Here is a 115343-nt window from a genome sequence, read left to right on the forward strand (position 1 = left end):
CCATCATTCGCGCGAAGATGCCCTTGTCGCTCCACCGTTTCCATCGATTGTACAGCGTCTTGTGCGGTCCATAGGCGCAGCCGAGGACACGGTGTTGTCTAATAGGGTTGCCCGAGGGGAAAGGCAGCGTCTTACCCCAGATGGCCAGAGGCGTTTGGCTTGTCCAAATCCTGCTGGCCCTAAAACAAGTGCGGCGGTGCGGGCTGCGCTGTTACTTTTTGCGCCAGAACAGGTTGTTTTTTTTGCGCAGTACAAAATGGTGGGAGTAGGACAAGCAGAGCCCGGATCTTGCCAGGCCAATCATGGTTCCTAGGATTACGCGCTTAGGGGCGCCATTGTGCGCAATAAGATATGGAATCAATCTGCGGTGGACTCATTGAGGCCTACTTTCCTGAATCAATTTGGCTGAAACACTATCTTTAAGGGTTTGATATGATATCTATTTTATTGCAGCTAGATGTCGTAATACCTGTCCATTGCAAGGCGTGGTCGAATGCTCCAGTGGCGCGTGGGCTGCAGCTGAAAATCTACACCAACGCGAGCAATGGTCCCTCGGCACGGATTGCTCGATAGTTCTGACGGCTTCCATCTCGAAAACCTATCAGATGAGAAATCAGGGGATGTCCATTCCATCAGAGCCCTTCTGCACCTAGCCGCTATCTACCCCAGAGCATCGGGTAAAGGACCAATCACTACGCCGCCATTGCCCAGCACGCTTCGGTCTTTCTGTTAGACCGTTGCCCCTTTGATACGGATCGCAGAACCCAGTGTCCCGGCACACAGACCCACAACAATGGCGATCAAAAGTTCGGTCGTTGCAACATTGGCAAAGTCCCAATGGGCAAACAGCAGCGTCCCAACAATGCCGATCAAACCGCCCATCATGGCCCCCAGCCAGAGGCGGCGCGTCATCATGCCAAGCGCAACGCCCAGAATGCCTGGAAGGCCGATGATGTTGCCGCCGATTGTTCCCAGAAGTTCCAGCATAACTTACCCCTTTTCAGTCCGACTGTGTGGTCAGGTATGACCGGATTTCTGCGCTGCCGTCTGCAACCTGTTGTTGCAAGTTACCTGCGGATTTATTAGCCAGCGCATCGGTGATTTTCTGGTATTCTTCCTGATAACCCTGCGGCAGGCTGTGTGCGATGCCTTGGTGGCAGTCGATGCAGGTCATGTTGTTGTCAATTGCCCGCTGATGTTCCGATGCAGCGCGTGCTTCTTGAATGGTGAAATCCATATAGTCAAAGTTATGGCAGTTGCGGCACTCGCGGCTGTCAGAGGCCTTCATCTTTTTCCAGACCGCCGATGCCATACTTAGCCGATGCGCTTCGTATTTCTCAGGCGTGCTGATGGTTCCGGCAAGCTCGTGATAGACATCTTTAACAGCCATGATCTTGGCCTTGATCTTGTGGTTCCATTCATGTGGCACGTGGCAGTCAGAACAGATCGCGCGGACACCGGAGTGGTTGTTATAGTGGATCGTCTCGCGGTATTCACCCAGATTGGTTTCCATCGTGTGGCACGAGGTACAGAATTCCTCGGTATTGGTCAGTTCCAATGTCCAGTGGAACCCACCCCAGAACAGAATACCGGCCAGAAACCCGGCGAGGATCAGAAAGCCCGAGCTGAACATAACAGCCGGGGTCCAGATCGCGTTCCAGAGGCGGCGGATCCAACCGCGGTTTTCGGGGGAGTCTGCCATCTTGGTGCTCCTTTCAGACATGCGTTGGATTAGTTGCCGGACGAGGGTTCAAACACGTTGTCGACCAACGCAGGCGCATCTGCCTGAGGCACGTGGCACTGGTTGCAGAAATAACGGGTCCCGGCGATGTGATCCAACTCATTGCCGTCACGATCCAGATAATGGGTCATCGACAGGGTCGGCGCATTGCGTTCCCCGGCTTTGGTCCAGTCATGGCAGGACAGGCATTGATTGGTGCGCACGTCAATCTGGTATTGCTCGATCGAGTGGGGGACAAGCGGTGGTTGCTGGCGATAGTTGCGCTGCATCCGTCCTTCCACGTTCTTGTGAATCCGGTCCAACGGAATGGGTTCATCCACCTCGGCGCCACGCAGGGTTTGCACCGTCGCAGATTGCGCAAGGACGAACCCGCTCAGGAATATAACGGGGATCAGGGCGACGACACCTGTGAGGATTGGCTTGTTCATCTCGGCACTCCCTTAAATAGGTCTGGCTACGCGCGGTTCAGGCGCGGGAACTGGATCGGAAGGTGCGGCGACTTGGTCGTCGAACCGGTGAGTAAATTTGAAGACATCAACTGCACAGACATCGATACAGCGACCGCAGTTTGAGCAGTCGGTTGACAGGATCAGCGGCGTGGCACCCGGCTTGCCCTTCAGCGCGGGCGAAATGATGTGGTTTTCGGGGCATACGGCATAACAATCCATGCAATCGTCACAGGCCGAGCGGTTAACCGCGCTGACCCGTAACAGGCTTTTGGTGCCGATCAGGCCATAAAACGCACCGACCGGGCATATGTGGCCGCACCAGCCGTGACGGGCGACAAACACATCAAAGACAAAGATCGCAACGACCATGACCCAGACAAATCCGGCCCCAAAGATAAGGCCGCGATGCAACATGGTGATTGGGTTGATAATCTCCCATGCGATCACGCCGGTGAGGCCCGAGACGATCAGCGCCGTGGCCAATATCCACAACCGCGTGCGCCGTTTAGGTTGCCAACCTTTCGGCAAGTCCAACCGCCTGTGCAACCAGTTGGCGGCGTCGGTCACCGGGTTGATCGGACAGACCCACGAACAATAGACGCGGCCCCCGACCAGCGCATAGGCCACCATGACGATCAAGCCGCCAATCAAAGCGGTCATCGCCGGCCAATGCCCGGCGATGATGCTTTGCAACAGGATGAATGGGTCCGTCAGCGGCAGTACACCCAGGGTCTGCGATCCTGCCAAGGTACCTGTAACGACCCAGATGCCGAACCAGGGTCCCAACAGGAACAGGACCAGAAAGAACAGCTGACTGATACGGCGAAGTATCAGGTATTTATGCGCGCCGACCCAGCCTTTGACCGCCACGGCTTCTTGGCCTATGGGCATATGTGTGCGGGTGGTCATTGTCCCACCCCTGGAAGATCATAGCCGGGTTCAAAACCACCCGGTGCGATCAGATTGTCGACCCCCGGGCCGGGCAGGCGGTCGGGCAGGTCGATTATGCCTTCAACAACCGGCGCGCCCTTGGCATCTTTTTCTTCCCAACCTTTGCGGTAATGATCCGCGCTGCTGCCCCGCGCAAGACGTACCGGCAATACCTTGATTGCGGCTTCTGGCAGAACACAGCTTTTTTCGCACATGCCACAGCCGGTGCAGCGGTCGGCATTTACGGTTGGGATAAACATCGCATGGTGGCCCGAGCGGGCGTTATGCGCCGTTTCCAGCGTGATCGCTTCGTCTATCACGGGGCAGACACGGTAACAAACGTCACACCGCAATCCCAGGAAGTTCAGGCAGTTTTCCTGATCGACCAAAACCGCGACGCCCATTTTGGCATCGTCAATGTTATCCAACTTGGGATCTAGCGCACCGGTCGGGCAGGCGGCAACACAAGGAATATCGTCGCACATTTCACAAGGCACATCGCGAGCGGTAAAATATGGCGTGCCCGTCGCCCCGGCATCCGACCCAAGCTCGGCCAGTTTCAAGGTATCATAGGGGCAGTCTCGCACACACAGCCCGCAGCGAATGCAGGCCGACAAGAACTCCCGCTCTGGCAGCGCGCCGGGGGGGCGCAAAGCTTCGGCCGACAATGCACGGGCGTCGCGGGCCAGCCAGGCCAGCAGTGATCCGGCGACCATACAGCCGCCTGCCGCACGCGCCGTATCCTGAAGGAAGCGGCGACGTTTCGGCGAAAGGGGTGTTTCGGCGAGGGGCATGGGGATTACCTTTGCGATCCGTGCCGATTACGCGCGCTCGACCTTACAGGCGCATTTCTTGTAGTCGGTTTCCTTCGACAGCGGACAGGTTGCATCCAACGTCAGCTTGTTGGTCAACTGGTGTTCATCAAACCACGGCATAAAGACCAAGCCGCGCGGCACCTTGTTGCGCCCGCGTGTCTCAACCCGACTGGTGACCTCGCCACGGCGGGTCGACAACACGATTTCCTGCCCGCGGCGCAGGCCGCGATCCTTGGCGTCTTGTGGATGCATATAGACAACTGCCGATGGGAAGGCCCGGTGCAGTTCCGGCACCCTGCGTGTCATCGAGCCTGAATGCCAATGTTCCAGCACGCGACCGGTCGACAGCCACAGATCATATTCTTCGTCCGGCTCTTCTGCGGCGGGTTCGTAGGGGGCAAAGATGATTTTTGCCTTGCCGTCCTTGTGACCGTAGAATTTAACATCCGCGCCTTCGGGCACATACGGATCGTACCCTTCGCGGAAGCGGTAAAGGGTTTCTTGCCCGTCCACGACCGGCCAGCGCAACCCACGCGCCTGGTGATAGGTTTCGAACGGTGCAAGGTCATGTGCGTGACCACGGCCAAATTCGGCATATTCCTCAAACAGGCCTTTCTGAACGTAGAACCCAAAATGCTCGGATTCGTCGTTGTCAAAGCCTTCCGCAGTTTCGGCTAGGGGGTACTTGTCCACCGATCCGTTGGCGTAAAGCACATCATACATGGTCTTGCCGCGGTGTTCGGGCATCTTAGCCAGCAGTTCTTCATCCCAGACCTCTTCAACGGTGAAGCGCTTCGAAAACTCCATCAACTGCCACAGGTCAGATTTTGCTTCTCCTGGCGCTTTCACCTGCTGGCGCCAGAACTGAGTACGGCGTTCCGCGTTGCCATAGGCGCCTTCTTTTTCGACCCACATGGCGGTGGGCAGGATCAAATCTGCAGAGACAGCTGTGACAGTTGGATAAGGGTCAGAGACTGCGATGAAGTTTTCCGGGTTGCGATAACCCGGGTAACCTTCCTCGTTGATATTGGGTGCCGCCTGCATGTTGTTGTTGCACTGCACCCAATAGGCATTCAGTTCACCATCCTTCAGCTTCCGGTGCTGCAAGACCGCATGGAACCCGGGCTTAGGTGGAATAGTACCTGCCGGGATATTCCAGGCGGTTTCGCAAATCTGACGGTGTTCGTCATTTGCCACCACCATGTCTGCAGGCAGGCGGTGGGCGAACGTGCCCACCTCACGCGCGGTTCCACAGGCCGAGGGCTGACCGGTCAGCGAGAAAGGCGAGTTGCCGGGTTCAGAGATCTTACCAACCAGAAGGTGCACATTATACATCAGCGAATTCACCCACGATCCGCGGGTGTGCTGGTTGAAACCCATGGTCCACAAGCTCATCACTTTGCGGTTCGGGTCTGCATATTGTTGCGCCAGCTTCTCAAGTTTATCGGCGGGCACGCCAGACAGTTCGGCTGTGTATTCCAGCGTATAAGGTGCGACCGCCTCGGCGTATTCTTCAAAGCTGATCGTCTCGAGCTTGCCCGAGTTTGGGTTCTCTGCCTCTTGCTGCAGCGCGTTTGTATCGCGCAGACCATAACCGATATCGGTGGCGGTTTTGGTGATGTTGACGTGCTTGTTGACAAACTCTTCGTTCACCGCGCCGTTCTGAATGATGTAATTGGCGATGTAATTCAGGATCGCCAGATCGGTCTGCGGGTTAAACACTAGGCCATTATCGGCAAGCTCGAACGAGCGATGTTCGAATGTCGATAGAACATGCACTTCGCATCCCGGCTTGGTCAGGCGCGTGTCGGTCAGGCGCGACCACAGGATCGGGTGCATTTCGGCCATGTTCGATCCCCACAGCACGAAAGTATCCGCGTGTTCCAGATCGTCATAGCAACCCATCGGCTCGTCAATTCCGAAGGTACGCATAAAGCCCACGACCGCGGAAGCCATACAGTGCCGCGCGTTGGGGTCGATATTGTTGGACCGGAACCCGGCTTTCATCAATTTCGATGCAGCATAGCCTTCCCAAACCGTCCATTGGCCTGACCCGAACATTCCGACACTGGTTGGGCCCTTTTTGGCGAGCGCCTCTTTCCACTTGGTGGCCATGACGTCAAAGGCTTCGTCCCAACTGACCGGCTCAAACTCACCGTTCTTGTCATATTCGCCGTTGGTCTTGCGCAGCAATGGGGTGGTCAGGCGATCCTTGCCATACATAATCTTTGACAGGAAATAGCCCTTGATGCAGTTCAGCCCGCGATTGACCGGCGCGTCAGGGTCTCCCTGAGTGGCGACAACACGCCCGTCCTTGGTGCCGACCAGCACAGAACAGCCGGTGCCACAGAACCGGCAGGCGGCCTTGTCCCAGCGAATGTCAGGGGTGCCCACCTGCGCGGCAGCCTGACCAGTGGCTAGAGGAATACCTGCGGCAGAGGCCGTAGCTGCGGCCGCTGAGGCCTTGAGGAATGTCCGACGAGTTTCTGATATGGTCATAGCGTGGGCCTCCGGCTGGTGGTTTGGCTTGGGGCATCGGGATGCGGATGGCCGTCCGCAATGTCCTCGAAATGGTGGTACGTCAGCGTCAGAGAAATCACCCCGGGGATCTGGTGCAGGTCCATGATGATCTCGGACGCAAGGCGTGTCGGCGTGTCTTCGACAACAATTACGAAACGGCCGTCTTCGGCCTCGGCGTGAATTTCGACACCGACCGTGCCTTTCATTGCCTCGGACGCCGCCAGTGCCTGCGCTGGTGCGATATGTAAAAGGCATCCGCAGATATTCATTGGCTGACTTCCGTTTGAGATATGGTTTTGCGTTTCAATGTGACGGCATCGACCGGGCAAGACGCCATACACGACCCACAGCCAGTGCAGGCGTCGAGGTCTATTGATGGATCCGCGCGGCCACCCAGTTGCAGCCTGAAGCTGATGGCGTTCTGTTCGCAATTATCCTGACACACTCGGCAGCTGACACCATTGCTAGACAGGCAGGACGCAGCTTCGACCGACGCGCGCCACGGCCAATCTTGCAGGCGTTCTATGTCCAGGGCATCCGTGGGACAGGATTGAGCGCAACTCCCACAAAAAGTGCAGGGACCCTCGGTGGGTTGAAACACCGGATACCCATCCTGACCAATGGTAATCACACTTTCGGGGCAAGCCTCGACACAGTCGCCACATTTACTGCATTGATCTGCAAAACCAGGCACAACCGAACCCGGAGGTCGAACAAGATTACTGTCCTCCCGGAATGCGGTGACGCCCAAAAACACGCGTCGGCTGGTCAGTTGACTCATATCGCTTTGACCTGGCTATCTCTGATTCCTTTTCTGAGTTTACTGCATAATCGTTCTGAGGCTGGTACATTTTGATCCAGATCATAGTTTGAGCGCATCGTTCTTAAACGATTTGAGCTATTTGACGTCTGGAATGCCACCATCCGTGCTGCTTGAAACCAGATGAGCGATGACACAACAAAGCCAAACCGCCATCTGTCTCAATACATCTGATGACGTATAGCCGTCCATTGCCAACCGTTGCCACGTCGACAGGTGATTGGGCCGTAGATCATGTCGTCGCGCAAATTCATTGACCTCACACCCAGGACCGACGACTTGGCCACAACACGACCCTTGAACGGTTCTGAAGGTGTAGACGCCCCCGCTGGCCTCGGTGTGCCATTGTGGGTTTGCAAACAAACTGAATGGAGGCGTCACTGGAAGAGATTGGCATGATTGGCCTGGATTTGGCGAAGAATGTGTTCCAGGTGCACGGAGCGGCTAGAACAGGTCACCCGGTTCTTCAGAAGAAACTGCGCAGGGGCCAGGTCCTCGAGTACTTTGCCAAATTCCCGCGTAGCGTGTTTGCAATGGAGGCCTGCACCAGTGCGCATTATTGGGCGCGCGAGATCGGTCGTTTGGGTCACAAAGTCAGGCTGATCAATCCGGCCACGTGAAGCCATTCGTCTAACGTCAGAAGAACGATATGGACGATGCAGAAGCAGAACTGTGAAGCTGCAAGTCGACCAACGATGCGCATTGTTGCTGTGAAGTGTGAAGAGACCTAGGCGTCAGCGATGGTTCTTCGGTCCCGGGAATTGTTGGCTCGGCAACGCACGCAATTGATCAACGCTCTGCAAAGTCACCTTGGCGAGCTAGGTCAGGTCGCACCGACAAATCTCTGATCAGCACGTCGAATGTTGAGTGTCAAAACCTGACCATGCGTATGCCCATGCGCCCTTTTACCCGCCTGACAAGTGGTTTCAGCAAGAAGGTTGAAAACCGCATGCACTCCGTTGCGCTGCGTTTCATGTACTACAACTCTGTGAAGGTGCATCAGACGTTAAAGGTGACACCTCCAATGGAAGCGGGTTTGACTGATCGCCTCTGGAATATAGCTGAACTGGTTGCTATCGTTGATGCCAACGAACCCGCACCAAAGAAGCGTGGAAACTATAAGCCCCGTAATAAGGCACTTTCAAAGTGACCCAATCCCGTACGATCCGCGTATATTAGCGCGTTGATATATGAAGTCGTTCATGAAACCGGCCAGGCCAAAGGTATTCCGAACCAACCATCAGCGGGTTTTCCATCCACTTCGCGACTGACAAACGTCTGCCTTCGAAGATCTCGAAACGCACCGGCTTCTGCGTCTTACTCTGCAGAACGGAGGCTCGTTCCTTGACCTGTCCGGAGGCCATTACATCGACCACCTGCATTCGGACCAGATCGCAGCCTCGGAGCTTGTTGTCTATTGCCATATTGAAGACGACAAAGTCCCGGTGGATTTTGGCTAGCTCAAGTCCAACCCTGATCGCCCAGATGTGTTTTGGTTTCAGAGGGCGCTTTTGTCCTACGATCCGGCCCTTGTTTCAGGCCGGGCGAAGCGCGCGAATGGCGGGTAAGTTTGGTGTTTCCATGACTGATCCTCCGAACCGCCATTCCCTCCCACTTCGACAACCCGACGTTGACCGGTGCAGCATATCACCGGATGCTGCATCGCATTCGACGTCCAGTGTGAGCCCAAAGCGATAGAGTTTCAAACCTAACATCAAACTTTTCGAGGGCTAAAACAACTGCTACTCCCTTATGAATGATTGTTTGTTGAGCAGCCTCATCTGACTGGTTCAATTTGATTGTTAGTGCATCATTGGCCTGTGATCCATTGAGATGATGGTTTCGGGAGCTGACGGGCGGTAGCCCAGTGCACTGTGGGGAGGTTTTGTGTTGTAGTGTTTCCTCCATTGTTCGATCAGGATTTGAGCTTCGCGCAAGCTGTAGAAGATCTCACCGTTGAGCAGCTCGTCTCTGACCCGGCCGTTGAAGCTTTCACAATATCCGTTCTCCCACGGGCTGCCAGGTTCGATGTAAGCCGTCTTGGCGCCAACGGCGGCGATCCAGTCTCGGACCGCCTGGGCGACAAATTCCGGCCCATTGTCAGAACGTATGAACTGGGCGCGCCGCGAAGTATGAACAGGTCTGTCAGAACGTCGATTACATCGGTCGAGTTCAGTTTCCGCTCGACCCTGATTGCCAAGCATTCCCGGCTGTACTCATCAAGGATGTTCAGCGTCCGGAAGGCTTTGCCGTCGTCGGTTCGACAATGAACGAAGTCATACGACCAAACATGGTTGCGATACTCTGGCCGTAGCCGAACGCATGAGCCGTCATTTAGCCAGAGCCGCCCTTTCTTCGGTTGTTTCACTGGCACTTTCAGCCCCTCTCGTCGCCAAAGCCGTTCAACCCGCCATCGCTGACAGACCATCCAGCCTCTCTCAGCAGCGCAGCGATCCTGCGATAGCCATATCGGCCGTACTGTCGGGTCAACTCGATCATGTCGGCCACCAGTCGGCCTTCGTCTGCGCGACCTTGTGGGGCGCGTCGTTGCGTGGACCTGTGCTGTCCAAGCACGCGACAGGCGCGTCTCTCGGAAACGTTCAGCTGGTTGCGTACATGATTAATACAAGCACGACGGCGAGCGGGGCTCAGTAGGGCTTCGCGTTCAGGGTTAGCAAACCATCCACGGGATGGTTTGCTAACCGCCCTTCATCCTTTGTGGCTTCCGTCAGGATCAGTTTGTCCAGCGTCAGATCTGAAACTGCGCGCCTCAGCCGCTCGTTCTCTTTCTGAAGCCGTTTCAGTTCCTTCAATTGATCAACACCCATTCCGCCGTACTTTTTCCGCCAGCGGTAATAGGTTTGTTCAACAACTCCGATCTGTCTGATCACATCAAGACGGGACATGCCTTGACCCATCAGAACTTTAACTTGCCGTAACTTCGAGACAATCTCTTCCGGCTTCGGTCTCTTGTTTGCCATTCTAGGTCCTCCGTTTCCTAAACATAAAGGGGGACCAGTTCAGTTGGGGAGGCTCAGCACTGGGTTTTGCCGGTGCTGATCCGGGGATTGAGAAACAAATGCCGCTGCCCATCGGGTGCCGTGTTCGCGCCGGCTATGACGTGTTGTTGGAAGACCTTGAAGAGCATCCAGGCAGTGACGTCATTCATTTCCTGTTGCGCCGCCCAGCTCTGAAAAGCATCGTGCGCCGCATCCAAACCATGAGCAGGCACAAATACGCCGAAATCCGAGCCAACCTTGCGGACCGGAACGTGCGCCCCATGGACCTGTTGCGCTGCAAGCTTGCCTTCTTTGGCGTCAGCAAGTTCGACCCTCGTTCGAAGCTATGGCTACGTAACACAATGTATCAGGGGGCACCGCTGATTGATGACATCGGCCAGACCTATGAAAGCTGGTTCCTGCCACTGAAACCGCAGATTGAGGAGGCACAGGCATGAAAGTATCCCGTAACGAAATGATCACCGCGCTGTCCCGCGCCTACGAAGGAGCCGGGCACGAGATCGGTGACTATGAGGACGCTGGCCAATTGGTCACTTGGTTGCAAATGGCGGGTCTGAGCGGGTTCGACCGTATCAGCCTGCCACCACGGGCCCCCAAGGGTGGAGCGACTCCGCGGTTGGTGTTCGAAAATGGCGACATCGCCGTTCTTGATGCAGGTGGCGCGGATGTCTGCGAGCACGGCTCATTGGCGGCCTATCTGATGCACTCCAAGGCCAACAAGTCGGGCTTTGCGATCATCGAACTGGCCAACTGCCGCTATCCTGGTCTAATCCTGCGAAGCCTGTCGATGGTCGCGCAGTTGGGCGTGTATATCTCAGCCTATCGGAAAGATCAGGTTGGATCACACGGAGCGAGCTTTGAAAGCGGCGCGACTTTCCCGCATTACTGGCGATTGGATAATGCAGATGACAGAAAAGAAATCTCGACCGTCACTATCATCTTCACAAATCAGCCTGCATTGCTGGCGGACGCGGTGACACGTCAGGTGGAGCAACCCGAACTTCAGCGGTTTGAAATTTCGGCGGCGCAGCTAGCAGCCAACTATAACCAAGCTTTGGAACAGGGGATCGAGGTTGACCCCGACCAATGGGACGCCCTGAACGCCGCCGCTTGGCCCATTCTCGTTCGCTCGGATACGCAATCCCGCTCAGGCGCGGGGCCCATGTGAGGCTTGGGATATGAGCCAGCGCTTGCACCGTTTGCAAACAAAAAATGCCGCCCCGATTGGGGCGGCGTCGGACCGGAACTCGTTCAGCATGATGTTCTGTTGAATCTGCGCTGGGTCGCCAAAGAACCTTTTGACCCTGCGCGCCATGAGCCAGGGGTAGTGCACAGGGCCAAGGTCTGATGTGCGTCAATCCTGCCGGTTATGTTCGCGGTAGCTCGGACATTCTGGCAAGGATGTCCACACCCTGCTGTTTCCAGAAATGCAAAAGGTCGATGAATATCCAGTTCTCGGCCAACTTATCCCCGTCTCGCCGATAGATATCTATCACCCGAAATTCACCGGCTTTGTCAGTTGCAGGCATTCCCATGAACCCGCCAGTTGGACGGGCTGTGAAGTTCGGCCAGCCAAAAAAACCGCCATAGTGACCCTCCGCCAGGCGGCATATGTGTTTGGTTTTCGACCGGTCAGTGAAACCAGCACGGAAAGGGCCTGCATGCTGTTGGGCGTAGCGTTCGATCGTGTAGGTCGCCCCGATCCCGGATGGCCCCCACCAGATCATGTCTTCGGACCATGTGCGCCGTAGTTCTTCCTCAAGGCTGAGGCCGCTGTTCCATTGGCCCAGATCGGAGATCATAGAGTTGATGGCCGCCAGAGTCCGCTCTCCTTCCGCCGCAGGTTGCGGACCGACCATCAGGCCGTCATGGGTCATGGGCCCCGGCTGCACGAGCTGCGCGGCTGTCTGAGGCGGGAACGGCTGCAATCCGGCCTGCATCATGAAATGAGGTATGTCGAAATACATCGCCGTTTCAGTGATTTTTCCGTTTTCGACCTTGTTGAATTCGCAATAGCGCAGAAATGTCATTTTGCCGTTTGGCGAGATACCTAGCCAATCTTTGTCGAACAGCCCCATGAGATGGCCCATTGATACAACCCAGACCGAGGTGAAACCGTCCATCTCGTTTTCTCCGGCCATGAATACGTCCATACGGCGCTGCATTCGGGTCAGGCTTTGTTTCAGCGGAAGCCAGAACTGGGCACCTACGTCACTGGGGCCATGCAGTTCGTCAAAGGGATGGAATCCGCGCCACAGATAGTCATCGGCGCAATATTTCGAGATCACGTCAGGGACCGCTGATTCTTCAGCTCGGCTCAGAGCTTCATAAAGATCCAGAACAATATTTTTCTCGGCTTCGTAAGGCATATTCTTTTCTTTCAGTGCTTTACCAGGAATTGAGCACAGGTTTTCTGTATAGTGAAACGTAGATTTGCAAACGCATGCAAAAAAAGCTTGCCTGATGTTCCATCAGATGTCTATGCTCTTGCAAACGTATGCACGACAAGTGCACATGGGAGGACAGAATGGCCGAAATTCAACTTCGCAGTGTTGGGAAACGTTGGGGATCGTTTGTGGGGGTGGATAATTTCGACCTGACTATTGCCGATAAAGAGTTTCTGGTTCTTCTTGGCCCATCAGGCTGTGGCAAGACGACGACCATGCGCATGATTGCGGGTTTGGAAGACGCCAGCGAGGGCGACATTCTGATAGATGGCGAGCGTGTCAATGACATGGAGCCCAAGGACCGCGATGTTGCCATGGTGTTTCAGTCCTACGCGCTCTATCCGAACATGAATGTTTATGAGAATATCCGGTTCCCGCTGAAGGTGCGCGGCATCGACCCTTCCACACATGACGAAAAAGTGCGCCGCGCTTCGGCCATGGTCGAACTGGATGACTTTCTGCATCGCAAACCGGCAGAGCTGTCGGGCGGCCAGCGTCAGCGCGTCGCTTTGGCCCGCGCCATTGTTCGCGAGCCAAATGTCTTTCTGATGGACGAACCGCTGTCAAACCTTGACGCCAAGCTGCGTGTTTCGACGCGCGCGCAGATCAAGAACCTCAGCCACGAGCTTGCCGTGACCACGATCTACGTGACTCATGACCAGATCGAAGCGATGACTCTTGCAGATCGTGTGGTGATCATGAAGCAGGGTATCGTGCAGCAGGTTGGCTCTCCGACCGATATTTACGATGCACCCGCAAACACTTTTGTGGCCAGCTTTATTGGCAATCCGGCAATGAACCTTATCGATGGTCAGGTTCAGGATGGGGTGTTTCGGGCTCAGAACACTGAGGTGCATGGGCTGAATGCGTCGGACGGCCCGATTACGCTGGGCTTTCGCGCCGAGGACGCCAATGTCGTGGAAAGCGGCGGCGAGATTAACGGGCCCATCTACACGCAGGAGCTTTTGGGCGACAGCACGATGGTCTCGGTTCGGATCGGTGGCGCGCTGGTTTCGGTCAAAGCCGACAAAACCTATCGCGCTGAAATCGATGATCAGGTTTCAATCCATATCCACACCGATCACTGCCACTTGTTTGATGCGCAAACCGGAACGCGTTTGGAGCGCTGAACAGAAAATCCAAACCCGCATTGCCGGGTTTAACGCAGGTGCAGACTTCGAAGATGCACCCATCTACCTAGGGAGGAATACAAATGTTTCTGAAGAAAATTGCATTGGCTGGGTCCTTGGCCGCCTTTGCCGCCAGCGCAGGTTATGCCTGTGAAATTAGCGGGCGCGTGAATATCGTTGGTAACGAATTTGCGGCCATTCAGGCCGTCGCAACCGGCGCGAAAGAATGCACAGGCGCATCGGTCGATTCAAACCTGACCTCCGAGCACCAGACCATCAACGTGGCTGGTCTGTCCGGAAACCCGTCTGAATACACCAGTGCCATCATCGCCAACAGCTCGATCGTGGCGTTGATGAACGAAGATGTTATTCGGCCGCTCAACGATCTGGTGGAACAGCATGGTCAGGACCTGCAGCCAGGTCAGTTGATCAAGATTGGTGATGACATTATGGCCGTGGCGTTCATGGCGAATGCTCAGCACCTGATGTATCGTAAGGACGTGTTGGAACAGGCCGGTGTCGAAGTGCCGACAACCTATGAAGAATTGCTCGAAGCGGCCAAAGCCATTCGCGAGCAGGGCATCATGCAAAACCCGGTTGGCGGCGCCTATGCGTCGGGTTGGAATCTGGCTCAGGAATTCAACAACATTTTTCTTGGCTATGGCGGCAGCCACTTCAAAGCCGGAACAGCTGAGCCCAACGTGAATTCTGAGGCTGGTGTCAATGCGCTGAACATGATGAAGGCTTTGTCGGAATACATGAACCCCGACTTCCTGACCCACGATTCCAATGCCACTAATGCCGAATACCGTGCTGGTAACGTTGCAATCATGAACATGTGGGGTTCACGGGCATCACAGCAAACCACGACCGAAGGCGTGCTTCAGGAAGTGATCGACGGTCATGCGATCGGCGCACCACTGACAGTCGGCGGCGGCTCGACGCCGGCATCGACCCTGTGGTGGGACGGCTGGACCGTCGGCAAGAACATCTCGGATGAAGAAGCCGAGGCTACGTTCATCGCGATGAAACACGGTATCCGTCCTGACATGCTGAACGATGAAACCACGCCGCTGGCGGTATGGTTGATCGAAGGCTACGAGCCTGGTGCGGACGCCGAAGGCGTGTTTGAGGCGGCCAAAATGGGCACACCGCCTTATCCGATGTTGCCTTACATGGGCCTGATGCACAGCGCGCTAGGCAATGAACTTTCAGACTTCATGCAAGGCAAGGAAAGCGCTGAGCAGGCGCTGGCCGATGTCGAAGCCGCATATCGCGCCGCTGCCATCGAACAAGGTTTCCTCCAGTAGGGCCTGACTCGTGCGGGCGTCTGTAAGGGCCGCCCGCACAAACCAATTCACGTGGGGATTGCGACATGCGCCATAAGACCTTCCTGTGGTTCTTCCTGCCCACCGGGCTTGCGATGCTGCTGTTCATCGCGATGCCGATAGTCTCGGTGGTGACCCAATCCATTTTCGCGCCTCATCCGGCCGTTTTGTTAGAGGTCGAAAGCTGCACCCCCCTGATCGGCTGCACGACAGAGACCACGATTGATCAAGAGGCAACAGCCGCCCTTCGCGCCGAGAAACCACTGGGCCGATTTGTCGGATTGGACATTTACCTGGACCGTGGCCACCTGGCGATCCAGGAAATTGGACAGATCTGGGCTGCGAATGAAACCTGGGGCGGTTTCTTCTCAAAGATCGGTAATTTGCCCTTTTACAGGGCAATGGCTTTTACGCTGACCTTCACGTTTGTTGTGACGCCGCTCACAATCATTTTGGGGCTGGTGATTGCGCTGGCAATCAACTCCCTGCACCGAAATCTCAAAGGGCTGCTGATCTTCTTTTCGCTTCTGCCGATGATCGTCACTCCGTTGATTGGCTCGCTTATCCTGTTCTGGATGATTGACAGCCGCGGGGTCATCGGCAACGCCCTAGTATATCTGGCCGGGGATCCGGATTTTAGCCTGAAGGCCTCAACCGGGCTGATGTGGGTGGCGCTGATGGTTTATGGAGTTTGGCACGCCGCTCCATTTGCATTTGTCGTGTTCTATGCGGGGTTGCAAACATTGCCCCAGGATCAAATCGAGGCCGCCCAGATAGACGGGGCAACCCGCTGGCAACAGGTTAAGTTCGTGGTCGTTCCTCATCTCATGCCACTGGTCACATTTGTTGCGTTGATTCAGTTGATGGACAACTTCAAGGTGTTTGAACCGATAATCGGGTTCAGCGCAGGTGCGCACGCACAATCCCTTAGTACATTCATCTTCAACGACTTAGGCGGTGAAACCCGGCAGCTTTCTTCCGCGGCCGCGACCTCTGTGATCACGATAATCGGAGTCGCCATTCTGCTGTCACCGGTGCTTGTCCGCACCTGGCGCGACTTCAAAGGAGCAAGATAATATGGCCAGCCGCGCACAAAGAATGCCTAGAAGTCTCCGGATCGCCACGTCCTTATTTGTGATCCTATGGTTCGTTCTGGCCGCTTTCCCGTTCCTCTGGACGGTCTGGGGTTCGTTCAAGGTAGAGTTGGATTTCTTTTCGATCGCCGACTGGACCAATGCCATCACCGGAGCACGGACCGAAGCCGTCTATGGCTCGCCTTTCACAACCACAGGGTACGAGGGCGCCTGGATACAGGAAGAATTCTGGCGGAATGTTCTCAACACAGGGATCGTCTGTTTCTTTGTTGTCACCATCTCGCTCACAATCGGAACGCTGGGGGGCTATGCTCTGTCCCGGTCGACCTACAACTATACGTTCTGGCTATTGATCACGGCACTTATCTTCCGGGCTATGCCACCGATTACGCTGGTCTCGGGATATTTGCTGCCTTTCTTCGAATGGAACATCTGGGGGATCCTTCCAACCACGATCATCGTGCTTGTGGCGATAAACCAGCCGTTCACTCTGTGGATGCTGCATTCTTTCTTTAAGAACATCCCAAGCGAGCTGGATGAAAGTGCCAAGGTCGACGGATGCAACCAGTTCCAGGCATTTCGTCGGGTGATCATTCCGGTGATGTGGCCAGGGGTGATCACCACCGGGCTGTTCTCGTTCCTGCTGGCCTATAACGATTTTGCCGTCGGGGCGATGCTTCTGTCCGAAAGTAACCGCACGATGGTGCCTGCCATTGCCGCGTTTCTTGGTACAACGCAGACCGAAGGTAACGTGATGTTCGCGGTTGCGGCTGTGGTTTCAGCCACAGTTCCACTGTTCATTCTGGTCATGTTCTTCCAGCGACAGATTGTGGGCGGTCTGACGGCCGGGGCTGTGAAAGGCTAACTCTGATGGGACGCACTCATCCTCAGTCCGTATCTGCCCATGCGCATACTGCCAGACTGAATGTGGCTGCGCGCAGGACCCGGCGGCCGGGACGAATTCCATTTGCTTTGATGCGCGCGGGACCTTGCGGGGCGCTTCTCCGAACACGCCCCGAACAGACCCCATTGAGACAGAGAAGATGAAAAACCTCGACCGTAAACCCTTTCTGAGATTCACCGAAGCACAACGCCATCCTGGCAACTTCCGGCCGGCATTTGACGCTTTCTTCGCCCCCGGTGCACATGTCAACGTGGTGCATCCCTTCAATGAGGTCGCGGGCGGCCTCGGGCTGCACGATCACGTCATCGCCCCGCTCGCCGCTGCCTTCGACGGGCTTTTTCGGCGCGATGACATCGTCATGGCCGGCGAATTTGACGGGCAGGACTGGATCAGCACCACCGGCTATTTCGTTGGTCGGTTCTCGCGCGACTGGCTTGGCATCCGGGCCACAGGCGAGCTTGCCTATCTGCGCTTTGGCGAGTTCCACCGGATGCAGGACGGCAAGGCGGTGGAAAGCTATATCTTCCTCGATATTCCAGAGCTGATGCTGGCCGCTGGACAATGGCCGATCCCCGACAGCCCGGGCAAGACCCGCGGCTTCACCGGCATGATTCAGGGCCCTGCCAGCCATGATGGCATCTTGACCACTCCGCAGGATCCTGCCGAGGGTGCCAAGAGCTATCATATGGTCACAGAAATGCTGGCCGGGCTTGCTACCGAGAACGAGGCTTGGCGCCCCTACTGGCATGACAACATGGTCTGGTACGGCCCCGGCGCCTTCGGTTCTTTCGTCGGGATCGAGAGTTTTGCCAGCTTCCAGGTGCCTTTCGAAGCCACCTTTGAAGGCTGGTCCGGCGGCACTGCGGGCAACGGTATGACGGCGCATTTCACCCGCTATGGCGAAGGTAACTACGTATGCTCGGGCGGTTGGCCCTCGTTAACTGGCGTCCAGGTGAAACCTTTCCTCGGCCAGTCCGCAAGTGGCAAACGCGTCTTCATGCGGGTCTGCGACTGGTGGCGCCGCGAGGACGATCTGCTGGTCGAAAACTGGGTTTTTGTCGATGTCCCGCATGTGCTGTTGCAACTGGGCTATGACCTCTTTGCTGAAATCGCCGAGCAGGCTGCATGAGCTGCTCTGCCAGACATAACGCCGTTGCGCGCCATCCGGCGCTCAACCGGATGCCAAGGGATTTTCTGACGGCGGATTAATCCTCGCCCTCCACACAGAAGACCCCTTGGTAACCATAAAAGGAAGAGAAACATGAAGGGCTCCCGCCCCGAACAGGCCGTGCTGACACGTGACACGGACATGAGCAAAACCGACGAGACCCGCGCCGTGATCGAGGGGATGGTCGATGGTTTGAACGACCACCGTATCGAAGACATCGGCGAATTCTTCGCCGAAGGGTTCCGCTGGCTTGGCAACCAGGGTTGCGGCACCAAGACGGGCCTGAAGGAATTCCAGGAAAACTGGCAACGCCCGTTCCAGGCTGCGTTTTCCGACAAGACCTGCATCGACGAGGCCCGGCTTTATATGGGCGAGTGGGCGGCAGCTTTTGGCCGCCAGGAAGCAACCCATTCTGGCGAATTTCTGGGGATTGCGCCCACCGGCAAGCGCGTCGAGATCCGTTACATGGATTTCTGGAAAGTTGTCGACGGCAAGATCGTCGACAACTGGGTGAATGTCGATTTTGCCCATGTCGCCTCGCAGCTTGGAGTCGATCTGTTCCAGGGCAAAGGGTGGGAAACATTTGACCGGGGAGAAGAAATTCCGCCCCGGCCCGAAAATTGAGGATTAGGACAATGGCTATCGAATATCTGAAAAGCGGCAAACCCGAGGCCGACCGGGCCGAAGATGACGCCAAAACCCGCACTGTCGTTGAAGCGACGCTGAAAGACATCGAAACTCGCGGTGATGCGGCGGTGCGCGATCTGTCGGAAAAGTTTGACAATTACTCGCCGGAAAGTTTCCGCCTGAGCCAGGAACAGATCGACGAGCTGATTGCCTCATTGACCGAACGCGAGCTCGCCGACATCAAGTTCGCTCAGAAACAGGTGATAAACTTCGCCCAGGCGCAGCGCGACTCAATGCTGGATATCGAGGTTGAAACCTTGCCGGGGGTCATCCTCGGCCACAAGAACATCCCGGTGCAGTCTGTTGGCTGTTATGTTCCTGGCGGTAAATTCCCGATGGTTGCGTCGGCGCATATGTCGGTTGCGACCGCTAAAGTGGCCGGTGTGCCTCGCATCATCGCCTGTACGCCACCGTTTCAGGGCAAGCCCAATGCGGCCGTGATCGCTGCCATGTATCTGGGTGGGGCGCATGAGATCTATGTCATGGGTGGTATCCAAGCGATTGGTGCCATGGCGATCGGTACGGAAACCATTGATCCGGTCCACATGCTGGTCGGCCCCGGGAATGCCTTTGTGGCAGAAGCCAAACGGCAGCTCTTTGGTCGCGTTGGCATCGACCTTTTTGCGGGCCCGACCGAGACGATGGTCATTGCCGACGAAACCGCTGCCGATGCCGAACTTTGTGCGACCGACTTGTTGGGGCAGGCCGAGCATGGCTACAACAGCCCCTGTGTTCTGGTCACCAACTCGCGCAAGTTGGCCGAAGAAACGCTGAGCGAGATCGACCGTATCCTCGGTATCCTGCCTACCGCCGGAACCGCAAAAGTCAGCTGGGAGGAGTATGGGGAAGTCATTGTCTGCGACACTTATGACGAAATGCTGCAAGTTGCCGATGATATCGCCTCTGAGCATGTGCAGGTGATGACCGACCGTGACGACTGGTTCCTGGAAAACATGACCAGCTATGGCGCGCTGTTTCTTGGGGCGCGGACCAATGTTGCAAACGGTGATAAGGTGATCGGCACGAACCACACGCTGCCGACCAAAAAGGCCGGACGTTATACCGGCGGCTTGTGGGTCGGCAAGTTCATGAAAACTCACAGCTACCAGAAGGTTGTTACTGACGAGGCTGCGGCAATGATCGGCGAATACGGCTCACGCCTGTGTATGCTGGAAGGCTTTGTCGGCCATGCCGAGCAATGCAATATTCGCGTCCGGCGTTATGGGGGCATCAACGTACCTTACGGCGAAGGTGCGGCTTATCGCGAGGCTGCAGACGCGTCCTCATAAGAGTGAGGTCATTGCTGCAGAACTTGCGCTTGGGGTTTGCCCGGGCACCACGGGTTTTGAAAGAAAAGCAGATAACACAATGCGAGATTTCGCAATGGACACACATTCTACCCATAAGGCCCTGATCGCGCCATTGCGCGAAGCCATGTATAACTTTGACGAAACCGGCGTCCGAGCTGCACTGCAGGCGGTGATTGCGCCCGATGCCGTCATCCACATGCCCCATCCATTCGGCGACCTGACCGGGCCGCAGGAACTCTATGATGCCTGCTACACACCGCTTTTGAAATCCATGCCCGATCTGGAACGCCGGGATTGGATTGTGATGGGCGGGCCGACGCAACATGGTGATGATTGGGTCTGCTGTGGCGGCCACTACGTAGGCACCTTCGTCGCCCCTTGGTTGGACATCCCGCCGACCGGGCATCTGACCCATATGCGGTTCCACGAATTCTACCGCTTTGAAAATCGCAAAGTTGTCGAAATCCAGGCACTCTGGGACATTCCCGAAGTGATGATGCAGGCGAAGGCCTGGCCGATGGCCCCGTCTTTGGGGCAGGAGTTCTGTATTCCCGGCCCGGCGACGCTGGACGGTATCGTGCGGGGCCCCTGGGATGAGGCAAAATCGAAGGCCTCCTGCGACCATATCGTTTCCATGCTTGAACATCTGGAAAAGCATCCCAGTCAGGGTGGCCCCGAAGTGATGGAGATGGAAAGGTTCTGGCATCCGCGCATGAACTGGTACGGCCCCGCTGGGATCGGCACCGGGCGCGGCATTGCAGGGTTTCGCAACTGGCACCAGATCCCTTTCCTGGGTGGCATGCCGGACCGAGGCAAATACGCCGACGAGATCACCTTTCATTTCTTTGGTGACGGTGATTATGCAGCTGTTACCGGCTGGCCGGACATGATCCAGACCATCACTCATGACGGCTGGATGGGTATCGCCCCTTCTGGCCAGCCCATCACTATGAGATCGTTGGATTTTTGGCGATTGGAAGATGGCCTGATCCGGGAGAACTGGGTGTTGGTCGACCTGCTGGACGTGTACCGGCAACTGGGCGTAGATGTCTTTGCCCGCCTGCGCGAATTCAACAAAGCGCGTGTCGCGGGTGAAATTCCATACCCAGTCGGCGAGGTCTGATATGCTCAATTTTCCCAGCACCCCCAGTTTTAGTCTAGGTGGCAAACGTGCGCTAGTCGCCGGGGCATCGTCGGGCATAGGTCTGGCCTGCGCCGTAGCGCTGGCAGAGCATGGGGCCGAGGTCACATTGGCGGCGCGCCGCGCAAGTGCGTTACAAGAGATAGCCGATCAGATGACTGCCAGGGGATGGTCTGCCAAGGTGCTTGAGATGGATGTCACCGATGTCGCAGGAACTGCCGCGGCTGTCGCCGAAAACGGGCCGTTTGACATCCTTTTGAACTCGGCAGGGTTTGCACGTCATAGCAAGGCGGTCGAAACGGTGCCCGAAGATTTTGACTTGGTCATGAACGTCAATGTCCGGGGGGCCTATTTCCTAACCCAAGCCGTTGCCAAAGGGTTGCTTGAGGCCGGGCGTCCCGGATCGCTGATAAATATCTCAAGCCAGATGGGCCATGTCGGCGGGCAGGAACGCGCGGTCTATTGCGCCTCCAAGTTTGCGGTCGAGGGCTTTACCAAGGCGATGGCGCTGGAATTCGGGCCCGCAAAGATCCGTGTCAACACGATTTGCCCGACTTTCATCCTGACGGATTTGTCCCGGCCTACATTCGCGGACCCGACCAAACGGGCCTGGATTTTGGACAAGATCAAGCTGGGCCGCCCGGGAGAGATTGAGGATATTATGGGCGCGGTAGTGTACCTGGCATCAGAGGCGTCGGCTTTGGTTACAGGAACAGCAATGTTGGTGGACGGAGGCTGGACGGCAGACTGATGGTTACTCAGAAGGTTACATCGTTGGACGTTGCCCGGCTGGCCGGGGTCAGCCAATCCGCCGTTAGCCGGGTCTTTACGCCTGGTGCATCTGCCTCGCAAAAAACGGTCGCGAAAGTGCGCAAGGCAGCGGATGAGCTGGGATATCGGCCAAATTTTCTGGCCCGTGCGGTGGTCTCGGGCAAAAGCCGGATCATTGGACTTGTGGTCGCCTATCTGAACAATCAGTTCTATCCTGAAGCGTTGGAAAAGCTGACAAACAAGTTGCAAGAGCGCGGCTACCACGTGCTGGTCTTCATGGCGTCGCATCAAGCCGGCAACATAGACAACGTGATCGAAGAAATACTGGATTTTCAGGTTGATGGGATTATCGCGGCTTCGGTGGCTTTGTCGTCGGATCTGTCGGATCGTTGTCTGGCTGCCGGTGTGCCGATGGTGCTGTTTAACCGGGTTCAGGACGACCCGGCCATGTCGGCGGTCACCTCGGACAATATCGCGGGTGGGCGCAAGGCTGCCGAATTCCTTTTGGCCGGCGGGCATAAAAAGATCGGGTACATCGCCGGTTGGGAAGGCGCGTCGACCCAGCGCGACCGCGAAGCAGGTTTCAGGGCCGCCTTGCATGATGCGGGGGCGGAACTGCATGCGCGCGGCGTTGGGAACTTCACCAGCGAACAGTCGCGGGCGGCAACGCTTGAGATGTTTGCTTCGGACCCGCCCGACGCCGTTTTTGTGGCCAATGACCACATGGCTATTGCAGTGATGGACACCCTCAGATTCGAGTTGGGCCTAAGGATTCCCGAAGATGTTTCGGTTGTCGGATATGACGATGTGGCCGTTGCAGCATGGCCAACCTATAGCCTGACCACTGTACGACAGCCTGCAAACCGTATGGTTGCCGAAACCGTGGACATTTTGCTGAGCAAAATCGAAGGGCCCGATGTTGGTCCGCACCGATTGGAAATAGATGGACCGCTGATTGTTCGCGGTTCTGCACGTATACCTGAAGGATGGAAGACATGAAGGGATTTGACCCGAAATTCAAAGATTTCCCTGACTATATTATTGGGATCACAAAAGAAATCTGGGAAGATCGGGGCATTGCCACGCTGCACCATTACTATGCACCCGATATCGTGGTTCGATCCCCGGGGTCAGTTGTCGTTGGCAATCAGGGCGTCATTGCCGCTACCATGGCAACGCTTGCCGAGTTCCCCGACCGCACATTGCTGGGTGAGGATGTGATTTGGTCCGGCACACCGGAAAATGGCATGCTGTCCTCGCACAGGCTTTTGTCGACTGCGACCCATCTGGGCGACGGTGTCTATGGGAAGGCTACCGGGAAAAAGCTGGTCTACCGTATCCTTGCTGACTGTCACGCCATCAACAACCAGATCAACGATGAATGGCTGATCCGCGACCAGGGTGCGATTGTCCAACAGATGGGTTGGGACCCAAAAGAATATGCCCGCGATCTGATCGCCCGCGAAGGCGGCCCAGAGGCTTGCGCCCAGCCTTACACGCCGGCGAATGATCAGCCTGGACCTTACAAAGGGCGTGGTAATGACAATGAATGGGGTCAGAAATACGCCGACATTCTGAACCGGGTCATGTCTGCAGACCTGAGCGTGATCAGTGCCGAGTATGACCGCGCCGTGCAATCGGAATATCCGCGCGGCACGACTGGTCACAGCTGGGCTCCGGTCGATCGCTTTTGGATGGGACTTCGCGCCTCTTTCCCGAATGCCGAGTTCAAAATTCAACATCAGATCGGTCGCGATGACCCAATGATGCCGCCTCGCGCCGCGATCCGCTGGTCGCTGCATGGCAAGCATGATGGATGGGGTGTGTTCGGCACGCCGACGGGGGCCGAGGTCTTTGTGCTGGGTATCAGCCACGCCGAATTCGGCCCCTGGGGCCTGCGCCGTGAATACACTCTGTTTGATGAAACGTCGGTCTGGAAACAGATCCTTTTGAAAACCGGTGATCTGTAAAATGTCGCATCGTCTCTCAAATCTGGAGGCTGGGCAGGCCCTGCGGCTTTTTCACGCCCACCGGGCCAGCCTGCGTGCCCGGCGACTGAACAACCGCCCGCCTGGTTTCGGAGTTTGACCGCAGCGAACTCCAACCAAAAGGAAGACTGAAATGAGTACCATCCAAAGCCGCATCGTCCGTTATGGCGAATTGAAACCCTGTAAAACCGCGTTCATCGACGCCCATACTCCGGGGTCAGATCAAAAGGAAAACTTCACCATCATCGGCGGGGGCGTATCTGAAAGCCCCGACCAGCATGTCCACATCACCGACAAGATTGGTTTCAACATCGGTGCCGCAGGCCAACCGCCGAGATGCCGGAACTCTCTGCATAGCCACACCACGGCCGAAGTGTTCTTTGTCGCCAAAGGCCGTTGGCGGTTCTTCTGGGGCAGATACGGATCGGCTGGCGAGTTCATTGCCGAAGAAGGAGACATCTTCAACATCCCGACCGGTATCTTCCGCGGGTTTGAAAATGTGGGGCAGGACTATGGGATGATCATGGCGGTCCTTGGCGGTGACGATGCCGGGGGCGGGGTCACTTGGGCGCCACAGGTTATTCAGGATGCGCAGGCCCATGGCTTGATGCTGGGAAACAATGGGGTTCTTTACGACAGCAAAAAAGGGGAAACGCTGCCGCATAACGTACAGCCCATGCCCTTGCTGACTGAAGAGCAGTTGAAAGCCTATCCCGAGGTCCCCGTCGAAAATGTGATTGGCAATTACGTGGCCCGCTATTGGGATTTGATGGCGCTGTCATCAAACAAGCCTGCCGTTGTGATCGGTGAAAACGGCCTGATCAAAGACAAGCCGGGTTTCGAGGTTGATTTCCTTGGTCGCGGCTCGTGTGTGTCTGATCCGGTTAAAGCCGAAAAGCCTGTGGTCTTGATGCCGGCCAGTGGCCACTGGCGGATTACGATTGAGGATGTCGAAACAACCCTGACAAATGGGGATACCGCACTGGTTCTGCCCGGCGAAAGCTATGGCGTCACGCCTTCGATGACCGGTGACGCGGGGCTCTATCGCGTTACCGCAACCGAAGATCCGGCAGGTACAACTTGGACAGGTGCATGAAACAAACTGCGCTGCCTTCCGGGCGGCGCAGATTAGACTTGCAGAGGGAGAAGAAGGAATGACCCGCATTTCAACCACACATGTAGGGAGCCTTCCGCGTAGTCAGGAGGTCGTGGATTTCATCTTTGCGCGCGAGCGTGCAGAGCCATTTGACGCGGATGCGTTTGATGCCTGTATGACCTCGGCCGTGTCCGAGACAGTGCGCAAACAGGTCGAAGCCGGGGTCGATATCGTATCGGATGGCGAGACATCGAAGATCTCATACGCCACCTATGTCAAAGACCGCTATACCGGCTTTGACGGGGACAGCCCGCGCAACGCGCCAGCGGATCTGAAGATGTTTCCCGGCTTCCTGAAACGTCTGGCTGATGATGGCGGTACGCCACAATATGCGCGCCCAATGTGTGTGGGTGAGGTGCGGTCAAAAGGGCAAGGTGAACTGCAAAAAGACATCGACAACCTCAAGGCCGCCATGGCCACGCATGATGTCGAGCGTGGTTTTATGAACGCGGCCAGCCCGGGTGTCATCTCTCTGTTTCTGCAAAATGATTTCTACCCCACGCGTGAAGCCTATCTGGCTGCACTCGCCGATGCGATGAAGCAAGAGTACGAAACCATTGTGGGGGCCGGTCTGGATCTACAGCTGGATTGCCCCGACCTGGCCCTGTCTCGCCATATGCTGTTCTCTGACCTTTCGGACGAAGAATTTGTCAAGATCGCCAATTTGCATGTTGAGGCCCTGAACTACGCATTGCAGGACGTTCCCGCTGACAAGGTGCGCGTCCATATTTGCTGGGGCAATTACGAAGGACCGCATTGTTGCGACATTGGAATGGACAAAGTGTTCGGCACGCTGATGTCGACCAAATCCCGCTATGTCCTGTTCGAAACCTCGAACCCCCGTCATGCGCATGAATGGACGGTGTTCCGTGACCGCAAAGCCGAAATACCAGAGGACAAAGTGCTTGTACCTGGCGTTGTCGACACCACGACAAATTTTGTCGAACATCCGGAACTGGTCGCCCAACGTATTGAACGGTTTTCGAATATTGTCGGCCGCGAAAGAGTGATCGCGGGCTCGGATTGCGGATTTGGCACTTTTGCCGGATTTGGTGCGGTTGATCCTGATATCGCCTTTGCCAAGCTTGGTTCTCTGGCCGACGGGGCTGCATTGGTCACATGAAGCCACTTGTAATGTTGCCCGGCATGATGTGCGATGCCCGGCTTTTTGCCCCGCAGATCGCGGCGCTTTCGAGCAGCAATCCTGTCCTCTATGCGCCGATTGGGGGGCATGACACGGTGCAGGCTTTGGCCGCCGAAGTGTTGTCTTATGCGCCCCCGCGCTTTGTCCTTGCGGGTCTGTCCATGGGTGGCATCGTTGCGATGGAAATAATCCGGCAGCAACCGCAGCGCGTCGTCAGCGTGGCGCTGATGGATACCAACCACATGGCCGAACGGGATGACGTCAAAGCCAGGCGTGGTCCACAAATCGCCTCTGTGTCCAGTGGGGGCTTGGGCCGGGTCATGGCCGAGGAGATGAAACCAAACTACCTGACCGATGGCCCGAACCGCGAGGCAATTCTGAACCTGTGCATGGATATGGCCTTGGGTCTTGGATCGGATGTTTTTATTAACCAGTCCAAAGCACTGCGAGATCGCCCCGACCAAAGCGATACCTTGCGCGGTTATACCGGGCAGGCCCTGATCCTGTGCGGGAAAGATGATGCTCTGTGCCCGGTTTCGCGACACGCCTTGATGCATGAACTTCTCACGAATAGCCGTTTCGAGGTCATCGAGCAGGCGGGGCATTTGCCTACACTTGAACAACCCGAACGGACGACAGCGGCTCTGTGCCGTTGGCTGGAGGCACTATGAAAAAACCCTTGCTGGATCTTTTGAAATCCGTCGACACCCCCACCGTCTGCAATGCGATTGAAGTGGCGCAAGGCAAGCGTGGGTTCGACAATTTCACGCGGGGCACAATGCTGTGCTCGGATCCCGATGCGGGGGCAATGGTCGGTTATGCCAGAACGGCAAAGATCGCGGCGGTGAACCCTCCCGACGACCCTCCCGAAGTGATCCGTCAGCGCCGGATGGATTACTACCGGCATATGGCAACGGGCACAGGCCCGGCTGTCACGGTTGTCGAAGATCTGGATTTCCCGGACTGCATCGGTGCTTACTGGGGTGAGATCAATACCACGGTCCACAAAGGGTTTGGCATCAGCGGTGCGTTGACCAACGGCGTGATGCGGGATCTGGGCGATTTGCCGGATGGGTTTCCGGTTGTGGCGGGCTCGGTCGGTCCAAGCCACGGGTTCGTGCATGTCAAAGAGGTGGGCACTCCGGTTACCATCTTCAGCCTCTCGATCAAGGACGGGGACCTGGTGCATGCGGACCGGCACGGCGCTTTGGTGATCCCGCCCGAAGTGGTGGACAGCCTGGAACAGGCGATCCGCAAATTGCTTGAAACCGAAAAGCTTATTCTTGGCCCAGCACGCGCGTCAGAGTTCGATTTTGAGGCCTTTGAACAAGCATGGGCGGCGTTCGAAGCCTCGCGCACGTAAATGCGGCAACAACCGCGCGGCCCAGCCATAGACTAACCCGGCAGCGAGCCGATGTGATCCTGAATTGGCCCGTCACTAGCGATGGCGATTGTGTCGGAAATCACGGCTGGATCACACCCATCTCATGCCCAAATCCGACAGATGCCTTTGAACCCGTCCAGGATAGTCCGAGACGATGGCATCGACACCCAGATCAATCATCCTGCTGATATCCGCCGGTTCATTGACCGTCCATACGGCTACGCAAAGCCCAAGTTCTTTGGCAAGCGCGACGTCCTCAGAAATCACATCTGCGAAATACGGACACCAAAGCGCGCCGCCCGCTTGCTTGACCATTTGCGGGATTTTTTCGCTTTGGCCTCGAAAGTCCGGACAAACGGCCTTGGAGGAATCCTCGCCAAGGTCATCGGCATTTTCGGGAAGCTGCGTCAGGTAAGATGACGGCATGTCAGGTGCCTGCCGCTGACAGACTTCCAACAGGGTCCAGTCAAAGCTGTGCAGCAACACGCGATCGGATAGGCCAGCGGCCCGAACCTGCTGTACCACGCGTTCGACAAAGCGGTCCAGATAGGCCGCGTCATGGGCCAGATCCGGATCAGATTTCAGTTCGAGCATCAGATTGGCTTTGCCGTATTCCGGCCGATTGATCAGATCCAGCAGGTCCTGCAGCTTTGGCACGCGAACGCCGTCCAGTTGGGCCTGATCGGGGAACCGTCGACCATAATCCGAGTGTCCGTCCAAGCGCCCGATTTCGAACTGTTGAATCTGGTCGAAGGACAGGGACGAGACTTTGGGTTCTTTTCCGGTCAAAAACTGACCGCTGGCATCCCGAAAGGTCGGCGCGTGCAGCCGATGGTTATGGGTTATGACAGGTACATCATCCGCCGTCAGCACCACGTCAAACTCAAGAAGTGGAACCCCGATGGACAGCGTAAAATCGAAACCGATCATGCTGTTTTCGGGCAGGACGCCGCGTGCCCCCCGGTGCCCTACTACACGGATCAGGTTTTTACCGCCGCGAAACGCCTCGACCTGAGGGAAAGGCATCAGCCCTCGAGCCTTATGCCAGAGGTAGGGTCAAACAGATGCATATGCTCTGGCGCAACAGAAAAACGCATATTGGGATGACGGCCTTCGATCGGATGAACACCCGGAAGGCTGATCGTGATTGCCGCGCCAGAGCCTGACACCTGACCGTGCAGCAAAGTATTCGCCCCCAGCGGTTCGGATATCTGAACTACGACATCAAAGGGCCCGTTTTCATCAAAGAACAGATGCTCTGGCCGTATGCCCAATTTGAACGGGCCATCGGGCCCGCCTGATGGGCCAATCTCGGTATCTTTGATCCTGATCTTTCCGCCCTGTCGCTCTGCATCAAAGGTATTCATCGCCGGGCTGCCGATGAATTGCGCAGCGAACAGCGTCCGCGGCGTCTCATAGACCTCAAGCGGGGTGCCGATCTGTTCGGCAACACCACCGTTCATCACGATCATTCTGTCGGCCATGGTCATGGCCTCGACCTGATCATGGGTCACGTATAGCGAGGTGATACCCAGCTTTTCTTGCAGTTCGCGGATTTCCAGGCGCATCTGGACACGCAGCTTTGCATCCAGGTTTGAGAGCGGTTCATCAAACAGGAACACGGCAGGTTCACGGACAATAGCGCGGCCCATGGCAACCCTTTGGCGTTGACCGCCTGAAAGCTGACGAGGCTTGCGGTCAAGCAGCGGCTCAAGCTGCAACAGCTTAGCGGCCTCGGTCACCTTCTGGTCAATCTGAGCCTTGGGCAATCCGGCGATTTTCAGACCATAACCCATGTTCTGGCGTACCGACATATGAGGGTACAGAGCATAGTTCTGGAACACCATCGCAATGTCCCGGTCCATCGGCTCCTTGTCATTGGCGCGCTCTTCGCCAATCCGGATTTCGCCGGATGTCACAGTCTCAAGCCCGGCCACCATCCGCAGCAAAGTGGATTTGCCGCAGCCGGAGGGGCCCACGATCACGATAAACTCGCCATCCGCGATATCGACGTCGATGCCATGAATGACGTCCGTCGGGCCAAAGCTCTTTTTGACGTTCTCAAGGGATACTGTTGCCATTTCTTATTTCTCGCTATCGACAAGGCCGCGGACAAAAAGCTTTTGCATCGACACCACCACAAGGACCGGTGGGATCATTGCCAGGATCGAGGTCGCCATGATCGTCGGCCAATGGGCAAAATCATCGCCCGAGGGGAACATCTGTTTGATGCCCATCACGATGGTGTTCATCTCGGGGTCGGTCGTGATCAGCAGCGGCCAGAGATATTGATTCCACCCATAGATGAACAGGATCACGAACAGGGCCGCGATGTTGGTTCGGCTCATCGGGATCACGATATCAACGAAGAACCGCATCGGGCGGGCGCCATCCACCCGCGCGGCCTCGGCCAGTTCGTCCGGGATGGTCAGAAAGAACTGGCGGAACAGGAACGTGGCAGTGGCCGAGGCGATCAGCGGAAAGATCAGCCCCGAATAGCTGTTGAGCATACCAAACCCGGCCACCACCTCGAAGGTAGGGACAATCCGCACCTCAACCGGCAGCATCAGGGTCAGGAAGATCAGCCAGAAAAACGTGTTCCGCCCGGGAAAGCGGAAGTAGACGATGGCAAAGGCTGACAGGAGCGAGATGACGATCTTGCCCACGGCAATGCCAATCGCCATCACCAGGCTGTTGAACAGCATCGTTGCGACCGGGACGTTCACGCCTGAGAACAGGGCCGCCTTGTAATTCACCCAGAACTGATCACCTGGCACAACCGGCATCGGGGGCGAGATTATGTCGGCCTGAGTAACGGTCGAGGCCACAAAGGCCAGCCAGATCGGGAAGAAGATGACCAGAACGCCAAGGATCATAAACGCATGGGTCAGCCACAGGCCCGCACCACGTTTCTCGACCATTCCATGTTGTTGGGCCGCCATCAGTAATGCACCCTCTTCTCAACATATTTGAACTGGATCACTGTCAGCAGGCCGACAACCACCAGCAGGATGACCGACTGGGCCGAAGACGACCCCAGATCTTGGCCCACAAACCCATCGGAAAAGACTTTGTAGACCAGGATGGTTGTGGCTTGTTGCGGACCCCCTCCGGTGATCGTGTGGATCACGCCGAAAGTTTCAAAGAAGGCATAGACAATGTTCACGACCAGCAGGAAGAACGCGGTCGGCGACAAAAGCGGCAGTACGATGGTAAAGAACCGGCGCCAAAAATGGGCCCCATCAATCGCCGCCGCTTCGATGACCGAGCGGGGCACGGATTGCAGCGCCGCAAAGAAGAACAGAAAGTTATAGCTGATGCGTCCCCAGGCCGAGGCGACAACGACCAGCCCCATGGCTTCGGCATCGTTCAGGACGTGGTTCCAGTCATAGCCGAGCTGGCCCAGATACCATGCGACCACACCAACGCGGGTGTTGAACATGAACAGCCACAGCACACCCGCCACCGCGGGGGCAACGGCGTAGGGCCAGATCAACAAGGTCCGATACACGCCCGAGCCCTTGATCAGTCGATCTGCGATGACTGCCAGGAACAAGGCCGGGATCATCGAGCACAGGGTCACAAGAGTAGAAAACACCGCCGTCGTCACGAATGAGGCGCGGTAGTATTTATCGCTCAGCAGGAATTCGAAATTGCCCAGTCCGACGAACTGAGACGACAGCCCGAACGGGTCGGGAATGAACAACGATTGCCATACGGCCTGACCAGCAGGATAGAAAAAGAAGACGGCGGAAATGATGACCTGCGGGGCGATCAGCGCAAGCGGCAGCAGCCAGCCGCGAAAAATGACGCGTTTTTCCATTCTATTGGCCCACCAGAGTAGAATGCGGGCCCAACGAGGCCCGCATCAGATTACGACTTATTGATTGGCGGATTCGAACCGGCGCAGCAGCGCGTCGCCGCGTTCCTTCGCACTGTCCATCGCCTCTTGGGCGGTCTTTTCACCGGCCCAGATGGCCTCAAGCTCTTCGTCGATGATGCCACGGATCTGGTCGAATGAACCCAGACGCAGACCTTTCGAGTTTGCCGTCGGCTCTTTCGCGGTCATCTGGATGACGGCGATGTCAGTGCCCGGGTTTTCGTCATAGAAACCAGACGCTCGGGTCGCCTGACCTGCCTCAGTAGTGATGGGCAAATAGCCGGTGTTCTGGTGCCAGGCCGCCTGAACGTCAGACGAGGACAGGAAGCTGAGGAACTCGCCGACGCCTTTGTATTCATCGGCCTCATGACCTTCCATGACCCACAGTGAGGCACCACCGATGATGGTGTTCTGCGGCTCGGCCGTGACAGCTTCCCAATAGGGCAGTGGGCGCACGTCGAAATCAAACTCGGCTTCGGCTTTGATTCCGGCGTATCCCGCCGAGCTTTCGGTGAACAGGGCGCATTCGCCGGACCGGAAGTTCGCGCCACCTTCGTTGCGGCGGCCCGTGTAGATGAACTTGCCGTCCTTGGCCCAGTCACCCATCGCGGTCAGGTGCGCAACCTGGGCCGGACCGTTCAGCATCAGCTCGGTATCCAGACCGGCAAAGCCGTTATCCTGCGAGGCGAAGGGGACGTCGTGATAGGCTGACAGGTTCTCAAGATGAATCCAGCTTTGCCATGCAGTGACCAACGGGCAATCTTCACCACCGGCCTTAAGCTGCTCCAGCGTTTCCCCGACCTTTTCCCAGGTCGACAGATCGGTGTCAGGATCAACGCCCGCCGCTTCGAACGCATTGCGGTTGACCCAAAGAACCGGTGTTGACGAGTTGAAGGGCAGGGACAGCATGTCGCCATCCGTGGTCGTATAATACCCTTTGACCGAGCCGATATAGGCGTCCGGATCAAATGACGCACCGCTTTCAGCCATCACCTCATAGACCGGTTTGATCGCGCCCTGGGCCGACATCATAGTTGCGGTGCCAACCTCGAATACCATCAGGATCTGCGGTTGTTCACCGGCGCGGAAGGCGGCGATGCCTGCATTCAGGGTTTCCGAATAGTTGCCCTTGTGGCTTTCAACCACGACATATTCATCCTGGCTGGCGTTGAATTCTTCAACCTGAGCTTTCACAAGCTCACCTAGGCGGCCGGTAAAGGCATGCCAGAACTGAACTTCGGTTTGCGCCATTGCCGCGATCGGGGACAAGGCTGTTGATACGGCAAGAGCGCCAAGCAATTTCGTTTTCATGATTCCTCCCATGCATCAAAGGCGATGCTTCGTTGAATACCGAGCGCTACGCGTAATCGGCACACATGACGATTTCACGACGTTAACGTCACAGAAATATAATTCAAGCCTGATTTTCTGGCAAAAAATATAATACGATGTTATGAATTGACCGAGGTTTGCAGCAAAAACAGGACGCTCCATGAGCCAAACCCTGAGAATTAGGCAGCTTGAGGCACTTATGGCGGTGACCGTCAATGGCTCGGTCACTGCCGCCGCTTTTGATCTGGGGGTCAGCCAGCCTGCGGTCAGCAGGTTGCTTTCAGATTTGGAAAAATCGCTTGGGTTTCAACTGTTCGACCGCCGCGAAGGTCGATTGGTTCCGACGCAAGAGGTCCGCTATCTGCAACCCAGCGTAGAGCGCGTGCTGGAATTGATGCGGCAGATCTCGGATGTCAGTCAGGACATCACGCAACGCAAAGCCGGGCATATTCGCGTCGCCTGCCTTCCTGGCTTCGCCACCAGTCACTTACCAGATGTTGTAGCCGGATTTCTGAGCGACCGGCCTGGCGTCACCATGACGATAGAGCCGGATCGGCCCGAGCGCATCCTGGAGTGGATGATCGGCGAGCAATATGATTTCGGAATCACAGATGGGTTTAATGGCCACCCGGCTGTCGAAAGCACCCATATTGATATCCGCACAGTTTGCGTCTTTCCCGCAGGCCATGCGCTGGAAGACCTTTCGACCGTGACACCGGCAGATATTGCCGATCAGAAGATCATCCACACCCGGCGCGACAGCGACTTTTTCGCGCGCCTGTCGCGTGCATTTCAAAACTCGAATGTCGAACTGAACTCGCATATCGAGGTTCGGCAATTCACGGCCGCTTGCGAATTGGTGGTGAAGGGCGTTGGGGTGTCTGTCGTTAGCGAACTGGACGCAGTACAATATCAGAACAGGGGGTTGAGCTATCGGTCTTTCAGGCCATTTCTGCCTCATACGCTGTCGCTGGTGCGACCGGTTTTGAAGCAACCATCGCTGGTCACGCTGGAATTCATAGAACAGTTCAGCGACAGCCTTGGACCTTTCATCGCCGATCCTTAGCTGGATACAGCAGAAAGCGTTGCCCGATTGATTGCCTGAACGCGGCTTTGGGCATTGGCAAAATTTTACAAAAATCGAATTGAGACCCCGGGATTGCTTTACGCGCCCTGAAACTTGTGGGCAAACTGACTTGGTTCATGCCCAGTTCGACGCGTGGCAGGACCTGCCAGCCAGTGTCACACCACTGTTTCGCAGGGCCTGCACAAGTCGCGTCGACAAACGAAAATGAAAGGTGTCACATGCCATTTTCCAACCCCAGCTTGATGTCCCGCCGTCAGTTCCTTGCGACCACCACCGCCAGCGCCGCGGCCATTACACTTCACCCTTTTTCTGCGGCGGCTGCCAATAATCAGGCGCATTTACGGATAATGGAGACGACGGACATTCATGTGCATGTCTTCCCTTATGATTATTACGCCGACAAGCCTCGCGACACGGTAGGCCTCTCCCGCACCGCTTCGATCATCAACGGCATCCGGTCCGAGGCGACGAATTCTCTGCTGGTCGATAACGGAGACTTTCTGCAGGGCAACCCAATGGGCGATTACATCGCCTATGAGCGGGGGATGAAAGAGGGCGACAGCCACCCGATTATCACCGCCTTCAACACAGTCGGTTATGACGCCGCCACATTGGGCAATCACGAATTCAACTACGGTTTGGACTTTTTGGAAAAGGCGCTTGCTGGCGCGGATTTCCCGATTGTACTGGCCAACGTCGCAAAGGAACAGGGGGCAAACCCGCGTGAGGATAAAACGCTGGTCAAACCCTATGCGATTCTCGACCGCCAGATTGAAATGGGCGATGGCAGCAAACACCCGATCAAGGTCGGCGTCATTGGGTTTACGCCGCCGCAGGTCATGAACTGGGACCGCAAGCATCTCGAAGGCAACGTGCAGGCCCGCGACATTGTCGAGACAGCGCAGGCCTATGTGCCTGAGATGAAAGAGCAGGGCTGCGACTTGATCATCGCGCTTTCGCATTCGGGGATTGGCGATGCCGACCATTCCGACGGTATGGAAAACGCCTCGGTTGTGCTGGCCGGTGTTGACGGGATTGACGCGCTGGTGACCGGTCACAACCACCTTGTTTTCCCGTCCGAGACATTTGCCGACCGTCCCGGTATTGACGTTGCAAAAGGGACGTTGATGGGCAAACCCGCCGTCATGGGCGGGTTCTGGGGATCACATCTTGGCCTTCTGGACCTGCTGCTGGAGCGCGATGGGAACGAGTGGCGTGTGGTGACCACAACGTCTGAGGCGCGCCCGATTTCGGTTCGCAACGAAGATCGCTCGATCACGGCGCTGGTCGAGGACGATCAGGCCGTGCTGGCCTCGGTCGCGAAAGACCATGACGAAACCCTGGCCTATGTGCGCAGAGCGGTCGGCAAGACGTCGGCCCCGCTGCACAGCTATTTTGCGCTGGTAGCAGATGACCCGTCCGTTCAGATCGTGTCGATAGCGCAGAAATGGTACGTCGAAGAGATGATGAAGGGCACGGAACACGAAGGCCTGCCCATTTTGTCAGCCGCGGCGCCTTTCAAAGCCGGCGGTCGTGGTGGCCCCGAGTATTACACCGATGTCCCGGTGGGTGACGTGGCAATCAAGAACGTGGCCGACCTTTACCTTTATCCCAACACCGTGCGCGCCGTACGGGTGAACGGAGCGCAGGTCCGAGGTTGGCTGGAGCGGTCTGCCGGAATGTTTAATCAGGTCGAACCGGGCGCAAGCGACGCGGTCCTGCTGAACCCAGAGTTTCCGTCCTATAATTTCGACGTGATGGACGGTGTCACCTATCAGATCGACCTGTCCCAGCCATCGCGGTTTGGACCCAAGGGTGAAGAGGTCAACCCTGGCGCGGCCCGGATCGTGGACCTTGCCTTCAATGGTTCTCCGGTCACGGATGACATGGAGTTCATTATCGCCACCAACAATTACCGAGCGTCCGGTGGCGGATCTTTCCCCGGCGCGATGGGCGACACGGTTGTGTTCGAGGCGCCGGACACCAACCGCGACGTGATTGTCCGCTATATCGTCGAACAGGGCACGATTGACCCCAAAGCAGATGCCAACTGGTCGTTTGCGCCGCTGGACGGCACCACGGTCCTGTTCGAAACAGGCCCGAAGGCGCGTGACTATATGAGTGACGTCAAAGGTGTTTCGATTGAGGATGCCGGTGAGGGCGCAGATGGCTTTGCGGCCTTCCGCATCCAGCTGTAACAGATTGAAAGCAGGCTTATCCCCCTATTTCTGACCCAATGGTATGGATCGGAATTGGGGGGTGAGCCAAAATTATTCTGTTAGGCAACTGTCCTGCGAAGCGGCCCGTCCTGGGTCTAGAGTTTGCGTATTCCGTGGAGCGTTAGGGTGCTGACCAGATCAGCGTAATCCTCACGTGCTTTGGTGCCTGCGCCTGTGTTCCACATATAATACCAGTTCAGCATGCCAAAAACTGACATCGTGGCACCGCGCAGCTTGTCCTTGTCATCGCCAAACGAGTCCGGAGACAGGTCTTTCAGGATGTCCCGGACGAAATTCACTAGATCCAGCTGATACCCTCGTAAGAGCTTTTGCTGATCGTCGCGCAGGGCGTTCATGCCGCTGATCTGCACTCGGTGTTCATCATCCGCACCCTGATAAGCGAACAGGATCTCACGAACGGTCTTTCGCAGCTTTTGCTCGGGTGTAAGACCCGTCAGATCGACCTCGCAAATGCGGTCGCGCAGCTCGCGCAGATAGGTTTCGAGGATGTCATACAGGATGGCATCCTTACTGTCGTAATAGTGGTAAATGTTAGCCTTGGAGATTCCGCACTCATTGGCCAAAAGGGTCATCGAAGCGCGATCAAACCCCTGGTCGGCAAATACTTTGGCTGCCGTTTTCAGGATTTGTTCCCGCTTTTGGTCGTGGTCTTTTGCGATTGTCCGGGCCAAGGCTTAATCCTTATCGCGGTTGTCGATGACGCGCTTCGCCTTGCCCTGAGAGCGTTCGACGTCGCCCGGCTCACCTACAACAATTTCAGTTGAAACTCCAACGATGTCCTTGATGCGTTTGGTCAGCATCCGGGCGGCCGCCGTCTTGGACATTTCATCGGTAGATCCCGGAGAGGCTTCGACAAAGACCCGCATGGCATCCATCCGGCCGGATTTATACAGCTCGACCTGGTAATAAGGCGCAAGGCCTCCAGTCGCCATGACCTGTTCCTCGATTTGGCTGGGAAAGACATTGACGCCGCGCAGGATCATCATGTCGTCGCTGCGGCCGGTGATCTTGGCCATGCGACGCATGGAACGGGCCGTTCCGGGCAGCAGGCAGGTCAGATCGCGCGTGCGATAGCGGATCATCGGCAGCCCTTCTTTGGTCAGGGTGGTAAAGACCAGCTCACCAGTTTCACCGTCAGGCAGTACTTCGCCGGTGGCGGGGTCGATGATTTCTGGCAGAAAGTGATCTTCCCAGATCACAGGGCCATCCTTGGTTTCGACGCATTCGCTGGCAACGCCGGGCCCCATGATTTCCGACAGGCCATAGATGTCGACCGCGTGCATGTCGAATGCAGCCTCGATTTCCGAGCGCATCGCGTCGGTCCAGGGCTCCGCGCCGAAGATACCAACCTTCAGAGAGCTTTCGCGCGGATCAAGGCCCACCTTATGGAATTGTTCGAGGATGTTGAGCATGTAGGATGGGGTCACCATGATCCCATCGGGTTGAAAATCTGTGATTAAACCAACTTGTTTTTCGGTTTGCCCGCCACCCATCGGAACCACGGTCGCCTCTAGACGTTCGATGCCGTAATGCGCGCCCAGACCCCCGGTGAACAGGCCATAGCCATAAGCGTTATGCACGATATCGCCCTTGCGCAGACCTGCGGCCCGCAGCGACCGAGCACCCAGATCGGCCCAGTTGTCGATATCGCCTTTGGTATAGCCCACAACGGTTGGCTTGCCGGTTGTCCCGGATGAGGCATGCAGCCGAACCAGTTGGCTGCGCGGCACGGCGAACATGCCGAACGGGTAGTTGTCACGCAGGTCGTTCTTGTAGGTGAATGGAAATTTCGAAAGGTCAGATAACTGTTGCAGGTCATCCGGATGCACGCCGGCATCGTCGAAGCGCTGGGTGTATATTGGCACATTTTCGTAAGCGTGACGCAGGGACCATTTCAGACGCTCCAACTGGGTGGCGCGGATTTCGTCAACCGAGGCTATCTCGATCGGGTCCAGGTCAGCTTTGTTAGGGGACAGGTCCTCCATCGCGTTACTCCTTCGGTCGCGAAGCTATTCTTGAAAATTCGTGCCACCAATCGCGCGGGACATGCCGCGGAATTCGGCGACCACGTTGCTGTCTTGATTGGTGACGCGCACGTCATAGATGCCGCTGCGGCCCGTAACCGAGACCTCGGTCGCGGTGGCCGTCAGGCGATCCCCCAGCTTGCCGGGGGCGAGATAGCTCATCATCGTGTGCTGGCCAACGGTCGCGTGATTACGGCTGTTGCAGGCAAAGGCGAAGGCGCTGTCGGCCAGGGCATGGGTCACGCCGCCATGGCACATGCCGTGCCCATTACAGTGATGCGCAACGACGGTCAGCGCCAGAACTGCGCAGCCTTCGTCCACTTCGACAAGCTCCATGCCAAACCATTTGCTGGCTTCGTCACTCGCCCACATCGCAGCGGCTGATTTGCTGGCACGTTCCTTTGGTGTCATCGTCATTTACCCTGAAAATTGGGCGCGCGCTTTTCAAGAAAGCTGGACACGCCCTCGGCATAATCCGCGCTTTCGCCGCAGATTTTCATCGCATCAGCCTCGAGTTCCAGATGATCAGACAAAGAGGTCGTCGCCGCTGCTTGGATACAGTGTTTGGTCTTGCCCAACCCAAGGGTCGGGCCATTGGCCAGTTGATCAGCCAGCGTACGAGCCTCTGCTAATAGCTGATCGTCGGGTATGGCTTTCCAGATCAGGCCCCAGTCTTCGGCCTGTTTGGCGGGCAGGGGCTGTGCGGTAAAGGCCAGCCCTTTGGCGCGCGCCTCGCCCAAAAGGCGGGGCAGGTGCCAGCTGCCGCCAGTGTCCGGTATCAGGCCGACCTTAGAAAAGCTCTGGATGAATTTCGCGCTTTCCGCTGCCAGAACCATGTCGCAGGCCAGTGCCAGATTGGCCCCGGCGCCGGCAGCGACACCATTCACCGCGCAGATGACAGGGCAGTCCAACGACCGGATCAGCCGCACGAGGGGGGCATAGAAACTGCGGACGGTCTTGCCCAGATCCGGCGGCCCGTCCATTTTCGACGGATCGCGGTCACCAAGGTCCTGGCCGGCACAAAAGCCACGCCCGGTGCCCGTCAGCAGCACTGCCCGCGCGCCTGTATCGCGCGCGGAATTCAAGGCAGCCTGAAGCGCATGATGCATGTCTTCGTTGAACGAATTCAGCTTGTCTGGACGGTTCAACGTAATCTCGACCCAGTTCCCGTGATTTTCTACAAGAATCGTATCGCTCATCACTGCCTCGGCCGGTATCGTTTCAACTTTATGATTGCATTAACCGAACGGTTGGTCAATATATAAACGCAAGCCGAATCTGAGCAAATCAAAGGGATGGGTTATGGCAAAATCGCCGGTGGTGAGCGTTGAGCGGAAGGGTGACGTTGCCTGGGTAACGATCAACAATCCGCCAGTGAACGCGACATCCGCTGCGGTGCGTCAGGGGTTGGCCGACGCGGTAGGTGCCATCAAAGGCGCGCGCGTGGCTGTCCTGCGATGTGCGGGTAAAACCTTTGTTGCCGGTGGCGATATGTCAGAGTTCGACGCCCCACCGGTTGAGCCACATCTGCCTGACGTAGTACAGATGATCGAAGACAGTGAAGTTCCCTTTATCGCCTGCATGCACGGTACTGTTCTGGGCGGCGGGTTCGAGATTGCCATGGCTTGCGCTTGGCGCATTGCCGCGTCGGGCACCAGATTTGGTCTGCCAGAGGTCAATGTCGGCCTGATCCCCGGGGCAGGGGGTACCCAGCGTATTCCCCGTCTTGTGGGGATGGAGGCCGCGATTGACATGGCCTGCCGGGGCGAGATCCTGACTGCAGAAACGTTACTAGGGCTGGGTGGCCTTGATCTTGTCGCTGAACAGCCTGAGGCTGCCGTTGAGGCCTTTGCGGCCGAACTGCCGCAGCGACCAGTGCCAGTCAGTCAGCGTAGCCTCACCAGCTTTGCACCGGACCTGATCGAGGTTTCGCGCGCGGAACTTTTGAAACGGTCAAAGGGTCAGCAGTCTCCGCTGGAAAATCTGACGGCATTGGGGTGGGCGACCGAACCCTTTGCCGATGCCTTGCCAAAAGAGCGCGTCCGCCATTTAGCCCTGCGCCAAGGTGCCGAAAGCCGAGCCCTTCGCCATGCTTTCTTTGCCGAACGGAGCGTGTCCAAACCTTCTTTGATCAGAGGCGTAACCCCGCGCGACATCAGCCGTATCGCGGTGGTCGGCGGCGGTCTGATGGGGGCCGGGATTGCAACCGCCGCCCTGAATGGGGGGTTTTCTGTCACGTTGATTGAGCAGAACGCCGAAGCCGCCGCGGCGGCCTTTGGGCGTGTTAAGGGTCTGCTCGAAGGCGCTGCCAAACGGGGAAAGCTGACTGAGGCGCAGATGCAGAGCCGTCTGAGCGCCTTTCGCGCCGTTGACAGCTATGCCGACGCACGGGATGCGCAACTGGCCATTGAGGCGGTGTTCGAGGACATATCTGTCAAACAGCAGGTTTTCGCGGAACTCGCCCGGCATATGGACACAAACGCAATTCTTGCCACCAACACATCTTATCTGGATCCAAACCAGATTTTCGCCGGTATCGACAGTCCGGCCCGCTGTATAGGTCTACATTTCTTCAGCCCAGCCCATGTCATGAAACTGCTTGAAATCGTACATACCGGGTATTCGGACCCAGAGGTCATCGCCACCGGATTTGCGTTTGGCAAAAAGCTGGGCAAAGTGGCGGTCCTATCGGGCATTTGCGATGGCTTTATCGGCAATCGCATGCTGGCCGCCTATCGGCGCGAGGCTGATTATCTTCTGGCAGATGGTGCGCTGCCTTATCAAGTGGATCAGGCCATGCGCGACTTTGGTATGCCCATGGGTCCGTACGAATTGCAGGATCTGACCGGTCTTCAGATCTCATGGGCCAATCGCAAGCGCAATGCCGCAACACGCCCACCGGATGAGCGCTATGTCTCTGTGGCCGACCAGCTTTGCGAGATGGAGCGTTTCGGGCAGCGGTCCGGAAAAGGCTGGTATAGTTATGATGACGGCGACCGTACGCCGATCCGTGATACACAGGTCGAGGCTTTGATCGAAGCCAACTCGGCTGAACATGGCATCACCCGGCGCGCGTTTGCGAGCACCGAGATTTCGTCGCGCTTGATGGCGGTACTTGCGAATGAGGGCGCATTGATCATCGAAGAGGGTATCGCCGAAAACGCGATGGCCGTGGATATGGTCCAGATCCATGGCTACGGATTCCCGCGCTGGCGCGGGGGGCCGATGAACTATCGAGATGAAATTGGGGCGCAGCTGTCGCGGGAAATAATGGAGACCGTCGCCTCTGAAAGCCCCGGGTCTTGGAGGATTGCGAGGCAGACCACATCACCATGACTATTGATGGTTACAAAACGGACTATTAACGCAGATTCAATGTATGTTTCAGAGGGAGGAGACAAAACCATGAAATTCAACAGTTTGAGCACGCTATTGGCCTCAGCCGCCTTGGCCGTTTCGGGCACCGTGGCGCTGGCCGCAGATTATACGCTGACCATATCCAGCTGGGCACCGCCGACCCACGGTATCAACGCGAAGATGTGGCCAAAATTCGTGGAAATGGTTGAAGAGGCCACAGACGGTCAGGTCACCGCCGAACTGAAGTTGGGCATCGCGCCGCCACCAGCACAGATGGATCTGATCATGGATGGCGCGGCGGATGCCTCGATCATTTTCCACGGCTACCAGCCGGGGCGCTTTGTCACCACAAAGATGATAGAACTGCCCGGATATGAAGGCTCGGCAGAGGCCGCATCGGTTGCATATTGGCGCACCTATGACGCGCATCTCAAGGCCGCGGACGAGCATCGCGGCGTGAAAGTGATCGCCCTGCATACCCATGGTCCGGCGCAGCTGCATTCCAGCAGCGCGGTGACCACGCTGGATGAAGTGTCGGGCCTCAAGGTCCGTATCCCGGGTGGGGTTGGCGGTGACGTCGGCACAGCGCTTGGCGCGACCGGCATCCAGGTGCCTGCACCGAAGGTCTATGAAACCCTTGCTTCGAAAGCAGCCGATGGCGTTGTCATGCCGTTTGAATCCCGCAAGGGTTTTAAGCTGACCGAGGTTGCCCAGAACGTTTACGAAGTTCCGGGCGGTCTGTATCGCGGGTCGTTCGCCTTTATCATGAACGAAGAAACGTTTGCCGACCTGCCCCCTGAGCTGCAACAGGCGCTGGAGGAGAATGTGTTCGGTGAACCGCTGAGCCGCGAAATCGGCAAGATCTGGGACGAGATCGACGGGATCGGCCGCGAGGCGACCGAAGCCACTGAGGGCAACGCAATCAACGCGGCCTCGGCGGAAGATCTGGAAAAGTTCAACGCGATCGCCGTTGATGTCCGCGCCAAGGTGATTGACGAGGTCAACGGCACCGGTGTTGACGCACAGGCGGCCTATGACATGATCGTAAATGAAATGGCTGCCCAGTAACGCAGTCCGGCTGGCGGGGTCTCTTCGCCAGCCATATTCACCAGCCGGGACCCAATCATGCAATCTCTCGTGACTTTTGCGCGTCGCGTCAGCATCGCTCCGACGCTGCTGGCCTGTATCGCGCTGTTCATCCTGATGGTGATGACCTTTTTTGACGTCATACTGCGGTCTGTCTTGAACGCCCCGATTGAGGCAGCGACTGAGCTGACACGTATTCTCATGGCGATCATGGTGTTTTCGGTTCTGCCGATGATCTCAGCCGGAAAGGGTCAGATCGCCGTCGACCTGACGGACGGAGTATTTTCCCGCTTGCGGCTGAGCCGAGCACGTGACGCTGTTGTATATATTGTGTCGGGCGTGATGCTCATCTGGCCGATCAAACGCGTCTGGATTCTTGCCGAGCGCGCACGGGACTATGGTGATGTGACTGAATACCTATCGATCCCGGTATTCTATGTCGGCTGGTTCATCGCCGGGTTCACTGCGATCACGGCCATGGCGATGATTGTCACGGGCCTAATTACTATCTTCTCCCCCCAATCCTTGTCGGAGACCTCTCAATGACCGCCGCACTTATCGGTTTTGCCCTTGTTCTGGTGCTTGTACTGGTGCGTCTGCCTATCGTCTTCGCGATGGGTCTGGTTGGTACGCTTGGGTTCGCCTACGAACGTGGCGGCAGCATCTTTTCGGAGCGCGGCTTGAAGGCGGCGATGTCGATGGTGGGTCGCCAGATCACCGATACGGCACAGGATTACGGATTGTCGGTGGTGCCTCTGTTCATCCTGATGGGCCTGTTCGTGAACAAAGGCGGGCTCGCGCGCGAGCTTTATGCGGTATCCAATGCATTTCTCGGCCATTTCCGGGGCGGCATCGCCATGGCGACTGTCGCGGCCTGCGGCGGGTTCTCGGCAATTTGCGGATCGTCTCTGGCGACCGCGGCCACCATGTCCAAGGTCGCGATGCCGGAAATGCGCCGGTATGGTTATGCGGATGAGCTTTCGACTGCGTCGATTGCAGCGGGTGGCACGCTTGGCATCCTGATCCCGCCCTCGGTGATCCTGGTCATATATGGCCTGCTGACGGAAACCTCGATTGGCAAACTGTTTGTTGCGGGCATTATCCCCGGTGTGCTTGGCATTCTGTTTTACCTTTTCGCGGTGCGCTGGACCGTCTGGCGCAAACCAGAGGCGGGACCGGCAGGCGAACGCCACGGTTGGGTCGAGCGCCTGAGGGCCTTGCGCTCAGTCTGGGCCGTGTTGCTGCTGTTCTTTCTGGTCATTGGCGGGCTTTATGGTGCCTTCGATTTTCAACCGCTGAACCTGACCTTCAGCCCGACCGAGGCGGCAGGGATGGGGGCCATGGGCGCCTTTTTGATTGCCTTGTCGCGCGGCGGGCTTAGCCTGGGTTCAACATTCGAGGTTTTGAAGGAAACCACCGCGACCGCTGCGGCCCTGTTCTCGGTCCTGATCGGGGCGCAGATATTTTCGAACTTCATCAACCTCGCCGGTTTGCCCGAAGCGCTGATCGCCATGGTCACAGCGTATGACGTTGCGCCCTTTGTGGTGATCCTGATGATCCTTGGCATCTACATCATTTTGGGGTGTGTTTTTGAATCCCTGTCGATGCTACTGCTGACCGTGCCGATCTTTTTTCCTCTGGTCACATCGCTGGGATATGACCCGATCTGGTTCGGCATTGTTGTGGTCGTCGTCACCGAAATCAGCCTGATCACCCCGCCCGTGGGGCTGAACGTGTTCATTCTGAAGGGTGTGGTCGGGGATGTGTCGACTGGGACGATCTTCAGGGGGGTAACACCGTTCTGGATCGCAGATATCTTTCGGCTGGCCCTGATCGTTCTGGTGCCCTGGCTTGTGCTGGTTCTGCCGGAACAGATGGGGGCGATGGGCCACTGATGTTTGCGCTGACCAAGCTGCCTGACGGGTTCCACGATGATCCCTATCCTACCTATAGGGCGCTGCGTGAAGATACGCCCGTCTGCCTGCAACCCGATGGGTCGGTGATCCTGTCACGACATCAGGATCTGGACATCATCTATCGGGACACAACGCGATTCATTTCGGACAAGAAGGCCGTGTTTGGCCCCAAATACGGGGTGGATAGCCCATTGTTTGAACATCACACCACCAGTCTTGTGTTCAATGATCCGCCCTTGCACTCGCGTGTCCGCAAGGTGATGGTCGGCGCGATGAACCCGCGCGCTTTGGCGCAGATGGAGCCGGGTCTGATCGAACTTGTCGACGCGCTGTTGGATCAAATGCAGGCCAAGGGCACAGTTGAGTTGATCGAGGATTTTGCCGGGGCGATCCCGATCGAAATCATCGGCAACCTGCTGGGCATCCCTCGGTCCGAGCGCGAGCCGTTGCGTGAGTGGTCCTTGGCCATTCTCGGGGCGTTGGAACCGCAGCTGACGCCCGAGCAGGAAGATTGGGGCAACCGCGCAGTCCGCGAGTTCAAAGCCTTTCTGCGCGATATCATCGACGACCGCAGGGCCAATCCGGGCAACCCGGAGACCGATGTATTGACCCGGTTGATACAGGATGACACCGAGGGCGGCCTGACCGAGGTTGAACTGTACCAGAACTGCATCTTCATTCTGAATGCCGGGCATGAGACCACGACAAACCTGATAGGCAACGCTTTGGATCTGTTGGACCGCCACAGGGATAAGCGGACCGAGCTGTTGGTTAATCCAGACCTGATTTCTACCGCAGTGGACGAGTTTTTGCGTCTGGAAAGCCCGAACCAGTTCGGCAATCGCCTGACCACTGAAGAGGTGGAATTTCACGGACATGTCATTCCAGCAGGAACCGATCTGCATCTTTGCATCGGCGCGGCCAACCGCGATCCGCGACAATTTGATTTCCCCGATGACATGATGTTGGATCGCCGTCCCAACAAGCACCACGCGTTTGCGGGCGGGCCGCATACTTGCGTTGGTTTGACCTTGGCCCGGATGGAAGGTCGGGTTGCCGTTAGCCGGTTTTTGAACCGGTTCCCTGATTACCAGATCACGGAAAGTGCTCAGCGTGGGGGGCGTATCCGGTTTCGGGGGTTCGCCCACCTGCCCGCGCAGGTTTGAACTAGCCGTGCTGCTTGTTCTGAAATTTATTGACCGACCGTACGGTTAATAATAAGATATCGCAAATGCCCCGCGCGCTAGCCCTGCCGCGAGTAAGGAGAAACCTATGACGATCCAACAGATTTCCAGTTTTGCTGCGGGCGAGTGGATTGCGCCGGGGGCAGGTGCCCGCAACATCGCAAGCGCGGTGACGGGAGAGGTGATCGCAACAGCCGGAAACAACGCCTTGGACGTTCAGGGAATGCTGGATCATGCGCGCAATGTTGGTGGTCCTGCGCTGCGCAAGATGACGTTTCACCAGCGGGCCAAGATGCTCAAGGCGCTGTCTGTTCATCTGGGCAAGCACAAGCAGGCGATGTACGATCTGTCCTTCAATACCGGCGCAACCCAGGCGGATCATCTGATCGACATTGACGGCGGTATTGGCACGATGTTCGTCTTTGCCTCAAAAGGGCGGCGCGAGATGCCGGACGGGCATGTCTATCTCGACGGCGAGGTCGAGCAGCTTTCGCGCAATGGCACCTTTCTGGGGCAACATATCTGCACCCCGTTGAAAGGTGTTGCGATCCATATCAACGCTTTCAACTTTCCGGTCTGGGGCATGCTGGAAAAGCTGGCTCCGACTCTTCTGGCGGGGGTTCCGGCTATCGTCAAACCGGCCACAAATTCCTGCTATGTGACCGAGCTGTGCGTTCGGCTGATGCTCGAGTCGGGCATATTGCCCAACGGTGCATTGCAACTGGTGTCAGGCGGGCTGGGCGACATGCTCGATCGCCTGACCATGCAGGATGTGGTCAGCTTTACAGGCTCGGCGGATACGGCGCTGAAGCTGCGCGCGAACCCCGTAATCCTGGAGAATTCGGTCCGGTTCGTGGCGGAGCAGGACAGCTTGAACTGCTCGGTCCTGGGCCCTGATGCCGCGCCGGGAACGCCCGAATTCGATCTGTTCGTCAAAGAGGTTCAGCGCGAGATGACCACCAAGGCGGGTCAGAAATGCACTGCCATCCGCAGGATCATCGCGCCCGAGCCGCATGTGCAGGCCGTGATTGAGGCGCTGTCCGCGCGTTTGGCAAAGACCACCATCGGGGATCCGAAACTGGAAACCACCCGAATGGGTGCGCTGGTCTCGGCCAGTCAGAAGCGCGATGTTTTGGAGAAGGCCGTGATTATAGGGCACGAGGCCGAGTGCGTCTTTGGCAACCCGGACGACTTCGTGGTCGATGGGGCCGATGCAGATAAGGGCGCCTTTCTGCCACCGATGCTGTTCCATTGCAGCGATCCCGATGCCGCGCTACGTGTGCATGATACCGAAGCCTTTGGGCCCGTCAGTACAATCATGGGCTATCGCGATACCGACCACGCGATTGAGCTGGCGAACAGAGGGCAGGGGTCTCTGGTGGCCTCAGTCATCACACATGATGCTGATGTTGCCCGCAAATTTGTTATGGGGGCAGGGGCCTATCATGGGCGGCTCTATTTCAACAACCGAGACTCGATGAAAGAATCCACAGGCCATGGCTCTCCTTTACCGCATATGGTCCATGGCGGTCCCGGCCGTGCTGGCGGTGGCGAGGAAATGGGCGGTGTGCGCGGTGTGATGCATTATATGCAACGTACGGCGATTCAAGGATCGCCGGACATATTGACAGCTATTGGCGAGAGATGGGTGCCGGGTGCAGCCGAGATCAATGCGCCAGCCCATCCATTTACACGCCGCTATCACGATCTGGCCATTGGTGAGACGATCCACACCGCACCGCGGACCGTGACCATGGAAGACATTGAACATTTCGCCGAATTCACCGGCGACACCTTCTATGCCCATATGGATCAGGCCGCAGCTGAGCGTAACCCGTTCTTTCCGGGCCGGGTCGCGCATGGATATCTTTTGCTGTCATTCGCGGCGGGTCTTTTTGTGGAACCGAACGAGGGGCCGGTCCTGGCCAATACTGGGCTCGATAACCTGCGCTTTATGAAACCGGTAGAGGCAGGCGACAGCATCAAGGTGCGCCTGACGGTCAAAAAGAAAACCCGCCGCAATGATGAATATGGCGAGGTGCGCTGGCATGTCACCCTGACCCAGCAAGATGATGAGCCTGTGGCCGAATATGAGCTGCTGACCATGGTGGCCTACTAAGATTCTTGGGCCGGATGGTAATTCGATCTGGCCCGATTATACTTGCCGTATGAAAGATTCAGCCCCTGATTGGTTTGAAACCTGCGTTAGCCATCTGACCTCTGAGGGTACGCAACGGGTGTGGTCCGTGCTGGTGACGATATTCGGTGATCTGGCGCAGGAAGAAACAGATCAGATAAGTGGTGCGGTGATCACCGCACTGACCAGCCTTGCCGGGATCAAGGCCGAAGCCACGCGTGTTGCCCTGCATCGGCTGCGCAAGGATGGCTGGATTGAAAGCACCCGCAAAGGGCGCAGCAGCTTTCACCGCCTGACCGCGTTTGGCCGTCATCAGAGTGTGACCGCCGCACCGCGTATCTATGCCAAGGAAGCGCCGGAACCCGGCCTCTGGCATGTACTTATCGCCAGCAATTCGGACTCATCGCGCAAAGAATTGGCTGACCTGATGCTGACTGGGGACTACATCTCTCTCAATCCCGCAACGTCGATGGCTCCGGGTCAGGTTCCGGCGGGTCTTGAAGAGCTGATGGGCGTGGAAAGCAGCGCTATCTCTGTTCCTGGCTGGCTTCGGGATCTCTGCGGGCCAGAGGCGTTGAAAACCGCCTATGATCAGTTCTTGAGATCGACACAGATCATCGACCAAGAGATGCCATCTGAGGGGGCGGGCGACCCGATGAAGACGGCCATTCTGCGTGTCCTGATCGTGCATAATTGGCGCCGTATTGTTCTGCGCCATCCCGCCTTTCCTGCAGCGTTTCTGCCCGCTGACTGGAAAGGCCCTACATGCCGGGCGGCTGTATCTCAGTTGTTGGAAAAACTGCCGCGCCCTGATTTGGAATCCTTGGAAGCCGAGCTGGACAGCTAGGTTTTCTTTAGCGTCACCTATCTGATCCGCCCGATGCTGGTCATTCGGCGATTATTGCGGCGTTTCTCTCGCTCCAAATGTTACAGAAAAGCTAAAAAAGAAAAAGAACTCGTAACATTAAGCTTGCCTCGAATCGATGGACGCCCTAAAAACCGACCATGCGGTCAATGATACGGATCAGCACCTACAGGAGAATTAAGTGATGGACGCATTTATTTGCGACGCGACGCGCACTCCGATTGGGCGATATGGGGGGGCTTTGTCGTCAGTCAGGACAGATGATCTGGCCGCGATTCCATTGGCCGCCCTGAAAGAGCGCAACCCGCAGGTTGATTGGGCCAGCGTTGATGATGTGATCTATGGCGATGCCAATCAGGCGGGTGAAAGCAACCGCAATGTGGCGCGGATGGCGGCCTTGTTGGCTGGATTGCCGGTTGATGTGCCTGGAACAACAGTGAACCGATTGTGCGCCAGTGGAATGGATGCGGTTGGAATGGCAGCGCGGGGCATCAAGGCGGGCGATTATGATCTGGCTGTGGCCGGCGGTGTCGAAAGCATGTCGCGCGCGCCCTTTGTGATGCCCAAGGCGACCTCGGCCTTTACCCGCAGCAATGCGGTCTATGACACCACAATCGGTTGGCGCTTTGTGAACCCGAAGATGAAACAGGCCTATGGCATCGACTCGATGCCGCAAACGGCCGACAATGTGGCCGAAGACTTTGGTATCAGCCGCGATGACCAAGATGCTTTTGCGGCGCGCAGTCAGGCCCGATGGGCCGCCGCGCATGAGGCAGGTCTGTTCCGGGATGAAATCACCCCGGTCACGATCCCGCAACGCAAGGGCGATCCGATCATTGTTGATACGGATGAACATCCGCGCCCAGATGTTACCGTGGACAAACTGTCTGGTCTCAAAGGTGTCAACGGGCCGGATAAGACGGTGACCGCTGGCAACGCCTCGGGCGTCAATGACGGCGCTGCGGCCATTTTGATGGCCAATGAGGCGGCAGCGTCAAAGAACGGCCTGACCCCGATGGCCCGAGTCGTGGGCATGTCTGTCGCCGGGGTTGAGCCGCGTGTCATGGGCATTGGCCCGGTTCCGGCTAGCCGCAAAGTTTTGGCCCGCGCCGGGCTGAGCATCGAGCAAATGGACGTGATAGAGTTGAATGAGGCCTTCGCGTCCCAGGGTCTGGCGACACTGCGCGAACTGGGTCTGCCAGACGACGCGCCACAGGTGAACCCGAATGGGGGCGCGATTGCCATTGGCCACCCGTTGGGCATGTCCGGCGCAAGGTTGGTTATGACCGCGGCCTATCAGTTGCGGCGCACGGGCGGGCGATACGCGCTGTGCACCATGTGTGTCGGCGTCGGTCAGGGCGCAGCGCTTATTCTTGAACGCGTATAGGGGAGATGACGGGACATGTATGCTCAGATGGTTAAGTCCGAGGCGACACAGGAAGATCCTGCAAAGCTCGCTGCCTTTCAGTCGCGCATAGACGCTGACGAAAAGATCGAACCCAAGGATTGGATGCCCGAAGGCTATCGCAAGACGCTGATCCGCCAGATCGGCCAGCACGCCCATTCCGAAATCGTTGGACAACTGCCCGAGGCGAACTGGATCACACGGGCACCCACACTGGAACGCAAGGCGATCCTGTTGGCAAAAGTTCAGGACGAGGCCGGGCATGGTCTGTACCTTTACTGCGCCGCCGAAACACTGGGTGTCAGCCGGGATGAGATCACCGAAATGCTGCTGGACGGGCGCATGAAATACTCGTCCATCTTCAACTATCCCACCCTGAACTGGGCTGATGTTGGTGCCGTTGGCTGGCTGGTGGATGGCGCCGCGATCATGAACCAGGTGCCGTTGCAGCGCACGTCTTACGGTCCCTATTCACGCGCCATGATCCGCATCTGCAAAGAAGAGAGCTTTCATCAGCGTCAGGGCTATGACGCCATCCGCAAGATGGCCGAAGGCACGCCGGACCAGAAACGAATGGCGCAGGACGCTTTGAACCGCTTTTGGTACCCATCGCTGATGATGTTTGGACCGTCCGACAAGGACTCGGTGCATTCGACGCAGTCGATGAAATGGAAGATTAAGATGAACACCAATGACGAGCTGCGTCAGAAATTCGTCGATCAGACTGTGCCACAGGCCGAGTATCTGGGCCTGACCATCCCTGACCCAAAGCTGAATTGGAACGACGATCGCGGCCATTATGATTTCTCAGAACCCGACTGGTCTGAGTTCTTCGATGTCATCAGTGGCAATGGCCCCTGCAACACCGACCGGCTGGCCGCCCGAAACCAAGCCTGGGACGACGGCAAATGGGTGCGCGACGGGCTGATGGCCCATGCCGAAAAGAAACGCTCTGGCACAGTGGCTGCCGAATAAGTCGACCCTGAGGAGGAAACCCGATGAAAAACGAATGGCCCTTGTGGGAAGTCTTTATCCGCGGTCAGCATGGTATGAGTCACCGTCACGTCGGCTCGTTGCATGCCCCTGACGCGGAGATGGCCATCAAGAACGCGCGCGATGTCTATACCCGCCGCAACGAAGGTGTGTCGATCTGGGTGGTCGAGGCGAATAATATCTCGGCCTCCTCGCCCAGCGACAAGGGCCCATTATACGAGCCCAGCGAAAGCAAGGTCTATCGTCACCCGACCTTTTTCGACATCCCCGATGAAGTGGGGGCCATGTGATGGACCGGGACGCGGCATTTGTACAATTCCTTCTACGGATGGGCGACAACGACCTGGTCCTTGGCCATCGCGTCAGTGAATGGTGCGGCCATGCGCCGGTGCTGGAAGAGGATATCGCACTGGCCAACACGGCCTTGGACCTGATCGGGCAGACTCAGATGTGGTTGGGTCTGGCGGGGGAAATCCAAGGCGGCAAAACCGCTGACGATCTGGCCTTCCTGCGCGATGCCTGGGATTTCCGCAATGTGCTGCTGGTCGAGGTTCCCAATGGGGATTTTGGCCGGACCCTGATGCGCCAGTTCCTGTTCGATGCATGGCATTCCATCATGCTGGGACGCTTGCTCAACTCTACGGATGACCGTGTCGCGGCCATTGCCGCGAAAGCCAGCAAAGAGGTGGCATATCACCTGGAACGCTCGGGCGACACGGTGGTTGGTCTGGGGGACGGAACAGCGGAAAGCCACGCCCGGATGCAGTCGGCTCTGGACTACCTGTGGCCGTATGTCGGTGAGATGTTCACCAGCGACGAAGTTGACGTCGAGATGGTCGCGGCGGGCATTGCGCCGAACCCCGCGGATCTGCGCGCGGAGTTTGACGCTTTAGTGCAGCGGATCCTGTCCGAGGCGACCTTGACGATCCCGGAAGGCGCGTTTGCCCATAAAGGTGGGCGTGACGGGCGGATGCATACGGAACATCTGGGTCATCTGTTGACACAGATGCAGTGGCTGCAACGCGCCTATCCCGAAGCAAGCTGGTAACGCCGATGGATCGGGCATCGACCAAACAAATCTGGGAATGGCTGGATGCTGTTCCTGACCCTGAAATTCCGGTGATTTCGGTGGTCGATCTTGGCATTGTGCGCGATGTGCAGTGGCAGGACGAGACGTTGAAGGTGACGGTCACTCCAACCTATTCCGGCTGTCCGGCAACATCCATTATCAGCCTGGATATCGAAACCGCCTTGCACGATCGCGGGATCAGTGACGTGCAGATCGAAACCAGCATCGCCCCGGCCTGGACCACCGACTGGCTCAGCGAAAAGGGCCGCGCCCGGTTGGAAGACTATGGCATTGCCCCGCCGCAACCGGCAGGCGGCCCGGATCGCTGTCCACGCTGCGGCAGCAAAGCGGTCGAGAAGGTCAGCCAGTTCGGTTCGACGCCTTGCAAGGCGCATTGGCGATGCACCGACTGCCTGGAACCATTTGACTATTTCAAGTGCATCTGAGGAGGACCACCGGATGGCACGTTTCCACGACCTGAAAGTCACAGATATCCACAAAACCACTCGCGATGCGGTGGTGGTGACACTGGAACCTGTGAACGGCGCTGCAGATCAGTTCGATTTCACCGCCGGTCAATATCTGACATTTCGTCGCGAATTTGAGGGCGAAGAACTGCGCCGGTCCTACTCGATCTGCGCGGGCAAGGATGAAGGCGTGCTGCAGGTTGGCATCAAACGCGTTGAAGGCGGCGCCTTTTCCGGATGGGCGAATACTGAACTGAATATCGGCGACATCGTCGAGGCCATGCCGCCGATGGGCAGCTTTCATACTCCGATAGATGCGGGTGCGGAAAAGCAATATCTGGGCTTTGCAGGGGGCTCGGGGATTACGCCGGTGCTGTCGATCCTCAAAACGACCCTCGCACAGGAACCGCAATCACGCTTTACCCTTATCTATGCCAATAAGGGCATCAACACGATCATGTTCCGCGAGGATCTCGAAGACCTCAAGAACCTCTATATGGGTCGCCTCAACGTGATCCACGTTCTTGAGACGGATTCACAAGAGATCGAGCTGTTCACCGGTTTGGTGACCCAGGAAAAATGCGCGCAGCTGTTCAAACATTGGGTCGATATCGACCATGTCGACACCGCATTTATCTGCGGCCCGGAACCGATGATGCTGGGCATTGCCGCCGCATTGCGCGAACACGGACTGGATGACAGCCAGATCAAGTTTGAACTGTTCGCCAGCGCCCAGCCCGGACGGGCCAAGGCTAAGCCCGTTTCGGCAGAAACGGGTACGCAGGGCAATCAAAGCAGCGCGTCGATCACGCTGGATGGATCCACTCAGACCGTGACCATACCCAAGGACCAATCCATCCTTGAGGCGGCCCTGGCAAACGCTATGGATGCCCCGTTTGCCTGCAAGGCGGGTGTCTGTTCGACCTGCCGCTGCAAGGTGCTTGAGGGTGAGGTCGAGATGCTCGCCAATCACGCGCTGGAAGATTACGAAGTGGAAAAAGGCTATGTGCTAAGCTGCCAGGCCTATCCGGTAACAGACCGCGTGGTCGTCGATTACGACCGGTAGAAAGGGGGCAGATATGTCCGATTCAATGACACTCGACAGCTATCTGGCCGCAGGCGGTGTTCTGACCAACCCATCGAACGTGCCGCCTCGCTATCGGGCCGAGCTGATGAAGCTGATGGCGACATTTGTCGACAGCGAACTGGCTGGGGCTGCCGGGTTTGCCGACATCATCAATCAGGGGCCGGGGATCAAGGAACGGATCGCCGCCGCAAAGATCGTGCTGGAAAAGTCAGACCACGCAAATTGTGTTCTCAGCATCATGGGCGAATTTGGCGCAGATACCGAACGCTATGCCAATCACCATCCTTGGACCATGCGCTTGTCGCGGGATGCGGATATAGGGGCCACCCGGTCCGAGCATGACATGCGTCTGGCGGTGTTCAACTATCCGCTGTCCGGCTGGACAGACGCTGTGGTCATGAACCTGCTGATGAGCCGCGCGGTGGCCGAACAACTGGCCGAGTATTCCACCATCTCGTATCAGCCTCTGGCCGAAGCCTTCCGATCCATCGCCCCGGTCGAGGCACATCATGGCGAGCTGGCGTTGGAAGGGGCGGTCAAACTGATCGAGAACGGTGCGGCGGACGACATGCAGAACTCGGTCACTTACTGGTGGCCTCGGGTTGCGGTGTCCTTCGGCGGCGATGACCCGAAACGGTTCGAGCTGTTGAAATCAATGGGCCTGCGTCGCAACACAAACAGCGCATTGCAGGACCGTTGGGGCCAGACAATGGCTGCAACTCTGGCAACGCTTGGCCTCAAATCGCCTGCTTGAACGAAAGCGCCCTAGGCGGACACCCTTCTCGCTCTATCCAAAGAGCCGTCCGAACTGAGGGTTGAGGTCCTCAATGCCGGCCAATCGAAGCATATGCCAGGCAAGCGCCTGATTACTGGAAATGACTGGAATCCCGATCTTTTCTTCTGCCTGAACAATGACGTCAAGGCATCGCAGGTTCGTGCAAGAGACAATGACAGCATCGCAGGGCGCTTGAGCCGCGACCTTTTCAATAGCGTCAAGGATCGACCCTTCTGTGATCCGCGCAACAACGCGATCATTTCCTTCCTCGAACGACCCGAAACCTGCGATTTCGAAACCGGCCTGTTCCAGCTTTGTGCGCATCCCAGCGGAAACTTCGTGAATATAGGGGGTGACGAAGCCCAATCGTCGGGCTCCTAAATGCTGACCGGCAGCGATGATTGCCGCCAACGGATCTGTCACACGTGCATCCGGGCAGACCGTCTTTATCACCTTGGCCACATTCTCGGACCCGATCACGGTCGAGGCCGAGGTACAGCCAAATCCGATTGCATCAAAGCTGAGCGATGGTGGCAAAAGCCGTGCCGTCGCAGGCAAGTCCTGTTCCATCCGTGCCAATGTGTCGGGTCGGATTTCGGGCACCATCGGAATCCGGCTGTGATAGAGCGCGACACCAGCTAGGCACATGATCCGAGAGAATTCGTTCTCTAACGTCTCGTCAGTCTCAAGAACAATCACACCCAGATTGGCGCGGGTGCCAATGCCTTCGTCTGTTTCGAAATCAAGCTTCATGATTGGCCTCAGATGATTGGTAGTTCAGGCGCGGCGCGTTTGGTCAAAAGCTCCGCCCCACTTGCACGTATGACGATGTTCTCTTCGTGCACCATGACCCGACCGTCGCCATAGCCAAGCGATGGTTCAAGGGTCAGTACCATATTTTCGGCGATCTCGGTTGTATCCCAACTGGTGTGCGAGGGCCATTCGGTCAGCTGCATGCCAAGCCCATGACCCAGCCTGCCGACGTCACCACCCTGATCGTCGAGCTCCGTGATCACCTTCTGCATCGCTTGAAACAATTCTCGGCAAGTCGCTCCGGGGCGAGCTGCGGCCATCCCGGCCTCAGTCGCACGCCAAAGAACATCATATGCATGGCGTGAGGCGTCATCGGCGCGGCCAATGGCCCAATTCCGATCGAAGTCGCAAAAATACCCGTCCCAGTTGGAACCGGTGTCGAGCATCAGCACATCGCCGCGCGCCAGTGGTCGGCGGGACGGGGGCGAGATGACGTCGTGATAGCCGCCCGTATCCGCACCGCCGACCAAATACGGAACATCATCGGCACCCTGCGCCAGCCCTTCGCGCCGAAAGGAGCGGAACACATCCTCAAGCGGCTGCCCTTCGCGGGCGATTTCGGGCACCTGCTCAAATGTGCGCGACCCGATGGCGCAGATATAGGTGAGTTTTTCGATCTCGGCCTCGGATTTCACCATTCGCAAGCCCCGGACGATCTCGGTCGCGTCAGTGATCTTTAGCCCATTCAGGCCCACCAACAGCCGCTCATAATCGCCAAGCGGCATCCGTAAATGGGTTTCGTGGCCCTTCATCAGGCCGACAGTCTCGCCGCGGCTGGCAAGCGGCGCCAGCAGATCGGTCAACAGCCCGATACCGTCATCCTTTGGTGCAGGTGCGCCCCAGGTGCGGATATCTGTGACCCAGGTTCGCCGCATAAGGTCTGCGCCGATCTCAGGGATGATTGCGATGGGCTTGCCGGATGCCGGGATGAACAGGAACCATGGGCGGGTCGGGCTTTGCCAAAACAGCGTGTGGAACCCGCTGAAATAGCGCACATCCGGTTCAGTTGTCAGCAATATGCCCGCCATACCGGTTTCGGCCATCTTTGTCTGCGCCGCTGCGGTACGCGTTGCGAATTCTTGTTGGTCAAAACCACGTCGTGGGGCGTTCATGACTTTTGATCCTTTCGCAGGGGCAACCGGTCCTGAACCAATCGGACCCAGAATTCAGCTCCGATCGGCAGCAGTTCATCATTGAAATCATAGTCAGAAGCATGAAGCGGTTGGCCATGTGGCCCGGTCTCGCCATTGCCCAGCAAAAGGAAACATCCTGGTACGGCGGTCGAAAACTGGGCGAAATCCTCTGAAAAACTCATCGGCTGCCGATCCTTGATCAGGTCACACCCAGCGGCCTCGGCGGCACGATAGACCGCTTGGGCCGGGCTGGCAGCGTTGATGGTCTCGACGAACTGCGTGTCAAAGCTGACCGAGGCCTGAATGCCATGCGCCGCCGCAATCCCCTCGGCGATCTGGCGCATGAACCCTTCGATGGCGCTGCGGTCCTCGGGCGATCTGGCGCGGAAATCTCCTTTGAGAGTGGCGTTGCCCGGCAAGACATTTCGCTGGCCGTCCGTCAGGAATTCGGTCACGGACACTACCGCGCCAGAGGCGGGCGCAAGCTTTCGTGCCACCACGGTCTGCAATGCCACTACAATCTCGGACCCTACGGTAATTGCATCAACGCCGGTTTGTGGCATCGAGGCATGACCGCCCTGGCCTTTAACCGTGATCTCGAACAGGGTTTCACTGTTACAGATAATACCGGTGCGGGTCGAAATCTGACCGGTTGGAGCGCCTGGCAAATTGTGGATTGCATAGATTTCTTCGACCGGAAATTGCTCTAGCACACCGTCGTCGATCATCGCGCGCGCGCCCAGGCCGTGCTCTTCGTTTGGCTGGAATAGAAAAACAACCGTACCGTCAAAGGTAGGTTCTTTCGCCAGACGCTCTGCCGCCCCAAGCAGCATGGTTGTATGTCCATCGTGGCCACAAGCATGCATCACACCGGGTGAGGTAGAGACATAGTCATGGGACGAGGTTTCGGTGATTGGAAGCGCATCCATGTCAGCACGCAGGCCAATGGCTTTGTTGCCACCGCCGGATCGAAGCACACCGACAACGCCTGCGCCTTCGTGCACTTCGATCCCAAGGGCGCGCAGCCGTTCAGCGACAACCGACTTGGTTCGCTTCTCTTGAAAGCCCAGTTCCGGGTGCCTGTGCAAATCCCGCCGAAGCGCGATCATACGGTTTTCTAAATCGCTCATTTCTTCATCCGCGTGTGAGTTGCATCGGTTCTACAGGATAGGGCTGCGTGTTTCGCATCAAATTTCCGGCCCTAAAGCAGAAAAAATTGCACAAAAGCGCCAAGTTCAGATCGGAAGTTCCAGACCAATCTTTGTACGGTCCATCGCGACGGATGTGCGAAATCTGCGGACGTTCGAGTTATCGAAAAACAAGCGATGGGTCAGGTCCTCGAAATCCTCCATGTCCTGCGCGACGCAGATAAGAACAAAGTCGGCATCACCGGTCACATAATAGCATTGCTGAACTTGCGGCTCGTTCCTGGCGCGTTTTCGGAACAGATCGAGTTGCTGAAGCGATTCCCGGTCAAGTTCGACCAGAACAATGAAGGTCATCTTATAGTCAAAGCGCGACGGGTTGAGCACCGCGACCTCTTTCAGGATCAGCCCGGATTCTCGCAACCGCTTGAGCCGCCGCTGCACCGAGGGAACAGAAAGACTGCATTCTTGCGCCAGCTGTTCCAACCCGATTCGACAATCCCTTTGCAGGGTTCTGAGGATTATCGTGTCTGCATCATCAAGTTGTTGGTTCATGAAAAATCCTCGCGATGGAAGAGGCAGGTTTGAAACATATTATCGAGATTAGGGTCAAATACGATAAATAGAAATAGGTCGGTCATGCACAATCTCTGCACATGGAAAAAGCGGATGAAAAATACATGACAGCGACCGACGACCTAAGCTTCGCCCCGGATTTCGTCCGTGCGCAGGAGTTTTTTCAGGGGCAAGAGACCTACGCTGTATCGCCGCTGATTGAAATCACGGGGCCTGATGGTCAGAGCATTCTGGTCAAGAACGAGACAGAGCGTATGGGGCTTGGCGCGTTCAAAGCTTTGGGGGCGCCCTATGCGGTTGCACGCCTTCTCGAGGATGCATGGCTCGAGAATACCGGTGAAACGCTCTCCCTCACGCGGATGAAGGATGCCGCTTTTCGAGAATTCGCATCTGGCCACACATTCGTCTGCGCAAGTGCAGGCAACCACGGAATGGGCGTTGCGGCTGGGGCGCGGGCGATGGGTGCAAAGGCGCGAATTCATCTGGCGCAGACCGTACAACAAGGGTTCGGCGACCGTCTTAGAACCTTCGGTGCCGAGGTTGTCCGTTCGGGCGATGTTTATGACGAAAGCGTCGCCGCCGCTATTGCTGACGCCAAAACCACCGGTGCCACGCTTTTGGCCGACGGAACCTGGCCTGGTTACACCGAGATTCCGAAACTGGTGATGGAGGGCTATTGCGTCATCGCCGAAGAGTTGCGCGCCCGGTTCGAGGCTTCGGGGCAGTGGCCTACGCATGTCTATCTGCAGGCCGGTGTCGGTGGGTTGGCCGCCGCAATGTCGCATATGATCCGTCTGAACTGGGCGGAACAGCCTGAACTGATCGTTGTCGAACCCGGCGCTGCGTCCTGTTTGCGGGCCAGTCACTTGGCCGGACGGGCCACCCGCAGCGATGGGCCGGATTCGAATATGGGTCGGCTTGACTGCAAGGCACCGTCGATCGTGGCCTGGGATGTGCTCGAGCGCTGCGGCGTGAGCTACGAAACCCTTTCCGAAGAAGAAGGCCAGGCAGCCGCAGAAGCTGTCACAGCACTTGGAATCGCGACCACGCCGTCAGGCGCGGCCGGTTACGGCGCCCTGTGCAAGAGAACCAACCAGCAGGCGAGGACGCAGGATTTACGTCCTCTTGTCATCATCTCAGAAGGGCTCGCATGAGCGGGCAAGAAAGGACTAACAGAATGACATCCATTTTTAGCAAGCTGATAACCTCGGCGGTTTTCGCGGCAGGTCTGTCGACTGCTGCCTTTGCGGACACCTGGAAATTCGCCTCGGAAGAGGACAAAGGCGACGTACAGGATATCTTTGCACAGGCCTTCGCCGAAAGTGTCAAAGAGCAGTCTGATGGCGACATCAAAGTGCGCATCTACTACTATGGTCAGTTGGGTACCGAGAACGATATTGTCGAGCTGACATCTAAGGGTACGGTCCAGTTCGTATCGGTGGGGACCGGTCACCTGGGGTCTTATGTGCCCGAGGCGCAGGTTCTTGATCTGCCCTATGTTCTGGGCGGTGATATCGACGTGATCCGCGAAGTTCTGACCACCAGCCCGACCATCTATGAAGACCTCAGCGAGAAATTCGAGAAGGTGAACCTGAAGCTGCTCACCATGATCTCGGAAGGTGACATGGCCTGGGGTGCCAACAAGGCGATCCGCAGCCCGGCGGATTTTGAAGGCCAGAAAATCCGTACCTTCACTTCGACCATTCCGGTGGAAACCTTCAAGGCGTTTGGCGCCAACCCGACGCCTTTGTCCTGGGGCGAGGTCTATGGCGCGCTGCAGTTGAAGACCGTCGATGGCATGGTGAACCCGATCTATTTCATCTACAACGCCAAGTGGCATGAGGTTCAGGATTACCTAATCTTCCCGGGTCAGCTTCCTTACGTCGGCACTGTTTCCACCAACAGCGATTGGTTCAACGGCCTGCCTGCAGATCAGCAGGAAATGGTCAAGAACGCTATCGCCAAGGGTGAGCAGGCCGCGCATGACTATCAGATCAAGATCAACTTGGAAAACATGGAAAAGATCAAGGCAGAGCGCCCCGATCTGCAGGTCATTGTCCTGACCGAGGACGAGCGCGCTGTCTTTGAAGCCCAAAGCGCCACATTGCATGAAACATTCTTCGATGTGGTCGAAAACGCCTATGACGACGCCGAGAAACCTGCGGCGCGCGCGCAAGCCCAGAAGATCCTCGACGGCCTGCTTAACGAGGTGAGCAATGCGTCGCAATAAAAGCTGACATCACTGAAAGGCGCGGCGTCTCATTCAGACGTCGCGTCTTTCATTTACGGAACGCTGACTGGCGGACCGAGGGAGGGAAAATCATGAAAAGCGCATTGGTCGCCCTGAGTAGGGGCACCGAGTTCATCGAGAAATTCGTTATCATTCTGGCCATATTGTTGATGATGGTGAATTCGACCGCTAACGCCATTGGCCGCTACGCCTTTGGCAAAAGCCTGTTCTTCTCGGAAGAGCTGAACCAGTTTCTGATTGTCAGCGTGACCTTTTTTGGATTTGCCTATGCGGTTCGGAAAGGTCGGAACATTCGGATGACGGCGGTTTATGACACGCTGTCCCGTCGGTCCAAGAAAGTGATCCTGACGCTGATTTCGATCACGACCAGCATGCTGCTGGCCTTTTTGGCCTACAAGTCCGTGTTCTACGTGCTTGAGATCAAAGAGCTGAACCGTCTGAGCCCGGCGCTGCAGTTTCCGGTCTATATCATCTACTCTGTGATCCCGGTCGGCCTGTTTATGGCCAGCCTGCAATATCTGATCGCATTCATCATGAATGTCACTCATGTCGGCATCTGGCACTCGTACGAGGTCGAGGACAATGACGCAGTGGATGTAGGAGTCTGAGATGCCCGGATTCCTTGATTTCCTTGGCGATGTCATAGCTGGTGAGCTGGATATCTATGTCATCACCTTTGCTCTGGTCATGGTGATGGTGGTTCTGCTGTTCCTCAGCTACCCGATGGTTGTTCCGCTAGCGGTTGCCACGCTGATTGGCCTTGTTCATTTCTCGCAAAGCGATACTGGCGTCATCATCCAGCAGATGGTCACCGGCATTTCGCCAAACGCGCTGATCGCTGTGCCGATGTTCATATTCGCCGCCGATATCATGGCGAGAGGTCATACGGCCAATAATCTGCTGGGGCTGATCGAAGCCTTTGTCGGTCACCGCCGGGCCGGATTGCCGATCACGGCCTGCATCAGTTGCACATTGTTCGGCTCGGTTTCGGGTTCGACTCAGGCGACCGTGGTTTCGATTGGTCAGATCATGCGGCCAAAGCTGCTGAAGGCCGGTTACAAGGACAGTTTTGTCATGGCGTTGATCATCAATGCCAGCGACATCGCCTTCCTCATCCCTCCAAGCATCGGGATGATCCTGTACGGCACGCTGGCCAATACCAGCGTGGGCGAGCTGTTCATTGCAGGAATTGGTCCGGGCGTTGTTCTGGCGCTGATGTTTTCGGTCTATTGCTATTTCTACAGCGTCCTGCAGGGCGATCTGATCGCGCGGGTGCCAAAGAAATCAGGTGCCGAGCGGCGCGCAGCGTTTCGCAAGGCCATACTGCCGCTTGGTTTCCCGGTCCTGATCGTCGGCGGTATCTACACCGGCGCAGTGACCCCGACCGAAGCAGCCTCGTTTTCGGTGCTTTATGCGCTGATCGTCGAATGCGTGATTTATAGGGAACTGAAACTCAACGACGTTTTGGATTCCGCTCTCAGCACAGGATTGATTACGGCGGTTGTGTTCATCCTTGTCGGGATCGGTCAGGCGTTTTCCTGGTATATTTCCTTCGAACAGATTCCACAGGGCCTGTTAGAGCCGCTGAACCTGGAAGGCGCGTCGCAGGAATACATCCTGTTCATCATAGCGCTGTGCTTCTTCGTGGGATGTATGTTCGTCGACTCGCTGGTCGTGCTTGTCATCCTTACGCCAATCTTCGTTCCGATCGTGGATGCCTCGGGGATTGATCCGGTTCTTGTCGGGGTTATGGTGACGCTGCAGATGGCCATCGGATCAGCAACACCGCCGTTTGGCTGCGATATCTTCACCGCAATCGCGATTTTCAACAGACCTTATCTTGAGGTGATCCGGGGCACTTTGCCGTTCTTCGCGATCCTGGCGCTGATGACGGCTATGCTGATCTACTTCCCAGGTATCGCGCTGTTCCTCAGGGATCTGGCGGCGTTTTGACAAAATGAATGACGGATGGCCGGTTGTTTTGAATCGGCCATCCAAACTTGATCCGAAGATCAGCGCCCAATACCGACGTAACTATCGAAGCCGGATTTCTTGACGGCGGGTTCGGAATAGATATTGCGCAGATCGACCATTCGGGGGGATTTCATCGTGCCAGCTAGTTCGCTCAGATTGAGCGCACGGAACTCGTTCCATTCGGTCAACAGCACAACGACATCCGCATCAGCAGCAGCAGCATAGGGGTCTTCGCACCATTCGACGCCGGGCAGCAGGGCCTCACCTTCGGAACGCCCCTGAGGGTCGACAACCCGCACCGTTGCCCCACCACCGATCAGTGCAGGCACGATAGTTAACGAGGGCGCATCACGCATATCGTCGGTATTGGGTTTGAAGGTCACGCCCAGAACAGCGATCGTTTTTCCATTGAAACTGTCGTCGCAGACATCTCGGATTTTCTGGATCATCCGTTTCTTGACCTCGTCATTCACCCGGATGACGGTTTCGGTGATCTGCATCGGGTGGGCATGTTCCTGACCGATCCGGGCCAGAGCGGCGGTGTCTTTTGGAAAGCACGATCCGCCATATCCCGGACCTGCATGTAGGAATTTATTGCCAATGCGCCCATCCAGACCGATGCCTCGGGCGACCTCTTTCACGTCGCCGCCAACACGTTCGCACAGGCCTGCGATCTCATTTATAAAGGTGATCTTGGTCGCAAGAAACGCGTTAGCGGCGTATTTGATCATCTCTGCGCTTTCCAGATCAGTGGTCAGGATCGGGAAGTCCCGCAGGTAAAGCGGGCGGTATATTTCCGCCATTACATCGGCGGCGCGGTCTGATTCAACGCCGACAACCACACGATCCGGGCGCATGAAATCATCAATGGCGGCCCCTTCGCGCAGGAATTCAGGGTTCGAGGCGACGTCGAATTCGGCCTTCGGGTTGGCGGCAGAAATGACCTGATGCACCTTGCGATTGGTGCCAACTGGAACGGTCGATTTGGTTACCACCACAGTGTAGCCCGTAATCGCATGCGCAATTTCTTCTGCGGCGGCCATCACATAAGTCAGATCGGCGTGACCGTCCCCGCGACGTGTGGGCGTGCCCACGGCAATAAAAACAGCATCCGCACCATCCACTGCTGCGGCCAGGTCCGTGGAAAAGCTGAGCCGACCAGCGGCTACGTTTTTGGCCATCAGGACGTCAAGCCCGGGCTCATATATCGGGACTTCGCCAGCCTGCAGCATCTCAATTTTCTGTTCGGCCTTGTCGACGCAAATGACATCATGGCCGAAATCGGAAAAACATACCCCGGACACCAAACCTACATAGCCGGTTCCGATCATCGCAATACGCATACTAAAATACCCTTCTTAACAAATACCGCCTTTGGCGCGCACACATTCGAAGAAAGTTCCGCCGGTTTCAATGCCTGTCAGCGTGCTTGGGTTGCATTCCGGGGATTCTTGCTGTTTTTGGGTCGGCAATCATACACATTTGTTTTCGTAGGGCGGAACTATGACAAAAACGGCATTAATCACCGGGATTACCGGACAAGACGGATCGTATCTGGCCGAGTTTTTGTTGGAAAAAGGTTATGAAGTTCACGGCATTAAGCGCCGCGCGTCCTCATTCAACACGCAACGCATCGACCACATCTATCAAGACCCACACGTTCCCAATCCCAAACTGCACCTGCACTATGGTGATCTGAGCGATACGTCTAACCTGACGCGAATCATTCGCGAAGTGCAGCCGGACGAGGTCTATAACCTTGGCGCACAGTCCCATGTGGCCGTCAGTTTTGAATCCCCGGAATACACTGCGGATGTGGATGCCATTGGTACTTTGCGTTTGCTGGAAGCGATACGTTTTCTCGGGCTCGAGGAAAAGACTCGCTTCTATCAGGCCTCGACCTCGGAACTCTACGGTCTGGTGCAAGAGACCCCGCAACGCGAAACCACCCCGTTCCACCCACGGTCACCTTATGCGGTTGCCAAACTTTATTCTTACTGGATCACGGTCAATTACCGTGAGGCCTATGGCATGTATGCCTGTAACGGGATCCTGTTTAACCACGAAAGCCCGCGCCGGGGCGAAACTTTTGTTACCCGCAAGATCACACGCGGTTTGGCAAATATTGCGCAAGGATTGGAAAGTTGCCTGTACATGGGCAATATCGACAGTCTGCGGGATTGGGGCCACGCGAAGGACTATGTGCGGATGCAATGGCTGATGCTGCAGCAGGACAATCCTGAGGATTTCGTGATTGCGACCGGGGTTCAGTATTCGGTACGACAGTTCATTGAATGGTCGGCAGCCGAGCTTGGCGTTTCACTGGAATTCACCGGGTCAGGCGTTGACGAAACCGCGACTGTTGTTTCGATCGAGGGGGACAAAGCCCCGGGATTGAAACCCGGTGACGTCGTAATGCGGATAGACCCACAATATTTTCGCCCGGCCGAGGTCGAAACCCTTCTGGGCGATCCCTCAAACGCCAAGAACAAACTGGGTTGGGTACCAGAACTGACCGTGCAGGAAATGTGCGCTGAGATGGTGACCGAAGACCTGAAGACGGCCAAACGTCACGCGCTTTTGAAAGAGCACGGGTTTGAGCTGCCAATGAGCCTGGAAAACGGCTGAGGAGGCCCTCATGCGTAAGATCTATGTTGCCGGGCATCGTGGTATGGTTGGCGGCGCAATCCTGCGCCGTTTGCAAAACCGCAAGGACGAAGGCGAAGCGCTGGAGTTGATCACGCGCAGGCATTCCGAACTGGATCTGACCGACCAACCCACCGTGCGTGATTTTATGCAGACCGAGCGTCCGGATATGGTGATCCTAGCCGCGGCCAAGGTTGGTGGGATTCACGCAAATAACACCTACCCCGCAGATTTCATTTACGAAAACCTGATGATTGAATGCAACGTGATCCATCAGGCTTTTGCAGCGGGGGTAAAGCATTTGCTGCAACTGGGCAGCTCGTGCATTTACCCACGGGCTGTCCCTCAGCCCATGCGTGAAGACGCTTTGCTGACCGGCGTGCTGGAACCCACCAACGAACCCTATGCCGTTGCAAAGATCGCCGGGATCAAGCTGTGTGAAAGCTATAATCGCCAACATGGTGTCGATTACCGGTCGGTTATGCCAACCAATCTTTACGGACCCGGAGACAATTTTCACCCCGAAAACAGCCATGTCCTGCCGGCCCTGATCCGCAGATTCCACGAGGCACAGCGCGACGGGCTGGAAGAAGTGGTGATCTGGGGCACAGGAAAACCGCGGCGCGAGTTTTTGCATGTTGATGATATGGCCGAGGCGTCCTTGTTTGTGCTCGACTTACCGCGCGATATCTACGACGCGAATACCCAGCCGATGCTGAGCCATATCAATGTGGGATGCGGCGAAGATATCTCAATCGCTGAGCTGGCGGCCCTGGTGGCCGGAACAACCGGATTCACGGGTAAGATCACTCAGGATGTCAGCAAGCCTGACGGGACACTGCGCAAGTTGATGGATGTGTCCCGACTGGCAGATATGGGGTGGCGCGCACGCGTTGGACTCGAAGATGGTATCCGCGAGACCTATGCGTGGTTTCTGGAGCAGGCAGACACCGATTTGCGCGCCAAATGACCGCCTGGGCATAGCTCCGGACGGTCTAAAGCTCAGAACCAGCGACCGGTTGCGATTACCGTTGGGGACAGGCTGCTTGTGTCCGACGATGCCGATAGAACCTTAAAGGGCACTTGTGTTTCAGTGGCCGCGCCTAAACCTATAAACCGGCTTGTCGCGCCGCCACTGCCACCGACCGAGGGTGAGGTTCCGGACGCAAAGGCTGCGGGAAAGCTCCAGGTGGTCTCGGCGCTGGAATACAGCGATCCTTCGGCGTTCACGCAATCGGTGGCCGTCAGAACGCCCGTGCAGATTTGTGTACCATCCGCAAACCGGACGTATTCGCCATTGGCGGCTGATCCGCGTTCGACGACCGCGCCGGTTGGCACCCCGGCGGTTTCTGACACAGAGCCCAGCAGGTTTCCGGGGCAGTAGCCATAGTCGGCCCGCATCAGGCGACCTGCGGTGATGTCTTCGGCATCGTTTTGAATGGCAGAGCCTGAGGCTGTTCCGGTGGCTGGGTCAAAGCTCAGCGCCTCGGTCCAGGATCCGCCATCAGCCGAGACTTTGATGGAAAAACCGGTGTTGCCGGACAATCCCATCTCCGCATGACCGACCCAGTTTGACTGGAACAAAAGCGAGGCGGTATCCCCGGCCGCTGCCTTGTTGATCTTCAACTGGTGCCCCGCCCCGTCATGGCTGAGCAACGTCGCAGGCGACCGGACCGATAGCCGATTGGTGCTGTCATACCCGGTTGCGATGCCCAACCCGTCCAGGTTCTGGGTCGCGACCTGAGGTTCGGACCAGTCTGCGCCGTCCCAGATCTTCAACCGGTTGGCCTGTTCATCCCAGGCCCGCCAGCCGATTCCCGGGGTCACAAAATGCCAGGCGTCATCCAACCAGGCCGCAAGGGCGCCCGGCTGCGCGGCCCAATCCCCGGTAGGGTTGGCACCGAGCGCGTGAATCTCGCCCTGTTCCGGCACCGCAGGCGGCACCGAGGCGTTTGTCGACGCTACGCTCAGCTGGACAATCAGGTCCAGAGCACGCAGCGCCTCGTTATGGGTGACATGTTTCTGAGCCTGCGAAGGTTGCAGGAAAGGTAAATCCAATCTGGATGAGTTCTGTGACACGGGCGGCGTCCTCCTGTAGCTGTCGGTCCGACTATTGCATTGCGCGCTACATTGCCGTGCCCAGGATGAATCCGGTCTGATCTGACCGAACGTTCGAATAATCATTTGCTAACGTTTGGAGGATTCCATGGGGCGTAGCCAAAGGTCTGGATTCAACGAAAAAGGACAGCCGAAGCTGCCCTTAAGTTTACCAATCGCCGCTAAAGGTTAGCTGCGGGCGTACACATCCTCGTACCGGATGATGTCGTCCTCACCCAGATAAGACCCGGTCTGGACCTCGATCAGAACCATCGGCACCTTGCCCGGATTCTCCATCCGATGAACGGCGCCGAGCGGGATGTAGACAGATTGGTTTTCAGAGATCAGGCGCACATCTTCGTCGATCGTAACTTTTGCCGTGCCCTGAACAACGATCCAGTGTTCAGACCGGTGGTGATGGGATTGCAGGCTTAGTGAGGCGCCGGGGTGAACGTGAATGCGTTTGACCTGGAACCGATCCCCGATGACCAGGCTTTCGAACCAGCCCCAAGGGCGATGATCGACCGGCAGCGACTCCGCTTGTTTGGCACCTTTGGCCTTCAGGGCCGCAACCGCTTGTTTGACGTCCTGAGCCTTGTCCATGCTGGCCACCAAAACCGCATCGGGCATGGCGACCGCGATCATGTTTTCCAGACCCATCGCAACAACTTCTTGCGTGGGGGTTTCTGAACGCACCAATACGTTCCGGCAGTCAATGGTGGTAACCTGGCCCGTGGTGGCAACGCCATCGGCGTCTGGATTGCTCAGCTCTTGAACTGCCGACCAGCTGCCGACATCCGACCAGCCCGACGCATAGGGCACGACGCTCAGATTGCTGGCTTTCTCCATGACCGCATAGTCGATCGAGATATCCTCGACCGTGCCCCAGGCTTGGGGGTCGAGGCGCAGAAACCCGAGGTCGGTCTTTGCCTCACGGACGGCCTTGCCGACCGGGTCCAGCAGTGCGGGCGCATGTTCTTTGAATGCAGCTATTATGTCTTTGACCGCGAACAGAAATATCCCCGAATTCCAAAGATAGCTGCCATCGGCGATCATGGCTTGGGCATTCTGCAGATCAGGCTTTTCGACAAAACGGTCCAGCGCAATGGCGGTGTTGCCCGTATCTGGGGCATGGCTGAGCTTGAGATATCCATAGCCGGTTTCCGGCCGGTCCGGAGTGATCCCGAAAGTGACGAGATCCCCACGATCCGAAATCGCGCGCGCGCCTTCGGTAACTGCCTGATGAAAAGCAGCTTTGTCCGGGATGACATGGTCCGATGGGGCGACAAGCATGATCGCATCCGGGTTGCTGGCGGCCAGATACAACGCGGCGGCCAGAACCGCTGGTGCTGTGTTGCGCCCTTCGGGTTCGATCAGAATGGGGCCCGGATCTATGCCAATCGCGCCCAGTTGTTCCGGAACCACAAAACGGAATGCATCATTGGTAAGGATCAGCGGCTTGGCATAAGGCGCGTCCTTGGGTCCCTGCATTCGTTCAGCACAATCCTGAAGCAGGCTTGAATCACCGATCAGAGGGACGAACTGCTTGGGGTAACTTTTGCGCGACAGGGGCCACAGTCGGGTGCCGGACCCTCCGCAGAGTATGATGGGATGGATGGTGGTCATTGCGGCTTGCCTCGAAGGTTCTTGGACTTTGTCACTTTAGAAACGACATGCTGAAGGTTGCGGGCGCTATTGAGCGGCCTTCCCGGCGGCGACTATCTCGTTCAGATATTGGCTCAGGTCATCACGCAGATCGCTACGGGCCAGAGCAAAGGCAACAGTTGCCTGAAGGAACCCGGCTTTCGAGCCGCAATCAAATCGCTGACCGTCGAATTTATAGCCAAACACGGGCACACCGTTACAGATGTCTTCTGCGATAGCATCGGTCAGCTGAATTTCACCGCCACTGCCCTTTTTCTTTTGGTTGAGATTGTACAGCACTGACGGCCCCAGAATATACCGACCGATAACGGCCAGGTTCGAGGGGGCTTCTTCCGGCTTGGGCTTTTCAACCATTCCTCTGGCGCGTACCACGGAGCCGACGTTTTCGCCTACATCCAGAACGCCATAGGAACTGGTTTTTTCGTTTGGCACTTCCATCGTTGCGACCATGTTGCCGCCGGTTTCCTCATAGGCTTCGACCATCTGCTGCAGACAGGGTTTATCAGCAGCAATGACGTCATCCGGCAACATTACGGCAAATGGCTCGTCGCCGATCAGCCGGCGGGCGCACCAGACCGCATGGCCCAGACCAAGCGCCTTGTGCTGGCGGATATAGGCGATGGCGCCGCTTTCCATATTCGTTGCATTCAGCGCTTCAAGCAGGTCATCCTTGCCCTTGGCCTTGAGCTCTTGTTCCAGAACGAGGTTGTGATCAAAGTAATCTTCCAGCGCAGATTTGCCACGCGAAGTTACAAAGATGAATTCGGTAATACCTGCGGCGCGGGCTTCGTCGATTGCGTATTGAACCAAAGGACGGTCAACCAGTGTCATGATCTCTTTGGGGACGGATTTTGTCGCTGGGAGAAAACGCGTGCCCAATCCCGCAACGGGGAAAATCGCCTTGGTGACCTTGCGTACCATGTTACCTCTCAAATTCAATTCTTGCCCGACCGCGTAGGGCAGGCCGGGGTTTCCTATTAGGCTGCGCAGTCAGAACAATCAATGACATCGCGGCCGCAGTCTAAAATCTGACAGGAAGGTGCCACCGGGGGTAGGGGAAGTCAAAACGAACCGCCGTTTGATGCCTTTGAAACCCGTCATTTACCGGTGTTTTGTTGTACAATCCGGCCCTTCGTCCATTCATTGGCAAGAATACGCCAAGAATCGTCATGAAGTCGTGCAAAGCCGAACCTGTCCCCGAGGCTGTTCATGCGGCCTCGGGGATAGGGGATTTATGTGTTCGCCAGGATTGTCTCAAGCGGATCATGCTCGGCGACGAAATGGTTCGGGGCGACCTCGTTCAGCTGAGGCACATATTCGTTCTGACCGGCCGATAACCGACTGGGCAGGAACCTAAGCGCCGCCTTTGGATCCATCGGAGACGGCAGCTCGCCCGGCAGTTTCAGCCGTTGACGCTGCCGTTCCACATCCGGATCGGGGATCGGAACCGCAGAGATCAGCGATTTGGTATAGGGATGGAGCGGTTGCGAACAGACCACCTCACCATCGCCCAGTTCAACGATGCGGCCCAGATACAGCACCATGATCCGGTTCGACACCGCGCGCACAACGGACAGGTCGTGGCTGATGAAAATCATCGACAGCCCGAATTCCTGCTGCAGCTCTTTCAAAAGCTCTACGATCTGGGCCTGGATCGACACGTCCAGAGCCGAGACCGCCTCGTCACAAATGATCAGCTTGGGCTTGTTGATCATCGCCCGCGCGATCCCGACCCGCTGGTTCTGCCCACCAGACAGCTCGTGCGGATAGCGGTTGATCATGTTGGCCTGCAGGCCAACCCGCTCCATCATTTCGCCGACCATTTTCTTGCGCTCACGCTCTGTCAGATCCGGGCGATAGGTTTTCAGCGGTTCGGCGATAGAGGCCGAGATGGTCATCCGCGGATCGAGGCTGGCCAGCGGATCCTGGAACACAATCTGCAGGTCCTTGCGGTACTTGTTCAGCTCGGCCCGCTTTAGCCCGACTATCGGATGGCCCAGCCAGCTGACATTGCCACCGCTGGGTTCGATCAGCTGCAGAACCGCCCGCGCCAGTGTGGATTTGCCACAGCCGGATTCACCCACAACGCCCAGCGTTTCGCCCTTACGGATGTCAAAGCTGACACCGTCCACAGCTTTCAGCGGTACCTTGCGCCCGAACAACCCGCCCGACACGTGGATCGGGAAATGCACTTTCACGTCATCGACCCTAAGCAAAGGTGCGTCGGTTTCTTCCAGCGCTTTTGGCGCGTCACCGGCATCAATGCGCGGCATCGCTTCAAGCAGGGTGCGGGTGTATTCATGCTGCGGCGCGCGGAAGATCTCGCGTGTGTCCCCGGCCTCAACAAACTGACCCAGACGCATGACCTGAATGCGGTCACACATCCGTGCCACCACGCCCATGTCATGCGTGATCAGCGCAATGGCGGTGCCTTCGTCCTTTTGCAAGCGCACCATCAGGTCCAGGATGTCGGCCTGAACCGTCACATCCAGCGCGGTGGTTGGCTCATCTGCGATCAGCAGCTTGGGGCTGCACAGCATCGACATTGCAATCATGACACGCTGACGCATGCCCCCGGACAATTCGTGCGGGTATTGATCCAGACGACGGTTTGCCTCGGGGATGCGGACCCGATCCAACCACTCCAGACAGCGCGCTCGCGCGGCCGAACCCTGCAACCCTTCGTGAACCTGCAGAACTTCACGCATTTGCTGCCCGACCCGCAGATGCGGGGTCAGGGCGGTCAGCGGATCCTGAAAGATCATGCCGACGTCATCGCCCCGGATCTGGTTCAGCTTGTTGATCGGCAGATTCAGGATTTCCTTGCCGTTCAGCGTGGCCGATCCGATTGCACGACCCGCTGAAGGCAACAGCCCCATCGCGGCCATGAAAGTCTGGCTTTTGCCGGACCCGCTTTCGCCCACAATACCAAGGCATTCGCCCGGATTAATGTCAAAGCTGATGCCTTTGACGGCCTCGACCACACCATCGGGGGTGTCGAACTGGACGCTTAGGTCCTTAACAGAGAACAGGCTCATATCAGCGATCCTTTGGGTCCAGAGCGTCACGCAGCCCATCGCCGATGAAGAACATCGTGATGATAATGGCGACATAGAATGTCAGAGGGAACATCAGCTGCCAGAGGGTTCCGTACCCCATTGTGCCTGCCCCTTCAGCGATCAGACGGCCTAGCGAGGTATAGGGCTCCGAGATGCCAAGTCCGAGGAACGAGATAAAGCTTTCGGTCAGGATCATCTCGGGCACCAGAAGCGAAGCATAGACGATTACCACACCCAGCAGGTTGGGCAGGATATGGCGATACATGATGGTGAATTCGCTGACACCGGCGGCACGCGCGGCCTCGATGAATTCGCGGTTTTTCAGGGCCAGAGTCTGCCCTCTGACGATCCGTGACATGGTCAGCCAACCAACCGCGCCCAATGCGATGAACAGGGTAAAGAACGACCGACCGGCCACTACAAGCAACAGAATGATGATCAGAGTTGTCGGAATGGCCAGAAGGATATCGACGAACCGCATCATCGCACCGTCAAGGCGCCCGCCAATATACCCGGCGGCGATGCCATAGCAGGTGCCAACAATCAACGCGGTGGCCGCCCCGACAAGCCCCACCAACAACGATGTTGTTGTGGCCTGAATGACCCGGCTGTAAAGGTCGCGCCCCAGATCGTCGACGCCAAAGAAGTGCCCGGTCTCGATCGACGGCATTCCCATGCCACGGATGTCACCCATCACGTTCCAGTCGATTTCCTCATTGCTCCAAACGGCGAAATATGGGCCGAAGATTGTGAACAGAACGATCATCAGCAATATGAATACGCTCGCCATTGCGGCTTTGTTGCGGACAAACCGCATCCGCGCATCCTGCCAGAGGGAACGCCCCTGAACGGCCGTGAAATCGGTGATGTCCTCGGCCAGATGGGCGGCTTTTTGTGATTTTCCTAGCATTTTGTGCCCCTCAGTACCGGATTTTCGGATCGAACCAGGCATATGCCAGGTCGGTCAGCAGGTTCACGATCACTGTCAGCGTGCCGTACAGGATCGTGACCCCCAGCAGCACCGCATAGTCACGCGACAGGGCCGAGCCGACATAAGCCTGCCCCAGACCACCGGTCGAGAAATAGATGTCGACGAAAACCGATCCGGTCAGAACATAGACAAAGACCGGCCCCAGATAGGACACTACCGGCAGCAGCGTGGGCTTCAACGCATGGCGCCAGATTACGGTCCTGGTAGGCAAACCCTTGGCCCGGGCCGTGCGGATGAAGTTCGAGTTCAGAACTTCCAGCATCGACGAACGGGTAATCCGCGCGATCGACCCCATATAGGACGTGGCCAATGCGATGACCGGCATGATCAGATATTGCCACTGACCGCCGTTCCAGCCACCACCCGGCAACCATCCCAGCCACAAAGTGAAGGTCAGGATCAGGATCGGGCCCATGATGAAGTTCGGCAGCGCCTGCGCAGCGATCCCCAGACCTACGGCAAAATAGTCGATCCAGCTGTTGTGTCGGATGGCCGCGGCGATCCCAAGGCCAATACCTACGACACTCGCCAGCAGGAATGACAATGACCCGTAAGTGAGCGAGATCGGGAAGCCTTGCGAAATGATATCATTGACGTCCCGGTCCTTGAACTTGAAGGACGGGCCGAAATCGAAATGCACGACAATGTTGTACAGATAGTCCCAAAGCTGTTTCCACAGCGGCTGGTCCAGACCATAGCGCGCCTCGATATTGGCCAGCACCTGCGGCGGCAATGGCCGTTCCGAGGTAAACGGCCCGCCGGGCGCGTAGTGCATCAGAAAAAAACAGGCAACGATCAGCAACAGGATCGTTGGAACGGCGATCAGCAATCGCCGGATGATATAGGCAAGCATTTCATGCCCCCATTATTGGCTTTGCCCCGGGGTGATCCTCGGGGCAAAGCGTGGTCTAAGGAAGGTTATTCGGCGATCTTGTAGAGGTTCTTGGAGTACCAGTTCTGCTCTACGTTCTTGACCGGCCAGTTGCCGACATCGCTGTCCATCATGTAGACGCCAGCATAGTGATAGATCGGGATAACCGGAGTCTCTTGTGCAATGATCCGCTCAACCTCGGTATACAGTGGTGCTGCGTCATCTGCTGTCTTGGCCTGGGTCAGCAATTCGTCAACCTTGGAGTTGTTGTACTTGCCGTCGTTATAGCCGGAATCCGACTGCAACAGGTCCAGGAAGGTCGAGGCTTCGTTATAGTCGCCACACCAGGCGCCACGGGCCAGATCGAAGTTCTGGTTGCCGCGCTCTTCCAGGAACACTTTCCATTCCATGTTGGCCAACTCGACCTGTACGCCCAGTTTCTGTTTCCACATCTGGCTCAGTGCCACTGCGACTTTCTTATGGGCCTCTGATGTGTTGTAGACCATGTCAAAGCTCAGCGGGTTGTCGGGGCCAAATCCGGCCTCGGCCAGCAACTCCTTGGCCAGCTCGTCACGCTCGGCTTGCGTCATCGAAGCCATTTCGACCTCTGGGACGGTGAACCCAGCGGTTGCTTCGGGTGCGAACGTATATGCGGGCGGCTCACCACCGGCTTTGACGTTCTTGGTGATGATGTCGCGGTCAACTGCAAGAGACAGGGCTTGACGTACATTTGGGTTCTTGAATTCTTCCGGTCCGCTGTCAGACAGGTTGAATGTATAGTAATAGTTGCACAGGCGCGGGAAGCTGATGGCCTCTTCGGGGTGCTCTTTCTGTAGGCGCGGGAACTGACCTGCAGGTACTTCAGTGCGGTCCAGCTCGCCTGCAAGGTAACGGGTCAGGGCTACGTTTTCGTCGTTGATGACAAGGGCCACGACTTTTTCGACAATCGTATTGTCGTTGTCCCAATACATCTCGTTGCGCTCACGGACCGAGCGTTCCTGTGGCAGGTGTTCGGTTAGAACATAGGCGCCGTTCGAGACGATGTTTTCCGGCTTAGTCCAGGCGTCGCCGAACTCTTCGATCACCTTCTGCGGGGCAGGGAAGGTGGTGGAATGGGTGGTCATTTGCGCGAAATAAGGCAGTGCTGCGCTCAGCTTGACCTCAAGTGTGTGGTCGTCGATGGCGGTTACGCCCAGTTCGTCCACCGGCCTCTCACCAGCAATGATTTCGGCCGCATTTTCGATCGACATCAGTTCCATGAACCACGCATAGGGCGAGGACAGAGCGGGATCGACGGCACGTTTCCATGCAAAGACGAAATCGCCTGCCGTGACCGGATCACCATTGGACCATTTGGCGTTATCACGCAGTGTAAATGTGTAAACGTCCTTGGTATCGTTTGTGGTATAGCCGGTTGCGACGCCGGGCACCAAATTGCCGTCTTCGTCCTGGTTCATCAGGCCTTCGAACAGGTCGCGGACAATTTCCGCACCGGTAACGTCTTCAACAACCTGCGGGTCAACCGAACTGTGCTCATCCAGAACGCGATAGGTGAAAGTTTGATCATCCGCCAGCGCCTCGCCGGTTTCGGGATGGGTGCCGGCGGCAAATGCAGCGCCGGTGATCATGGTCGAGGTCAGTAGCCCCGCCAGAGATGTCCGAATGTATTTGTTCATATCTTTCTACTCCCATTTGTGTGGTGGCAAGGTACGCACATCCGTTCAGGATGGTCCCTGACCACCATGATTGTCCGACTCAGATAGACCGGGACTTGTTCGAATTTTGCTTTTTCAGATCGCAATGAACACCGCGTCGCAGTCTTTCGGTTTGCTGTCGGAAACGTAGTTGCGAAAGTCGCCTTTCACTGATGCAGAACGTGGCACTATTTCAAAAAAGGTTAAAGCCTTTGCGTGCAAAATGGCCAGGTGCGGCCGAAATCTAAAAAATTCCACGGGAGAATGGAAATATTATAATGATACGCGATGGTTTCTTGACATTTTTGTGAAGCTCTTGAGTAAGCGGTTGAGCGTTGACGCAAGGTCCGCTTTTGCGGCTTTCCAAAAATTGGCGCGAATCGCTATTGGGTTAGTGCCCGGACCATATGGGTCTGAGGAAAGCATGTGGCGGACTGATTGGTGGCCTCTTGCCAGCGCCCGATAGAGCGGCGTGTTCGAAAGCCCGGCAGGCCGTCAGCGCCGCCGACGTCATGGCCCATCTGTTCCAATGCGCGCTGCATGGCCGCTATATCCGATCGGTAAAGACCGCCGACTTTGTCCCACCGGCCGCGGAAATCCTGGACGCCATATTCTATCCTATCCCCAACATGGCCGACGAACAGCGCGTAGAGATCGCTTTTGTTGTATTCCTTCAGGACATAAAAATTGGGGGTGACAATGAAGGCCGGGCCATTGCGCCCGGCGGGCATCATCAAAAACCCTTGTCCCTGCATTTCTTGTTTTGGAAACGGCTTGCCAGATACACGGGTGATCCCCAACCCGGCCCAGTCGCGAATAGGACGGCCCTGATCCGGCCCTTCAAGGGTGCAGGAAACCGAAGACGGGACAGTTACTTCGAACCCCCAATCACGACCCGAGACCCAGCCATGTTGGTCGAGGTAGTTTCCGATCGATGAAATTGTGTCCTCGGCCGAGGTCCAGATATCCGCGCGCCCGTCGCCATTTCCATCGGCCGCATAAGTCAGGTAGTTCGATGGCATGAACTGCGGTTGCCCAAGCGCACCCGCCCAACTGCTTTTCATTTGATCCGGCGGTATGTGGCCAGCCTCTGCAATCTTGAGCGCGGCGATAAGCTCTGACGTGAAATATTCTGAGCGGGTGCTCATGAAACCTTTGGTGCCCAGAACCTGAAACGCATTATGCCGGATAGCCACCTGCCCATATCCGCTTTCGCGGCCCCAGATCGCCAGAATGACGCGCGCTGGTACTCCGGTATCGGATTCTACCTGTTTCAGTGTCGTGTTATAGCGCCGGGCCATCTTGCGTCCGACAGAAGTGGCCCCCTGAACCGAACCAGCGTTGAAATAGCGCCCGGGTGATCCGAACTCGGCCTGCTTTTGTTCCTTGGGAACCGCTGTTGCCGTACCCGGAGGAACCAGGTCTGGCAGTTTCCAGTTCAGCGTGACGCCGTTGAAGGCCCTGTTCATCGTGCGTTTTGAAACACCCTCGGATTTCGCCCGCGCCCAGACCGTGTGTTTCAGCCATGACTGAAACTGAGCCTCGGTCGCCGCACGATCCTGTGCTGTCGCACTTGTCGACAGGTAGCAAAGTCCAAGAGTAAGGATTAACCAACGCATTGTCCTATGATCTCACCTGCGATCTGCTTTAAGTCAACCTACCAGAACGGCGTTTCTGCCGCTGTGATCCGGGTGGCAAGATCAAATCTCGGGAAACAGGCAGAGCTGCGTAAAAATCCTTGTGAAAATTCAGGACTCTGCCGATAGTTGTCCCAATCAATTTTGAAATGAGGATGAACAGGCGTGACATATTCCAGACCGTCTTTTGCATCCTTGGTTGTCCTGTCTGCCGCCATAGCAGGTCTTGGCTTTGTGCCGGTTGCCGAAGCCAGCAACAATTTCTTGGACCCTCAGGGACCCGTCGCCGCCCTTCAGAAAAGCCACCTTTTACGGGCAACTGTTCTGATATTGGTCGCAGTTGTTCCGGTTCTGATCCTGGTGCCTTTGATTGCCATACGGTATCGAAGGCGAAAGGAGGGGCAGGCAGATTATCGACCGGAATGGGATTTTTCTGCCCGGTTGGAATTCCTCATGTGGGGTATCCCGGTTGTTATCGTGGCCATCCTCTCGTTTTATCTGTGGAAAGCCACCCATCGGCTGGACCCCTACGCGACTTCGTTCGGGGAAGACCCGGCGCTGAATGTGCAGGTTGTTGGTCTCGACTGGAAATGGCTGTTCATCTACCCCGATCTTGGTATCGCCAGCGTGGGTGAGATGGGCCTCCCCGTTAACCAACAGGTCGCTGTCACACTGACAACGGATACGGTGATGCAGTCCTTTATGATCCCGGCGCTGGCCGGACAGATCTATGCCATGCCGGGGATGACGACCAAACTGCACCTTGTCGCCGATAGGCCCGAAACGATGCAGGGCGAGAACACGCAATATAACGGGCGTGGCTTTACCAAGCAGAAATTCAAAGCGATTGCCATGGAGCCCCAGGACTTCAACGACTGGGCCGAGAATGTCCGGGCAAACGGGGTTCCGTTGAGCGCTGAAACATACCGAACCCTCGCCATGCGAACCGATCGGGATGAGGTGCAGGCCATGTTGGGCAATGATCAGATGCCGACTGATGCGCTGTATTTCACACTAGCCGATGGTGATCTGTTTCAGTCGATCCTGCACCGCTATGACGGGGCCACACCCTTGTCTGCCGATCAGCAACCGGGCACTGCCGAGTATGGTCAGGAGAAAACACAATGACCGATGTCGAGACTGGTTTTTTCGGCCGTCTAAACTGGGATGCTTTTCCGATCACCGGGTTGATCCAGTCGCCCAACGCAAATGAGATCGTGGCAAATGCTGCCGCTGGGATCGTGATTGTGGGCGCCATTGCCGTTGTGGGGCTGCTGACATGGTTTCGTCTGTGGGGGCCGCTGTGGCGTGACTGGCTGACCAGCGCCGACCACAAGAAGATCGGCATCATGTATATCGTCTTTGCCATCGTGATGTTGGCGCGGGGGGTTCTGGAAGGTGTCGTCATGCGCGCCCAACAAGCCGCAGGGCCGGGCGAAGGCTTTCTGGAAGCCGAGCATTTCGCCGAGCTTTTCAGTACCCATGGCACGATCATGATCTTCTTCGTCGCCGTTCCGTTTGTGTTCGGCGCCGCCAATTTCCTGATCCCGCTGATGATCGGCGCCCGCGACGTGGCATTCCCGGTGATGAACCAGATCAGCCTAGGCCTGACCGTGTCCTCGGGCATGATGCTGATGGTTTCCCTGGTGGTCGGAGAGTTCTCGACCGGGGGCTGGACGGCCTACCCACCCTTTACCGGTGCGGCCTTCAATCCCGGCGTTGGGCCGGATTATTGGATTTGGGCCATCGTCGTATCGGGGATCGGAACGACTCTGACCGGGATCAACTTTGCCGTTACGATCTACAAGATGCGCGCGCCGGGGATGCAGTTCATGCGGTTGCCGATGTATTGCTGGACGATCATCTGCAGCTCGATCCTGATTGTCTTTGCCATGCCGCCGCTGGGTGTTGCGGCGCTGATGCTGGCCGCAGACCGGTACTTGGATTTCCACTTTTTCACAAATGACCTTGGCGGCAACATGATGAACTATGCCAACCTGTTCTGGCTGTTCGGACATCCCGAGGTCTATCTGTTGGTCCTTCCCGCCTATGGTATCTATTCCGAGGTTTTTGCGACCTTCTCGGCCAAGCGCCTGTACGGGTACAACTCCTTGGTGATTGCAACGATGTCGATTGCGGTGCTGTCCTTCACGGTCTGGCTGCACCACTTTTTCACCATGGGCCAAAGCGCGCTGATCAATGCGGTGTTTGGGATTGCCACCATGCTGATCGCCATACCGACTGGCGTGAAAGTCTATGATTGGATGGCCACGCTGTTTCGCGGGCGTATCCGGTTCTCGGTCCCGATGCTCTATGGGTTGTCTTTCCTGATGCTGTTCGTGATCGGAGGGTTGTCGGGCGTCATCCTGGCCAATCCGACCATCGACTATCAGGTGCATAACACCCTGTTCCTGGTCGCGCATTTTCACAATGTGCTGCTGCCTGGCGTCCTGTTTGGCCTGCTTGCGGGATACAACTATTGGTTCCCCAAAGCCTTTGGCTTCCGCCTGAGCGAAGGCTGGGGACGGATATCTGTCGCGTTGTGGACCGTTGGGTTTATGTTGACCTTCCTACCGCTTTATTTTGTCGGCCTGATGGGGATGCCACGTCGATCTTACAGTTGGGAAGATCCCAGCTTTCACCCCTATATGATCGCCGCCGTGCTTGGGTCTTTGGTCATTCTCGCAGCGCTTCTGTCGATCATTGTCCAGCTGTGGGTCAGCATTCGAGACCGGGAAAAAACCCGCGTGCCGGTTGGCGACCCTTGGGATGGGCGCACGCTGGAATGGTCAATTCCGGCACCGCCGCCTCCGTATAACTTTGCAATCATTCCGCATGTGACCGACCGGGATGATTTTGCCGCCGCAAAAGAGCGCGGCAACGCCTATCCGTCCCTTGATGCCTATGAAGATATCCTCATGCCACGCAATACGGCGATCGGGTTCGGTCTGTGCGTGCTCAGCGGTATCTGGATGTTTGCGCTGGTCTGGTGGATCTGGTGGCTGGCTATTGCGACGACAGCCGCGATGTTGGCGGCCTTCATCGCCTGGACTTTCAGAACCGACACCGAAGAGTTTATTCCGGCCGAGCAGGTCCGCAAAGAGCATGAAGCCTGGCTTGATCTTGTGCGCGCATCGGTTCCGGTCAATCGCGATCATGAATACGCGCCCGAGAACCGCGGCCTAGCCCGTCCCGATCTGGAGGCCACTACATGAAACGCGCGCCGACACACAGCTATCCGGGCCTAAACTTGGGCCGACGGCATCCGGGAGCCGACAAGGCCAGCGAAGTGGTCACCTTTGGGTTCTGGGTCTTTCTGATGAGCGATCTGGTCTATTTCGGCCTGATGTTCGCGATCTATATCACCATGATCGACGCGCAGGCGGGTGGGCCCGGTCCGCATGAGCTGTTCGACCTGACCAGCATTTTTGCCCAAACCCTGATCCTGTTGACCAGCAGCCTTACAGTGGGCCTTGCGATGCTGGCGTTGAAATACAACCTGCCACGGCCCCGTATCGTGCTTTGGTTCGCGGTAACTCTGGTTCTGGGCCTCAGCTTTCTGGTACTTGAGATACGTGACTTTCTGGCTATGGCGGAAAAGGGTGGCATTCCACAGCGCAGCGGGTTTCTGTCAGCGTTTTACGGGCTAGTGCCGCTGCACGGGCTGCATGTTGCTGCGGGGTGCCTGTGGTTGATCGTTCTGGGTATTCAGCTGCGTGTGTTTGGTCTAACCGACGTTCTGATGTCACGGGTGGTTCGTCTGGCCCTGTTCTGGCATTTTCTCGACCTCATCTGGATCGGCATAATCACGATCGTCTATTTCGGAGGGCTGACCTATGGATAGGCGCAGCGAAATGCACCGACGTGAACGCCGCCGATATGTGATTGGCTATGGCGGATCGCTGCTGCTGACACTGGCGGTCTTTACCATTGCATATACGTTCGGGATCGAGACCAAGGGCGTTTATTTGTCGATCGGTTTGTTGGGGCTTGCGCAGTTGATTGTTCAACTGGTGTATTTCCTGCATATCGACCGTCGACGCAGCAGCCGCGAGGACCTGGACCTAGTCCTGTTTTCCACGATGGTTCTATTGATCATCATTGTTGGGACGGTCTGGATAATGGGGAATCTGGCGGTGCGGATGCATACCTATCCGATGTAGGTCCGGCTGCACCGGATCAGCGCATCGCCATCAGCCCAAGCCACAGCGCGCCCCAACACAGCAAGAGGCTCAGCACGATATTGCCCGCCGCCGTAGCGATTGTACGTTCGCGCCGCAGTTCCAGGGACTGGTAGGCAAAGCTGGAGAAAGTGGTGAAGCCGCCACAAAAGCCGAACACCAGGCGCTGTTCCTCCTGGCTGACGCCCGTCGGTCCACCCAGATACCCGACCCAAAGCCCAAGCAACAGACTGCCAAAGACGTTCACGATCAGCGTTGCCACGGGCAGGTCATGGCGAATTCGAATGGCGATCCAGTGCCGCAGAACCGCGCCCAGACCGCCGCCTAAACCAAACATTGCATGCAGGTAGAGATCGCTCACTCTGACGACCTCCGCGGGGAAAAGCGACGCCCGGAGGTTTCACCCAAAATCGCCGCAAAAAGACCCGCCACAATTTCCAAACCCGCTGCGGTTAGGGCAAGCCCGAAACTGACCTCTGCCAGACGTTCCAATTCCGCAACAAATGAGGAAAACGTAGATAAACCGCCACAAAACCCAACCGCGCCCAGATGCAGGACGTGCGCATGTACCCGGTGTCGGATGGCGTATAACAAGCCAAGCACAAAGCATGCGGCTATATTGATTCCAAAAGTCTCGGTCAGGATCGGCAGGCCCGAGATCCCGAGCGACAACGCTTCTCTGACCAGTGACCCAGCCGCGCCACCCGCGAAAACGGCACAGAACATGAGAGCCGTGGCCCATGCTGTTTGCGATTTTTTCACAGCCAATGATCCTGCCCGCGTTGCCCTGCCATCCGGGATACCGATTGGCGCGGCCGGGATCAACTGCGCATGGCGGATCACAAGTTTCACCATTTACGTGATTTCGGGCGTAAAGGCTTGCGTGCAATCGCGAATTTGTACCACGGTGACTCAGCTAACAGCCACAGTAGGAGAGCACGAATGATTATACGCAGACTCTATTACGTGTTGAGCCTCGTGTGCCTGCCACTGACAATCGTGGCCGGGTTTTTCTGGCCCCCGGCCCATTGGCTGCTGCTTTTCCTGATCCCATACGCGGTGGTCGGGCTATATGATATCCTGACCACAAGGCATAACGTGCTGAACAACTATCCGGTTCTGGGGCATTTCCGGTACATGCTGGAATTTGTCAGCCCAGAGATACGGCAATATTTTGTTGAAACCAACGAAAACGGCCGTCCCTATAATCGCATCATTCGCAGCCTGGTTTATTCCCGTGCCAAAGGGCAGGTTGATACCCAGGCATTTGGTACCCAATACGACATCCAAACCGTTGGATACCACAGGGCCAATCACTCGCTTGCGCCCAAACATGTGCCCGAAAGCGAAGAACGGGTGATGCTGGGCGGGCCGCAATGTTCCCAACCCTATAGTGCCTCGCGCCTGAACGTTTCAGCGATGAGCTTTGGTGCCCTCAGCGCCAATGCAATCCGAGCATTGAATGGTGGGGCAAAGGATGGAGGTTTTGCGCATAATACGGGTGAGGGTGGTCTGTCGCCGCACCATCTGGCCGAAGGTGGCGATATCATCTGGCAGATTGGCACTGGGTATTTCGGATGCCGCGCACCGGATGGCGGGTTCGACAAAGACAAATTCACCGAAAGAGCCAGGAACGAGGTCGTCAAGGCGATTGAAATCAAGCTGTCGCAAGGGGCCAAGCCCTCGCACGGGGGGGTGTTGCCTGCGGCGAAGGTGGATGAAGAGATTGCGCAGATACGCGGAGTTCCCCTGCATCAGGACGTGATCTCTCCGCCAATTCATTCCGCATTTGACGGACCTACCGGATTGATGAATTTCGTTCAGAATCTGCGCGAGATGTCCGGTGGCAAACCTATTGGGTTTAAGTTGTGCATTGGTCGTCCGTCCGAGTTCTTAGCGATATGCAAAGCCATGCTGGAAACAGGCATCCTGCCTGATTTTATCACCATTGATGGTGCCGAAGGCGGCACGGGCGCGGCCCCTGTAGAATTCACCAACCGGTTGGGCATGCCTTTGAACGAGGCGTTGATTTTCGTGAATAACTGTCTACGCGGTGTGGGTTTGCGCGATAAGATCCGCATAATTTGCTCGGGCAAAGTCGCCACAGGCTATGACATCATCGAGAAATGCGCGCTTGGGGCCGATATGTGTAATGCGGCAAGGGCAATGATGTTTGCAGTGGGATGCATTCAGGCGCTTCACTGCAACACAAACCGATGCCCCTCTGGCGTGGCCACACAGGATCCGGTCCGAGGCCGCGCTGTGAATGTTCCGCAAAAAAGACAACGGGTACATCGCTATCACGACGCGACATTAGAGAGCTTTCGCGAGTTGCTGGGCGCCATGGGTAAGGAAAAGGTCTCCGAACTTCACCCTTCGGACATCCTTCGGCGTACTGCAGATGAAAGAGATCGCTCTTATGCTGAACTCTATTTGCATCTTGAAGAAGGCGCTTTGCTGAAGGCTCCGCTTCCGGATGAATATGCTGAGGACTGGAATCGCGCATCGGTGGATCATTTCTGATTTTTTTGTGTGCATTGCCAAGGATTGATGTTTTTGGTTCGTCTTACCCATTGTGATGCGCATGAAAACATCGGATGAGAATCTGGCAAAGGCCGCTGCTGCAGGGGACGCTGATGCGTTTGCCACGCTATTGGCACGCCACTACGACAGGGTCTTTCGGTTGGCTTTTCGACTGACAGGACGCGCGGATCAGGCCGAAGATCTGACGCAGGATATATGCGCCGCCTTGCCGTCAAAGATCGTAGGTTTTCGTGCCGAAGCCCGGTTTACGACATGGTTGTACCGTGTTGTTGTCAATGCAGCCGAGGATGCACGCCGTCGCGCGACCCGTCACACGCGGGCGGCCCACGGCTGGGGGGATGTGGAACAGATGCGCCGGGCCGAGGTGCAGGAAACGGCCGAGGCTGTCGATTGGTTGCAACGGGCCATGCGGTCCCTGCCGCAGGACTTGCAAGACACTCTGGCCCTGACCCTCGAGGATGAGATGACCCATGCAGAAGCTGCAGAGGTGCTGGGTGTTTCCGAAGGGACAGTGTCCTGGAGGATGTCAGATATCCGCAAACGGCTGCGCGCCTTGCGGCAAGAGGAACTGGCACAATGACCGATGAACTGGACAAGCTGAAGATGCTGATGGACGCCGCCACGCCGACCCCGGATGCGTCGCGACGGATTGAAAATCTGAGCCAGGCGCAAAAAAAATTCGATAATATCCAAGGATCGACCTCTGCGCGACGTCCCACTGTCAAGCGCGGCCTCATAGCCCGCCTGACAGAAGGAGCGAAAGCCATGTTGAATGCCCTCTCTTATCGCGGTGCCCTGACCGCTACCACCGCAGTTGCTGCTGTGGCTCTGATTGTGATCTTGCCGCAGACGCGCGACGAAGTTGTTGCGCCACTGCCCTGGTCCGAGGACCGCGCCGACGCACGGCAGGAGTCTGACCTATTGGTGGCGGATATGCCCGAGGCCAATCTCGAAGAACCAGTTGTTGAGGCGCCTGTTGTGATTGAAGAAACAATCGCACCTTCCGCCAAGAGGCAGGGGGCCGTTGCGCAGCTAGGGGCTGCGGACCTTTTACAGAGCGCGCCGGCATCGGCGGTCGGGAAATTTGACATTCAACATGAGACTGTTCCCGCGCCGGAACAGAATACCGAAACTTTCGCGAACGCGGACAGCAACTCGCTGAAGATCACGACGGACGAACCGGTTTCGACTTTTTCGATTGATGTAGATACCGCCTCTTACGCCATTGTTCGGTCGTCTTTGATGAATGGCTATCTGCCGCCCAAGGATGCGGCGCGGGTTGAAGAGATGGTGAACTATTTCCCCTATTCCTACCCAGCGCCTGATGGGGTGGAACCGTTCCGTTCTACGATCACCGTGACACCGACGCCTTGGAATGAGGGGACGCAGCTTGTTCATGTCGGCATCCAAGGGGTCATGCCCCAGATCGAAGACCGTCCTCCATTGAACTTGGTTTTCCTGATCGACACATCGGGCTCAATGCAGGATGCTAACAAATTGCCGCTGCTGAAACAGTCTTTCAGGTTGATGCTGTCTGAACTCAGTCCGGAAGATCAGGTTTCGATCGTCACCTATGCGGGAAGTGCCGGGCAGGTTTTGCCACCGACCGCGGCAGCCGAAAAGATGTCCATTCTCTCAGCCCTCGACAGGCTCGAAGCCGGTGGCTCGACAGCGGGGCAGGCCGGGTTGCAGCAAGCCTATCAAGTGGCAGAAGGTATGGCTGCGGACGGTGAGGTGACCCGCGTAATTCTGGCCACCGATGGCGATTTCAATGTGGGTCTGTCAGACCCTGATGCCCTGAAGGATTTTATCACCCGCAAGCGCGACAGTGGTACATTCCTAAGCGTTCTGGGTTTTGGCCGAGGCAATCTGGACGATGCCACCATGCAGGCTCTGGCCCAGAACGGAAACGGGCAGGCGGCATATATCGATACGCTGGTTGAGGCGCAAAAAGTATTGGTCGATCAACTTACCGGGGCGCTTTTTCCCATCGCCAACGACGTCAAAATCCAGGTCGAGTTCAACCCGTCACAGATCGCTGAATACCGTCTGATCGGTTATGAAACCCGATCCCTGCAGCGCGAGGACTTTTCAAATGACAAAGTGGATGCTGGTGATATTGGAGCAGGTCACACCGTAACGGCGATCTACGAGGTCACGCCAGTTGGTTCCGATGCGATCAGAAACGGCCCGTTGCGGTATGCTGAACAATCCATATCGGATGATTCAGTGGAAATTGGTTTCTTCAAAATGCGTTACAAGCTTCCTGGTGAAGATCAAAGCAATCTGATGGAGCAGCCTATTTTACCCGGACAAGGGACAGTCACGGATGACATCCGCTTTTCCTATGCGATTGCAGGATTTGGTCAGTTGCTTCGGGGCGGAGGATATCTTGGCGGCTGGTCCTATGCGGATGCCATTGATCTGGCCACGCTGTCCCGAGGTGAGGATTCTTTCGGATATCGGGCTGAAGCTGTCACCTTGATGCGTCTGGCCCAGACGCTGGCTGAGTAAGGCCCGGGCTTGGGAGTAACTAGAATGACCTAGGGTTGTTGGCTGTATGGGTACTAATTCTACGAATGCTCCATTCGACAGCATCCCGCATGGTTTTACCCAGAGCAACGTCAAAGGCAGTAACCAGATCTTCGGTCTGGTTACTTTTGGCAATTACGTTCTCTTGGAACGAATTCGATGCGATGATTTTGTCGTCGAACTCGTCCACGATCTTGATATTCATGCGGACTTCGACGCGTACGGTCGAGCTTTCACCATCCTGGTTAACGACAATGCCCTGAAACTCGCGTAGATCGGGAACAATCACATAATCCGGACGAAGCCCCACGGTCGAACGACCCACGGCGGATACCCGTCCGCTGTTTTCATAGCTTTCGACCAAAAGCGCCTGGACGATCAGCGGCGCGCGATCCACCCATCTGGCACGCGGCAGATATTGAACCTGCAAAGGTGTCGGCTGAACTGCAATTTGATCGGTATTTACCGCGGCAGTCGCGGTTGGCTCTTGGACCACGATCTGTTTCTGGATGCGCGGCAGCGAAGAAGAAAACGTGCTTTTGGGTGTCAGCAGATAGAGATCATTGGGTTCTGAGGCCTGCCGCAGCGTTTCCAGTCCGGTACACGCCCCCAGAGACGCCAAAACTGCGGTCATTATCAAATGCCTGATCATTGACGATACTCCGATGCTTGGGTCCCAAGAAGGAAACGGGCGGGGTCGCGTTCAACTTTGTCCACCAGACGATCAAGGCTGATCACCAGTCGTTGGGATTCTTCTATGAAACGCGTGAATTGTGGCAGGCCAACCCGCATGAAATCGGACAGTTGACGGCGATTGTCCTGAACGATGCCGTCGATGGTTCCCAAAAGTTCCGAGGCCGATTTGGACGCGCTGAGGATATCGGCTGAAATATCATCAAGCCTGTCTGTCACTTTCGTCACCGTGGACGCCACTTGGTTGGCGGCATTGCGGACATCATCCATGACGACGCCGATATCTTTGTTGATCACCTCATTGGCCGAGTCAAATGCGCGTTCAGCTGAGGTCAAAGTGCCCTTTGCTGTTTCCATCGTACCAGTGACGGAGCCGAGCGTTTTGTTTGCGTTCACGAAAGTCTCGGAAACCGTGGCCAGCGCGACGCGCCCATCTTCGGTCAGGACCGTAAGGTGGTCTGCCAGGGTCGAGGCCCGTTCGATGAAGGGCTGCAGATCCTGCTGCATGATGCGATCTGCTGCGTCAAAAGTATCTTTTGCGCTGTCTAGGGCCGATACAGCCGTGTCGGATGCGGTTTTCAGGCTATTTAATGTATTTGTTCCGGCTTCCAGCGTTGTTTCTGCGGTGTCTGCCAATTTTTCGAGGCGTTTTGAGAAGGCTGAAATTTCTTTAGCTGCGCCACCCAAATCTGAGGACAAGTTTTCGAAATCTGCAAGGGTTTTGTCCAGCCTTCCGGTGGCCGAAGATACGTTCTCCAGAATCTGAGATACCTGCTGGCGGTTCTTGTCATCCACCACCTTGTCGATATCCTCGATCAGCGTAATTGCCTTTTCCAACAGTTTAGGGGCACCTTCGAACAAGGACTGGATGGTGCTGCGTTTGCTTTTGATAAGGCTGTCCTGCTCTAGTCGTTTGGCCGATGCCGAACCTCCGGTCAGTTCCACATAGCTGACCCCAGTGACCCCAAGCGATTGTAACTGGGCGACGGTATCCTCGGTCACCGGGATACTTGCGTCTACTTCAATGCGGACGCGCACTTTGGATGGGTGCTCGTCATCCAAGTTAAGGGAGATTACCTGCCCGACTGGCAGTCCGTTGTAACTGACGCCACCTGCCGCAGACAGGCCCGAAACATTGTCGAACAGTACATTGTAATAGGCGTATTGCCGGGAAACCTCGAATTTGGCCAGCCATAGAAAAAAGCCAAACGCACCCAGTATTCCAGCCAGGGTGAATGCACCGATCAGGATATAATTTGCTCGGGTTTCCATGGGTGTTACCTGTCCTGACCCTTTTTTTGTGCTGCGCGCGCCCGGGGGCCGGTGAAATATTCTTGGACCCAAGGATGATCGACTTTGGTCATCTCTTCAATCGGACCATCAACCAGAACACGTTTTTCTGCAAGAACTGCGATCCTGTTGCAAATCGCATAAAGGCTATCCAGATCGTGCGTGACCATAAACACAGTCAGACCCAGCGCTTGCTGAAGCTCGCCAATCAGGTCGTCATAAGCAGCGGCGCCGATGGGATCCAAACCGGCCGTTGGCTCATCAAGAAATACGATCTCAGGGTCCAGCGCCAGCGCGCGCGCCAAAGCGGCACGTTTGCGCATCCCGCCCGACAGTTCGGACGGGAATTTGCCACAGCTCAGCTGCGGCAGTCCGACCAAGCTGATTTTCAGACCGCCAAGCGCCGACATAAGGCTTTCACTAATTCCTGTATGCTCGCGCAGTGGGGCTACGACATTCTGCAACACGGTGAGCGACGAGAAAAGCGCGCCGTCCTGAAAGGCGACGCCCCAGCGGCGTTCGATGCGCCGCCTCTCTTGTTCGGGGCCGTTCAGGACGTCGACGCCCAGAACTTCGATGCTTCCCGCGGCCGGTTTGTTCAGGCCGACGATGGTGCGGAGCAAGACGGATTTGCCCGTGCCCGAGCCGCCGACAATGCCCAGTACTTCGCCCCGCCAGACATCCAGATTCAGATCCTGGTGCACGATCTGCGGTCCGAACCGGTTGGTCAGATTGCGGACCCGTATCACCGCCTCGCGCTGGGTGTCGCCAATCGGCATCTGTTCGCGGGCTACACCGTCCATTTCAGACCCCCAGTACCGAGAAAAAGATCGAGAACATGGCATCCAGCGCGATCACCAAGAAGATCGCCTGGACCACGGACGCGGTGGTTCTTTGCCCAACACTTTGTGCCGATCCTTTGACCTGTAAGGCCTGCCAACAGGCGATGATACCGATGACCAGCGCAAAGAACGGTGCCTTGATCATACCGATGGCAAATTGCCAGATGCCGGTGTTTTCCTTGAGGCGGGTCACGAACATTCCGGGGCTGACTCCAAGGTCGATCCAGCTCATAAGACCGCCGCCAATCAAGGCGGCGATATCGGCGATGAACCCTAGGATTGGCAGCATGATCAGCAACGCCACAACGCGTGGAATGACCAGAACCTCGATCGGATCCAGGCCCAGCGTCCGCATGGCATCTATTTCTTCTTGCACCTTCATCGAGCCGATGGAAGCTGTAAAGGCAGATCCCGAGCGACCCGCAACAATGATTGCCGTCAACAAAATGCCCAGCTCACGCAGCACAGAGATCGAGATCAATTCGACCACGAATATCTCGGCCCCGAACTGCTTGAGCTGCGTGGCCCCCTGAAATGCTAGTACAACGCCGATCAGAAAACCCATAAGGGCAACGATCGGAATCGCTTTCAATCCGGTTTCTTCCATCTGCGATACCAGCGCAGCCCGCCGCAGCCGCCGCGGCATCAAGATTGTGCGGACCAGCCGGTGTAGCGTCAGGCCCAGAAACTCAAGCAACGACAAGCTGTCTTTCCAGCCACCGACTGTACGCTCGCCGACACGTGCCACCCAATCCAGAAAATCTGGCTTTCCGGGATCAGGGGCGGATTCGTCCGGCATGTTGCGGGAAACCGTTTCGATCAGCGCGGAATGCGCGGCGGTTGCACCGTGCAGCTCTACTTGCCCGCCGCTGGACTTCACCTTGCGGACAAGGCCGGCAATCAGCCAAGCCCCGCCAGTGTCGAGTGCCTTAACGCCTGTCAAATCAACTGTGACCGTTCCGCCGTTGGGATGGAAATTCGCGAATTCACGCTCAACCATATCCAGAGACTGGGTGTGAAGATCACCCGATATCTGCAGGTGAACCTGATCCGTATCCAGGTCAGTTGTGAATGTAGGCGGGGTCATGGGGGTATCTGATGTGAATCTGCATGGTGCTGCAACGGGTTTTTGTCACGCTTCAAGTATTTAGCCATCAGGCGATGCAAGATGGCATTCATCGCAAGAATGATGGTTTGAGCTTGCAAAAGGCTTGTTTCGGCAACCAGTAGTGTTATTCTTTGCGCAGGTTTTTTGTTTGGTTATTATGGTTGTGTTCAATGTCTGATCATCACGCGAAGGTAGAAGTCGAAATCGGGTCCGAACGGGGCTTTGGTTACGTCTTCACCGCTGTCTTCTTAATTATCGCTCTTTGGCCCTTGTGGGGCGGAGGGTCGGTGCGCCTGATCCCAATGGTTATCGCCGGGGTTATTCTGGCTTTGACAGTTTTTGCACCCGCCACTCTGAAGGTGCCGAACCGGCTTTGGTTCAAACTCGGCATGCTTTTGGGTGCGATTGTGGCCCCAATCGTCATGTTTTTGGTGTTTGTCACTACGTTTGTCCCGTTTGGGCTGGTTACGCGCCTGTTGGGAAAAGACCTGCTGTCACAGAAACTGGACAGTTCATCAGATAGCTACTGGATTGTTCGTGAAGAGCAGCCCGGCAGCATGAAACAGCAATTTTAACAAGGGAGTACCAGGCGTGACATTCGTATCCGAGCTCTGGTCATTTATGAAAGTCAGAAAGAAATTCTGGCTGTTGCCCATTCTGATCGTTTTGGGTGTGTTTGGTGGATTGATCGTGTTGAGCCAAGGCTCGGCGATTGCACCTTTCGTCTACACGTTGTTCTGATCACATGGCATACATTTTAGGTATTTCGGCGCTGTATCACGACAGCGCAGCGGCGTTGCTTTGCGACGGCAAGATCGTTGCGGCCGCGCAGGAAGAGCGTTTTACACGGCGCAAACACGACCCCGGATTTCCGGTAGAAGCCATCAATTACGTGCTGGCCGAATCGGGGGTTGCGCTTGAAGACGTCGACAATGTGGTTTTCTACGACAAACCGTTTCTAAAATTCGAACGGTTGATCGAGACTTACATTGCGGTGGCGCCACGTGGGTTCAATTCCTTCCGCATGGCAATGCCGGTCTGGCTGCGAGAGAAGCTGTTTCTCAAGGATCTGCTTGCAAAGCAGCTTCGCAAAATCGACCCGGAATTCAATCTCGAAAAACTGCTGTTCGCCGAGCACCACATCAGTCACGCGGCCAGTGCGTTCTATCCTTCGCCCTTCGAAGACGCGGTCGTGCTGACTGTCGATGGAGTCGGAGAATGGGCAACCACCACCGTGGGTGTTGGTCGCGGTAACGAGCTGACCATGGTGAAAGAGTTGCATTTCCCGCATTCGCTGGGTCTGCTGTATTCTGCATTCACCTATTACACCGGGTTCAAGGTGAATTCTGGTGAATACAAGGTCATGGGCTTGGCGCCCTATGGCGACCCCAAATACAAGGATCTGATCCTTGAGCATCTTGTCGACCTGAAAGAGGACGGTTCGTTCCGCCTGAACCAGAAGTATTTCAATTATACAGCTGGTCTGACCATGACGAGCAAAGCGATGGAAGAGCTGTTCGACCAACCGGTTCGAAAAGCCGAAACCGACCAGCTGACGCAGTTCCACATGGATATTGCCGCGTCGGTTCAGGCCGTGACCGAAGAGATCATGCTGCGGATCACTCGGGACCTGGCGAAAGAGCATGGTATACGCAACCTCTGCATGGCCGGAGGCGTTGCTCTGAACTGTGTCGCGAATGGCAAAATCCTTCGCGATGGCGCCTTCGACAATGTTTGGGTGCAGCCCGCAGCGGGTGATGCGGGCGGGGCGCTGGGTGCTGCCTATGCGGCCTGGCATCAAGAGCTAGCGCAGCCGCGGCAGGTGACCTCGGGTGATCAGATGCTGGGGGCCTATCTTGGTCCGCGTTATGAAGATGACGACATAGCGCAAGAACTGGCGGCGGCCGGTGCGAAGTTTTCCACCTATGAAAATGGTGAGTTGATTGACCAGACGGCGCAGGCGCTGGCTGACGGTAAGGCTGTTGGTTGGTTTCAGGGGCGGATGGAATTCGGTCCGCGTGCGTTGGGTGCCCGCTCCATTCTGGGCGATCCACGGTCAGCTTCGATGCAGAAAACGCTGAACCTGAAGGTCAAGTATCGCGAAAGTTTCCGCCCATTTGCCCCATCTGTTCTGCGCGAAGACGTAGCCGATTGGTTCGAGCTGGATGGCGATAGCCCTTACATGTTGATCGTGGCGGATGTGCAGGAAAAAATCCGGCGCAAGATGACCGAGGAAGAAGACGCTCTGTTCGGGATTGAAAAGCTGAACGTCAAACGATCTGACATCCCTGCTGTGACCCATGTTGATTATTCTGCCCGTATCCAGACAGTTCACCAAGAGACCAACCCAGCCTATCACGCGCTGATTTCAAAGTTTAAAGAACTGACCGGATGCTCTTTGGTGGTGAACACTTCATTCAATGTGCGCGGCGAACCGATTGTGTGCACGCCCACCGATGCGTTCCGCTGTTTCATGGGAACGGATATCGAGGTCCTGTCCATCGGGAACTGCCTGTTGCGTAAGGAAGATCAGGATCCCGCGCTTAGGGAGAATTACGAGACAAAATACGAGCTGGACTAATCTGTTGCGCAAGCGGCGGAACCGCGACACAGTCTGCCCCTGAGACCTATTTGGTGGAATCGGGGGCAGGGAATGCGGCAGCGCGGAAATGTCTTGTTTGTCGTGATTGACCAGCTTCGGGCAGATTGTCTGACCGGCGCGCTGGCCGAGCATGTCAATTTGCCTAATTTGCGCGCTTTTATGGACGAGGCCGTCACGTTTCAGCGCCATTTCTCGGTTACTAACCCTTGTGGCCCGTCGCGTGCGTCCATCCTGACCGGGCAATATGCGATGAATCATAGATCGGTTCGCAATGGAACGCCTTTGCGGCACGACACGCCAAACATCGCAACCGAGATTCGTAAGGCGGGATATCTGCCCTTGCTCTACGGGTATACCGACACCTCGGCTGACCCACGGGTTTACGATGCCAATGACCCGATCCTGAAATCTTACGAACGTCCCATGGAGGGGTTTGAAGAGGTCGTGGAAATGCGGCTTGAAGAATCTTATCCCTGGCGCGCTGACTTGCTGAAAAAAGGTTACAGGTTCGACTCATACTGGGATCTGCACAAACCTGTTTCAACCTCAGGTGAGCCATCCAAATTGAACGACCCGGCGGTGTACCGCGCCGAAGACAGCGACACCGCCTTTTTGACCAACGCTTTTCTGGACAGTATCGCGGCCTTCGGCGACCAAAGCTGGTTTGCGCATCTGACCTATATCCGGCCTCATCCTCCTTTGGTCGCACCCGCTCCCTATAACGATATGTATGATCCCGTCGCGTTGCCGCGGCCGGTTGGTCATGTCAGCCCAGAAGATGAACTGGCAATACACCCGTTTTTTGGACCAACGATGGCTCGGTATTCGGCTTCGGATTTCGTTTTGGGTTTTGATGAGGTGCAACCCTCCACGGCCAATATTCAGGCGCTGCGCTCTGTTTATCTGGGCCTTGCAACAGAGGTCGATTATCATATCGGCCGCGTTGTCCAGTTTCTCAAGGACAGCAATCAATATGATGAGACATTGATCGTAATCACAGCTGACCACGGTGAAATGCTGGGTGATCGACATAGCTGGGGTAAGATGACCGTCTATGACGCAGCTTATCACACGCCTTTACTGGTCCGGATGCCAGGCAATCAGGCGCAGGCCGGAGCCGTGGTGACGGCACCGACCGAGTCGATTGACATCACGCCAACCATTTTGGATTGGGTGGGCCAGAGTATCCCGAATTCTATGGATGGGCGGTCTTTGATGCCGTTTCTGCAGGGGCAGGGACCCAAGGATTGGCGAAGCTTTTCTTTCAGCGAGCTTGACTTTGCCGAGCCGGAAAATCCAACCCTTTGGCAACAGGAATTGGGAACGGGCAGTAGCGATTCATGCCTGTCCATCTTGCGTGACGAACGTTTTACGCTGGTCGAGTTTGCGGCAAACCTGCCACCGCTTTTGTTTGACCACCTGCGTCGCGGCGAAATGGAAAACGTGGCGAGCAACCCGGAATACGCAACAGACCTGGCCAGGTTGGGGCGCGAGATGCTGCGGCACCGTATGCGAAATATGGACCATACGCTTTCCCTGCATTCCATCACCAAAGAGGGGCCAAAATCCAAGCTCAGGCATTAGTCGGGAATGTTGCCCTGTCTCTGCTACACCTGCGATCAATCTGATGTTACGCATAGCTTCAGAGAGGGGGCAGATTGAACATCACAGATAACCAGATAAAGGCAATGACGACAGCTGGGCTGAATCTGATCGGTCAGGCGTTGTCGATCTACGACAGTCAGTTGCGGCTGGTGCTTTGCAACCGGCCTTTTCAGGTGATGTTCGACCTTCCGGATGATCTGGTCCGGCCGGGTGCGTTGTTCCGTGACACAATACATTTTCTGGCGAGCATCGGCGAGTATGGCCATGATGAGGATGTCGAGGACATCGTCGCACATAGGGTCAGTCAAGCCCTCACATTTGAACCGCACTATATTGAGCGCGTCAGGGCGAATGGGCAGGTGATCTCGGTCGAGGGTGCACCGCTGCCCAACGGCGGATGGGTAACGGTCTATACCGACATCACAGATACCAAACAGGCCGAAGCGCTATTGCGGGCGCGTTCCGAAGAATTGTCGGACGAATTGTTGACCCGGGCCGAGGAATTGGCAGCGACCAACAGAAAGCTAGCGTCGACCATTTCGGCTTTGGAAGAGGCAAAACGTCAGTTAACCGAAATCGAAGCCCGTACCCGGATGACAACCGAAATGATGCCAGCGCATATTGCGCATCTGGATGCCGATGGGCGGTACGATTATTCCAATCGCAAGCTCAGTTCGGTTTTGCCCGGCCGTCCCTCTGAAATTCTTGGGATGCATATTTCTGACGCTTTGGGACCGGCCGCATTTGCGCGGATCGAACAGAACCTGAACCGTGCCTACGACGGGGAAGCCACGGTATTTGAATTCACAGAGGGTCAGGATTCACGTCGAATCCGTGTTTCGTTCACGCCCGACAGCGAAGGCGGTGTCTATGTGATGTCAGTTGACATCACTGAAGAAACGCAAGCCCGTGTGGCCCTGCAACAAACACGCCGCCGGGAAATGGCGGCGCAAATGACAAGCGGTCTTGCGCATGATTTCTCAAACTTGCTGACAATTATACTGGGGATGCAGGCCAAGCTTGATAAAATGGACCTGCCGGAAGGCGCACAAAAGCTGGTGGCCGCCACGCGCCAGACTGCTAAACGCGGCGGGCAGTTGCTGAACCGCATAGCAGGCATGACCGGCAACCGAACGCCGCAACCCAAAGCCACGGATATGCGTGCTCTGCTCGAGGATTTGCGTATTCTCGCCACGCCGTCACTGCCGCGTGGCATGGGACTTTCGGTCGTGAATACATTGCCGGATGTGGCACTTATGTTGGATCAGGGGATGATGCAGGACGCCATCCTGAATCTGGTGCTAAATGCGCGAGATGCCTGCGGAGAAACAGGTCAGATCACGATCAGCGCGCATACGATTGGTGGAACCTGGGTCGAGATTTCCGTCTCGGACACAGGGCCGGGCTTTTCGGAAGAAGCGCTTGGCAAGGCACTCAATCCATTCTTCACCACAAAGGGTGACAAGGGATCGGGATTGGGTTTGCCCATGGTTTACGATACGGTCAAACTGACCGGCGGAAATTTGAGCCTGCGCAATACACCAAGCGGTGCCATGGTGGTACTTCGGTTACCATATCGCGCCGCGCCGCCGGCGCTGGAAGGGCTGGTTCTGTTGGTTGAAGACAGCAGCCAACTTCGTCGGAATTTCCGTGACATGCTTGTGGAGATGGGGTTCACCGTGATTGAGGCGACTTCAACCGATGAGGCGCTTTCATTGGTGAACCAGATCGAAGACATCGCATTGATATTGTCCGACATTCGGCTGGAAGGACCAGAGACGGGGCTTGACCTTTTGCAGAAAGTGAACCCTTCCTTGCCGTGTATTCTAATGACATCGCTGCCTTATTCCGACCCGCTGCATCGTCAGGCACTAGCTTTGGCACCAGTTCTGCGCAAACCGTTCACACAAGCGCAGCTTACTGCCTTAATCCGAAATGAGGCCGCATGATGAACCAACCGCTGGTAACCATCTTAGATGATGAGCCTGAGATACGTCGTATCCTGACCGACACACTGGAAGAGGCGGGGTTCCGCACTCAAAGTTTTTCCCGTGCTCGTGAATTTGAAGCATCGTTGAAAAGAGTGGTGCCCGATGTGTGCCTGGTCGACCTGTCTTTGCCGGACACAGACGGCTTGGCACTTGTTCATCGCCTGGCTTTGGAACAAGGTGCCGCAGTCATCATTATTTCGGGGCGGGCACAGGTACAGGATCGTGTCACCGGATTGGAGCTTGGCGCGGATGACTACATCACCAAACCCTTTGATCCAGCCGAAGTGGTCGCTCGTATCCGGGCGCGGCTTCGATCATCGCGGGCACCAGCGCCTCAGTCAGAGATCGCAGAATTCAACGGCTGGACCGCGTATTTCGACCGCTATATTCTTGAAGATGGTTCCGGATCAGAAACGCCGTTCAGCCACGCCGAGGCCGAGGTGTTACGTCTGTTTCTAGATAGTCCTAAACGATTGATCAGCCGGTCGCAGATGCAAGAAGCGCTCGGGGGAGGCGCGGGCGACAGCTTTGACCGGGCCATGGACGTGCGAATATCCCGATTGCGAACAAAACTGGGCGAGGACCCCAAGAACCCGCGATTGATTAAAACTATCTATGGGGCAGGGTACATCTTTTTGGGCGACGTCGCCTGGCGATGATGATGACGAAGCCGGGTGCATCTGGCATTCGGTCTGAAACGGGCTCATAAGCTGTCGGTACGTTGGGGCGTTAAAGTAGATATTGCGGTCGCCACCCCGTTATTGTCGGTCGCGTGTTGATAATCTGTCGGCAGGCACTGGATTCTCGGCACAGTCAGGCATAACTAACACAACCGCGCGGTTCTTTGGCTAAGGCTAACTTGGGTTGAAACGTGATCAGATATCGAATTCGAAAAGGTTTTGGAGCGTAAAATGATCAAAGAGACCTTAGCGAACTGGCGATCCAGCCATCTCGGTCGACTTTTGAGTGAAAGTCTTCGGAAGCAGGGTTGGTTGTACGGTGTTGCCATGGTGGCGATGATTGTCGTCGCAGCAACAACTGCGGGAACCGCATGGATGATGGAGAACATCGTCAATGCGATGACCACGCCTGAGATGAAGTCGCAAGTCTACCTGATTGCCGCAGCGGTCGTCGGCTTGTTTTTGAGTAAGGCTGTCGCCTCTTATATCCAGTCAATCTTTCTGGCGCGTGCGGGCAACCGGATCATCGCGGTGCAACAGGAAAGGCTTTACAATAAGCTGCTGAAACGCGGTGTTGGTTTCTTTGCTGAAACAGAATCGTCCAACCTTCTTATGCGCGTAACTCATGGCGCTCAGGCCGCGCGGCGGCTTATCGACGTCATGGTGACCAGCTTCGTTCGTGATGCCCTGACATTGGTCGGCCTCATCTTCGTGATGATTTACCAGGAACCTGTACTGTCAATTCTGTTCTTCTTTGTGGGTCCCGTTGCGCTTTTGAGTGTGCGTTACATCCTCAAAGGTGTGCGGTCGATCATGCAGTCAGAAATGAAGGCGCTGTCTGAAATCATCAAGGTTCTGCAGGAAACATCTGCGGGCATTCGGGTCATCAAGGTCTTTGCTTTGGAAGACAACATGACTGACCGTATGAATGGGGCGATCAGGTCGGTTGAAAAACGGGCGAACTCAATTTCCAGATTGCAGTCGATTGCCAGCCCGTTGATGGAGCTTCTGGCCGGTGTCGCGATTGCGGGTGTTCTGATCATCAGTACCCTTGATATTACCGGCGGCGAACCGACTTCGGCAGGTCAGCTGATGTCATTCATCACAGCCCTTTTGATGGCTTATGAACCCGCCAAACGCCTGTCAAAAATGCGGGTCGTGATTGAAACGGCCCTGGTACCAGTGGGGATGATGTTCGAGCTGCTCGATCAGGAAGACCCGATGGTCGAAAGCGTGAACCCTGAAAAGCTGAAATCCGGCCCGGGTGAAATCCGTCTAAACAACGTGACGTTCGGCTATCAGGGTGAGCAAAAAGTAATCCGAGATATGAACCTGACCTTCGAGGCAGGCAAGACGACAGCTCTGGTGGGTCAGTCCGGTGGTGGCAAGTCCACGATTTTTGGGTTGATCATGCGGTTTTATGATCCCGATCAGGGCAAGGTCGAAATCGATGGCCAAAACCTTGTCGATGTAAGTTTTGCCTCTTTGCGCCGGAAGATCTCCTATGTGGGCCAAGACACGTTCCTGTTCTCGACAACCGTGATGGAGAACCTTCGTTTTGCGCGACCTGGTGCCACCGATGAAGAGGTGATTGAGGCCGCAAAGGCTGCCCATGCTGATGTGTTCATCTCACAACTGCCAAATGGGTACGATACGCAGGTAGGCGAAAACGGCGCGTTTCTTTCTGGAGGTCAAAAACAGCGTCTGGCGATCGCGCGGGCAATTCTACGCAATGCCGAGATTTTGCTTTTGGATGAAGCCACCAGTGCTCTGGATGCGGAATCTGAGGCGCTTGTTAAGGCTGCGCTGGACAAGTTGACCGAGAATGTAACAACCATTGTAATCGCACACCGGCTTTCAACTGTGCTTCAGGCAGATACCATTATGGTTGTTCAAGACGGTGAAGTTATCGAACAAGGCAACCTTGATGCGCTAATCGAACATAACGGGACGTTCCGCCAACTGTTTGACCAGCAATTCAAGCTTCCGGGATCCTAAGCTCAGTCCGAATGGGCGGGGCCCCACATAGATTCTGAACGGCATCGAGAAGTAATGGGCGTTGGCCCGGTCAATTACTACTCACGAAGAGCCTGATCTTTGACTTTGACAATCGGCTGCAGCAGGTAGTCCAAAACGGTTTTCTTGCCCGCAAGAATATCCACCTCGGCAATCATGCCGGGAATAATTTCAACCGCTACGCCGTTCCCATCCAACATCGAGTGGTTGGTCCGGATTTCCACGACAAAAACTTCTTCATCGTCCCGCTCAGATCGCGTCACGGTATCAGCCCCGATACGGATAATTTGCCCGTCCAAGGCTCCGTATCGAGCAAAATCATAGGCAGTAATCTTGATCCGAACCAACTGTTCAGGGTGCAGAAATGCGATGTCTTCGGGGCGGACATAGGCTTCGACCAACAAAGACTCATCCAGCGGTACAATTTCGATCAGTTCCTCACCGCTCCGTGCCATACCGCCTATGGTCGTGCGGTGAATGCGATTTACGATGCCGCGTACCGGCGACCTGATTTGTGCCTGTTCCGCTCTGTTTCGTAAGGCTGGCAGTGATGGTTCCAGAGTAGCCAGTTCCGCAGTTGCCAATGCAAGTTCGGTCAAAGCCGCACTTCGAAACCTGCTTTGTGTCGCCCGAACCCGATCATCAATTTCCTCCAATCCTGTCTTCAGACGGTTGGTAGCGGCTTCAGCCCTGGTCCGGCGGCCTTGCCACTCAGCCTCGCTGCGTCGCAATGACAATAGTGTCGTGGCGGGTTCCATCTGCTGTTCTACTAGGGGGGTAATGATTGCCCGTTCCTCGGCCAGAACTTTCAAAGTCTCGGACGCGGTCACCGTATCGACAAGCCCTTCTTCGTATTCTCTTAACCGTTGTTCCCGTTGGCTCATCAGAATTGAGATTTCTGCCTGCAACTCTGATCGCCGGCCTTGAAACAGAGCTGTCTCAGACTGAACAACAGTCGGCGCACCTTGGACCAGGATCGTATCAAATGTCAGCTCGGTCTCGTCTATCTCTGCTTGCAGGCGCTGAGATCGGGCTCTCAAGCCATATGCACGCTGTTCCTCTTGGCTGAGCTTGCTGTCGATTTGGGTGGTATCGAACTCCATCAGCAACTTCCCCTTTTCAACAACCTCGCCTTCTCGGACATTCAATGACTGCAGAATGCCGGACTCCGTAGCTTCAATCATCTGAACATCCGCCGACGGCACGATGCGGCCTTCTACACGGGTGACATCATCAAGTTCAGTGAAATGGGCCCAAAACGCTGCTGTCGCCAGGAAAGTCAGGATTACCAAGAGAAGCAATGAACTCCTGACCGGTGACCCGCCTCGCATTTCCCGCGCAAGCGAGGCTAGGTCATGATGCTGCGACATTCAGATGCCTCCGTTGCTTTCCGGAATGCTGTGACAGTATGCTTTTTGGTCCATCTACCCGTACTTTGCCGCCCTCTATGACGATAACCCTATCGACAAGTTCCAATAGGCTGGTTCGATGGGTTACGATCAGCATAGTTGTGTCGGGGGTCGCCTTTTTGAGCCGCTGTATGACCTCAGCTTCGGTTTTGACGTCCATGGCACTTGTTGGCTCGTCCAGAAGAAGAACCGGAGGTTTACCAATCAAGGCTCTGGCCAAGGCGATGGCCTGCCGTTGTCCCCCTGACAATCCCTCACCGCGCTCTGCCAGATTTTGGTCATAGCCTCCGGGATGGCGAGAGACAAAATCCTCGACCCCAGCGACTTGCCCCGCCCAAATCAGGTCCTCATCCCTTGGCCTGATTGCGCCGCTTTTGATATTGTCGCGGATTGACCCGGAAAACAGCCAAATATCTTGCAGAACAGAGCCGATATTGCGCCGCAAATCACCTGGATCAATTTGTCTGATATCGACCCCATCCAATTGAACAGACCCGGCGTCTGGATCGTACAAGCCAAGCATTAGCCGCGCGACCGTGCTTTTCCCCGAGCCGATCGGACCAAGGATTGCAACCTTCTCTCCGGGCGAGATGGTGAATGAAACACCGGACAAGACGTTGTCGTGTTTTTCGGGATAAGCAAACTGGATATTTTCGAAGGTTAATCTCCCTTCAAAGCGATCGCGACTGATCCAGCTCCGCCCTTCGGGGCGTTCACTGTCGGCCTGCATTAAGGCATTAAGGTTTTGATAGGCATTTCGGGCCTGATTAACCCGTGTCAGGGTCTGTGCCAGTTGCCCAAGTGGCGCAAGAGCCCGCCCGGTCAACATGACCGAAGCAACAAGCGCGCCCATGCTTGCCTGACCATCCATCACAAGAAAAACACCGTAGAAAACGATAAGGACCTGGGCGGCCTGTTGGGTAAATCCGGTCAGATTCAAGGCAAATTGAGTCACTGCCCTGCTGCGCGCGCCATGTGATGACTGAAGCTGTATGGCAGCCTCCCACCGCGACCTCATTGGCCGGGCCGCCGCTGTCGTTTTTATGGTCTCCAACCCGGATACAGTTTCGACCAGAACCGATTGCTTGGATTGACCATCGATGAAGCTTTTCTCGGCAAGACGAGAAAGTATAGGTTGCACGATGATGCCTGCTAGCAAAACGACAGGCACAGCCAGAGCTGGAACAAGTGCAAGTGGGCCACCGACCAAGTAAATGACAAAGACAAACAATGCTATGAAGGGTAGATCTACGACTGCCACCAAGGTGGCGGATGTGAAAAACTCACGGAGTGTTTCAAATTCACGAATGGTGCTGGCCATGGCCCCTGTCGAACCTGTGCGCGCCTTCATGCGAATGTTGAGGACCTGGTCAAAGACTCTACGGCCCATCGAAATATCTGCTTTCTGGCCAGCCCGATCTATGAATCCTGCCCGCAGGAGTTTGAGCACGAAATCAAAAAGCAGCGCGATCCCAACACCTGCTGTCAAAGCAATCAGAGATTCTGTGGCTTCGTTTGGCAAAACACGGTCATAGACGACCATGATAAAGACCGAGGTAGATAGACCAAGCAGATTTGCCAACGCCGCCGCAAGCGCAACCTGAGTGTAAGACCAACGATTTTCCGCCATAGCAGACCAAAACCAGTGGCCCGAAGCAGAACTGGGCCCCGTGGCTAAATCCTCACGGTGATTGCGCCGCAGCAGGATCGCAAACCCTGTATAGACTTCTGATAGATCGGTTTGCTGAATTTGACCTATTTCCGTGCCAACCTCCGGATCATAGATCAGAACCCGACCATTTGAGGTTCGGCCATGAAACACAACGGATCTTCCCCCTTCAAGAATCAACAACGCAGGAACCAAAGTGTTGTCAAAAGCTGACAAAGCCCTTCTTCCGTATCCCGCCTGGACCCCAACACGCCGTGCCAGTTCCAATGAATCGCGGATTGTAAGCTCTCCGTTCGAGCCTGTTTGGGCCGCGAGGATCCCGGCAAACGTGATTGGACAGTCAAGATGGGCCGCAGCGTGCATCAGGCATTTTTCAAAGCACGATAACTCGGGCGTTGCGAAGGCAGGTGTCAATTGTTTCATTGAGAACCCTCAACGGAACTGATTGAAATGCCAAGGAGATCCAGGATGTCACCAGTCAAACTAAGGATTGCGTAATCTGTCAGGAAATAGTTCTGTTCGGCTAGGATAAGTCTCTCCTGCGCATTCACATAGTCGCGCTGTGCGTCTAGGATTTCGATCAGACTGCGTCGTCCGATTGTGAATTGCGCGCGCGCCGCTGCAACACTGTCAGCATTCGCCTGCGCAGCTATTCGCGCCTCTCTAAGCCGTTGTGCTCCAGCAATTTGGTCAGCGCGAATTGTGTCCAGCTCTCTTTGTATTTCTCGCGTTAGGGATTGATGAACGAATTCCGCTTCGCGAACTTTGGCTTCAGCCGCGGTGATGGCGGCACGGCGCTGTCCAGTAGAGTCCAGCTCATAATTGAAGGACAGGTCGACCCCGAAATTTGCGTCATTGCTATCATCGCGATCCGCAAATGCCGAAACATTCACGCCGGGTTGACGGCGTGCCAAAGCGGCAGCACGTTCTGCCTTGGCGGCAAGCAGGGCCGCTTCCGAACGTCGAATCTGCAGGCTTCCCGTTACGATACTATGATCCGATTGTGAGATCGTCGGCGCTTTGACTGGGGGTTGCAGATCACCTGATGGGCTGCCAAAAACTTCACGAAAACGGGCATCGGCGAGGTCCACTCTGGCTTTTGCATCCGCCAGTCGCGTCCGTGCATCGGCCATCCGCGACCGCGCTGTCAATACATCGGCGTTCGAACCAGCGCCTAATGCAGCCCTCTCGGAAATTTGTTGAACGAGCTGTTGGTGGACTTCCACATTTTTCACCGAAATATCCAGGATTTTCCGTAAATCCAAGACCACTATATAGACCTCAATCGCAGCCAGAGCGGTTGCCGAGGCTGTTGATAACTGGCCGCCGCGACTTTCAAAAACCCGTGCTTTTGCAGCAGTCAAATCACCGGATGCGGCCCCCCCGTCATAAACGAGCTGTGAGATCCGCAGATAAGGGGTCACGTCGGCTGTGTCCGAGTCTACCCGCTCGGATCTGGCGTTGATTCCAAGTGAAACCTGCGGAAGAAAGGCCCCTTTTGCCGCGTCGTGATTGGCTACCGCCACATCCAGCGCGGACATAGATCGCGCGAGGTTGGGGCTGGTCTCGACAGCGTGCCGTACGCGCTTGCCAAAGGAACTGGTGGTCAGTTTCTGAGATGGTTCATGTGTGCGGAAACCCACGGCCCCGGTTGAAAAAGAAGCCTCGACACCGGCAATGTCAGGTGGTTGGGTACAGGCCGATACTATGTTGAAAGAGAGAGCAGAAATCAGAAAACTCAAAAAGCGACCGCATGTGGGCATTTGTCATTCACACTTCATTAGGGCCAGATTACGTCATCGGTTTGGGCTTGGGCGAATGCATTCATGAAACCGGTAAGTTCTGAATTTTCGGTGTATTTTACAGATGCACCGGCCTGGGAAATCTGCTTTTGCGCCTGAAAAAGCCATCTGAGATTGGATAATGAAGCCTGATGGCCATAGATCAGGCGTAAGCCTTTTGTTTCGACCAGTTCAAATTTGCGTTTTGCCGATAGCTGTTCCAGGCGTGCAGAGTTGATTTGCAACCAGTTATGTGCAGAGCCTAATTCCAAATTGCCGCTCAGGGGCTCAAACAGCCCAAATGCGTCTATCATCTTGCAAATTTCGGTTGTTCTAATCTGAGAGGTTGCGCACGCTTTCAAGAAGTTTTGAACTTCTTTCAATTCAGTGCCGAGCGTATCCGGAGTTGAAAAAAAGGGATTGTCAGAGCACTCTTCGGTCAACAGGCCTGAACCTTCATCTACCACCAGCTGAAAGGTGCTGCCGTTATCCATTCGGCGGCACGAAAAGGGGTGGCTGCGCAGTTCGGACGGAATATAGCTGGCCAGCCAACGCCCTTCTGTTGAAACAAATGGCGAGGGTTCACCAGCAAGAAGTGAATATACAGCAATCGGTTCAATTTCTGGGCCGGTCCTGCGAAACACAATCGGAAAAGTGGCTGCAATCTGGAGCACCTCTTCTTCCACGATCACGCTCTCGGTGCGTTCAGCTGCAAAGTCATAAGATGTGAAACGCTTCCAATACTGATGACTGTGACGGTTGAAATTGATTGGAACTAGGCCATTCTGTGCCATGGCAACCTCTTGAATATCGAGAATACTGCCACCCGTGCAGGGTGGCAGTGTAGTCGAGTGTCAGGCACTGGCCCCGGTTGGATCGGTATGCAGAATATTGTCAGCAGTAAGCCCGCTGAGGTCATCCAATCCGGTGAAATGGGCCACCGTTTCGACTGTCGCCGCATCGGATGCGGAATAGTCGACCTTGACTAGCACACTGTCAGTTCCATCCGTAGCCAGGACATAGATCTCGTCACCTGCTTCGGCGCCGGTAAGGCTTTCGACCGCGGTCTCGATGGTTTGAGCAGTCAGATCGCTCAGCTCTGTCGTCAAACCAACCACTCCGGTGTCCGCGCCTAGTGCATCCCCTACTGAAAGCGTTTCCACACCTGTTCCGTCGCCGCGCAGGCTGTCGACATCCAATCCACTGAACATGATCGCATCAGCGGTGTCAGTCGCGGGTCCAGTCGTGAAGCCAGTGATCGTATCAACGCCATTTGCTGTTGGGTCCGGCTCGAACACGACAATGTCCCGACCAGCACCTGAGACATCCACTGTGTCATCGCCGTCCTGGCCACGAATGACGTTGTCGATGTTGGTTGCAATCAATGTGTCGTCGCCTGACGTCCCGATCTGCAGCACCGATGGACCACCATCCGGAGTCGTCAACGTCAGAACAATCGGTTCAGAGGCATCTAGAACTGTCATCGTGAATGTGACGATGGGTTGGGACAGGTCGGAATAGGTGGTCGCCGCGCCAGCAAAACTGACGGCTGATCCACTCACCGGGTTCGTCAGGAACAAATCGAATGCCCCATTCTCGACATCTGATCCGGTGTCAAACGTCACCACTGAGGGATCGAAACCCAGTTCGGCTGTGATCGCCAGACCGCTGGACAGATCCGTATCAGGGTCTGCGTAGATTTCAAATGTGACTGTTGATCCACTTTGTCCGGCTTCAGTGATCACATAGGCTGCAGGTTCATGGGCCGTGTTTTCATCCGTAACTGGCAAAGGATCAGGGCCACCTGCCACAGAAACCTCTGCGCCAAAGTCCAGATCATCCCCCGCCTCGACTGATGCAAAGGTCGCAACACTTACCAACAGTGTCCAGGTTCCGTCGGCACCGACCGTAGCGGTTCCGACTGACATGGAGTTCAACGTCACATCTACAGCCTCGCCTGCGGCAAGGCCTATTGACGTGCCAGAGACAACGACTCCTGAATTTTGGGCGTCATTCAATGAAACGGCACCGTTTGTTCCGGTGTCATTGATTGTCAGGACAGGCCGGAAATCCGTGGCTAACGGGGTGGCGGCGGCGGTAGAGATGTTGCCGGCGGAATCCGTAACCGTCGCTGAAACCTGGAAGGTTGTGCTGTCTGCCAACGCTCCCAAGTCACCGGACGGAACGATTGCTGACCAGGTGCCACTTGAGGCGGTGCCTGTATAGGACTGCCCGTTCAGTGTGACTGTAACCGTTTCCCCATCGGCGGCATCCGTAGTCCCGGTGATCGTCAGGTCACTATCTTTTTCGGATACATCCAGCTCTGACCCGACCGAAAGAGGGTCGATGGTGACCGCTGGTGCTGTATAGTCTGTGTCAAAACTGGTTGATGTCGCTGTTGTGTTCCCAGCCGCATCCGAAGCAGATGCCTCGACATCGTAGGTTTCGCTATCCTGAAGTCCGGCCAAATCCGCGGCTGAGGCGGTATAGGTCCAGGACCCGCCCGTTACGGTCGCCGTGCCGGTGACGTCAACTGTGCCGTCCTGCCGAACGATTTCTACGGTCACAACCGTGCCATCTGCCGTATCAGAGGTTCCGGACACTGTAAGGTCGGTTCCTTGTTCCGCGGCGTTCATGACAGCCCCATCCGACAACCCGGTGATAGAGACCGCCGGTGCTGTGAAATCCGTTGTGAAACTGCCGCTGGCCTGCAGGGCAGGGTTTCCAGCCGCGTCCGAGACATCTGCGGTAACATTGACGGTTGCTGCATCGGACAGGGCAGCAAGATCTATCGCCGGGACGGTCGCCGACCAGGTACCGCCAGAGGCGGTTGCGGTGTAGTCCTGCCCATTCATGGAAACGGTTACGGTTTGACCATCCTCAGCGTTCGTTGTTCCAGAGATTGTCAGATCAGTGCCCTGTTCGGCTGCATTCATGACAGCGCCGTCGGAAAAGTTGTCGATGCTTACAGTCGGCGCGGTGGCATCTTTCGAAAGCGGGACACTTGCCTGCGGTGCAGATAGGCCGTCTGTGTCAAGCACATCCGCCGTGATCGTGAAATCGCCCCCATCTGCCAGCGATGCAAGATCGCTTGCAGGGACGGTGACGCTCCAACTGCCGCCGCTGACTGAACCGGTGTAGGTTTGTCCATCCAGGGTGACTGTCACCACCTGGCCGTCCTGAACATTTCCTGTTGTGCCACTGATGGTCAGGTCGGAGGCGGTTTCGGCAGCGTTGATGACCGCGCCAACTGACAATGGCGCGATATTCACCGAGGGTCCCGTCAGATCGACCGGAACCGAGGCGGTGACCGGTACCGATGGGTTTCCTGCCACATCATCTACGACAACACTTACCGTGGCCGGAATTCCGGTGGAAAGCGAGCCGAGGTCGCCGCTGGGTATGGTGACACTCCAAGTACCGCCTGACACGGTGCCGGTATATGCTTGGCCATCGAACGTCACAGTGACCGTCTGACCGTCTGTGGCGGACGTTGACCCGGACACAACCAGATCAGAGCTAATGTCCCCCAGGCCGATCGAGCCGCCAGAGACCGGATCAAGCGTGATCGTTGGAGCGCTAAAGTCTGTGTCAAAGCTTGCGCTTGTCTGTACCGCCGGATTACCCGCGCGGTCGTCGACATCGGCAGTCACTGAAACGGTCACCCCGTCAGGCAGGGCGGCCAGGTCTGTGGCCGGCACGGTAACACTCCAGTGGCCGCCGCCATTCACTGTCCCAGTATAAGTCTGCCCGTTTACAGATACCGTTACTGTTTGACCTCTCTCGGCGTCAGAAGTGCCCGAGATTGTAAGATCGGTCGCTTGCTCGGCGGCATTCAGAATGGCCCCGTCCGAAAAGCCCGTAATGCTGACCGTCGGTGGAAGAGTGTCCACATCGAATCTTACCGTTTCGACCGATACTTCCTCACCCGCTCCATCCAGGTTGCGAACGGTGACTGTTGTCACACCTTGAGGAAGGCTAGCCGCCTCAACCGCCGTAAGGGAAATACTCCAGCTGCCATCTGGATTGGGCGTTGCCGTCTTGGTCAGTGACCCGATTGTCACCTCGACCGTTGTGGTTCCGGTCGGTGCCATCAGGTTTGCGCTGGCGCTGTTCAATGCGTTCGCTTGCAGACCAGCAAGGTTCAGGCTCTGGAAATTTGGAGCGGGCGCCGGAGCCTCGTCATCTCCACCGCCGCCGCCACCACCTCCCCCTGCTGCGGCTGCACCCGCCAGACCAAGGCCCCCCAAAACAGCACCGGCGCCGCTAACGCCGCCAGCGGCTGCTGCGGCTCCCCCGGCTTCGGCGGCCAGTGCGAATTGCGCGATTTCCGCCGCCGCATCTTCGGCAATCATGATGGAGCCGCCATCCAGGATATGAACATTCTCTGCCGAGACCAAAATCGTACGCCCATCTTCCAATTTGAGGAGAACATCGCCATTTGCCAGCAGCTTTGCGCTGTTAACGCCGGGAATCGCATCAGCGAATTGGAAGGTGTCCAGTTCTTCGGTCGTGGCCTGTGCCAACGCAGGAAGGGCAAGCAAGGCCGAACTTAGACTGCCTGCGATACCGCGCCCGACCCAGCGACGCATTTTGTTGCCGATCCACTTGCGTATCTGTTGCCGCTGACCCGCATCGGGCCGGGTACTTGCAGGATTGCGTGTCATATCAGGTGTTTTGGTCATCTTGCCCTCACATGCTGTTTCCGCGCTGAAATCATGGGCAGCGACGTTTTGTTCATGTGTGTTGCCCATCGGATGTTCATGCGGTCGGACCAGAAAAAATTGTGTTAAACTGAAACCGAACTCCTCGTTTTCACCACAATCCCGCTTTGGTATTGGACCGGGCATCAGATCATCCTGTTCAAGAGCCAGGTTTTGGCGTGGGGTGATTTGGTATGATGCTTCAGTTCGGCGGAGTAGTTGCAACAGGGAGCGCAGCGCTCGATTCAGGTATCGGCGATACGGCTTTAGAAACGTTTAACGGGGAAACGTATCTGTACAGCCTGACCGGACAGGGAGGGGGCATTGTTGTATGGCACCTCGTCGAAGGCGCGGTTCCCCAGCAGCAAGACATAGAATATTTCAGTGGTACAATCTCGGGCACAGTTGGACGTTCCGGGGTAATGGTTTCTCTGTTGGGGGGCGATCAGATCGTTCTGGATGTCAGGTCCGCAACCGGCCTTGTCAGCTACGAAATCCTTCCAGACGGATCTATCGGAGAATTACAGGAAACCGGGACCCTGAACGGTGGGGGTGGCTATTCGGCCTTAGTGCAGGTTTCCTTTGGATCGGTCGACATTCTGGCCGTGGCGCAAGAGGGCAGCGGGTTGATTTCGACCTATACGGTCGGCTCAGACGGCTCACTGACCTTTGCGGGGGCCGTTGCAGGTCAGGCCGACTCGATCCAGACCGCTCAGTCCGGGTCGGATCATTTTGTCGTTGCAACCGACGCCAACAGCAATTCGATAACGACCTATTTGGTGGACAGCAGCGCGGGAACCTTGAGCCTCGCAGATTCCGGCGATGGGGTCTCGACCTTGGGCATTGGCGCCCCAACGGCCGTCGAAATTGTGCAGGCGCATGGCCATTCCTGGGTCATCGTTGCTGGCAGCGAAAGCAACACGATCAGCGTCATGGAGCTGTCTGGTGATGGCCGGTTGATACCCACCGATCATGTCCTGGATACACTGAATACCCGCTTTGAATCGGCTCAGGACCTGGCCGTGGTCGAAGTGAATGGTCAGGTGTTTGTCGTGGCCGGGGGAGGCGATGATGGGGTGACACTGTTTACCCTGACACCGGATGGTCAACTGGTCTATCTGGACAGTTTTGCCGATACGTTGAGCACCGGGCTGCAAAATGTCGAATCGCTCAGCGTGGCCCATGTCGGGGACGACATTCAGATCTTTGCCGCCTCACAAGAAGAGGCCGGGTTGACGCAGCTTACTTTTTCGGTCGCTGACCCGGGTATCGTAGCGGACGGTTATGGGACAGTCACTGGAACCGCGCAGAACGATATGCTCAGTGGCAGCATCCTTGATGCCTCTCTACTTGGCGGCGGCGGCGATGACATCCTGATAGCGGGGATTGGGGCCACTACGATGACCGGCGGTTCCGGGTCTGATATCTTTGTGATGCAGACCGGAAGCGCGATGACAACGATTACCGATTTTGAAGTCGGATCGGACAGGCTGGATCTGTTTGACTATCCATTCCTGCGCTCACCTGGACAGCTCACTTTTACGTCCACCGCGCAAGGTGCGCAGATCGGGTATCTGGATAATGTGGTTCAGGTGTTTTCGGCGTCAGGTGCTCCGCTGACCAGTTCAGATGTCTTTGGCGCCGGATTTGGCGGGCCAGACCATATTCCGGTGGATTTGAACGGTTTGGGCGGGCTCGACCCGGACAGTTCGGCAGGCATTCAAGGGAATATTACCATTGATTCACAAGCTGCAAATCCCGGTCTGTCAAACGCTGAAATACGTTTCACCCCGGACGGAGGCGGCACGGTTAGTGTCCAAGCCGACGATGAAGGGAGGTTCGATCTGGATCTGCCTTCGGGCACATTTATCGGTGAACTGGATATCATAAAGTCCTATTCGGCTGGGACCGGCGAGATCACGGCCTTGGACGCATTGCAGGTCTTGCGGCTTTCTGTGGGACTGGACCCGACATGGGGGCAGGCAGCACCGGAAAACCTAATTGCAGCCGATATCAATCAAGATGGCCTCATCAACGCTCTGGATGCGCTGGCTATCTTGCAGATCGCCGTCGGATTGCCCACAGCGCATGAGGCAGAGTGGGTGTTTCTGGACGCAGACGCTGATTTGTCGGGGATCACAAGTTCAAACGTGACCTACGAAACCGGTGTCGATGTCGTCGCGGTAGGCGGAGTGATCACGACTGACATGACTTCGATCCTGTTGGGCAATCTCGAAGCGGTTTAAAGACGACGGAATCTATTCCCGGAAGGCCCTGTTAAAGTAATCGGCCATCGGTTTTATCAGATATGAAAACGGGGATCGCTCGTCCGTCTTGATCATCGCTTCGACTGGCATGCCGGGTACAAGACGTTGCCCGTTCAGGCGCTCGATCTGGTTGGCATCAGGTAACATTTCAGCGCGATAAAATGTGTGTCCGGTGTTCTCATCAGTGAACGTATCGGCAGAAATCGTGACAACATGCCCTTCGATTTCGGGGGTTTCGCGTTGGTTGAAGGCGGGAAATCGCAGGAGGGCGGGCTGCCCAATATATACTTGGTCCACATGAATCGCATCTACGCGAGCGGCGATCAGCAGAGGAATTTCCTGTGGTACGACATACATCATCGGTTCTGCCGGCTGTACAACCGAATGCAGTGCAAACACCTGGCTTCCATAGACAGTACCGGAAACCGGCGCCCTAATATCCAGCCGCGATAGACGAACAGCCAGCGAGAGCCTGCGTTCAGACAGTTCGGCGATTTTCGATTGCGCATCGCGTAAGGCGGTGATTGCTTCTTCGCGGCGTGTCGCCTGCAGTTCTACAATCTTGATCTCGGTTGCCGCGATTTGGCCTTTGAGCCGCGCGGCAGCCGCTTCGAGCCTGCCTATTTCACCTGTCAGGCTGGCTTCTTCGCGTTGCAAGGCGGATACCCGACTGGCTTGTGTCAGGCCGCGTTGAAGCAGGCTTTGCTGGTCCTGCAGCTCCTCCTGTATCAGATCGACCTGACGGCGCAGCGAGACCAGTTGCGCCAAGGTGCCCTCGATCTCGCTTTCTATCTGAATGCGTTGCTTGCTCAACTGCTGAGTCTGCTGATTTAGGGTATTCAGACGTGCCTCGAACAGGCGTTGCTGGCCGGCGATCAGCTCAGGGTCAATGTCTTCTTGTTTCTGTACGTCGTTCAGCGCGGATGTCAAAACAGTCAGATCAGTGCCATCGCGTTCGGCCTGAAGCCGCGCCTTTCGGACGAGTAATTCAAACAGCTGCGCCTCAACGATGGTCTTTTCCGAGGTCAGAAACGTGTCATCCAGACGTAACAGAATGTCGCCGCCGGTGACGGAATCACCGTCGCGCACAAAAATCTCGCCGACCACGCCACCGTCTGGATGCTCGACTACCTGGCGGTTGCTTTGAACTTCGATGACGCCCTGCGATACAATGGCGCCTGCCAGCCTGGTCTGCACCGCCCAAAAGCCCAACCCGCCGATTAAAATAGCCAGTGCGAGAAACCCGACCAGAGCAGGAAATGTAATGCGCCAAACAGGGCGCGTATCATTATGATTGGGCTTTTGCATTACTCACCCACCCGTGCCAGACCTTTTTTGATCGCATTTGCGTTCTGAACCATGGCGCTTAGCACCTCATCGCGGCTGCCGGATTTCACGACCTGGCCATTTTCAACAACAGCAAGATCGTCGCATTCCGAAATGGCCTGTGGTCGGTGCGTCATGATGATGGCTGATTTGCCCGCGGCCTTCAGTTCTCGGATAGCGGTGTTCAATGCCTCAGTGCCATCAGCATCCAGAGCCGAGTTCGGCTCGTCCAGGATCAGCAGGACAGGATCTCCATACAAAGCGCGCGCCAGAGCAATACGTTGCTTTTGGCCACCCGACAGTTGACTGTCATTGCCTTCCAGAAACGTGTCGTACCCCTTTTCCAATGTCAGGATCAGGTCATGAGCCTTGGCTTTCTTGGCTGCAGCGATGACCGCTTCCGAATCCGGATTTTGGGACATCCGGGCGATGTTTTCGGTCACTGTTCCGTTGAACAAAGTGACTTCCTGCGGCAGATAGCCGATGTGTTGGCCCAAATCATCAGTCCCGTATTGATCCAGTGTAGCGCCTCCAAGCCTGATTTCGCCAACGGCCGGTTTCCACAATCCTAACAGGGCCTTGGCAAGCGTGGATTTTCCTGACCCGCTTTTGCCGATCACGCCCAAAGCTTTGCCCGGTTCTAGTTTCAGTGAAACGTTCCTGAGTGTCGGTAAATCGGCGCCGGGTGGTACAACGGTCAGTCCTTTGGCGATCAGGCGCGCATCTGGTACAGGCAATTTGGTCCGGTCCGGCTCGGGCGGGGTGGTGTCCAGGAATCGGTTCAGTGAAATCCACGCAGATCGCGCACGCTCCACCAATGCCCATTGGCCCACCGCCTGCTCGACCGGGGCCAATGCGCGCCCAAGCAGGATGGACCCTGCAATCATTGCCCCAGGGGACAGTTCGTTTCTTAAAACCAGCAAAGCTCCCAATGCCAGCATGGCAGATTGCAAGAACAGCCGCATCGACTTGGTTAATGAGGTAAAGCTTCCGGTCCAATCGCTGGCCGAGATGGTCTGTCTCAGCGCATCGGTCCTCTGGGTCAGCCAGCGTTGCGAGATGTCGTGCTGCATTCCTTGCGAGCGGACAACTTCTGCGGCTTGTCTGGCATGTTCCGAGAATGAGCCTGCCCGCGCCGAGGCCTGCTGTGCAGCGGCAACCTTTCTATGAGTGAGCGCCTGATTAAGCAGAGCGATGACAATCAGGATCGCGCCACCCGCAACCGCAAGCCATCCAAGCATCGGGTGGAATAGGAAGATTGCTGCCAGAAAAACCGGTGTCCAGGGGATATCCATTACGGCCAGCAAAACAGGTGAGGAACACAGGTTCTGGATTGCCTCAAGGTCGCGCAAGGCAGTGGCTGGGGCTGCACGGGCCTGCGGAACAAGAGATTTTCGCAGCGTTGCCTCGAACACCCGCTCGTCCAGTTGCGACTGGAACCTCGCTCCGAACCGCGCAACGATACGTCCTCGCGCAAAATCCAGCATGGCCATAAGGCTATATAATAGAGCGACAATCAGAAACAGCGCCGTGAGGGTTTCAACCGCCCGAGAGGCAAGGACCCGGTCATAAACCTGCAGCATGAATAAAGGCCCCGTCAGCATCAGCAGGTTGACAAAGATGCTGAACAGGAAGGCCAGTGCCAGAAATGACAGCCCCTTGTTGCGCACCTTGCGCAACTCATGTCTGGCAGGCAGGGACCTGGGAATTTCAGAGCTCACGTTGTTAGCCTTGGGTTACTGTTCGATACGGGCATTTGCGCCTTAATTTCTTGCACATTAGCCTTTGGTAAGCCTAATGCAAATGTGCGACTTACCGGTTCAGGGAAATGGGCTGATATGTCAACATGATCACCACAGTCTCAAGCGGGTTTCTGCCAGACTGGGGCGATGGATCGCAAGGTGCTAACCGCTGCACTCAGATGAGCAACTTACGATCTGTAGGAAAGCAAAAACTGACGAACCTGAATCCAGCGTCAGCCTGAATTCTATTGATGCAGGTCAATGCGCAGCGCCAGCGAATGGCGTTCATGTAGAACCGTTCAGGTCGCCTCGGGGTCATTCATCCTTAGAAATCTCATATTGAGACTGTATGAAGAGACCGGAAGTTTCGAAACCCAATCTCAGCTCTTTTAGGAGTTTGATGACATGAAGCTCAAGTTTCCAACTGCATATACAATTCTGTTTGCGTTGATAGCACTGGTCGCCATTGCAACCTGGTTTGTTCCCGCTGGCCAATATGACCGCGTCGCTAACGAAGCCCTGGGACGCGATGTTCCGGTACCGGGCAGCTATCAGGTTGTCGAGCCCAATCCGCAGGGGTTCTATGATGTCGTACTGGCCCCTATCGGGGGGTTCTATGACCCTGTCAGTTATGAAGCGCGGGCGATTGATGTTGCACTTTTTGTGCTGGTGATTGGCGGTTTTTTGGGAGTTGTAACGCGAACCGGGGCGATTGACGCCGGGATTGCGCGCGCAATGGTGCGTCTGAAGGGGCGCGAGAAATGGATGATCCCCATCTTGATGGCCTTCTTTGCTGCGGGGGGCACAATCTATGGCATGGCCGAAGAGTCACTGGCTTTTTACGCGCTGATCATCCCAGTGATGATTGCCGCGCGCTATGACGCGGTAGTGGGTGTGGCCATCATCATGCTGGGGGCGGGGGTTGGCACGCTGGGATCGACGATTAACCCGTTTGCCAC

The 115343-nt window shown here is 56.3% G+C and carries 100 protein-coding genes and 3 pseudogenes (1 of these 103 running past the window's edge); 57 read left to right on the forward strand and 46 right to left on the reverse strand.

Annotation, left to right across the window (positions count from 1 at the left end; all coding sequences use genetic code 11):
• Positions 1-729 precede the first annotated feature (729 nt).
• From AC2FGB_RS06930 to AC2FGB_RS06970, 9 genes are all read right to left on the reverse strand, one after another.
• Positions 730-987 carry a hypothetical protein gene (locus tag AC2FGB_RS06930; protein WP_142640413.1) on the reverse strand — a complete coding sequence of 86 codons (258 nt, stop codon included), beginning with the start codon at positions 985-987 and terminating at the stop codon, positions 730-732.
• 13 nt (positions 988-1000) lie between these two features.
• Positions 1001-1702, reverse strand: coding sequence for a NapC/NirT family cytochrome c (locus AC2FGB_RS06935; RefSeq protein WP_185956761.1), 702 nt, complete (start codon positions 1700-1702; stop codon positions 1001-1003).
• A 29-nt stretch (positions 1703-1731) separates the two neighbouring features.
• Positions 1732-2169: a nitrate reductase cytochrome c-type subunit gene (locus AC2FGB_RS06940; RefSeq protein WP_185956760.1), complete on the reverse strand. Its 438-nt coding sequence runs from the start codon at positions 2167-2169 to the stop codon at positions 1732-1734.
• Positions 2170-2181: 12 nt separating this feature from the next.
• Positions 2182-3099 (reverse strand): quinol dehydrogenase ferredoxin subunit NapH, encoded by a 918-nt coding sequence (gene napH, locus AC2FGB_RS06945; RefSeq protein ID WP_281996150.1) that lies wholly within the window; start codon positions 3097-3099, stop codon positions 2182-2184.
• The gene (gene napG, locus AC2FGB_RS06950; protein WP_281996151.1) at positions 3096-3914 is read right to left on the reverse strand and encodes a ferredoxin-type protein NapG; all 819 of its coding nucleotides are present in this window, start codon (positions 3912-3914) and stop codon (positions 3096-3098) included. The genes napH and napG overlap by 4 nt, the downstream gene beginning before the upstream one ends.
• Positions 3915-3941: 27 nt before the next feature.
• Positions 3942-6434: a nitrate reductase catalytic subunit NapA gene (napA, locus tag AC2FGB_RS06955; protein ID WP_282027934.1), complete on the reverse strand. Its 2493-nt coding sequence runs from the start codon at positions 6432-6434 to the stop codon at positions 3942-3944.
• Entirely contained in the window at positions 6431-6724 is a 294-nt protein-coding gene (locus tag AC2FGB_RS06960) for a chaperone NapD (RefSeq protein WP_496694682.1), read from the reverse strand. Before AC2FGB_RS06960 ends, napA begins: the two co-directional genes overlap by 4 nt.
• Positions 6721-7236: a ferredoxin-type protein NapF gene (napF, locus tag AC2FGB_RS06965; RefSeq protein ID WP_496694683.1), complete on the reverse strand. Its 516-nt coding sequence runs from the start codon at positions 7234-7236 to the stop codon at positions 6721-6723. The genes AC2FGB_RS06960 and napF overlap by 4 nt, the downstream gene beginning before the upstream one ends.
• Before the next feature lie 117 nt (positions 7237-7353).
• On the reverse strand, positions 7354-7656 hold the full coding sequence (locus AC2FGB_RS06970; RefSeq protein ID WP_496694684.1) for a transposase: 303 nt from the start codon (positions 7654-7656) through the stop codon (positions 7354-7356).
• On the opposite strand from AC2FGB_RS06970, the pseudogene AC2FGB_RS06975 reads away from it, so the two are divergent.
• Positions 7644-8108 (forward strand): annotated as a pseudogene (locus tag AC2FGB_RS06975) (IS110 family transposase); the annotation flags it as partial. The gene AC2FGB_RS06970 and the pseudogene AC2FGB_RS06975 overlap by 13 nt on opposite strands.
• Positions 8090-8425: pseudogene (locus tag AC2FGB_RS06980) on the forward strand (IS1 family transposase); the annotation flags it as partial. The pseudogenes AC2FGB_RS06975 and AC2FGB_RS06980, both read left to right, overlap by 19 nt.
• 652 nt (positions 8426-9077) lie before the next feature.
• Here AC2FGB_RS06980 and AC2FGB_RS06985 read toward each other — a convergent pair.
• Positions 9078-10256 (reverse strand): annotated as a pseudogene (locus AC2FGB_RS06985) (IS3 family transposase).
• 98 nt (positions 10257-10354) lie between these two features.
• On the opposite strand from AC2FGB_RS06985, the gene AC2FGB_RS06990 reads away from it, so the two are divergent.
• Together AC2FGB_RS06990 and AC2FGB_RS06995 are read left to right on the forward strand one after the other, a co-directional pair.
• Positions 10355-10732, forward strand: a complete 378-nt coding sequence (locus AC2FGB_RS06990; RefSeq protein ID WP_496693806.1) for a hypothetical protein — start codon at positions 10355-10357, stop codon at positions 10730-10732.
• Complete coding sequence (locus tag AC2FGB_RS06995; protein ID WP_496693805.1) at positions 10729-11463, forward strand: DUF3726 domain-containing protein; 735 nt, start codon at positions 10729-10731, stop codon at positions 11461-11463. Before AC2FGB_RS06990 ends, AC2FGB_RS06995 begins: the two co-directional genes overlap by 4 nt.
• 199 nt (positions 11464-11662) lie before the next feature.
• On the opposite strand, the gene AC2FGB_RS07000 is transcribed toward AC2FGB_RS06995, so the two are convergent.
• Positions 11663-12664 (reverse strand): ester cyclase, encoded by a 1002-nt coding sequence (locus AC2FGB_RS07000; protein WP_496693804.1) that lies wholly within the window; start codon positions 12662-12664, stop codon positions 11663-11665.
• A gap of 158 nt (positions 12665-12822) precedes the next feature.
• On the opposite strand from AC2FGB_RS07000, the gene AC2FGB_RS07005 reads away from it, so the two are divergent.
• From AC2FGB_RS07005 to AC2FGB_RS07075, 15 genes are all read left to right on the forward strand, one after another.
• Positions 12823-13872: an ABC transporter ATP-binding protein gene (locus tag AC2FGB_RS07005; RefSeq protein WP_142639930.1), complete on the forward strand. Its 1050-nt coding sequence runs from the start codon at positions 12823-12825 to the stop codon at positions 13870-13872.
• A gap of 83 nt (positions 13873-13955) precedes the next feature.
• Positions 13956-15182 carry an ABC transporter substrate-binding protein gene (locus AC2FGB_RS07010; RefSeq protein WP_271949112.1) on the forward strand — a complete coding sequence of 409 codons (1227 nt, stop codon included), beginning with the start codon at positions 13956-13958 and terminating at the stop codon, positions 15180-15182.
• Positions 15183-15247: 65 nt separating this feature from the next.
• On the forward strand, positions 15248-16276 hold the full coding sequence (locus AC2FGB_RS07015) for a carbohydrate ABC transporter permease (protein WP_142639926.1): 1029 nt from the start codon (positions 15248-15250) through the stop codon (positions 16274-16276).
• Between the two features lies 1 nt (position 16277).
• On the forward strand, positions 16278-17159 hold the full coding sequence (locus tag AC2FGB_RS07020) for a carbohydrate ABC transporter permease (RefSeq protein WP_142639924.1): 882 nt from the start codon (positions 16278-16280) through the stop codon (positions 17157-17159).
• 178 nt (positions 17160-17337) lie between these two features.
• Entirely contained in the window at positions 17338-18327 is a 990-nt protein-coding gene (locus tag AC2FGB_RS07025; RefSeq protein ID WP_496693803.1) for a nuclear transport factor 2 family protein, read from the forward strand.
• Between the two features lie 132 nt (positions 18328-18459).
• A complete protein-coding gene (locus tag AC2FGB_RS07030) occupies positions 18460-18990 on the forward strand; it encodes an ester cyclase (protein WP_142639920.1) in 531 nt (176 codons plus the stop codon).
• Positions 18991-19001: 11 nt separating this feature from the next.
• Entirely contained in the window at positions 19002-20342 is a 1341-nt protein-coding gene (gene hisD, locus AC2FGB_RS07035; RefSeq protein WP_496689178.1) for a histidinol dehydrogenase, read from the forward strand.
• A gap of 94 nt (positions 20343-20436) precedes the next feature.
• On the forward strand, positions 20437-21486 hold the full coding sequence (locus AC2FGB_RS07040) for an ester cyclase (RefSeq protein ID WP_496693802.1): 1050 nt from the start codon (positions 20437-20439) through the stop codon (positions 21484-21486).
• 1 nt (position 21487) lies between these two features.
• A complete protein-coding gene (locus AC2FGB_RS07045; RefSeq protein WP_271949099.1) occupies positions 21488-22255 on the forward strand; it encodes an SDR family NAD(P)-dependent oxidoreductase in 768 nt (255 codons plus the stop codon).
• Positions 22255-23274 (forward strand): LacI family DNA-binding transcriptional regulator, encoded by a 1020-nt coding sequence (locus AC2FGB_RS07050; protein WP_142639914.1) that lies wholly within the window; start codon positions 22255-22257, stop codon positions 23272-23274. Before AC2FGB_RS07045 ends, AC2FGB_RS07050 begins: the two co-directional genes overlap by 1 nt.
• Positions 23271-24245 carry a nuclear transport factor 2 family protein gene (locus tag AC2FGB_RS07055; protein ID WP_281972844.1) on the forward strand — a complete coding sequence of 325 codons (975 nt, stop codon included), beginning with the start codon at positions 23271-23273 and terminating at the stop codon, positions 24243-24245. Before AC2FGB_RS07050 ends, AC2FGB_RS07055 begins: the two co-directional genes overlap by 4 nt.
• A gap of 151 nt (positions 24246-24396) precedes the next feature.
• Positions 24397-25359 carry a cupin domain-containing protein gene (locus AC2FGB_RS07060; RefSeq protein ID WP_281972845.1) on the forward strand — a complete coding sequence of 321 codons (963 nt, stop codon included), beginning with the start codon at positions 24397-24399 and terminating at the stop codon, positions 25357-25359.
• 58 nt (positions 25360-25417) lie between these two features.
• Positions 25418-26542: a cobalamin-independent methionine synthase II family protein gene (locus AC2FGB_RS07065; protein ID WP_496693801.1), complete on the forward strand. Its 1125-nt coding sequence runs from the start codon at positions 25418-25420 to the stop codon at positions 26540-26542.
• Positions 26539-27234: an alpha/beta fold hydrolase gene (locus AC2FGB_RS07070; RefSeq protein WP_496693800.1), complete on the forward strand. Its 696-nt coding sequence runs from the start codon at positions 26539-26541 to the stop codon at positions 27232-27234. The genes AC2FGB_RS07065 and AC2FGB_RS07070 overlap by 4 nt, the downstream gene beginning before the upstream one ends.
• Positions 27231-27926, forward strand: a complete 696-nt coding sequence (locus AC2FGB_RS07075; protein ID WP_496693799.1) for an RraA family protein — start codon at positions 27231-27233, stop codon at positions 27924-27926. Before AC2FGB_RS07070 ends, AC2FGB_RS07075 begins: the two co-directional genes overlap by 4 nt.
• Before the next feature lie 111 nt (positions 27927-28037).
• On the opposite strand, the gene AC2FGB_RS07080 is transcribed toward AC2FGB_RS07075, so the two are convergent.
• The 5 genes from AC2FGB_RS07080 to ugpB are packed head-to-tail and all read right to left on the reverse strand — an operon-like array spanning position 28038 to position 33138.
• Entirely contained in the window at positions 28038-28973 is a 936-nt protein-coding gene (locus AC2FGB_RS07080) for a glycerophosphodiester phosphodiesterase family protein (protein ID WP_496689194.1), read from the reverse strand.
• A complete protein-coding gene (ugpC, locus tag AC2FGB_RS07085; RefSeq protein WP_496693798.1) occupies positions 28973-30028 on the reverse strand; it encodes a sn-glycerol-3-phosphate ABC transporter ATP-binding protein UgpC in 1056 nt (351 codons plus the stop codon). The genes AC2FGB_RS07080 and ugpC overlap by 1 nt, the downstream gene beginning before the upstream one ends.
• A 3-nt stretch (positions 30029-30031) precedes the next feature.
• Entirely contained in the window at positions 30032-30868 is an 837-nt protein-coding gene (ugpE, locus tag AC2FGB_RS07090; protein WP_271949133.1) for a sn-glycerol-3-phosphate ABC transporter permease UgpE, read from the reverse strand.
• A 20-nt stretch (positions 30869-30888) separates the two neighbouring features.
• Positions 30889-31770 (reverse strand): sn-glycerol-3-phosphate ABC transporter permease UgpA, encoded by an 882-nt coding sequence (gene ugpA, locus AC2FGB_RS07095; RefSeq protein ID WP_142639899.1) that lies wholly within the window; start codon positions 31768-31770, stop codon positions 30889-30891.
• 57 nt (positions 31771-31827) lie between these two features.
• A complete protein-coding gene (ugpB, locus tag AC2FGB_RS07100; protein ID WP_496689198.1) occupies positions 31828-33138 on the reverse strand; it encodes a sn-glycerol-3-phosphate ABC transporter substrate-binding protein UgpB in 1311 nt (436 codons plus the stop codon).
• Positions 33139-33319: 181 nt separating this feature from the next.
• On the opposite strand from ugpB, the gene AC2FGB_RS07105 reads away from it, so the two are divergent.
• The gene (locus tag AC2FGB_RS07105) at positions 33320-34225 is read left to right on the forward strand and encodes a LysR substrate-binding domain-containing protein (RefSeq protein WP_281972852.1); all 906 of its coding nucleotides are present in this window, start codon (positions 33320-33322) and stop codon (positions 34223-34225) included.
• A 239-nt stretch (positions 34226-34464) separates the two neighbouring features.
• Positions 34465-36444, forward strand: coding sequence for a bifunctional 2',3'-cyclic-nucleotide 2'-phosphodiesterase/3'-nucleotidase (locus tag AC2FGB_RS07110; protein WP_282021800.1), 1980 nt, complete (start codon positions 34465-34467; stop codon positions 36442-36444).
• A 116-nt stretch (positions 36445-36560) separates the two neighbouring features.
• Here the strand turns inward: AC2FGB_RS07110 and AC2FGB_RS07115 are convergent, their stop codons facing one another.
• From AC2FGB_RS07115 to paaG, 4 genes are read right to left on the reverse strand one after another with little or no spacing between them, the layout of a single operon-like run.
• The gene (locus tag AC2FGB_RS07115) at positions 36561-37157 is read right to left on the reverse strand and encodes a TetR/AcrR family transcriptional regulator (protein WP_142639893.1); all 597 of its coding nucleotides are present in this window, start codon (positions 37155-37157) and stop codon (positions 36561-36563) included.
• Between the two features lie 3 nt (positions 37158-37160).
• A complete protein-coding gene (paaK, locus tag AC2FGB_RS07120; protein WP_142639891.1) occupies positions 37161-38471 on the reverse strand; it encodes a phenylacetate--CoA ligase PaaK in 1311 nt (436 codons plus the stop codon).
• 24 nt (positions 38472-38495) lie between these two features.
• Positions 38496-38921 carry a hydroxyphenylacetyl-CoA thioesterase PaaI gene (gene paaI / locus AC2FGB_RS07125; RefSeq protein ID WP_142639944.1) on the reverse strand — a complete coding sequence of 142 codons (426 nt, stop codon included), beginning with the start codon at positions 38919-38921 and terminating at the stop codon, positions 38496-38498.
• 2 nt (positions 38922-38923) lie between these two features.
• Positions 38924-39709 carry a 2-(1,2-epoxy-1,2-dihydrophenyl)acetyl-CoA isomerase PaaG gene (paaG, locus tag AC2FGB_RS07130; protein ID WP_496693797.1) on the reverse strand — a complete coding sequence of 262 codons (786 nt, stop codon included), beginning with the start codon at positions 39707-39709 and terminating at the stop codon, positions 38924-38926.
• A gap of 103 nt (positions 39710-39812) precedes the next feature.
• On the opposite strand from paaG, the gene AC2FGB_RS07135 reads away from it, so the two are divergent.
• From AC2FGB_RS07135 to AC2FGB_RS07200, 14 genes are all read left to right on the forward strand, one after another.
• The gene (locus AC2FGB_RS07135; RefSeq protein WP_281995145.1) at positions 39813-41846 is read left to right on the forward strand and encodes an FAD-dependent oxidoreductase; all 2034 of its coding nucleotides are present in this window, start codon (positions 39813-39815) and stop codon (positions 41844-41846) included.
• Positions 41847-41915: 69 nt separating this feature from the next.
• The gene (locus AC2FGB_RS07140) at positions 41916-42935 is read left to right on the forward strand and encodes a TRAP transporter substrate-binding protein (RefSeq protein WP_271949076.1); all 1020 of its coding nucleotides are present in this window, start codon (positions 41916-41918) and stop codon (positions 42933-42935) included.
• 57 nt (positions 42936-42992) lie between these two features.
• On the forward strand, positions 42993-43499 hold the full coding sequence (locus tag AC2FGB_RS07145) for a TRAP transporter small permease (protein ID WP_496689208.1): 507 nt from the start codon (positions 42993-42995) through the stop codon (positions 43497-43499).
• A complete protein-coding gene (locus tag AC2FGB_RS07150) occupies positions 43496-44848 on the forward strand; it encodes a TRAP transporter large permease (protein ID WP_496693796.1) in 1353 nt (450 codons plus the stop codon). Before AC2FGB_RS07145 ends, AC2FGB_RS07150 begins: the two co-directional genes overlap by 4 nt.
• Complete coding sequence (locus AC2FGB_RS07155) at positions 44848-46035, forward strand: cytochrome P450 (RefSeq protein WP_496689210.1); 1188 nt, start codon at positions 44848-44850, stop codon at positions 46033-46035. Before AC2FGB_RS07150 ends, AC2FGB_RS07155 begins: the two co-directional genes overlap by 1 nt.
• A gap of 106 nt (positions 46036-46141) precedes the next feature.
• The gene (gene paaZ, locus AC2FGB_RS07160) at positions 46142-48172 is read left to right on the forward strand and encodes a phenylacetic acid degradation bifunctional protein PaaZ (protein WP_496689211.1); all 2031 of its coding nucleotides are present in this window, start codon (positions 46142-46144) and stop codon (positions 48170-48172) included.
• 49 nt (positions 48173-48221) lie between these two features.
• The gene (locus AC2FGB_RS07165; RefSeq protein WP_496693795.1) at positions 48222-49037 is read left to right on the forward strand and encodes a PaaX family transcriptional regulator C-terminal domain-containing protein; all 816 of its coding nucleotides are present in this window, start codon (positions 48222-48224) and stop codon (positions 49035-49037) included.
• A 202-nt stretch (positions 49038-49239) separates the two neighbouring features.
• A complete protein-coding gene (gene pcaF, locus AC2FGB_RS07170) occupies positions 49240-50442 on the forward strand; it encodes a 3-oxoadipyl-CoA thiolase (RefSeq protein ID WP_282021795.1) in 1203 nt (400 codons plus the stop codon).
• A 15-nt stretch (positions 50443-50457) separates the two neighbouring features.
• Entirely contained in the window at positions 50458-51435 is a 978-nt protein-coding gene (paaA, locus tag AC2FGB_RS07175) for a 1,2-phenylacetyl-CoA epoxidase subunit PaaA (protein WP_496689215.1), read from the forward strand.
• Positions 51436-51458: 23 nt separating this feature from the next.
• Positions 51459-51743, forward strand: coding sequence for a 1,2-phenylacetyl-CoA epoxidase subunit PaaB (gene paaB / locus AC2FGB_RS07180; RefSeq protein WP_142639870.1), 285 nt, complete (start codon positions 51459-51461; stop codon positions 51741-51743).
• Entirely contained in the window at positions 51743-52501 is a 759-nt protein-coding gene (gene paaC / locus AC2FGB_RS07185; protein ID WP_496689217.1) for a 1,2-phenylacetyl-CoA epoxidase subunit PaaC, read from the forward strand. The genes paaB and paaC overlap by 1 nt, the downstream gene beginning before the upstream one ends.
• 5 nt (positions 52502-52506) lie before the next feature.
• Positions 52507-52968 carry a 1,2-phenylacetyl-CoA epoxidase subunit PaaD gene (gene paaD, locus AC2FGB_RS07190; protein WP_142639942.1) on the forward strand — a complete coding sequence of 154 codons (462 nt, stop codon included), beginning with the start codon at positions 52507-52509 and terminating at the stop codon, positions 52966-52968.
• 13 nt (positions 52969-52981) lie between these two features.
• The gene (locus AC2FGB_RS07195) at positions 52982-54055 is read left to right on the forward strand and encodes a 2Fe-2S iron-sulfur cluster-binding protein (RefSeq protein ID WP_496693794.1); all 1074 of its coding nucleotides are present in this window, start codon (positions 52982-52984) and stop codon (positions 54053-54055) included.
• Between the two features lie 13 nt (positions 54056-54068).
• Positions 54069-54830 carry a Phenylacetic acid catabolic protein gene (locus AC2FGB_RS07200; protein ID WP_271949049.1) on the forward strand — a complete coding sequence of 254 codons (762 nt, stop codon included), beginning with the start codon at positions 54069-54071 and terminating at the stop codon, positions 54828-54830.
• Positions 54831-54863: 33 nt separating this feature from the next.
• Here AC2FGB_RS07200 and AC2FGB_RS07205 read toward each other — a convergent pair whose 3' ends face one another.
• From AC2FGB_RS07205 to AC2FGB_RS07220, 4 genes are all read right to left on the reverse strand, one after another.
• Entirely contained in the window at positions 54864-55604 is a 741-nt protein-coding gene (locus tag AC2FGB_RS07205) for a maleate cis-trans isomerase family protein (protein WP_496693793.1), read from the reverse strand.
• Between the two features lie 8 nt (positions 55605-55612).
• Complete coding sequence (locus tag AC2FGB_RS07210) at positions 55613-56776, reverse strand: M24 family metallopeptidase (protein ID WP_496689223.1); 1164 nt, start codon at positions 56774-56776, stop codon at positions 55613-55615.
• Positions 56773-57927, reverse strand: coding sequence for an amidohydrolase (locus AC2FGB_RS07215; RefSeq protein WP_496693792.1), 1155 nt, complete (start codon positions 57925-57927; stop codon positions 56773-56775). Before AC2FGB_RS07215 ends, AC2FGB_RS07210 begins: the two co-directional genes overlap by 4 nt.
• 105 nt (positions 57928-58032) lie before the next feature.
• Complete coding sequence (locus AC2FGB_RS07220; protein WP_496693791.1) at positions 58033-58497, reverse strand: Lrp/AsnC family transcriptional regulator; 465 nt, start codon at positions 58495-58497, stop codon at positions 58033-58035.
• A gap of 125 nt (positions 58498-58622) precedes the next feature.
• On the opposite strand from AC2FGB_RS07220, the gene AC2FGB_RS07225 reads away from it, so the two are divergent.
• The 4 genes from AC2FGB_RS07225 to AC2FGB_RS07240 all read left to right on the forward strand — a co-directional run bounded on the left by AC2FGB_RS07225 (position 58623) and on the right by AC2FGB_RS07240 (position 62722).
• Positions 58623-59672 carry a pyridoxal-phosphate dependent enzyme gene (locus tag AC2FGB_RS07225; RefSeq protein WP_496710102.1) on the forward strand — a complete coding sequence of 350 codons (1050 nt, stop codon included), beginning with the start codon at positions 58623-58625 and terminating at the stop codon, positions 59670-59672.
• Positions 59673-59695: 23 nt separating this feature from the next.
• The gene (locus tag AC2FGB_RS07230) at positions 59696-60748 is read left to right on the forward strand and encodes a TRAP transporter substrate-binding protein (RefSeq protein ID WP_496689229.1); all 1053 of its coding nucleotides are present in this window, start codon (positions 59696-59698) and stop codon (positions 60746-60748) included.
• Between the two features lie 92 nt (positions 60749-60840).
• Positions 60841-61377, forward strand: a complete 537-nt coding sequence (locus AC2FGB_RS07235; RefSeq protein WP_271949035.1) for a TRAP transporter small permease — start codon at positions 60841-60843, stop codon at positions 61375-61377.
• Between the two features lie 61 nt (positions 61378-61438).
• Positions 61439-62722: a TRAP transporter large permease gene (locus AC2FGB_RS07240; RefSeq protein WP_496689479.1), complete on the forward strand. Its 1284-nt coding sequence runs from the start codon at positions 61439-61441 to the stop codon at positions 62720-62722.
• Between the two features lie 59 nt (positions 62723-62781).
• Here the strand turns inward: AC2FGB_RS07240 and AC2FGB_RS07245 are convergent, their stop codons facing one another.
• Positions 62782-64086 carry a UDP-glucose dehydrogenase family protein gene (locus AC2FGB_RS07245; RefSeq protein WP_142639848.1) on the reverse strand — a complete coding sequence of 435 codons (1305 nt, stop codon included), beginning with the start codon at positions 64084-64086 and terminating at the stop codon, positions 62782-62784.
• Positions 64087-64246: 160 nt separating this feature from the next.
• On the opposite strand from AC2FGB_RS07245, the gene gmd reads away from it, so the two are divergent.
• Together gmd and fcl are read left to right on the forward strand one after the other, a co-directional pair.
• Positions 64247-65371: a GDP-mannose 4,6-dehydratase gene (gene gmd / locus AC2FGB_RS07250; protein ID WP_496693789.1), complete on the forward strand. Its 1125-nt coding sequence runs from the start codon at positions 64247-64249 to the stop codon at positions 65369-65371.
• Positions 65372-65381: 10 nt separating this feature from the next.
• Positions 65382-66359, forward strand: coding sequence for a GDP-L-fucose synthase (gene fcl / locus AC2FGB_RS07255; protein ID WP_496693788.1), 978 nt, complete (start codon positions 65382-65384; stop codon positions 66357-66359).
• 32 nt (positions 66360-66391) lie between these two features.
• On the opposite strand, the gene AC2FGB_RS07260 is transcribed toward fcl, so the two are convergent.
• From AC2FGB_RS07260 to AC2FGB_RS07295, 8 genes are all read right to left on the reverse strand, one after another.
• On the reverse strand, positions 66392-67468 hold the full coding sequence (locus AC2FGB_RS07260) for a DUF2793 domain-containing protein (RefSeq protein ID WP_496693787.1): 1077 nt from the start codon (positions 67466-67468) through the stop codon (positions 66392-66394).
• Positions 67469-67675: 207 nt separating this feature from the next.
• Entirely contained in the window at positions 67676-69112 is a 1437-nt protein-coding gene (locus tag AC2FGB_RS07265) for a mannose-1-phosphate guanylyltransferase/mannose-6-phosphate isomerase (protein ID WP_496693786.1), read from the reverse strand.
• A gap of 66 nt (positions 69113-69178) precedes the next feature.
• Positions 69179-70072, reverse strand: a complete 894-nt coding sequence (galU, locus tag AC2FGB_RS07270) for a UTP--glucose-1-phosphate uridylyltransferase GalU (RefSeq protein WP_496693785.1) — start codon at positions 70070-70072, stop codon at positions 69179-69181.
• A 311-nt stretch (positions 70073-70383) separates the two neighbouring features.
• A complete protein-coding gene (locus AC2FGB_RS07275) occupies positions 70384-72189 on the reverse strand; it encodes an ABC transporter ATP-binding protein (protein ID WP_496693784.1) in 1806 nt (601 codons plus the stop codon).
• Between the two features lies 1 nt (position 72190).
• A complete protein-coding gene (locus tag AC2FGB_RS07280) occupies positions 72191-73120 on the reverse strand; it encodes an ABC transporter permease subunit (protein WP_142639834.1) in 930 nt (309 codons plus the stop codon).
• Between the two features lie 10 nt (positions 73121-73130).
• Positions 73131-74054, reverse strand: coding sequence for an oligopeptide ABC transporter permease OppB (gene oppB / locus AC2FGB_RS07285; protein WP_142639832.1), 924 nt, complete (start codon positions 74052-74054; stop codon positions 73131-73133).
• 65 nt (positions 74055-74119) lie between these two features.
• Entirely contained in the window at positions 74120-75748 is a 1629-nt protein-coding gene (locus AC2FGB_RS07290; RefSeq protein WP_496693783.1) for a peptide ABC transporter substrate-binding protein, read from the reverse strand.
• 401 nt (positions 75749-76149) lie between these two features.
• On the reverse strand, positions 76150-77385 hold the full coding sequence (locus tag AC2FGB_RS07295; protein WP_496693782.1) for a lytic murein transglycosylase: 1236 nt from the start codon (positions 77383-77385) through the stop codon (positions 76150-76152).
• Between the two features lie 183 nt (positions 77386-77568).
• On the opposite strand from AC2FGB_RS07295, the gene AC2FGB_RS07300 reads away from it, so the two are divergent.
• Genes AC2FGB_RS07300 through AC2FGB_RS07315 form a run of 4 tightly spaced genes read left to right on the forward strand, consistent with a single transcriptional unit; the run spans position 77569 to position 81566 of the window.
• A complete protein-coding gene (locus tag AC2FGB_RS07300; protein WP_496693781.1) occupies positions 77569-78531 on the forward strand; it encodes a cytochrome ubiquinol oxidase subunit II family protein in 963 nt (320 codons plus the stop codon).
• Positions 78528-80618 carry a cbb3-type cytochrome c oxidase subunit I gene (locus tag AC2FGB_RS07305; RefSeq protein WP_281995131.1) on the forward strand — a complete coding sequence of 697 codons (2091 nt, stop codon included), beginning with the start codon at positions 78528-78530 and terminating at the stop codon, positions 80616-80618. The genes AC2FGB_RS07300 and AC2FGB_RS07305 overlap by 4 nt, the downstream gene beginning before the upstream one ends.
• Entirely contained in the window at positions 80615-81247 is a 633-nt protein-coding gene (locus AC2FGB_RS07310) for a cytochrome c oxidase subunit 3 (RefSeq protein ID WP_142639822.1), read from the forward strand. The genes AC2FGB_RS07305 and AC2FGB_RS07310 overlap by 4 nt, the downstream gene beginning before the upstream one ends.
• 10 nt (positions 81248-81257) lie before the next feature.
• On the forward strand, positions 81258-81566 hold the full coding sequence (locus AC2FGB_RS07315; protein ID WP_496676890.1) for a cytochrome o ubiquinol oxidase subunit IV: 309 nt from the start codon (positions 81258-81260) through the stop codon (positions 81564-81566).
• A 16-nt stretch (positions 81567-81582) separates the two neighbouring features.
• Here the strand turns inward: AC2FGB_RS07315 and AC2FGB_RS07320 are convergent, their stop codons facing one another.
• Both AC2FGB_RS07320 and AC2FGB_RS07325 read right to left on the reverse strand, forming a co-directional pair.
• Positions 81583-81945, reverse strand: a complete 363-nt coding sequence (locus AC2FGB_RS07320; protein ID WP_281972876.1) for a fluoride efflux transporter FluC — start codon at positions 81943-81945, stop codon at positions 81583-81585.
• Positions 81942-82439, reverse strand: coding sequence for a fluoride efflux transporter FluC (locus AC2FGB_RS07325; RefSeq protein ID WP_281995129.1), 498 nt, complete (start codon positions 82437-82439; stop codon positions 81942-81944). Before AC2FGB_RS07325 ends, AC2FGB_RS07320 begins: the two co-directional genes overlap by 4 nt.
• An 87-nt stretch (positions 82440-82526) precedes the next feature.
• Between AC2FGB_RS07325 and AC2FGB_RS07330 the strand changes: the two genes are divergently transcribed.
• The 3 genes from AC2FGB_RS07330 (at position 82527) to AC2FGB_RS07340 (ending at position 86642) form a co-directional block, all read left to right on the forward strand.
• Positions 82527-84107, forward strand: a complete 1581-nt coding sequence (locus AC2FGB_RS07330; protein WP_496693780.1) for an FMN-binding glutamate synthase family protein — start codon at positions 82527-82529, stop codon at positions 84105-84107.
• A gap of 61 nt (positions 84108-84168) precedes the next feature.
• Positions 84169-84708, forward strand: coding sequence for an RNA polymerase sigma factor (locus AC2FGB_RS07335; RefSeq protein ID WP_142639814.1), 540 nt, complete (start codon positions 84169-84171; stop codon positions 84706-84708).
• Entirely contained in the window at positions 84705-86642 is a 1938-nt protein-coding gene (locus AC2FGB_RS07340) for a vWA domain-containing protein (protein WP_496693779.1), read from the forward strand. The genes AC2FGB_RS07335 and AC2FGB_RS07340 overlap by 4 nt, the downstream gene beginning before the upstream one ends.
• Positions 86643-86661: 19 nt before the next feature.
• Here AC2FGB_RS07340 and AC2FGB_RS07345 read toward each other — a convergent pair whose 3' ends face one another.
• The 4 genes from AC2FGB_RS07345 to AC2FGB_RS07360 are packed head-to-tail and all read right to left on the reverse strand — an operon-like array spanning position 86662 to position 90572.
• Positions 86662-87294, reverse strand: coding sequence for an ABC-type transport auxiliary lipoprotein family protein (locus AC2FGB_RS07345; protein WP_246097221.1), 633 nt, complete (start codon positions 87292-87294; stop codon positions 86662-86664).
• Positions 87295-87308: 14 nt separating this feature from the next.
• Entirely contained in the window at positions 87309-88625 is a 1317-nt protein-coding gene (locus tag AC2FGB_RS07350) for an MlaD family protein (RefSeq protein ID WP_142636429.1), read from the reverse strand.
• A 5-nt stretch (positions 88626-88630) separates the two neighbouring features.
• Positions 88631-89446, reverse strand: a complete 816-nt coding sequence (locus AC2FGB_RS07355; protein WP_281995126.1) for an ABC transporter ATP-binding protein — start codon at positions 89444-89446, stop codon at positions 88631-88633.
• 1 nt (position 89447) lies between these two features.
• Positions 89448-90572, reverse strand: a complete 1125-nt coding sequence (locus tag AC2FGB_RS07360; RefSeq protein WP_496693778.1) for an ABC transporter permease — start codon at positions 90570-90572, stop codon at positions 89448-89450.
• 191 nt (positions 90573-90763) lie between these two features.
• On the opposite strand from AC2FGB_RS07360, the gene AC2FGB_RS07365 reads away from it, so the two are divergent.
• The 7 genes from AC2FGB_RS07365 (at position 90764) to AC2FGB_RS07395 (ending at position 99469) form a co-directional block, all read left to right on the forward strand.
• Positions 90764-91168, forward strand: coding sequence for an SxtJ family membrane protein (locus AC2FGB_RS07365; RefSeq protein ID WP_281972881.1), 405 nt, complete (start codon positions 90764-90766; stop codon positions 91166-91168).
• A 16-nt stretch (positions 91169-91184) separates the two neighbouring features.
• Entirely contained in the window at positions 91185-91334 is a 150-nt protein-coding gene (locus tag AC2FGB_RS07370; protein ID WP_142636421.1) for a DUF5989 family protein, read from the forward strand.
• Between the two features lie 4 nt (positions 91335-91338).
• On the forward strand, positions 91339-93174 hold the full coding sequence (locus AC2FGB_RS07375; protein WP_496693777.1) for a carbamoyltransferase family protein: 1836 nt from the start codon (positions 91339-91341) through the stop codon (positions 93172-93174).
• Between the two features lie 72 nt (positions 93175-93246).
• Positions 93247-94779 (forward strand): sulfatase-like hydrolase/transferase, encoded by a 1533-nt coding sequence (locus AC2FGB_RS07380; RefSeq protein ID WP_281995124.1) that lies wholly within the window; start codon positions 93247-93249, stop codon positions 94777-94779.
• Between the two features lie 104 nt (positions 94780-94883).
• Entirely contained in the window at positions 94884-96749 is a 1866-nt protein-coding gene (locus tag AC2FGB_RS07385) for a PAS-domain containing protein (RefSeq protein WP_496693776.1), read from the forward strand.
• A complete protein-coding gene (locus AC2FGB_RS07390; RefSeq protein WP_496693775.1) occupies positions 96749-97450 on the forward strand; it encodes a response regulator transcription factor in 702 nt (233 codons plus the stop codon). Before AC2FGB_RS07385 ends, AC2FGB_RS07390 begins: the two co-directional genes overlap by 1 nt.
• Before the next feature lie 252 nt (positions 97451-97702).
• Entirely contained in the window at positions 97703-99469 is a 1767-nt protein-coding gene (locus tag AC2FGB_RS07395; protein WP_142636416.1) for an ABC transporter ATP-binding protein, read from the forward strand.
• Positions 99470-99546: 77 nt separating this feature from the next.
• Here AC2FGB_RS07395 and AC2FGB_RS07400 read toward each other — a convergent pair whose 3' ends face one another.
• From AC2FGB_RS07400 to AC2FGB_RS07420, 5 genes are all read right to left on the reverse strand, one after another.
• Positions 99547-100857, reverse strand: a complete 1311-nt coding sequence (locus tag AC2FGB_RS07400) for an HlyD family type I secretion periplasmic adaptor subunit (protein WP_496693774.1) — start codon at positions 100855-100857, stop codon at positions 99547-99549.
• Positions 100841-102988: a type I secretion system permease/ATPase gene (locus AC2FGB_RS07405; RefSeq protein ID WP_496689260.1), complete on the reverse strand. Its 2148-nt coding sequence runs from the start codon at positions 102986-102988 to the stop codon at positions 100841-100843. Before AC2FGB_RS07405 ends, AC2FGB_RS07400 begins: the two co-directional genes overlap by 17 nt.
• On the reverse strand, positions 102985-104208 hold the full coding sequence (locus AC2FGB_RS07410; RefSeq protein WP_496689262.1) for a TolC family protein: 1224 nt from the start codon (positions 104206-104208) through the stop codon (positions 102985-102987). Before AC2FGB_RS07410 ends, AC2FGB_RS07405 begins: the two co-directional genes overlap by 4 nt.
• Positions 104209-104345: 137 nt before the next feature.
• Entirely contained in the window at positions 104346-105140 is a 795-nt protein-coding gene (locus AC2FGB_RS07415; RefSeq protein WP_496693773.1) for a SapC family protein, read from the reverse strand.
• A gap of 60 nt (positions 105141-105200) precedes the next feature.
• On the reverse strand, positions 105201-109031 hold the full coding sequence (locus AC2FGB_RS07420) for a beta strand repeat-containing protein (protein WP_496693772.1): 3831 nt from the start codon (positions 109029-109031) through the stop codon (positions 105201-105203).
• Positions 109032-109243: 212 nt separating this feature from the next.
• Here AC2FGB_RS07420 and AC2FGB_RS07425 point away from each other — a divergent pair, with 212 nt between their 5' ends.
• On the forward strand, positions 109244-111295 hold the full coding sequence (locus AC2FGB_RS07425) for a beta-propeller fold lactonase family protein (protein ID WP_496693771.1): 2052 nt from the start codon (positions 109244-109246) through the stop codon (positions 111293-111295).
• Positions 111296-111307: 12 nt separating this feature from the next.
• Here the strand turns inward: AC2FGB_RS07425 and AC2FGB_RS07430 are convergent, their stop codons facing one another.
• Positions 111308-112624, reverse strand: coding sequence for an HlyD family type I secretion periplasmic adaptor subunit (locus tag AC2FGB_RS07430; RefSeq protein WP_271948965.1), 1317 nt, complete (start codon positions 112622-112624; stop codon positions 111308-111310).
• Complete coding sequence (locus AC2FGB_RS07435; RefSeq protein ID WP_416383920.1) at positions 112624-114363, reverse strand: type I secretion system permease/ATPase; 1740 nt, start codon at positions 114361-114363, stop codon at positions 112624-112626. Before AC2FGB_RS07435 ends, AC2FGB_RS07430 begins: the two co-directional genes overlap by 1 nt.
• Positions 114364-114789: 426 nt before the next feature.
• Here AC2FGB_RS07435 and AC2FGB_RS07440 point away from each other — a divergent pair, with 426 nt between their 5' ends.
• Positions 114790-115343, forward strand: partial view of a YfcC family protein gene (locus AC2FGB_RS07440; protein WP_496689271.1) — the 5' portion only. The gene runs 853 nt beyond the window's last position; the window shows 554 of its 1407 coding nt (coding positions 1-554); it begins with the start codon at positions 114790-114792; its stop codon lies beyond the right edge, outside the window.

The sequence above is a fragment of the Ruegeria sp. CDSC021 genome (genome assembly GCF_059610845.1).

Coding starts and splice junctions, on each gene's coding strand:
- AC2FGB_RS06930 (WP_142640413.1), bottom strand. CDS start 987: ATGCTGGAACTTCTGGGAACAATCGGCGGCAACATCATCGGCCTTCCA.
- AC2FGB_RS06935 (WP_185956761.1), bottom strand. CDS start 1,702: ATGGCAGACTCCCCCGAAAACCGCGGTTGGATCCGCCGCCTCTGGAAC.
- AC2FGB_RS06940 (WP_185956760.1), bottom strand. CDS start 2,169: ATGAACAAGCCAATCCTCACAGGTGTCGTCGCCCTGATCCCCGTTATA.
- napH (WP_281996150.1), bottom strand. CDS start 3,099: ATGACCACCCGCACACATATGCCCATAGGCCAAGAAGCCGTGGCGGTC.
- napG (WP_281996151.1), bottom strand. CDS start 3,914: ATGCCCCTCGCCGAAACACCCCTTTCGCCGAAACGTCGCCGCTTCCTT.
- napA (WP_282027934.1), bottom strand. CDS start 6,434: ATGACCATATCAGAAACTCGTCGGACATTCCTCAAGGCCTCAGCGGCC.
- AC2FGB_RS06960 (WP_496694682.1), bottom strand. CDS start 6,724: ATGAATATCTGCGGATGCCTTTTACATATCGCACCAGCGCAGGCACTG.
- napF (WP_496694683.1), bottom strand. CDS start 7,236: ATGAGTCAACTGACCAGCCGACGCGTGTTTTTGGGCGTCACCGCATTC.
- AC2FGB_RS06990 (WP_496693806.1), top strand. CDS start 10,355: ATGCCGCTGCCCATCGGGTGCCGTGTTCGCGCCGGCTATGACGTGTTG.
- AC2FGB_RS06995 (WP_496693805.1), top strand. CDS start 10,729: ATGAAAGTATCCCGTAACGAAATGATCACCGCGCTGTCCCGCGCCTAC.
- AC2FGB_RS07000 (WP_496693804.1), bottom strand. CDS start 12,664: ATGCCTTACGAAGCCGAGAAAAATATTGTTCTGGATCTTTATGAAGCT.
- AC2FGB_RS07005 (WP_142639930.1), top strand. CDS start 12,823: ATGGCCGAAATTCAACTTCGCAGTGTTGGGAAACGTTGGGGATCGTTT.
- AC2FGB_RS07010 (WP_271949112.1), top strand. CDS start 13,956: ATGTTTCTGAAGAAAATTGCATTGGCTGGGTCCTTGGCCGCCTTTGCC.
- AC2FGB_RS07015 (WP_142639926.1), top strand. CDS start 15,248: ATGCGCCATAAGACCTTCCTGTGGTTCTTCCTGCCCACCGGGCTTGCG.
- AC2FGB_RS07020 (WP_142639924.1), top strand. CDS start 16,278: ATGGCCAGCCGCGCACAAAGAATGCCTAGAAGTCTCCGGATCGCCACG.
- AC2FGB_RS07025 (WP_496693803.1), top strand. CDS start 17,338: ATGAAAAACCTCGACCGTAAACCCTTTCTGAGATTCACCGAAGCACAA.
- AC2FGB_RS07030 (WP_142639920.1), top strand. CDS start 18,460: ATGAAGGGCTCCCGCCCCGAACAGGCCGTGCTGACACGTGACACGGAC.
- hisD (WP_496689178.1), top strand. CDS start 19,002: ATGGCTATCGAATATCTGAAAAGCGGCAAACCCGAGGCCGACCGGGCC.
- AC2FGB_RS07040 (WP_496693802.1), top strand. CDS start 20,437: ATGGACACACATTCTACCCATAAGGCCCTGATCGCGCCATTGCGCGAA.
- AC2FGB_RS07045 (WP_271949099.1), top strand. CDS start 21,488: ATGCTCAATTTTCCCAGCACCCCCAGTTTTAGTCTAGGTGGCAAACGT.
- AC2FGB_RS07050 (WP_142639914.1), top strand. CDS start 22,255: ATGGTTACTCAGAAGGTTACATCGTTGGACGTTGCCCGGCTGGCCGGG.
- AC2FGB_RS07055 (WP_281972844.1), top strand. CDS start 23,271: ATGAAGGGATTTGACCCGAAATTCAAAGATTTCCCTGACTATATTATT.
- AC2FGB_RS07060 (WP_281972845.1), top strand. CDS start 24,397: ATGAGTACCATCCAAAGCCGCATCGTCCGTTATGGCGAATTGAAACCC.
- AC2FGB_RS07065 (WP_496693801.1), top strand. CDS start 25,418: ATGACCCGCATTTCAACCACACATGTAGGGAGCCTTCCGCGTAGTCAG.
- AC2FGB_RS07070 (WP_496693800.1), top strand. CDS start 26,539: ATGAAGCCACTTGTAATGTTGCCCGGCATGATGTGCGATGCCCGGCTT.
- AC2FGB_RS07075 (WP_496693799.1), top strand. CDS start 27,231: ATGAAAAAACCCTTGCTGGATCTTTTGAAATCCGTCGACACCCCCACC.
- AC2FGB_RS07080 (WP_496689194.1), bottom strand. CDS start 28,973: ATGCCTTTCCCTCAGGTCGAGGCGTTTCGCGGCGGTAAAAACCTGATC.
- ugpC (WP_496693798.1), bottom strand. CDS start 30,028: ATGGCAACAGTATCCCTTGAGAACGTCAAAAAGAGCTTTGGCCCGACG.
- ugpE (WP_271949133.1), bottom strand. CDS start 30,868: ATGGTCGAGAAACGTGGTGCGGGCCTGTGGCTGACCCATGCGTTTATG.
- ugpA (WP_142639899.1), bottom strand. CDS start 31,770: ATGGAAAAACGCGTCATTTTTCGCGGCTGGCTGCTGCCGCTTGCGCTG.
- ugpB (WP_496689198.1), bottom strand. CDS start 33,138: ATGAAAACGAAATTGCTTGGCGCTCTTGCCGTATCAACAGCCTTGTCC.
- AC2FGB_RS07105 (WP_281972852.1), top strand. CDS start 33,320: ATGAGCCAAACCCTGAGAATTAGGCAGCTTGAGGCACTTATGGCGGTG.
- AC2FGB_RS07110 (WP_282021800.1), top strand. CDS start 34,465: ATGCCATTTTCCAACCCCAGCTTGATGTCCCGCCGTCAGTTCCTTGCG.
- paaK (WP_142639891.1), bottom strand. CDS start 38,471: ATGGAGGACCTGTCCCCTAACAAAGCTGACCTGGACCCGATCGAGATA.
- paaI (WP_142639944.1), bottom strand. CDS start 38,921: ATGACACCAAAGGAACGTGCCAGCAAATCAGCCGCTGCGATGTGGGCG.
- paaG (WP_496693797.1), bottom strand. CDS start 39,709: ATGAGCGATACGATTCTTGTAGAAAATCACGGGAACTGGGTCGAGATT.
- AC2FGB_RS07135 (WP_281995145.1), top strand. CDS start 39,813: ATGGCAAAATCGCCGGTGGTGAGCGTTGAGCGGAAGGGTGACGTTGCC.
- AC2FGB_RS07140 (WP_271949076.1), top strand. CDS start 41,916: ATGAAATTCAACAGTTTGAGCACGCTATTGGCCTCAGCCGCCTTGGCC.
- AC2FGB_RS07145 (WP_496689208.1), top strand. CDS start 42,993: ATGCAATCTCTCGTGACTTTTGCGCGTCGCGTCAGCATCGCTCCGACG.
- AC2FGB_RS07150 (WP_496693796.1), top strand. CDS start 43,496: ATGACCGCCGCACTTATCGGTTTTGCCCTTGTTCTGGTGCTTGTACTG.
- AC2FGB_RS07155 (WP_496689210.1), top strand. CDS start 44,848: ATGTTTGCGCTGACCAAGCTGCCTGACGGGTTCCACGATGATCCCTAT.
- paaZ (WP_496689211.1), top strand. CDS start 46,142: ATGACGATCCAACAGATTTCCAGTTTTGCTGCGGGCGAGTGGATTGCG.
- AC2FGB_RS07165 (WP_496693795.1), top strand. CDS start 48,222: ATGAAAGATTCAGCCCCTGATTGGTTTGAAACCTGCGTTAGCCATCTG.
- pcaF (WP_282021795.1), top strand. CDS start 49,240: ATGGACGCATTTATTTGCGACGCGACGCGCACTCCGATTGGGCGATAT.
- paaA (WP_496689215.1), top strand. CDS start 50,458: ATGTATGCTCAGATGGTTAAGTCCGAGGCGACACAGGAAGATCCTGCA.
- paaB (WP_142639870.1), top strand. CDS start 51,459: ATGAAAAACGAATGGCCCTTGTGGGAAGTCTTTATCCGCGGTCAGCAT.
- paaC (WP_496689217.1), top strand. CDS start 51,743: ATGGACCGGGACGCGGCATTTGTACAATTCCTTCTACGGATGGGCGAC.
- paaD (WP_142639942.1), top strand. CDS start 52,507: ATGGATCGGGCATCGACCAAACAAATCTGGGAATGGCTGGATGCTGTT.
- AC2FGB_RS07195 (WP_496693794.1), top strand. CDS start 52,982: ATGGCACGTTTCCACGACCTGAAAGTCACAGATATCCACAAAACCACT.
- AC2FGB_RS07200 (WP_271949049.1), top strand. CDS start 54,069: ATGTCCGATTCAATGACACTCGACAGCTATCTGGCCGCAGGCGGTGTT.
- AC2FGB_RS07205 (WP_496693793.1), bottom strand. CDS start 55,604: ATGAAGCTTGATTTCGAAACAGACGAAGGCATTGGCACCCGCGCCAAT.
- AC2FGB_RS07210 (WP_496689223.1), bottom strand. CDS start 56,776: ATGAACGCCCCACGACGTGGTTTTGACCAACAAGAATTCGCAACGCGT.
- AC2FGB_RS07215 (WP_496693792.1), bottom strand. CDS start 57,927: ATGAGCGATTTAGAAAACCGTATGATCGCGCTTCGGCGGGATTTGCAC.
- AC2FGB_RS07220 (WP_496693791.1), bottom strand. CDS start 58,497: ATGAACCAACAACTTGATGATGCAGACACGATAATCCTCAGAACCCTG.
- AC2FGB_RS07225 (WP_496710102.1), top strand. CDS start 58,623: ATGACAGCGACCGACGACCTAAGCTTCGCCCCGGATTTCGTCCGTGCG.
- AC2FGB_RS07230 (WP_496689229.1), top strand. CDS start 59,696: ATGACATCCATTTTTAGCAAGCTGATAACCTCGGCGGTTTTCGCGGCA.
- AC2FGB_RS07235 (WP_271949035.1), top strand. CDS start 60,841: ATGAAAAGCGCATTGGTCGCCCTGAGTAGGGGCACCGAGTTCATCGAG.
- AC2FGB_RS07245 (WP_142639848.1), bottom strand. CDS start 64,086: ATGCGTATTGCGATGATCGGAACCGGCTATGTAGGTTTGGTGTCCGGG.
- gmd (WP_496693789.1), top strand. CDS start 64,247: ATGACAAAAACGGCATTAATCACCGGGATTACCGGACAAGACGGATCG.
- fcl (WP_496693788.1), top strand. CDS start 65,382: ATGCGTAAGATCTATGTTGCCGGGCATCGTGGTATGGTTGGCGGCGCA.
- AC2FGB_RS07265 (WP_496693786.1), bottom strand. CDS start 69,112: ATGACCACCATCCATCCCATCATACTCTGCGGAGGGTCCGGCACCCGA.
- galU (WP_496693785.1), bottom strand. CDS start 70,072: ATGGTACGCAAGGTCACCAAGGCGATTTTCCCCGTTGCGGGATTGGGC.
- AC2FGB_RS07275 (WP_496693784.1), bottom strand. CDS start 72,189: ATGAGCCTGTTCTCTGTTAAGGACCTAAGCGTCCAGTTCGACACCCCC.
- AC2FGB_RS07280 (WP_142639834.1), bottom strand. CDS start 73,120: ATGCTAGGAAAATCACAAAAAGCCGCCCATCTGGCCGAGGACATCACC.
- oppB (WP_142639832.1), bottom strand. CDS start 74,054: ATGCTTGCCTATATCATCCGGCGATTGCTGATCGCCGTTCCAACGATC.
- AC2FGB_RS07290 (WP_496693783.1), bottom strand. CDS start 75,748: ATGAACAAATACATTCGGACATCTCTGGCGGGGCTACTGACCTCGACC.
- AC2FGB_RS07295 (WP_496693782.1), bottom strand. CDS start 77,385: ATGCGTTGGTTAATCCTTACTCTTGGACTTTGCTACCTGTCGACAAGT.
- AC2FGB_RS07305 (WP_281995131.1), top strand. CDS start 78,528: ATGACCGATGTCGAGACTGGTTTTTTCGGCCGTCTAAACTGGGATGCT.
- AC2FGB_RS07310 (WP_142639822.1), top strand. CDS start 80,615: ATGAAACGCGCGCCGACACACAGCTATCCGGGCCTAAACTTGGGCCGA.
- AC2FGB_RS07315 (WP_496676890.1), top strand. CDS start 81,258: ATGCACCGACGTGAACGCCGCCGATATGTGATTGGCTATGGCGGATCG.
- AC2FGB_RS07325 (WP_281995129.1), bottom strand. CDS start 82,439: ATGGTGAAACTTGTGATCCGCCATGCGCAGTTGATCCCGGCCGCGCCA.
- AC2FGB_RS07330 (WP_496693780.1), top strand. CDS start 82,527: ATGATTATACGCAGACTCTATTACGTGTTGAGCCTCGTGTGCCTGCCA.
- AC2FGB_RS07335 (WP_142639814.1), top strand. CDS start 84,169: ATGAAAACATCGGATGAGAATCTGGCAAAGGCCGCTGCTGCAGGGGAC.
- AC2FGB_RS07340 (WP_496693779.1), top strand. CDS start 84,705: ATGACCGATGAACTGGACAAGCTGAAGATGCTGATGGACGCCGCCACG.
- AC2FGB_RS07345 (WP_246097221.1), bottom strand. CDS start 87,294: ATGACCGCAGTTTTGGCGTCTCTGGGGGCGTGTACCGGACTGGAAACG.
- AC2FGB_RS07350 (WP_142636429.1), bottom strand. CDS start 88,625: ATGGAAACCCGAGCAAATTATATCCTGATCGGTGCATTCACCCTGGCT.
- AC2FGB_RS07355 (WP_281995126.1), bottom strand. CDS start 89,446: ATGGACGGTGTAGCCCGCGAACAGATGCCGATTGGCGACACCCAGCGC.
- AC2FGB_RS07360 (WP_496693778.1), bottom strand. CDS start 90,572: ATGACCCCGCCTACATTCACAACTGACCTGGATACGGATCAGGTTCAC.
- AC2FGB_RS07365 (WP_281972881.1), top strand. CDS start 90,764: ATGTCTGATCATCACGCGAAGGTAGAAGTCGAAATCGGGTCCGAACGG.
- AC2FGB_RS07375 (WP_496693777.1), top strand. CDS start 91,339: ATGGCATACATTTTAGGTATTTCGGCGCTGTATCACGACAGCGCAGCG.
- AC2FGB_RS07380 (WP_281995124.1), top strand. CDS start 93,247: ATGCGGCAGCGCGGAAATGTCTTGTTTGTCGTGATTGACCAGCTTCGG.
- AC2FGB_RS07385 (WP_496693776.1), top strand. CDS start 94,884: ATGACGACAGCTGGGCTGAATCTGATCGGTCAGGCGTTGTCGATCTAC.
- AC2FGB_RS07390 (WP_496693775.1), top strand. CDS start 96,749: ATGAACCAACCGCTGGTAACCATCTTAGATGATGAGCCTGAGATACGT.
- AC2FGB_RS07395 (WP_142636416.1), top strand. CDS start 97,703: ATGATCAAAGAGACCTTAGCGAACTGGCGATCCAGCCATCTCGGTCGA.
- AC2FGB_RS07400 (WP_496693774.1), bottom strand. CDS start 100,857: ATGTCGCAGCATCATGACCTAGCCTCGCTTGCGCGGGAAATGCGAGGC.
- AC2FGB_RS07405 (WP_496689260.1), bottom strand. CDS start 102,988: ATGAAACAATTGACACCTGCCTTCGCAACGCCCGAGTTATCGTGCTTT.
- AC2FGB_RS07415 (WP_496693773.1), bottom strand. CDS start 105,140: ATGGCACAGAATGGCCTAGTTCCAATCAATTTCAACCGTCACAGTCAT.
- AC2FGB_RS07420 (WP_496693772.1), bottom strand. CDS start 109,031: ATGACCAAAACACCTGATATGACACGCAATCCTGCAAGTACCCGGCCC.
- AC2FGB_RS07425 (WP_496693771.1), top strand. CDS start 109,244: ATGATGCTTCAGTTCGGCGGAGTAGTTGCAACAGGGAGCGCAGCGCTC.
- AC2FGB_RS07430 (WP_271948965.1), bottom strand. CDS start 112,624: ATGCAAAAGCCCAATCATAATGATACGCGCCCTGTTTGGCGCATTACA.